Raw genomic sequence first — 115343 nt, forward strand, 5'->3', positions numbered from 1 at the left:
GATGAACGGTCGGCGGCCGAACTTGTCACTGAGCAGCCCGATCATCGGTTGCACGAACAGCATGCCGACCATGATCGCGATGATGATCAGCACGCCATGGTCTTCGCTGTAGTGCAGGTTGTGCGACAGGTAGCTGGGCATGTACGTGAGCAGCATGTAGTAGGTGACGTTGGTGGCGATCACTACACCGATACAGGTCACCAGGCTGCGCCAGTGTTGGGTGGCGACCTCCTTGAAGGACACCTTGGGCCCGGATGCCAGGCCTTCGCGGTCGCCCTGCTCCAGTTTGTCGACATGCTGCTGGAAAGCCGGCGTTTCCTCCAGGGCATGGCGCAGGTACAGGCCGATGATGCCCAGCGGCAAGGCGAGGAAGAACGGCAGGCGCCAACCCCATTCGAGGAACTTTTCCTCACCCAGCACCGTAGAGATCAACACCACCACACCGGCACCCAGCACGAACCCGGCAATCGAGCCGAAGTCTAGCCAACTGCCGAGAAACCCCCGTTTTCGGTCCGGGGCATATTCGGCGACGAAGATCGACGCGCCGGTGTACTCGCCCCCCACCGAGAAGCCCTGGGCCATCTTGGCCAGCAGCAACAGGATCGGCGCCCAGATACCGATGCTGGCATAGGACGGTATCAGGCCGATGGCAAAGGTGCTGAGCGACATGATCACGATGGTCGCAGCGAGGATTTTCTGCCGCCCGAACCGGTCGCCCAAGGCACCGAAGAACAGCCCGCCCAGAGGCCTGATCAGAAACGGCACCGAGAACGTGGCCAACGCCGCGATCATCTGCACGCTTGGGTCGGCATTGGGGAAGAAAACCTTGCCCAGGGCGTAGGCGACGAAGCCGTAGACGCCGAAGTCGAACCACTCCATGGCATTGCCCAGTGCCGCCGCGGTGATTGCCTTGCGCATCTTGCCGTCGTCGACGATGGTGATGTCCTTCAGGCCGATTGGCTGGATGCTTTTCTTGCGAGGTTTCATGTCCGTATCCCTGTCGATGAATGCTCTAAGGGATGAGATACGACGGGACACTAAATAATTCAGCGCTTACGGGTTTTTTGTATTTTTCCTCACCGGTTGCGGCGCAGGCAAAGAAAAGCCGCTGCGATGGCAGCGGCTTGCATGGGCAACGGCTCGCGGTCAGATGCCTTCGCGGGCCAGGTCCATGGCGAAGTAGGTGAGGATCAGGTCGGCACCGGCACGCTTGATCGCGCCAATGCTTTCACGCACCACCCGGCCTTCATCGATGGCGCCAGCCAGGCCACCGAACTTGATCATCGCGTACTCGCCGCTCACCTGGTACGCCGCCAGCGGCAGGCGCGAGGCTGCACGGATATCGGCGATCACGTCGAGGTAGGCACCGGCCGGCTTGACCATCAGTACATCGGCGCCTTCCTGCTCGTCGAGCAGCGACTCGCGCACGGCTTCGCGGCGGTTCATCGGGTTCATCTGGTAGCTCTTGCGGTCGCCCTTCAGCGCGGTACCACCGGCTTCACGGAACGGGCCATACAGCGACGAGGCGAACTTGGTGGAATAGGCCATGATCGCGGTGTCGTGGAAGCCGGCACCATCCAGCGCGCTGCGGATGGCCTGGACCTGGCCGTCCATCGCCGCCGACGGGGCAATGAAATCGGCACCTGCAGCAGCGGCGATGACCGCCTGCTTGCCCAGGTTGGCCAGGGTGGCGTCGTTGTCCACACCGTGGTCGTGCAGTACGCCGCAGTGGCCGTGGCTGGTGTATTCGCAGAAGCAGGTGTCGGACATCACCACCATTTCCGGCACGGTGTCCTTGCAGATGCGTGACATGCGCGCGACCAGGCCGTTTTCGTTCCAGGTGTCGCTGCCGACGGCGTCCAGGTTGTGCGAAACGCCAAAGGTCATCACCGACTTGATACCAGCGCGGGCATAGCGCTCGATTTCCTGGGCCAGCAGCTTCTCGGGAATGCGGTTGACGCCCGGCATGCTGGTGATCGGCACGAAGTCATCGATACCCTCTTCGACGAAGATCGGCAGGATCAGGTCTTCAAGGCGGAACTCGGTTTCCTGGAAGATCGTGCGCAGGGACTCGTTCTGGCGCAGGCGGCGTGGACGAACGGACGGGAATTGGTTGGACATGACAGCTCCAGGGAATTTGAACGGCGTATACCTTATGCCTGTCGCGCGCCAGTGAAAAGGCCGGATGACGAGATATTGTCTTGCGTCAACAGCAACAAGCCTGCAATGGCCCTATCGCTGGCAAGCCCTGGCCTTGCCTCAAGGCATGCGCAGGTCCTGTAGGAGCAGCCTTGTGCTGCGAAGGGGCCATTACAGCCGAAGGTGATGTGTTGCCTTGCAGGCCTCTTCGCAGCACAAGGCTGCTCCTACAGAGAACTGTACAGCCCTCAAGGCAACATTTTACTGCAGCCAGGGCGGCGCAGGCTCCTCTGCCCTGGCCGCCCCATGCTCAGCCTCGGCCCGCGCGGCGCGCCGGCGCGCATCATCCAGCCGGGCGGCATCGATTTCGCGCATCACACCGGCCACGTCAGCCGCCTGCTCGTCATCCTCGAACAACCCCGTCAGCGGGCTGTCCGGGCGCAGTTCGCCCGCCTCGTACAAGGCCCACATTTCCTGCGCATACCGGGTACTTTTCAGCTCCGGCGCAAAGCGCCCGAAATAATGGGCCATGTTGGCCACATCGCGCTGCAGCATGCTGAAGGCATGGTTGTTGGCCGCTGCATCCACCGCTTGCGGCAAGTCGATGATCACCGGCCCGTCCGGGCCAAGCAGCACGTTGAACTCCGACAGGTCGCCGTGCACCAGCCCGGCACACAGCATCAGCACGATCTGGCGAATGACAAAGGCATGGTACGCCCGGGCTTCCTCGGCTTCGAGGTGAACGTCGTTCAGGCGCGGGGCCGCGTCACCGTCGGCATCAGTCACCAGCTCCATCAACAGCACGCCGTCCTGGAAATCGTAGGGCCTGGGAACCCTCACGCCAGCGCCGGCCAGGCGGAACAGCGCCGCCACTTCGGCGTTCTGCCAGGCGTCTTCGGCTTCCTTGCGGCCGTACTTGCTGCCCTTGGCCATGGCCCGGGCCTGACGGCTGTTGCGAACCTTGCGGCCCTCCTGGTACTCGGCAGCCTGGCGGAAACTGCGCTTGTTGGCTTCTTTATAAACCTTGGCGCAGCGCACCTGGCTGCCACAGCGCACCACATACACGGCGGCTTCCTTGCCACTCATCAACGGCCGCAGTACTTCGTCGACCAGGCCGTCTTCGATCAGGGGTTCGATTCTTTTGGGTGTCTTCATCAGGCTGCGTTCGGGGTCCTGGCTGTGATGGCGGACATCCTCTCACAGCCTGATGCGACTTGCTCGTCTGTCTTCAGGCCGGGCGACTCAAGCGCCCTGCCCTACGCTGCCAACCACCGCCTCGCGCGCCCGGCGCCGTGTGACCAGAAGGCCCGAACACACCACCAGTACCGCCAGCACCATGGTCGATACTACTTCCAGACGGTGATCCGGGCGGAACAGCATCAGTACCAGCACGCCGCTGATGAACAGGATCACGCCCCAGGTCAGCCATGGGAACAGCCACATGCGGTAGCCCAACGTCTTGCCCTGTGCAGTCAGGCGCTGACGCAGGCGCAGCTGGGAAACGGCGATCACCAGGTACACCAGCAGGGCAATGGCGCCGGAGCTTGCCATGAGGAAGCCGAACACCTTGGCCGGGACCAGGTAATTGGCAATCACCGCCAGGAAAGCTGCGCCTGTGGACAGCAGCACAGCCACCACGGGGGTGCCGCTGCGACTGGTCACCTGGGCACAGGCCGGCGCATCACCGCGGCGGCTCAGCGAGTAGACCATGCGCGAAGCGGTATACAGCGACGAGTTGAGGCAACTGGTCACCGACGTCAGCACCACGAAGTCGATGATGGCCTTGGCATTCGGCACGCCCAGGGTGTCCAGCACCGTGACATAGGACCCTTCGGTGGCCAGGCGCGGGTCAGTCCACGGCACCAGCGCGATGACGATGAAGATCGACAGGATATAGAACAGCGTGATCCGCCAGATCACCGAGTTGGTGGCCTTGGAAATATGCTTGCCCGCTTCATCCGATTCGGCTGCGGCAATGGTCACCACTTCGGCGCCGAGGAACGAGAACATGGTAATCAGCATGGCGCTCAGCACCGCACCAAAACCGTTGGGCATGAAGCCGCCACTGTCCCACAGGCGGGACACGCCGCTGACACCGGAGCCTGGTAGCAAGCCGAAGATGGCGCATACCCCCAGCGCGATGAAGCCGACAATGGCCACCACCTTGACCAACGCCAGCCAGAACTCGAACTCACCGTAGTTCTTCACGCTGAACAGGTTGGTGGCGGTCAGCAACAGGGTAATCACCAACGACAAGACCCAGATCTCCAGCTGCGGGACCCAGGAATTGATGATGGTGGCGGCGATATTGGCCTCGATGGGGATGATCAGTACCCAGAACCACCAATACAGCCAGCCGATGGTGTAGCCGGCCCACTTGCCGATGGCGAGGTCGGCATAGGTAGAGAACGAACCGGTGTCCGGTGAAGCAACGGCCATTTCGGCCAGCATGCGCATCACCAGCACCACCAGCGCGCCGGCCAGGATATAAGCCAGGATGGTGGCGGGCCCTGCCTCGGCAATCGCACGGCCGGAGCCGACGAACAGGCCGGCACCGATCACGCCGGCAATGGACAGCATGGTGACATGCCGGGATTTCAATCCGTGACTCAAATTGTTCTTGTGGGTTTGCATGGCGCTACCTTGTTGTTTTTGTCATGCCCACGCTGGGGCCGCCGGCTTGCACGTCACCGACGCAGGCGCGAAAAAGCCCGCCCTGCCCCAGATGGTGAGTAGGGCAGTACGGGTTGAGGAAAACGAAACCGCAGGGCGTATTACCGGTAGGTCAGCCGGCAGCCCGCTGACGAGGCGCCAGGTCGGCCTTGGGGAAACTGCCGCCCTGGCGACCGACCTGCTCGCATACCTTGTCGACGATGTATGCGCCGATCGGGATGGCGGAGGTGGCGGCCGGCGACGGTGCGTTGCACACGTTGACGCTGCGAGCGGTGTTGACGAACAGGAAGTCGTCGATCAGCTTGCCGTCACGCGATACGGCCTGGGCACGCACACCGGCCGGATAAGGCGTGAGGTCGGCCTTGGTGATGCTCGGGCAGTATTTTTGGACCTGCTTGAGGTAGCCACCCTTGAACAGCGAGTTCTTCATCTCGATAAGGCCTGGGCGGAAGTTCTTCGCCAGCACCTTGAGGATGCCGGGGGTGGTCAGGGTCTGGAACAGGTCGGCTGGGCTGACATCGCGCTTGCGGTAGCCCTCGCGCTTCATTGCCAGCACGGCATTGGGGCCAACGGTCACGGTGCCGTCGATCATGCGAGTCAGGTGCACACCCAGGAACGGCATGGACGGGTCGGGAATCGGGTAGATCAGGTGGTTGACGATCTGGTTGTGCTGCTTGGGCAGCAGGTAGTACTCGCCACGGAACGGGCAGATGACGAACTCGGTCCGCAGGCCCAGCATGCTCACCACGCGGTCGGCCATCAGGCCCGAGCAGGTCACCAGGAAACGGCTGCGCAACTCATCGTCATGATGGTCGCCACGCGTGCGCACGACCACTTCGCTGGCCAGCTCCTGCAGGCCGACCACCTCGGCGCCATAGCGGATCTCACCGCCGGCGCGCTGGAACTCGGCGCCCATGGCCGCAGTCACTTCGGCGTAATTGACGATACCGCTGGAGGGCACGAAGATGCCGCCCATGCCAACGATATTGGGCTCGCGCTCGCGCAGTTCGGCCGCCGAAAGCCAGTAGCGCTCCAGGCCATTGGCCGCGGTGCGCTCCCACAGCGCCTTCATGCGCTGCATTTCCAGGTCGTTGGTAGCCACCAGCAGCTTGCCGCATTCATCGAAGCGGATACCGTGCTGGGTGCAGAAAGCCTTGGTGGCCTTGTTGCCTTCCAGGCAGAAGCGCGCCTTGAGGCTGCCGGGGGTGTAATACACGCCGGCGTGGATCACGCCGCTGTTGTGGCCGGTCTGGTGGCGGGCCGGGCCGGACTCTTTCTCCAGCAGGAGAATCTTCGCATCCGGGTAGACCTTGATCAGGTGCATGGCCGTGGACATGCCCACAATGCCACCGCCAATGATGATGAAATCGTACACAGCCTTACCTCACACGCAGGCATTGCCTGACTGGCTCACCAAGGCCCGCGCGGGCCCTGGTGGCATCGTTTTGTGCAAAGACGCGTGGGCGGGCGCCCGCCCCGCGCCCTGTCATTATTGCCCGCGCTGGTACAGCGGTTTGGGGAAGGCCACGTAACCGCGCTGGCGCATCAGCTCGCGGCGCAGGCCTTCGTGCGGCGTGAAGCGGTCGCGGCCATGCAGCCAGAACAGGTTGTTGATCAGCAGGAAGCTACCCACACCGACCGGTACCGAAAGCTTCTTCTCGCTGCCTTCCAGCGATTCGGACAAGGCGTTCAGCCAGATGCCCTCCTCGTAGTTTTCCGGCTGCACGAACTGGTCGATGTAGCGCATGGTCGGGCGGCCTTCGGCATCGGTGTCGAATACCGAGTGGAACACATCTTCGGACACCTTCTTGCTCGGCGGTGCGGTCCAGCGCATTTCGCGACGGGCCAGCGGGTGGCGGAAGAATTCGTCGCACTGCTCCCAGTCGTCCAGGTGCAGCAGCAGCGAGTTGCCGCCTTCCATGTTCTTTTCGTCAATCTTCAGCATCAGCACATAGTCGGTGATCTGGTTGACGAAGGTGCCGTCGTTGTGCAGCTCCATGACCCGGTGCGGCTGGCGCAGGTAGCTGTCGGAGTTGTCGGTGTTGACCACCACGAAGCGGGCATAGAACTGGCCGCTCATGGCGTCGTAGTTGGAGCGGCCGATCAGGTGTGCGCAGGCGGTGGTGAACTTGACCATGTCCTCGGCCTGGCTCACGTCATCCAGGCCGACCGGGGTGATCAGCATGCCGCCGCTGGCGCGGTTGAGGATGGTATTGAGCAGCACCGGCCGCAGGGTGCCCTGGCACAGCTCGTCGAGGATCTCGCCAACCCGGAAGCGCAGGAACGACTTGTACTCCAGCGCCTGCACCGGCCACTGGGCAACAGCCTGGACGAACGCTTCGACCGTTTCGCGGGCAAAGGTCAGCTCAAGCAGGCGCGGCGACTGTTTCGAAGGGGCGATGGTGTAACCACGCGGCTCGAGCGGCAGTGGCATCACAAGTTCGTCGATCTGCGTAAAAGCGTTCATGGCAGTGTCCTGGCAGAAAAAATGAGTAGCGCCGTCCGGTCATGACCTGGATCAGTGCGGGCGAGCTAAAATTATCGCCATAAACGCAAAATGTCTACATTTTTATTTTTCAAAGACAGAATGCATTTTTGTCCATTGTTTTTCGCCGGCGAACGCTTTCGGTATGATCGTCAAAACCGTTTGAGGAACAGGACCTTGGAAGCGCTCGCCCCCCGACAAAACTCAGCATTCAGCGGGTATGAGAGGCTCAAGAAGGACATCATCCGCGGCGTGTTCAAACCCGGCGAAAAGCTGCTGATGAGCACCCTGAAGGAGCGCTACGACCTGGGCGTGGGCCCGCTGCGCGAAGCACTGTCGCAGTTGGTGGCCGAGCACCTGGTCAACGCGATCAGCCAGAAGGGCTACCGTGTGGCGCCCATGTCGCTGGACGAGATGAACGACATCTACGATGCCCGCGCCAACCTGGAGGCGATGATCATCACCCTGGCCATCGAGCGTGGCGACGACGCCTGGGAGGCGTCGGTACTGGCCCACTCGCATACCCTGGCCAAGGTGGTGGAAGTGAAGACCCGCGAACAGCGCCTGGATGTGTGGGACGAACGGCACAAGGCATTCCACACGGCCATTGCCTCGGGCTGCGGCTCCAAGCACCTGCTGCAGGCGCGCACTTACCTGTTCGACCAGGCCGAGCGCTACCGGCACCTGTGGCTGACCCAGACGGTGTTTTCCGAACAGGCCCTCGAGCTCAAGCGCCAGGAGCATGCGGCTCTGGTGGAAGTGATTCTGGCCCGGGACGCCAAACGCGCCAGCGCCATGATGCGCTCGCACCTGATGACTCCGGTGCCGATCATTGCGCAGATCATGCATGCCGAGGGTATTGGCGCACGTTGAAAGACCGCGGCGCCTGCTTCGCGGGTAAACCCGCTCCCACAGGGATGTCACCGCCCTTGGGGGTGACGCTGCACCTGTGGGAGCGGGTTTACCCGCGAAGAGGCCAGTGCAGGCAAAACACGCCAGATGAATTTTTCTTAAATCGCCGTTTGGCTATTCTTTGGCACAATCAAGTCTCCATTAGATGCCCGGGAACCAGCATGCCTCGCGTACTGACCATCGAAGACGACGCCGTCACCGGCCAGGAAATCGTCGCCGAACTTACCAGCCACGGCCTTGAGGTGGATTGGGCCGACAATGGCCGTGAAGGCCTGGCCAAGGCCATTGCCGGCGGCTACGACCTGATCACTCTGGACCGCATGCTGCCCGAGGTCGATGGCCTGACCATCGTCACCACGCTGCGCAACCTCAAGATTGCCACGCCCATCCTGATGATCAGCGCCCTCTCCGACGTCGACGAGCGGGTGCGCGGCCTGCGTGCCGGGGGTGACGACTACCTGACCAAACCGTTCGCCTCCGACGAGATGGCCGCGCGGGTCGAAGTGCTGCTGCGCCGCAACAGCGTACCCATGACCCAGACCCGCCTGCAGGTCGCCGACCTGCAACTGGACCTGATCAGCCACGAAGCCCGCCGTGGCGAACAGACCCTCAACCTGCTGCCCACCGAGTACAAGCTGCTGGAGTACCTGATGCGCCATAGCGGCCAGGTGATCACACGGATGATGATTTTCGAGGAAGTCTGGGGCTACCACTTCGACCCAGGCACCAACCTGATCGACGTACACATCGGTCGCCTGCGCAAGAAAATCGACTCGCCCGGCCAGTCGCCGCTGATCCGTACGGTACGGGGCTCCGGCTATGCCATTGCTGAACCCGTCTAAGGGCTGGAGCTCCTCGACCAGCCGCCTGCTGGCGCTGTACAGCTTTCTGTTCGTGGCCTGGAGCAGCATCCTCATGGGGGTGCTGTACTTCGAGGTGTCCAGCTACCTGAACAAACTCACCCGCCATTCGATGCTGCAGCGCCAGCACCTGTTCGCGCACATGAGCGGCAAACAGCTGGACGACGCCCTGGTCGCCAGCCAGGCCTTCGAGGAACGCAGCTTCGACGCCTACGGCCTGTTCGACAACCAGCTCAACCCGATCGGCGGGCGCATTCGCGCCATCCCGCCAGAGCTGGGGCTGGACGGCAAGGTTCACGAACTCAAGCGCTGCCTGGACGCCGACGACCCGCACATGCCGCGTGACAGCTGCGACGCGGTGGCGATCAAGGTGCAGGATGGCCGCTGGCTGGTGCTGGTGCGCGACAACGGCTCGCTGTTCGTGGTCACCCGGATCATCCTGCATGCCCTGCTTTGGGGGATATCGCTGACCCTGATCCCGGGCTTTGCCGGTTGGTACCTGCTGAGGCGTCGCCCACTCAAGCGCATCCGCGCGATCCAGGCCCAGGCCGAACTGATCGTCGCCGGTGACCTTACCCACCGCCTGCCGCTGTCGGCCCGGCGCGACGAGCTGGACATGCTGGCAGCCATCGTCAACGCCATGCTCGACCGCATCGAGCGGCTGATGCACGAGGTCAAGGGCGTGTGTGACAACATCGCCCACGACCTGCGCACCCCGCTCACGCGCCTGCGCGCCCAGCTGTACCGCATTCGCCAGCAAAGTGACGCTGACTCCACCCAGGCCGAGGCACTGGACCAGGCCATCAGCGAAACCGACACCCTGATGGCGCGTTTTCGCGGATTGTTGCGCATCAGCGAACTGGAAGACCGCCAGCGGCGGGCCGGTTTCGTCCAGCTTGACCCGCACGAGTTGCTGGTCGAGCTGCACGACTTCTACCTGCCGTTGGCAGAAGATGGCGGCATCCGCCTGGAACTTCAGCAGCCGGCCGAACTGCCGGCATTGCATGGTGACCGCGAACTGCTGTTCGAGGCACTGGCCAACCTGGTGGGCAACGGCATCAAGTTCACGCCCGAGGGTGGGCTGGTGCGGATAACGGCGACGCAGGACGACAACGGCCTGCACCTGGCCATCGAGGACAGCGGGCCGGGTATTCCGGAAGAGGAACGGGCGGCAGTGCTGAAGCGCTTCTACCGTAGCGATGAAGGCCACCGCCATGCGGGATTCGGGCTGGGGTTGTCGATCGTTGCGGCGATCGTCGACCTGCATGGGTTCGGGCTGGAGGTGGGGGAAAGCGAGCTGGGTGGGGCCAGGTTGGTGTTGCACTGCCCTCTTGCGGGCCTGGTCAAGTAAAGGCCGGGGGCCGCCATGCGGCCCATTCGCAGCACAAGGCTGCTCCTACAAGGATACGCGTTCCCTTTGTAGGAGCAGCCTTGGGCTGCGAATGGGCTGCAAAGCAGCCCCAACTGCACCGATCAGTCGGCCAGACGCCAGGTAGTCCCACCCTTGCTGTCTTCCAGCACCACACCCATGGCGGTCAGCTGGTCGCGAATGCGGTCGGACTCGGCCCAATTCTTGTCCGCACGCGCCTGCAGGCGCGCCTGGATCAAGCCCTCGACCTCAGCGGCATCCACCTTGCCTTCGGCACCGGCACGCAGGAAGTCATCGGCTTCCAGCTGCAGCACACCCAGCACATCACCCAGCTCGCGCAGGCGACCGGCCAAGCCGGCAGCAGCCTCCACGTCGCTTTCGCGCAGGCGGTTGATCTCGCGTACCAGGTCGAACAGCACGGCGCAGGCTTCGGGGGTGCCGAAGTCGTCGTTCATGGCCACGCTGAAGCGCTCGACAAACTCTTCGCCACCCTTGGCCGCTACCCGTGGCAAGCCACGCAGGGCGTGGTAGAAGCGCTCCAGCGCGCCCTTGGCATCGCGCAGGCTGTCTTCCGAGTAGTTGATCGCACTGCGGTAGTGGCTGGCCACCAGCAGGTAGCGCACCACTTCCGGGTGATACTTCTCGAGCACGTCGCGAATGGTGAAGAAGTTGTTCAACGACTTGGACATCTTCTCGCCATTGATACGAATCATGCCGCAGTGCATCCAGGCGTTTGCGTACTGCTTGCCGGTGGCCGCCTCGCTCTGGGCGATCTCGTTCTCGTGGTGCGGGAACTCCAGGTCGCTGCCGCCGCCGTGGATGTCGAAGCTTTCACCCAGGCAGCAGGTGGACATCACCGAGCACTCGATGTGCCAGCCCGGACGCCCCGGGCCCCATGGCGAGTCCCAGCTCGGCTCGCCCGGCTTGACGCCCTTCCACAGCACGAAGTCCAGCGGGTCCTGCTTGGCTTCGTCGACCTCGATACGGGCACCGATGCGCAGGTCTTCGATCTTCTTGCGCGACAGCTTGCCGTAGCCGACGAACTTGCCGACGCGGTAGTACACGTCACCATTGCCCGGGGCATAGGCATAACCCTTGTCGATCAGGGTCTGGATCATCGCGTGCATGCCGGCGATATGGTCGGTGGCACGCGGCTCCTGGTCCGGCGGCAGGATGTTCAGGCGGCGCTCGTCTTCGTGCATCGCGTCGATCATGCGGGCGGTCAGGGCATCGAAGCTTTCGCCGTTCTCGTTGGCCCGGTTGATGATCTTGTCATCGATGTCGGTGATGTTGCGCACATAGGTCAGCTCGTAGCCGCTCTTGCGCAGCCAGCGGGTGACCAGGTCGAAGGCCACCATGCTGCGGCCATGGCCCAGGTGGCAGTAGTCGTACACGGTCATGCCGCACACGTACATGCGCACCTTGTTGCCATCCAGCGGCTTGAAGGTTTCCTTCGTTTTGCTCAGCGTGTTGTAGATGGTAAGCACGGCGGTTCCTCAGCTGCCCCAGGAGTCACGCAGGGTGACAGTGCGGTTGAACACCGGGCGGCCCGGCTGGCTGTCCTTAAGGTCGGCGCAGAAGTAGCCTTCGCGTTCGAACTGGAAACGGTCCTCGGGCTGCGCCTGGGCCAGCGACGGCTCGGCGCGGCAGCCGCTGAGCACCTGCAGCGAGCCTGGGTTGATGTTGTCCAGGAAGCTGCCGCCCTCCTCGGTCTTTTCCGGGTTCGGCGAGCGGAACAGGCGGTCGTACAGGCGCACTTCGCACTCGACGCTGCCCTCGGCCGGCACCCAGTGGATCACGCCCTTGACCTTGCGGCCTTCCGGGTTCTTGCCCAGGGTGTCCGGGTCGTACGAGCAGCGCAGCTCGACGATGTTGCCGTCGGCATCCTTGATCGCCTCGTCGGCGCGGATCACGTAGCTGCCGCGCAGGCGCACTTCACCGGCCGGTTCCAGGCGCTTGTAGCCCTTCGGCGGCTCTTCCATGAAGTCGTCACGGTCGATGTACAGCTCGCGGGCGAACGGCAGCACGCGCACGCCCATGTCTTCCTTGGGGTGGCGCGGCAGTTCGAGCTGCTCGACCTGGCCTTCCGGATAGTTAGTGATGACCACTTTCAGCGGGCGCAGCACGCACATGGCGCGCGGTGCGGTGCGGTCCAGGTCGTCACGGATGCTGAACTCGAGCATCGACATGTCGACCACGCCGTCGGAACGGTTGGTGCCGATCATTTCGCAGAAGTTGCGGATCGAAGCCGGGGTGTAGCCACGGCGACGGAAGCCGGACAGGGTCGACATGCGTGGGTCGTCCCAGCCTTCGACGTGCTTTTCGTCGACCAGCTGCTTGAGCTTGCGCTTGGACGTGATGGTGTAGTTCAGGTTCAGGCGGCTGAACTCGTACTGGCGCGGGTGCGCTGGCACCGGCAGGTTGTCGAGGAACCAGTCGTACAGCGGACGATGGCCTTCGAACTCCAGGGTGCAGATCGAATGGGTGATGCCCTCGATGGCGTCCGACTGGCCGTGGGTGAAGTCGTAGTTCGGGTAGATGCACCACTTGTCACCGGTCTGGTGGTGGTGGGCATGGCGGATACGGTACAGGATCGGGTCGCGCAGGTTCATGTTCGGCGAGGCCATGTCGATCTTGGCCCGCAGCACGCGCTCGCCATCCTTGAACTCGCCGGCCTTCATGCGCGCGAACAGGTCGAGGTTCTCGTCAACGCTGCGCTCGCGGAACGGGCTGTTCTTGCCCGGCTCCTTGAGGTTGCCACGGTATTCCTTGGCCTGCTCGGGGGTAAGGTCGCAGACGTAGGCCTTGCCACGCTTGATCAGCTCGACCGCCCAGTCGTGCAACTGGTCGAAGTAGTCGGAGGCGTAGCGCACATCGCCGGCCCAGTCGAAGCCCAGCCACTTGACATCGCTCTGGATGGCGTCGATGTACTCCTGGTCTTCCTTGGCCGGGTTGGTATCGTCGAAACGCAGGTGGCAGACGCCCCCGAATTCCTTGGCCAGGCCGAAGTTGACGCAGATCGACTTGGCGTGACCGATGTGCAGGTAGCCATTGGGCTCCGGCGGGAAACGGGTGACGATGCTGCTGTGCTTGCCCGAGTCCAGGTCGGCCTGGATGATCGGCCGCAGGAAATTCGCAGGGACAGCGGGGGCGCCTTTGGCAGCGGCGTTGGGCGCGTTGTCGGCAGTGGGCTTGCTCATAGGATCCTTGAATGCACGTGTCCGGCCTGGGTAGGCCGATTGAATCAAAGGGCCTATCATAGCCGAAGCAGTCAAGCTGCTGACAGTCGGGCCCGGACAAACTGGCGTGATTTATCACGGCTTTTTGCCGCAGCCTGGCAAAATGGCCAGTGCGCGCCATGTGTCGCGATCGCCTGATCCTGCGTCAGGTGATGACCCGCGCCCTGCGCACCCTAATTCCGATTGCCTTGAAAGAGCGAGTTTCAGCATGTCCAAAGTCAAACTGAGCACCAACCACGGCGACATCGTCCTGCAACTGGACGCCGAGAAAGCGCCGCTGACTACCGAAAACTTCGTTCAGTACGTCAAGGACGGCCACTACAATGGCACCGTGTTCCACCGCGTGATCAAGGGCTTCATGATCCAGGGCGGCGGCTTCGAGCCTGGCATGAGCCAGAAGAAGACCCGCGCCAGCATCCAGAACGAAGCCGACAACGGCCTGAAGAACAAGAAGTACAGCATCGCCATGGCCCGTACCATGGAGCCGCACTCCGCCTCGGCGCAGTTCTTCATCAACTCGTCCGACAACGACTTCCTCAACCACAGCGGCAAGAACGTTCAGGGCTGGGGCTACGCGGTATTCGGCGAAGTGATCGAAGGCCGTGAAATCGTCGACGCCATCGAAAAGGTCGCCACCGGTTCCAAGGCTGGCCACCAGGACGTGCCGAAGGACGACGTGATCATCGAGAAAGCCGAGATCGTTGAGTGATCCTGCTGATCTCCGATCTGCACTTGCAAGAAGAACGCCCGGACATTACCCGGGCGTTTCTTGATCTGCTCGATGGCCGTGCCCGCCACGCCAAGGCGTTGTACATCCTTGGCGACTTTTTCGAAGCCTGGATCGGCGACGATGCCATGACGCCCTTCCAGCAGTCGGTCTGCCAGGCCATGCGTCGGCTGAGCGACAGCGGCACGGCCATCTATCTGATGCATGGCAACCGTGATTTCCTGATCGGCCAAGCCTTCTGCGACGCTGCGGGTTGCACGTTGCTGCACGACCCCAGCGTGATCGAGCTGGGTGGCGAGCAGGTGCTGCTGATGCATGGCGATACCTTGTGCACCCGCGACCTGGCCTACATGAAAATGCGCCGCTTGCTGCGCAACCCGCTGAGCCTGTGGGTGTTGCGGCACCTGCCGCTGTCGGCCCGCTACAAGCTGGCACGCAAGCTACGCAGCGAAAGCCGCTCGCAAACGCGGATGAAGTCCACCGAGATCGTCGATGTCACGCCAGAGGAAGTGCCGAAGGTAATGGCAGCGCATGCTGTACGTACCTTGGTGCATGGGCATACCCATCGGCCGGCGATACACAAGCTGGTGGTCGACGGGCAACCGGCACGGCGTATCGTGCTGGGCGACTGGGACCGCCGTGGCTGGGCCTTGCAGGTTGACGAGCAAGGCTTTCAGCTAGCGCCGTTCGAGTTTTCCTGACCGACCAAGGCGCCTTCTTCGCGGGTAAACCCGCTCCCACAGGTATCGTGCCGCTTGCAGCCCTGGTGCAGTACCTGTGGGAGCGGGTTTACCCGCGAAGAGGCAGGCACAGGCTAACGCCTCAAGGCCTGCTGACCACCGCCCCCTTGTCCCCCTCACTGATCACCACTTCCCGGTACTCCGGGTCAGCCTTGATCTGCGCCTCGGTAAACGGAATCACCGCCAGTTGACCAGCTGCAAACGCCTTGGTCTGGTCACTGGCATGCACCGAAGCCGCTTCACTGGACTGGGAAAACGCCAGCAGCCCGCGGGCCTCTGGCCCCTGGTCGGTAAAACTGACCAGTTGCAGGTAGCTGGTACCACTGACCACCAACCGCTTACCCTGCCCATGCGGCACACTGTAGATCGCGTTGTACACGCCCAACGCCTGCGGGCCACCCGGCACCGGCGTACCATCGCCCGCCTGTTGCACCTGCCCCCAGCGCACCTCCCCTGCCATACCGCTGTCACGCACCTGCTCGAGCGACGCCAATGCGGCCTGATGCAACAGCTTGCGCACGGCCGCCTGCTCGACTGCCAACCCGCGCGGGGTGTGCTGCGGATCGGCAGGGTCAAAGGCCACCCGCCAGCTTTGCGGGTGCTCGGCCAGGGCATCGTACAGGTTCTGGAAATGTATCAGCCCAATGCCACTGTCCAGGTCAGCCTTGCCATTCCAGGCCGCCAGGCTGCTGCATACGGCCCGCACATCCGCGTCGGCGCCCTTGCACCACTGCAGCAGGTCAGGCAGTAGCAGGCTGGCCAGGTAGACCTCGTCATCGGTCACCATGCGCTGCAGGTCGTCAGCGCCCAGGCGGGCCGTACCCTGCAGGCGTTGCAGGGCAAAGCGGCCACGCATGCCCAGCGGCTGGTCACTGCGGCTGACCAGCGGCGAATAACCGGTCAGCGGCTGCGCCGGGTTGGCCATCCAGGCCGGGTCGTTGGAGTTCTGCACGAAATCTTCGCGTTCCAGGCTCGGCAGAAGCCGCGCAGGGAAAATCCCCGGCTGTGCGGCCTGCGCATCGACCTTCCACTGGCACGCGCTGCGGGAGCCATCCAGTACTACCAGGCGCCCTTGTGCCTGCGGGTTGCTGCACGTGCTCAGCAGTTGCTGATCCACATAAGGCACCACTGACTGGTTCAGGTACAGGGCCTTGCCAGCCTGGTCCACCGACAGTGTGTTGACCCAGGGGATGCCCTGCAGCTGTTCGATCGAGCCTTTCAACGCCACCAGGCTGTCGGCATGGTTGATCTGGTACCACTGCTGCAACACCCGGGTGTTCTCAAGGTTGGCGTCGCGCAGGCTGTAGGCAGCATGTGCATCCCAGTCCAGGCGCCCCGGCCATTGCACCACCGGGCCGAATTGCGAGCTGTAGACCTGGCGCTGCACCTGGCTCAGGCTGCCATCCTCGGCCTTTACCGCAACACTGACGGTTTGCCGGGCCAGCGGCAGCGACTTGCCATCGAGCAGGTAGCGGGTCGGGTCCTTGGGGTCGAGTTGCAGGCGGTACAGGGTGAAGTGATTCGACGTATCGACGGTGTGCGTCCAGGCCAGATGCTGGTTGAAGCCGATGTTGACCACCGGCAGGCCCGGCAATGCCGCCCCCATCACATCGAGCTGGCCGGGAATGGTCAGTTGCATCTGATAGAAACGCATGCCGCCCATCCACGGGAAGTGCGGGTTGGCCAGCAACAGACCACGGCCATTGGCCGAACGCCGGGCCCCGACAGCCACCGCATTGCTACCGCGCTCCGTGGCAAAACGCTGTTGCCTGGCCAGCGCCGCGGCAAACCCTGCCGGCGCCGGCTGGCTGGCCTGCGTTGGCGGTTGCGCCCCGGCCAGCGCTTCGACGAACTGCCCGACACCGCCTTCGGCGAGCAGCCGACGGGTCAGCCTGACCAGGTCCTCGCTGCTTATCGGCCGCAGCCACTCGCCGGTGCCACATTCGGCGGGCAACCCCTGGCTGCGGCGCTCGGCCAGCGCCCGGTTGAACCCGCTGGCATAGCCTGCCAGCAGCGCCCGTACAGGCGCCGGCTGCGCCTGCAAGAACGCATCGACTGCCGCCGGAGTGTTGAGCCACGTGAAGAACACGTCGCTGGCCAGATTGTCACGCTGCTCAAGGGTCTTGCCCTTGGCACCGAAGTAGCGTGAGCGCTCGCCACTCACGGTCAGCACTTCATTGGCCAGCAGGCACAAGTTGTCCTGGGCGTAGGCGTAGCCGATGCCATAACCCAGGCCGCGCTCGTCCTTGGCCACGATGTGCGGCACACCGTAAGTGGTTCGGCGAATCTGCGCACTGGCATCGGCTGCGGCGGACTGCACCGGCACTGCGCCAACGCTGAAGGCTACCAGTGCGGCGGCCAGGCCAGCGCAAGTCATGGGACGGGAAAGTGGAAACACAGGCACTCCTCGGCTTCGGGGATCATCCCGATCAGACGAATGGCCAAATGAAAATTTTACGTATTACAAGGCAATGGAACGTCTTGAACAGAACCAGATTTTTTTTTGCGAGTGGGCTGCAGTTTTTCCGTTCTCATTCGTCCTAGTAAGTGAGGCACCCAAATTTCGGGTTCGTCCACGAAAAGGAGCATTCACATGTACAACCCGCAACCCTCGATCCAGGCTGGGCGCGTCCCAGGCAAAGCGCCCAGGGAACAGGACGTTTTTGCTGACGAACGCATCGGCAACGAACAGATCCGCGAGCTGTTGCGCAGTTTCGGCCTGCGTACCAGCCTGATCCGCCTCAAGGTCATCGATGCCTTGCACGCCGCCGACCGCAATGGCCGCAGCATTGGCGTGCGCGGCGTGCACGCGCAGCTGGAACAGCTGGATATCCCGCTGTCGTTCCTCAGCGTGCGCGAAGTGCTCAAGCGGCTGTGCAGCGAGGGCGTCATCCAGCTGGGCAGCGACAAATGCTACAGCCTCGACCCCCAGGCGCGCGCCGTGCTGGAACGAACGCCTTTGCGCTGAGCGCATGGCCGGCCATACCTGGCCGGCCCGCCAAAGTCAGGGTTTGACCTTGCGCCGCAGGATGCCGTTGATCACCACGACCACCACGGCGATGGCGATGGCCAGCATCTGGAAGGTCTGCTCACTGATCGTGCCCTGCTTCTGCAGGTGGGACAGGCCCAGCATCAGGCCCAGTACCACCAGGATGATCAGAAGGGAATATTTGAGGCGCTGCACGTGTGTCATCGAAGGTTCCTTGCAACATCAGGGGCAAATGGCTCGCAACGAGCCGCAGCAATGATACAACGGCCACCGGCCCCGGCGCTGCATTTCCTGCTGGGTGGGGCGGCGCCTGCCTGAAAGCATGGGGCTCCCAAGCACCCATGCCGGAGGCACCATGTACAAACCCCTTCTGTTCGCGTCGCTATTGCTGACCCCCTTTTCCCTTCATGCGCTGGACACCCGCCAGACCTCGGCCGAGCAACTGCTCGAACTGGGCCGCGAACTGGCTGCCCACGCCGGCGCCAGCCAATGGCAACAACTGTGGCAGCGCGTGCGCCAGGCCGGTTACCTGCAGGCAAAAGGTGCGTCGGTGCATTTCACTGCCCCCCAGGCGCAACTGCCAGAGTTGGCCCGGCAAACCCTGGCCCAGGCCGACCGGGTACAAGCGCAACAGCAGACCCAGGCACTGTATCGCCGCAGCTTTGCCGACCAGGTCATCGGCCAGCGTGACGGGCAGCCGCTGCATGCCCTGTGCCTGCTGGTCGATTGGCGCACGCTGCCACAAGGCATGCGCGACTCCCCTCAGGCCTACCTGCGCAGCGCCAGCTTGTTGAGCAGCTATCCGTGTGATTGATGGTTATCACACCCATCGCGCAACACAAGAAGTGAGGTGATGGGAAATCACCCGCTACAGCCAGATGTTGAAGCCATGTCCTACAACGCCGGATATCGCTGCCTGCAAAACCTGTTCACGGAAGCTACAACCCCCAACCCATATGCCGCCTAGCGACATGCCTCGGCTGTCACAGAAAATCCAGTCACACCTTCGACATAACGCCGCTGGTGATCGGGTAGCACAGCCCATCCGTCCCGAAGGAGCGCCATATGCAAACGCCAGACTTGAGCCACATCGATATCAGCCAACTGCCCCACTCGCTGCAGGCCCTGATCGACTGCATCGGCATCGACAACGCCTACCAGCTGACCTGCGCCTACGGCGGCAGGCCCAAGTACATCCCCAAGCACCGCGAGCGCACCAAGCTTGCCGACGTGCTGCCGGCCGAAGCGCTCGACGCGCTGATCAAGCGCTTTGCCGGTGTCGCCCTGGAAATCCCCAAGGCTGACCATTTCATGCGCCAGTTGCGCAACCTGCAGATCCAGAAGGAAAGCGCCAGCGGCCTGTCGCGCAGCCTGCTCGCCGACAAGTACGGCCTGAGCCTACGCCAGATTGGCAACATCCGCCGGCAGGAACATTGCGCGCGCTGACGCCTCGGCATCGTCACCACCACTGACGGCCACGTTTTGAACCCAACCAGAAGAGAACCCAGCAATGTCGATAGATAACAGCCTCATCGGTTCCGTAATCAATGCCTTGCCGATGGACCGCATGATCGCAGGCCCACTGCAGGCCATGGTCCAGGCCCAGGTCACCGCCAGCAAATCCTACGCCGACTTCCTGATGCAGGTGTGCGTCCAGGACGGCAAGGCCGTGGCCATCCAGTTCGACTACGACGAAACCATCGTCGACGAACAAGGCGAGTACAAGGGCGTGGTCAGCAAGACCATGAAAGTGCCGCTGGTGGCAGCCATCACCCACCCGAACATTTCCATCGAAGAAGGTAATGTCGAGTTCGAGCTGGTCATCAACCAGATGTCGGAAGACGTTTCCAGCAAGGACATGAGCGCCGAGGCAAGCGGTTCGCTGGGCTGGGGGCCGTTCAGGCTCAACGTGAAAGGCAGCGTCAGCCACAAGTCCACGCAAACCCGCAAGACTGACACCCGCGCCCGCTACGCCTTCAACACGACCTTGAAGCGCCAGGACCCGCCTGAAGCGATGATGCGGGTGATCGACTTCCTGACCGACGCCGCGACAAAGCCGACCGTGGTCAAAACCGCCACACTGGAAAGCCAGGACTTGATTTCCCAGGCCGATACCTTGAACCCTGCCGCCGACGGCGCTCCGGCCCTCGCCGCCGCCACCTCTTGAGACGCATCTCCCTGCCCCGAACAGCCCCCCCTGACCAGCAACAGGGGGGCACCACCTGGCCTGAGGAGTCGAAGCATTGGATAAATCCCCCGCCCCCATGACTTCCATCGACCTGCGCGAAATCACCCGTGGCCTGCAGGAAGCCGCCAGTGCTACCAACAGCCTGATCGCGCAGCAGTACATCGACCTGTTCGACCAGTTCTTCGAATGCGACACCGAAGCGTTGGGCGCGCCCATGAAAGCCAAAATGGTCGAAGTGGCCATGGACGGCCAGCACATCATGCGCGTACCGCTGTTCGCGCTGGTGTCGCCAAAAGGCCTGGCCCTCGAGCGCATGCAGGTCGACCTTTCGGTAAGGGTCAAAGGCACCGAAGCACAGCAGGCACTGCTGACTGCAGGCGAAAACAAGGCGGCCAGCTTCAAGGTCACCATCGGCGGCCAAAGCCGTCAGGGCGACAGCCGTGACCCCGATGAAGTGCAGATCCGCATGCAGTTCCAGGCCAGCGAACCGCCGGAAGCCCTCAACCGGTTGATCGAGGAATACACCAGCCTGATCATCCCGGTTCGCGCCCCCAGCCCGCCGCCATCGCCCGATACCAATGAGTTCATCGAAGCGGCCACTGTCCGTTGACGGCCGCCCCGCGCCAGCTCAGAAGTCACGCTTGTAGAAGATGTCCAGTGAACTGGCCAGCCCGCTGGCAGCTTCGAGGTACACCTTCTTGCTCAGCTTGTAGCGCAATGCAATGGTGTTGGCGGGCTCGAACACCCCCACCCCGTAGCGCAGGCTCAGTTTCTCGGTGAGGTTGCCGCTGGCGACCACGCTGGTGGTATTACCCGAACCTTCGGTATCCAGCTGGAAGTCGTCGATGCCCAGGCTCGAGGCCAGGCTGCCGGTGATGCCGGCGCTACCCGCCAGGCCCAGGCCCAAGGCCGCCTCGGCGAGCATGTTGTTGTCTTCACCGGACGTGCCCAGCGGCCGCCCCAGTACCAGGTACGACAGCGCCTGCTCCTGGCTCATGGCCGGTTCCGAGAACACCTTGCTTGTGGGCTGCTCGGCACTGCCGCTCAGGCGGATACCGGCAATCACATCGTCGACCTTGCGGATCGCTTCAATGTCCAGGTATGGCTGGTCGATCGGGCCTGCGAACAACAACCGCGCACGGCGGATGGTCAGGCGCTGGCCGTAGGCGCGGTAGCGGCCATCGGCCAGGTTCAGCTCGCCACGGGTGTCGAGGTTGTCGCCGATGTGCACATGGCCGAGCAGGTTGGCCGTGAGACCAAAGCCGCTGAACGAAAGCTTGTCGCGGCCCACTTCGACATCAATGTCCATGGCCATCGCCATGGGCGGTTTGCCCTCTTCGGTCTGGTGGCCGACGATCACCGTGTCATCCGAGACCTTGACGGTGGACGGTGGCAGCTCGCGCACAGTGATCGCACCCTTGGGCACCTGTACCTTGCCGGTCACCGCCAGCTTGTCGTCGATCAGGCGCAAGGTCAGGTCCGGGGCAACCTCCAGCGTCGCATAGGGCTCGACCGTGACGGGCAGTTGCTGGCCCTGCAGACGCAGGTCCATGCCCAGTGCCTGGCCCCAGGTCAGGTTGCCATTGAGCTGGCCACGCCCCGCCTCGCCACTGCGCCAGCCGCCGTTGAGCTGTACCTGCTCGCCGGCAATCAACGCCTGCAATGACAGGTCCTCGAGACTGACCGGCAGCTCGGCACCACTGACTTCGCCGCCACTGAGCATCAGGTTGCCGTTGACCTGCGGCGCCAGCAAGGTGCCCGACAACCTGCCACTGCCATTGAGCTGCCCGGCCAGACGCTCGACCATCGGCACGAACGGGCGTGCCACCGAAAGGTCGAGGCCTGCCAGCTGGAAATCACCCGACAGCGGTTTGTTGTTGCCCAGTGGATCCAGGCGGGTGTTGACGTTCAGCTCGCCCAGGCGCTCGCCGCGGAACGCCAGGCGGGTATCGATGCGCCTTGGCGCCAGCGTGCTGTCCAGGCGCAGGGCCTGGTACGGGAAGTCGACCCAGCGGTCCTTGTCGCGCACGCGCAGGGTACCGCCACTGGCGTCGACGACGATGTTGCCCTTGGGGCCGCTGGCCGGGATGTCCAGATTGATGTCGGCATTGAGCAGGCCCTGCCAGGCGAAGTCCTTCGGCAGCCACTGGGCCAGGCTGTCCAGCGGGAACTGCTTGAGGTGGTAGCGCAAGCGTGGCTCGGGGGCCAGACGCTGGTCGTCGCCGCACAAGCTGGCCTGGCCGGAGCGCCAGCAGTGCGCAGCAAAGTCCAGCTGGCCGCTGGCCAGCCGCTGCAGGCGCGCCGGTGCCTGCAGCCGCCAGTCCTGGCCACCGGCCTGGATCCGCCCACTGGCCAGGCGCCCGCGCCAGTCACCCTTGTTCAACTGGCCATCCAGGCCGAGGTCGAGTTTGAGCTGCGGGCCGTCCAGCGCCAGGGTCAAGGCTTGCTGGCGAATGTCGCCTTTGCCGTTGGCCTGCAAGGTGCCCAATGCCGTGTCACCCAGGTGAATGCCGCTGGCCTTCAGTTCGATCACGCCACGCTGGGCGTTGTCCAGGCGGGCATCCAGGCCCAGCTGCTGCACGCGGTTTTCCGCCTGGGCAAGCCGCTGGCCCTGCAGGGCCAGCGTACCTTGCGGGGCCTGCAAGGTGCCGGCGACGTCAAGCCGGCCCTTGACCTGGCCCTGCAACCTTGGCCACAACTGGCCCAGGCGCGGCAGGTCGAGGTCGAGCCGCCCGGCCAGGCGTTGCTGCAGGCTGCCACTGCCATTGATGCGGTTATCCCCCAGCTGGACTGCCAAGGTACCCAAGGTCCAGCTCTGCCCTGCCCCCTGGGCCTCGACCTTAAGCACTGCCGGTTGGCCGCGCAGGCGGCCTTTCAGGTCTAGCCGGGCATCGAGGCTCAAGGCGTCGCCTTTCATCTCGCCTTTGCTGCGCAGCGGACCCGCCAGGTTACCCGGCAGCTCGGCCAGCCAATAAGCTGGGTCGAGCGCCGACAACTGCAGGTCGACATCCCATGCCAAGGTGTCGGCAAAGCGCACAGCGACACTGCCGGCAGCCTTGCCTTGCCCGGCGGTCAGCGCCAACTGCGGCAGCTTCACCTGACTCAGGTCACCTTCGAAGGGGCTGGCCAGGCTGAACGCGCCAGCCGGGCCATCCAGGTCGCCATTGAAGGTGCCCTGGTAGATGCCATCGCGATAATGCACCTGGGCCACGAGCCGCTTGAGGGTGACCTCAGGGGGCGTCTCCAGCGGGTACAGGCGCAGCCACGGAAAGTCCTGCCAGTCCAACTGGGCGTCGGCGACCAGGCCTTGCTGCCAGTCAGCCGTGGCTTGCATCTTGACCCGCTGGGTATCGCTGGCGCTCAGGTCCAGGGCATCAAGCCTGGCGCCTTTGCTGTCGACCAGCCCGGACAACAGCAAGGCGATCGGCGACTGCTCGGCCGGCAGGCTGGCCGACCCTGACAGTTGATAGCCCTTGAGCAGGTCGCCCCGGGCGTCGAGCTTGAGCTGGTTGAACTGCACGGTGTCGGGCAACGAGGCGGCCGGCTTGAATGCCTCGGAGCGGATCTGCAAGGTCGCCGGCAGGTGCTCGGCCAACGCCTGCAATTGCCCGTTCAGCGTGGCGTCGAGGTAACCGCTGCTGGTGCCGGCGAGTTTCAGGGTTTTCTGCAACTCGCCGGTGGCGGTCAATGCCAGCTGCCAGGGTTTGCCGTCTACCGTTGGCAGTTGCAACTGCGCCTGGAGTTGTACCGGCCAGTCAGCTTCGGGCTGCAGGTCGCCCTGCAGGCTCAATTGCAGGTCGTCACGCTTCAGCTGCAGGCTGTCGATGCGCAGCCCGGCATTGGTCCAGCGCGCCGCCAGTTGCAAGTCGCCAAGCAGGTCACTGCCATCCAGGCGCAACTGGCCAACCTTGACATCACCCAGTTCAATGGCCAGCGGCAAGCGCAAGGCCGGCAACTGCAGCGGGCCACTGTCGGCCGATTCGGCGCTGGGCGCAAAGGCCATGTCGATACGTTGCGCCTGCAACTGGTCAATGCACAAGGTAGAGCGCAGCAGGCATGCCGGCGACCAGGCCAGCAGCGGTGCCTGCACATCTACCGTGCTGCCGGCATCGGCCCAGATAAGCCGGCTGGCTTGCCAGCTACCGGCCAGGCGGCCCTGGAAATCAGCCACCTCAAGCCCGGGCACCTTGCCCAGCACCCAGCGGCTGCCGGCTTCGGTCCCCAGCAACAGGCCGAGTACCAGGCCCAGGCTTGCGGTTACCCCCAGCAGGCCCGCCAGAATGTACTTGATCACGCGTTTCACAGCTCAGGCCCCATGGAAAAGTGCAGGCGAATTCCCCCTTCATCATCCAGCGCCTTGGCCAGGTCCAGGCGCAGCGGCCCGACCGGCGACACCCAGCGCACGCCAAAACCGACACCGGTCTTGAGGCTTGGCAGCTCCAGGTCGTTGAACGAGTTGCCCTGGTCGACGAAGGTTGCCAGCCGCCACTTCTCGGTCAGTGAATACTGGTACTCGACACTGCCGGCGACCAGATAGCGCCCGCCAATGCGGTCGCCGTCGCTGTTCTTCGGCGACAAGGTCTGGTAGTCATAGCCACGCACGCTCTGGTCGCCACCGGCGAAGAAGCGCAGCGACGGCGGGATGTTGTTCTTGAAGCCATTGGTCGCGCTGCCACCGAACTGCACCCGGCCGAGCAAGCGATGGTCATGGCCAAGCGTGGTCAGGCCCTTGAGCAGCACGTTGCCATGCAGCAGGTTGGTGTCCGAGACCAGCCCTTCCTTGGCTACCTGTACATCGAACTGCAGGCGGTAGCCGTTATGCGGGTCGATGCGGTTGTCACTGCGCAGGAAGGAGTAACTCACCCCCGGCATCAACAGGTTGCTCAGCCCGGAGTCATCACCCAGACGGTACTCCTCGCGCTGGTACTTGAGGGAAATCACCCGCTGCCAGCCGCTTGGCAGCTTGCTGTGCCACTCGGGGCCCACCGTCAGCAGTTTGCTGAGGGTGTCGGTGCCGGCAATCTCTTCGTTCTGGTAGCCACCGGCAAAGCGCAACTTGTCGGTCAGCGGCGGGTCGAGGGGGATGTCGTACCAAAGGCCGACGTTCTGCCGGGGTGCCGACAGTTCGGTTTCCCAGCCGTAGCTATGGCCTTGCGGGTTGACCCAGTGGCGGGTCCAGTTGGCCTTGCCGCGGGGCCCGACGTCGGTCGAGAAGCCCAGGCCCAGGCCCATGGTGCGCGGTTTGCGGGTTTGCAGGCGGACATCCACGGGGATTTCTTCGCCCACGGCGGCGGTGGGCGCCGCATCCACGCGCACGCCTTCGAAGTAGCCGCTCGATTGCAGGTCATTGTTCAGCTCGGCGATCAGTTCCGAGTCGTAAGGTGTACCCGGCTTGAACGAGACCATACGCTGCAGCAGGTCGTCGTCCAGCGGTGTGTCGCCACCGAAGGTGACCGCGCCCAGGTGATAGCGCGGGCCGCTCTGGTAGACCAGTTCGATATCGGCCACACCGGCCTGGGGGTCTACCGCCAGGCGCTGGCGGCTGAAGCGCCCACTGAAGAAGCCGTAGCGCGACGCCTGGTTCTGGATCAGCCGCTTGGCATCTTCGTAATGGCCGTGGTTGAGTTGTTCACCCGCGCGCAGGGCCTTGCTGTCGGGCACGCGGAAAGCCTTCATCTCACTGGCGGGGCCTTCGATGCGTATGGTCACGTTGCGCAGGCGAATCGGCTCGCCAGGGTCGATGGTGATGATCAGTTGCGGGGAACGGTCAGCCTCGCTGGCGGGCTTGACCTCTGTGTCGATCTGCGCCTGGTAGTAGCCAAGTGCCTGCGCGGCTTTGCGCGCCTGCTCCTGGGCGCCGCGACTGAAGCGCAGCAGCGCTTCTTCATCGCGGTCGCCAAGGGTACCGATATAGCCTTCGACATTGGCCTTGAGCGCCTTGTTGGCCGGTTTGACCTTCACCAGCAACTCACTCTGGCCCCATGCTGCGAAACTGGCGACCCAGATAACCAGGCCCCAGGTCAATCTTCCTGAATACGTCATGCGGCGCATGCTACCAGAGCCGGGCGCTCAAGGGAGCCGTCGCGCGGTCCGCTCAGGCAAAAGCAGAATTGGAAGAGACCGGGTTGGGATGGAAGAACACCCTCTCACGGATTGGTCCTACAGCCACCTCGCCAATTTCCTCATAGCCCTGGCGCTGGTAAAAGGCCAGGTAATGCTCGTTGCCGGTGTCCAGCACCACTCCCTGCGTACCAGGGTCGTCTGCACACCAGTCATGCACAGCTTGTAACAATTGCTCGCCGTAGTGCTTGCCCTGGAACTGCGGGTGCACGCCCAGCAGCGGCAGCACATGCACCTCGTCGGTGGGCAGGCAGGTGGCCAGGGCGGCCTGGTAGTCCATGTAGCGGCGCGTACAGCGCAGGCCGGTGCCCATTATCATGCGCAGGCGCCAGGCCCAGCTGTCGGCCACGCCCAGCCGGCGCATCGGCGGCACGATCAGGGCCATGGCGATCAGGCGGTCTTCCACCAGCAGGCCGATGGCGGGCAGTTGCAGGTAGAAGTGCTGGCGTACCCACTCGCGCACCATCACCCGCAGACGCCGCTCGTAGCCTGGGCGCTGAGCCTCGAAGATATAGGCGAAGGTAGGTTCGTGACGGTAGGCGTTGTACAGAAGCGAACGCGCCTCACGGCTGTAGCCGTCATCGAGCAGGCAGACACGGGCCGGAGCGGCAGTGGTTTCGGGCATTGCGGGCAGTCCTCCTGGAATGGGCTCATGGGTGCCTTGGAAAGGACGTTAGCAGCAGGCTGCCGAAGCCGCCATGCTGGTGATGGCAAGCGATGTCGGCTAGCATCGCGCCTTTTACCGGGATCATCTTTCCATGAAGATCGTCTGTTTCAACATCAACGGCCTGCGGGCCCGCCCGCACCAGCTGGCGGCGCTGATCGAAAAGCACCAGCCGGACGTGATCGGCCTGCAGGAAACCAAGGTCAGCGACGATCAGTTCCCGCTGGCCGACGTGCAGGCGCTGGGCTACCACGTGCATTACCACGGCCAGAAAGGCCACTATGGCGTGGCCCTGCTGTCCCGCCAGGCACCGCTGAGCCTGCACAAGGGTTTTGCCAGCGATGAGGAAGACGCTCAGCGCCGCTTCATCTGGGGCACCTTCGCCGATGCCGATGGCAACCCGATCACCATCATGAACGGCTATTTCCCTCAGGGTGAAAGCCGCGACCACCCCACCAAGTTCCCGGCCAAGCAGCGCTTCTACAGCGACCTGCAGGCGCTGCTGGAGGGCCAGTTCCGCAACGACCAGCCACTGCTGGTGATGGGCGACATGAATATCTCGCCGCAGGACTGCGACATCGGCATCGGCCCGGACAATGCCAAGCGCTGGCTCAAGACTGGCAAGTGCAGTTTCCTGCCGGAAGAGCGCGAGTGGATGGAACGCTTGAAGGGCTGGGGCCTGGTGGACAGTTTCCGCCACCTTTACCCGGAAGTGGCCGACCGCTTCAGCTGGTTCGACTACCGCAGCCGCGGTTTCGAGGACGAGCCCAAGCGCGGCCTGCGCATCGACCTGATCATGGCCTCCCAGCACCTGGTGCCGCGGATCAAGGATGCAGGTGTGGACTACGAACTGCGCGGGATGGAAAAGCCGTCGGACCATGCGCCGATCTGGCTGGAATTGAGCTGATCGCCGGGGGCTGCTACGCGGCCCATCGCCGGCAAGCCAGTTCTTGCACCCGTGGGCTGGCTTGCCGGCAAAGGAGCCGGCCCAGCCGCTGGAGAATTTTCAGGGGCGGTGCTCGGTCTGGATATACCGCAACACAGCATCACAGATCATGGCCTTGTGACGCAGCTTGACCTGCTCATCGGACAGGTCGATCTGGAAGATCTCGCCAAAGGTGTGCCGGTTCGAAACCCGGTAGAAGCAGAACGAGCTCATCAGCATGTGCAGGTCGATGACCTCGATGCCGGTGCGGAACACACCTTCCTGCACCCCACGGCGCAAGGTATTGCCCAGAGCCTCGAGCACCAGGCTACTCATTTCGCGAATCGCCGGCGACTGCTTGACGTACTCGCCATAGTGGATGTTTTCGGTGCAGATGATCCGCACGAAATCGACGTTGCGGTCGTGGTGATCGAAGGTGAACTCCACCAGCCGGCGGATCGCCTGCTCGGCCGGCAGCGACTCAAGGTCCAGGCTTTGCTCGGTCTTGCGGATGTCGCCGTACAGCTTGATCAGGCACTCGCAGTACAGCTGCTCCTTGCTGCCGAAGTAGTAGTAGATCATGCGCTTGGAGGTGGCGGTGCGCTCGGCGATGGCGTCGACGCGGGCACCGGCCAGCCCTTGCTGGACGAACTCGTTGATGGCGGCCTGGAGGATGTCCTCGCGCGTTTTCTCGGGGTTGTTCTTGCGCGTCTTGCGCCCCCCTTCGGTTTCAGGCTGGCCGAGGCTGACTACGGAATCACTCATACCCACTCACAGGCTGTTTATTGGAATGAGGGGGATTATCCGCGAGCGCGGCCATGCAGGGAAGCGCGCTGTTGGTCGCAGAACAGGAACGTCGGAGTGCGAAGGCCCTCCACGCTCTCGTCATCGAATGGCCTGCCGGGAGCCTGGCAAGTGAATGTGAAATGGACCAGACGTGAAAAAACAAAAGGATATAAAAATAACAAAACAATCTAACAAAAAGAGATATAAAAATTGAATGCCAAACGCCACCTCCCTAGTCTGGGCGCATCGCTTCCCTCCCCGTTCAAGGAGCAATGCCCATGCCCGCCCGTGTCTTTTCCCCCCTGCGCCGCCTGTTGATCGGCGGCTTGCTGGCCAGTGTCGCCAGTACCCTGTTGCCCTGGTCCCAAGCCCTTGCCGACGAGGCCAGGACCCTGCGCATCGGTTACCAGAAGTTCAACAGCATCAACATCCTCAAGGGCAGCGGTGCCCTGGAGAAGGCCCTGGCGCCGCAAGGCGTGAAAGTCAGCTGGCACGAGTTCGCCGCCGGCCCGCAGTTGCTCGAAGCCTTGAGCACCGGCGCCATCGACCTCGGCCATGCCGCCGACGCACCCTCGGTGTTCGCCCAGGCCGCAGGCAAGCCGGTGGTGTACCTGGCCGCCGAGCAGCCCTACCCACGTGGCATCGGCCTGGTGGTACGTGAGCAGGACAACCTGGCCAGCGTGCAAGACCTCAAGGGCAAGCGCGTGGCCACCGGCCGCGGCTGGAACGCCCAGTACCTGCTGGCCGTTGCCCTGGAACAGGCCGGCCTCAGCTACCAGGACATCACCCCGGCCTACGTCAACAACGCCGCCGATGCCGTGGCTGCCCTGCAATCGGGCAGTGTCCAGGCCGTGACCCTGTGGGACCCGTTCCTCGCCGCGGCAGAAAGCCAGCCGGGCCTGAAGAACCTGCGCGACGGCAGCGGCCTGTCCAACAACCGCACCTTCTACCTGTCCACCGCCAGCTTCGCCGACCAGCATCGCGCCTTGCTGAAGACCTTCTTCGCAGAGCTGGCCAAGGTCAGCCAATGGGCCAACGCCAAGCCTGCGGAAGTCGCCGCACTGCTGGCCCCGCAACTCGGGATCAACGCCAACGTGCTGCAAGCGGCCAGCGAGCGGCGCAACTACAATGCCGTGGCCATCACCCCAGAGATCGTTGCCGAGCAACAAAAGCTGGCCGACACCTTCCAGGGCCTGGGCCTGATTCCACGCAAGCTGCAGGTGGCCGACGCGGTCTACCCGGCTTCCGTATTGCCTTGAGCGGAGCGCGCCCACCATGCCCCGCCCGATTCGCTTCAACGCCTTCAGCATGAATGCCGCCAGCCACCAGTCCCCCGGCCTGTGGCGCCACCCGCGCAACACCAGCGTGGCCTTCAACCGCCTGGGCTACTGGACCGACCTGGCCCGCCTGCTCGAACGCGGCTTGTTCGATGCCCTGTTCATCGCCGATGTGCTGGGCATCTACGACGTCTACCAGGGCGGCCCCGAAGCCGCCCTGCGCGGTGGCGTGCAGGTGCCGGTCAACGACCCGCTGCTGCTGGTGCCGGCCATGGCCGGGGTTACCGAGCACCTGGGCTTCGGCGTCACCTTCTCGCTCACCTACGAACACCCCTACCCGTTCGCCCGGCGCATGTCGACGCTCGACCACCTGAGCAATGGCCGGGTCGGCTGGAACATCGTCACCGGCTACCTCGACAGCGCCGCGCGCAACCTGGGCCTGGCGCGCCAGTTGGGCCACGACCAGCGCTATGACCTGGCCGAGGAATACCTGCAGGTGCTGTACAAGCTATGGGAGAAAAGCTGGGACGACGATGCGGTGCTGCTGGAGCGTGACAGCGGGCGCTATATCGAACCCGCCCGGGTGCACTCCATCAACCATGTGGGCGAGCACTTCCAGGTGCCGGGGATGCACCTGTGCCAACCTTCGCCGCAACGCACGCCTGTGCTGTTCCAGGCCGGTGCTTCGGCACGCGGCCAGCAGTTCGCGGCGCGGCACGCCGAATGCGTGTTCATCAGCGGGCCGACGCCCACAGTACTGCGCCGCTACGCCGACGGCATCCGCCAGGCCAGCGAGGTGGCCGGGCGTGGCCGGGACGAGGTGCTGATCTACGCCCAGGCGCTGTTGATCGTCGCCCCCACCCGGGAGGAGGCCGAAGCGCGCTTCGCCGAATACCGCCGTTATGTCGACCTGGACGCCGCCCTGGCACTGCTGTCGGGCTGGACCGGCATCGACTTTGCCGGCCTCGACCCCGATGCGCCCATCGAATACGTCGAGAACGATGCCGGCCGCGCAGCCCTGGCCGCCTTTACCGCCGCCGACCCGAACCGCCGCTGGACCGTGCGCGAGGCTGCCGAGTTCGTCGGCCTGGGCGGCCGTGGCCCGGTGCTGGTGGGTGCTGCCAGCGAGGTGGCCGACCAGCTGGAAAGCTGGCTGGACCAGACCGGCATCGATGGCTTCAACCTGACCTACGCAGTGCAACCAGACGACCTGGCAAATGTGGTCGAGCTGCTGGTGCCGGAGTTGCAACGCCGTGGCCGCTACCCGCTGAGTTATGCCGAAGGCACCTTGCGCCACAAGCTGTTCGGCCAGGGCGACCGCTTGCCGGAAGGGCACGCTGGCCGGCAGATTCGCATTCAGCCTGCAAATACCGGGTATTCCAACATTTAATTTGTGGATGGCACGCACTCGACCCTATTCTGTCGCCACATCCCCTGCGCCGCACCGGCCGGTGCGGTTCACGGCATGGGGAGAGAACAACAAGTCGAGATCGTCCATGTCGAACCATTCGTACTTCGCCCCCCACGGTGGGCACCCGGCTCAGACCGAGCTGCTGACTGACCGTGCCATGTTCACCGAAGCCTATGCCGTCATCCCCAAGGGCGTGATGCGTGACATCGTCACCAGCCACCTGCCGTTCTGGGACAAGATGCGCATGTGGGTCATCGCCCGCCCGCTGACCGGTTTTGCCGAAACCTTCTCCCAGTACATCGTCGAAGTGGCCCCGGAAGGCGGCAGCGAACGCCCTGAGCTGGACCCGAACGCTGAAGCCGTGGTGTTCATCGTCGAAGGCGAACTGGACATCACCGTCGAAGGCAAGCACCACACCCTGGTACCGGGCGGCTACGCCTTCCTGGCCCCGGGCGCCGAGTGGAGCCTGCGCAACAACAGCAAGTCCAACGTCACCTTCCACTGGCTGCGCAAGCACTACCAGAAGGTCGAAGGCCTGGACGTTCCCGAGTCGTTCGTCACCCACCGTGACAACGCCACCGTCATCGAGATGCCGGGCACCGAAGGCCGCTGGGTCACCACCCGCTTCGTCGACATGGCCGACATGCGCCACGACATGCACGTGAACATCGTCACCTTCCAGCCGGGCGGCGTGATCCCGTTCGCCGAGACCCACGTGATGGAACACGGCCTGTACGTGCTGGAAGGCAAGGCGGTGTACCGCCTGAACCAGGACTGGGTCGAAGTGGAAGCCGGCGACTTCATGTGGCTGCGCGCCTTCTGCCCGCAAGCCTGCTACGCCGGCGGCCCAGGCAAGTTCAGCTACCTGCTGTACAAGGACGTGAACCGTCATGTGCACCTGACGCTCAACCCTAAGCGTTGATGCATTGGGGGCGCTCTGCGCCCCTTTCGCGACACAAGGCCGCTCCCACAAAAGTACGGTGTACCCCGAACCCTGTGGCAGCGGCCTTGTGTCGCGAAAGGGCTGCAAGGCAGCCCCAGTAGCCGCATACTGAAAATCCTGCCCCCGTGCGGTACCAGCCATGAACCGCTGCCTGCTGCTCACCGCCCTGCTGTTCTGCACCCCCGCCCCAGCCGCCGATGACTGGAACCTGGCCTACGACCGCGAAGGCATCCGCGTTTACCTGAGCGCCGCCCCCGACTCGCCCTACCAGCAATTCCGTGGTGTCAGCACCATGAAAGCCAGCGTTCGCACGCTCACCGACCTGCAGGAGAACCTGCGGGTGGCCTGCAAGTGGCTGTACGCCTGTGCCGAGATGCGCTTGCTGGATGTGCAGGGCGAAAACACCTGGGTGTACCTGACCACCAACCTGCCGTGGCCGACGATGCCGCGGGACATCGTGCTGAAGGTCACCACCGAACGCCTGGACGACGGCACGATGCTGCGCCACCTGAGCGCCGAGCCAGACAGGATCCCCAAGGTAGATGGGCTGATCCGTGTGCAGCAGCTCAACGGCGAGTGGCGGATGAAACCGCTGGGTGAGCGCAGGACCGAGGTGACTTACCAGCTGCAAGCCGACCCTGCCGGGGATGTGCCGGGGTGGCTGGCCAACCGGTTTGTGGTGGATGCGCCAGTGGTGACGTTGCGGACCCTGCGAGCGGTGGCCGAGCGCCAGCCCTAGAGGGCATTGAAAACCTGCACCGGCCTCAACCCTGTCAGATCCCGCCACCCGCAAGCAATTGCGTCATCACCTCGGCCAGCGCCTTGACCATCACATCCGCCGTCGGCCGGTGGACGATGACGATTTCATAGCTGTCGACCTCAGGTAGCCCCTGCTCCGCACCGAGCACCCGATGCTCGCCGGTCGCCGCCCGTGGCGGCAGCAGGCTGATGCCCATACCATCGGCGACCGCTGCCTGGATGCCGCTGAGGCTGGAACTGGTGAAGCTGATGCGCCAACGCCGGCCCATGCCTTCGATGGCGGTAATCATGTCGTCGCGGTACAGGCCGCGGGGCGGGAAGGTCACCAGCGGGATCGGGTCCAGTTCGAAGGCGGGCGTGCGCGCGCTGTCGATCCACTGCAGGCGCTCGGGCCAGCAGGCCACGCCTTCGCGGCTGTTGCGCCGCTGCTTGAGCAACACCAGGTCGAGCTCACCGTTGTCGTAGGCCTGGCTGAGGTCGCGGCACAGGCCGCTGGTCACTTCCAGCTTCACCTGCGGGTGCAGCCGGCTGAACGCCGACAACGCATTGGTGGTACGCCCACCCACGAAGTCCTCGGGCACGCCAAGGCGCACGGTCATACCAACCATCGCCCCGGCCAAGGCTTCGAGCATCTGGTCGTTGAGGGCCAGCATGTGCCGGGCATAGCCGAGCAGGGTCTGCCCGGCGTCGGTCGGCAGCACGTCGCGATTGCCACGCACCAGCAGCCGGTGGCCAACCATATCCTCCAGGCGGCGCACCTTCTGGCTGATGGTCGATTGGGTGGAGTGCAGGCGCGCAGCAGCCGTGGTGAAGCTGCCGCAATCGGCCACCACGACAATGGCACGCAGCAGGTCGAGGTCGAACAGGGCCCTATTCGATTTCACGCTGATTGACATCTTGGTATTCAACTTTTGAATGGCTAGACTGACTTCTATCACGCCACCTGCTGCACCGCAACGCACACCGCTAGTCGCCGACTGCCACGCCTTCGCGCCGAGGGTCGGCACCACCCGACCAACCCTCGCCACTGCGCTGGATGATCTGCATGCCACTGGTCATGATCATCGGCGTCACCTCATGCCCCCAGGCTGCCAACTGCCGGATCAGTGCAGGGCTGGCCAAACCCGCCTCTACTTCGGTGCCGGCATTGCGGCTGCCGAAGTTGGGCAGGCCGGCGGCCTGCTGCGGGTCGAGCTGCCAATCCAGCAGGCCGATCAGCGCCTTGTTCACGTAGCCGATGATCTGCGAGCCGCCGGGCGAGCCCAGGCTGGCCACCAGCTCTCCGGAAGCTTGCGAGAACACCAGGGTCGGCGCCATGGCCGACAGCGGCCGCTTGCCCGGTTGCACCCGGTTGGCCACGGGCTTGCCTTGTTCCCGGGGGATGAACGAGAAGTCGGTCAGGTGGTTGTTGAGCAAGAAGCCCTTGACCATCAGGTGCGAGCCGAACGCTGCTTCCACCGAAGTGGTCATGGCCAGGGCCTGGCCGCGGTCATCCACCGCGCTGAGGTGCGAGGTGGAAATGCGCAGCGGCGAGCGGTCAGGCGCCAGGGCCAGGTCGGCCCCCTGCGGCTGGCCCGGGCGGGCGCGTTTCATGCTGTACTCGCCGACCTGCGCCGCGCGGCTGGCCAGGTATGTGGAGTCGGTCAGGGCCTTGAGCGGCACCGGCACGTAATCGCTGTCGGCCAGGTACTGGGCGCGGTCGGCATAGGCCAGGCGCTCGGCCTCGGCAACTAGATGCACGGCCAGCGGCGGGGCTTCCAGCCCGGCAACGGTCGAAGTGCGCAGCGGCCGCATGGCGGCAAGGTCGCGCTGTGGCGAAGCCCGCTGCAGTGCCTCCAGGATGCCCAGGGTCTGCAGCACCGTCACCCCGCCCGACGATGGCGGTGGCATGCCACAGATGCGCCAGGCCTTGTAGGGGCCACACAGCGGCTCGCGCACTTTGGCTCGGTACTGCTGCATATCCTGCAGCGACAGGTAGCCGGCATTGGCATGGCTGCGCACCTTGGCGACGATGGCTTCGGCGATCTCGCCGCTGTAGAACACCTCGGGGCCTTGCTCGGCAATCTGCTCGAAGGTTTGCGCAAGCTCGGGGTTGCGCAAGGTAGTCCCCACCGCCAGTGGCTTGCCCTGTTCATCCAGGAAGTAACGGGCCATGGCGGGTGAGCGGGCAATGAACGGGTCGCCCGCCACCAGGGTGTGAAGGCGTTCGGAAACCGCGAAACCGTTGCGCGCCAGCGCAATGGCCGGGGCGAACAGGTCGCGCCAGGGCAGCTTGCCGTGCTGCTCATGGGCCAGCTTCAGGACACGCAGAACCCCTGGTACGCCCACCGAGCGCCCGCCGATCTGCGCCGTCCTGAACGGCATCGGTGAACCATCGGCTTGCAGGAACAGGTTTTCCGTTACCGCCGCCGGGGCTGCCTCGCGGCCATCGAAGGCCTGCACGCGCTGGCCGTCCCAGTAGAGGATGAACGCCCCGCCGCCAATACCGCTGGATTGCGGTTCGACCAGGGTCAGCACCATCTGCATGGCGATGGCCGCGTCGATGGCGCTGCCACCGGCACGCAGCATCGCCCGCCCCGCTTCGCTGGCCAGCGGGTTGGCAGCTGCGGCCATGTGCCGGCTGGCATGCACCGGCTGCAGGCCAGTGCGGTAGCCGGAGGCCAGTTCCGGTGGCGCGGGCAGCACCTGGTCGGCACAGGCCCAGCCACTGGCAGCTACCAGGCACAAGGCGCCCATCAGGGGGGTGGAGAATTTCATCGTCGTGCTTCCTGCCACTACCTGTTCAGCAAGGCACTGTCAGTCATGCGCAGACTTAACTCAAGCCCTGGCGCGTTTGGCAAGGGTGCATGGCACGGGCTACGCCCGTGATCGCCGGCAAGCCAGCTCCCACCTCGACCGCATCGACCTCAAGCGTTGCGCGGTCCCTGGAACTCAGGCCACTTCTTCGAACGGCAGCCCTACATAGTTCTCGGCAATGTTCACCAGCCCCGCCGGCGAGGTCAGGAAGTACTCGCGGTCGGCCTCCTGCATCTTCTGGTCCCAGGCGTCCTTGTGGCTGCCGAAGTCATGCAGCAGCTGGGTCATGAACCAGCTGAAGCGCTCGCCTTTCCACACTCGGCGCAGGGCCAGCGGCGAATACTGCTGCAACAGGTCGGTGCGCCCTTCGCGATACACCTTGACCAGGATCCGGTACAGGTAGTTGACATCCGATGCCGCCAGGTTCAGGCCCTTGGCGCCGGTCGGCGGGACGATATGTGCGGCGTCACCGACCAGGAACAGGTGGCCATACTGCATCGGCTCGACCACCAGGCTGCGCAGCGGCGCGATGCTCTTTTCCAGGGCCGGGCCGGTGACCAGGCGCGCAGCCACGTCTTCGGGCAAGCGTGCCTTCAGCTCCGCCCAGAAGCGCTCGTCGGGCCACGCCTCCACCTGCTCGTCCAGCGGCACCTGCAGGTAGTAGCGGCTACGGGTGTGCGAACGCTGGCTGCACAGCACGAAACCGCGTTCGTGGTGGGCGTAAATAAGTTCGTGGTTGACCGGTGGCGTGTCTGACAGCATGCCCAGCCAGCCAAACGGGTAGACCCGCTCGTACTGCTTGAGGATGCCCTCGGGGATGCTTTGCCGCGAGACACCGTGGAAGCCGTCACAACCGGCAATGTAGTCGCAGTCCACGCGGTGCATCTGGCCGTCTTTTTCGTAGGTCAGGTAGGGCTGTTCGCCCTTGAGTTCGTGCGGCTGGACATTGCTTGCCGAATAGATGATCGGCGCGCCGCTGGCTTCACGTGCTTGCATCAGGTCACGGGTGACTTCGGTCTGGCCGTATACCATCACCGTCTTGCCACCGGTCAGGGCCTTGAGGTCCAGGCGTTGGCGGCGCCCGCCGACCAGCAGTTCGACACCCTCGTGTACCAGGCCTTCACGGTCCATGCGCTCGGCCACACCGGCTTCACGCAGCAGGTCGACCGTGCCTTGCTCCAGTACCCCGGCACGGATGCGGCCAAGCACGTATTCGGGCGTCTGGCGTTCGACGATGACGGTATCGATACCGGCCTTGTGCAGCAGTTGGCCCAGCAGCAGGCCAGACGGACCTGCACCAATAATTGCGACCTGAGTTTTCATTGTTGTTGTCTCTGTGCGGACGATGCCGGCCCTGGACTGGCAGTGGGGCGGCATCTGCTGTTATGGTTTGCCTTTGCATTTTTACTGGCAAAAACAGCCATTGAAGTGTGCTATTCCATGCATAACCTGCACTTTTACAAAAAACGTTCGATTAACGGACAGGCCTGCACGCATGAAATCCACCCTCCCCGGCGTCCCCTTGTTCAAGCTGTATGGCGAAAACCAGGCCTGGCCCGGCACCGACCTGCTGCATTGCGAGTCGATCCCGGCGCGTAGCCGTTTGCATCACTGGGAAATCAAGCCGCACCAGCACGCCGAGCTGTTCCAGTTGCTGTATGTGCAACGCGGCCGGGCCGAGGTGGAGATCGAGGGGGTGCGCAGCGCCATCAGCGAAGCGGCAATCCAGGTGGTACCGCCGATGACCGTGCACGGCTTTCGCTTCAGCGCCGATATCCAGGGGCATGTGCTGACCTTTGGCACGGCACTGGTGGCAAACCTGGAGCAGCGCCTGGGCGCGCCGCTGGCGGTACTGGCGAAGGCGGCGTGTTACCCGCTGGGCCGGGACCGGGTGCATCTGCGCAGCCTGATCGACACCCTGCAGCAGGAGTACCAGGGCAACGCCCCGGCGCGGGCGGCCTTGCTCGAAGCACTGGTGACGGCGCTGATGGTGTGGATCAGCCGCCGCCAGCAGCTGGTGCAGGTACCGCGCAACCGCGATGAACGTGACCGCCAGTTGCTGGGGCAGTACCTGCGCCTGGTCGAGGCGCATTACCGTGAGCACCTGTCGGTGGAGGATTTTGCCGCGCGGTTGAATATTCCGAGTTTGCAGTTGAACCAGCTGTGCCGGGCACTGAGTGGGCAGACCGCGCTGCAGGTGGTGCACCAGCGGTTGCTGCTGGAGGCTCGGCGCAACCTGATCTATACGCGGATGAGCATCGGGCAGTTGTCGGATAGCCTGGGGTTTACCGACCCGACGTATTTTGCCCGGTGGTTCAAGCGGTTGACTGGGCAGACGCCGAATGGGTATCGCAGGTCGGGGTTGTCTGAGTAATTTTTTCGCCTGTGCAGGCCTCTTCGCGGGTAAACCCGCTCCTACAGGGGAGCGGGTTTACCCGCGAAGAGGCCTGCACAGGCAACACACATTCCGCGCCTCTTGCTTGACGTATACGTCAACCTGCCCTCAGGATACCCGCATACACCACGCCGAGCCCCAGCATGAGCACCCAGACCTACAGCATCTCCGACCTGTCCCGCGAACTGGACATCACCACCCGCGCCATCCGCTTCTATGAGGAACAGGGCCTGCTGAGCCCCGAGCGCCGTGGCCTGGAGCGTATCTATTCAGCGCGTGACAAGGTCAGCCTGAAGCTCATCCTGCGCGGCAAGCGCATCGGCTTTTCGCTGGCCGAATGCCGCGAGCTGATCGAGCTGTACGATCCCTCCAGCGGCAACCTCAAGCAGCTCAACAGCATGCTGGCGAAAATCGCCGAGCGCCGCGCCCAGCTGGAACAGCAGATGCTCGACATCCACCAGATGCAGCTGGAGCTGGACACCGCCCAGGAGCGCTGCGAACAAGCCCTGGCCGCCACCCTGAACAACAAAGACAACCGCTGAACGCCACAGGAAACCCGCCATGTCCTTGCCCAAACACGTCCGCCTGGTCGAAGTAGGCCCCCGCGACGGCCTGCAGAACGAAGCCCAGCCCATCAGCGTCGCCGACAAGGTGCGCCTGGTGGACGACCTCACCGAAGCGGGCCTGGCCTATATCGAAGTGGGCAGTTTCGTCTCGCCCAAGTGGGTACCACAGATGGCCGGCTCCGCCGAAGTGTTCGCCGGCATCCAGCAGCGCCCGGGTGTCACCTATGCGGCGCTGGCCCCCAACCTGCGCGGTTTCGAGGACGCCCTGGCCGCCGGCGTGAAGGAAGTGGCGGTGTTCGCGGCCGCCTCCGAAGCCTTCTCGCAACGCAACATCAACTGCTCGATCAGCGACAGCCTCAAGCGCTTCGAGCCGATCATGGAAGCCGCGCGCAACCACGGTGTGCGCGTGCGCGGCTATGTGTCGTGCGTGCTCGGCTGCCCCTATGAAGGCAAGGTCAGCGCCGAGCAGGTCGCCCCGGTGGCCCGTGCCCTGCACGACATGGGCTGCTACGAGGTATCGCTGGGCGACACCATCGGCACCGGCACCGCCGGCGAAACCCGGCGCCTGTTCGAGGTGGTCGCGGCGCAGGTACCGCGCGAGCAACTGGCCGGGCACTTCCACGATACCTATGGCCAGGCCCTGGCCAACGTGTATGCCAGCCTGCTCGAAGGCATCAGCGTGTTCGACAGCTCGGTGGCCGGGCTGGGCGGCTGCCCCTATGCCAAAGGCGCTACCGGCAATATCGCCAGTGAAGACGTGGTGTACCTGCTGCAGGGGCTGGGCATTGAAACCGGCATCGACCTGGACCTGCTGATCGCCGCCGGCCGCCGCATCAGCAGCGTGCTGGGCCGCGACAACGGGTCGCGGGTAGCGCGGGCGCGCAGCGCGCAATAAGTCATACGGGTGTCACATTGGTGTGGGTGAAGTGTTACCGCCCCCACGTTTTGCAGCAAAAAATCGGGTAACAGGGAAACAAATCGGCAGAATTTCAGGCCGTTCGATTTCGACTGAAATCGCCAAGTGCTTGATTTTAAAGGTTTTTCAAAAGTTGGCACGCACCCTGCTATATCTCTGGCACAACAACAAAAAGAATGTGACACCCAATAAAAACAACAGGTAACGGCTCTGACATAACAAGAACAACACGGCAGAGGCGTAGCAAGCAGATTTTTTTGGAGTCGACACGCTTTTCAGGGGTACGCCCCGCGGTCTGGCACAGAACAATAAAACTACCTCCAGGTAGCGGCAGCCAGGTTCGGATCAGCAATGATGAAGGCAGGTCAGCGCTCAAAAAAATACGTTTGCTCTTGACCCCGCATGGGGGTCGCCCGCAACACCAGGACAGGCTGACAAAAACAACAACAGGCCGGTCCCAATAATAAAAAAAGAGCAGGCAACAACGCTTTGAGGGGAGCTTCGGCTCCCCTCAGTGCTTCCTGCCCTCTTCCTCCTCCTGCTTTCCCTCATCCTGCCCTTCGAGCTTGTCCACCAGCAACGGCATCGTGCCCAGCACCAGCAGGGCCAGTATCGTGCTGATCAACGCCGTGGCTTCGCGGCCCATGCCGGCTGCCGTACCGATGGCGGCGGTCATCCACAACCCGGCGGCAGTGGTCAGGCCCTTCACATGGCTGGCGTCCTGGCCGTTACCCTTGAGAATGGTGCCGGCACCCAGAAAACCGATACCGGCAACAATACCTTGGATAACGCGACTCAGCGCTTGCTCGTCGGCCCCGGCCATGCTCGGTGCCAGCACGAACAGCGCGGCGCCCAGCGAAACCAGCATATGCGTACGCACCCCGGCGGCCTTGCCCTTGTGCTCGCGCTCGAAGCCCAGCACAGCGCCAAGCAGGGCTGCCATCAGCAGGCGTACGAGGATTTGCGTGACCTCGCGCTCGTCAGTGATATCGGCGAATTCGGCCTGAATTGCTTGCCAGATGAGGTCCATTGCTTTCTTCCCATGCTGAGCATTGTGTTGTCAGGCCCGGCCTCTTCGCGGGTAAAACCGCTCCCACAGGGTTTGCACAGGTTTCAATGCAGTGCAGTACCTGTAGGAGCGGGTTTACCCGCGAAGAGGCCGGGCCTGCCATCTGCAAGGGTTGACCTCCGGGTAAATGACAAAGTGCCGCTCAGCTTCCGGATGCAGCAACCCGCCCCGCCCTGTGGTCCACCCCTGTAACCCCCAGGAGGACCACTCCATGCCCATTGAAATCGACGAAACCACCCGCCGCTGCACCCTGATCGCCGAAGACCTGCGCCTCGAGGGTGATGGCCCGTCCATCGAAATCGTCACCGACGAACAGCTGCGCATGTCCGTGGCCCTGCTCGCCGGCCAGCGTGTGCCCATCACCGAAGCCGAGGCCGATGCACTGACCGTGGCGGGTGCGGTGGATAGCCGCAGGCATCTGAAGGCCAGCACGCCAGGCTCGGTAATCTGAGGCCTGGCGGGGCCTGCCGGGAAATCTGATACGGTTTTTATCGCAAAATCTGAGCCTGTGCTGATAACAGCCTCAGGGCCATAGTGCTCATGCCTGATCGAGGCCTGATGAGCACCGAGCCATGAACGATAGAATCCCTTTTACAGAGATCGCCACCGCCCCAGCCAGCCCCCAGCCACGCCGCGCCGACAATGGCATCCATACCCGCAGCTTCACCGGGCTGTACCGCAACCTGCGCATCGGCTTCGCCGGCACCCTGTTCGTGCTGTTCTTCGGCACCGCCTGGCTGAACTGGAACGGCCGCCAGGCCGTGCTGTGGGACCTGGGCAACAGCAAATTCCACATCTTCGGCGCCACCTTCTGGCCGCAGGACTTCATCCTGCTGTCGGCGCTGCTGATCATCTGCGCCTTCGGCCTGTTCGCCATCACCGTGTATGCCGGCCGCGTGTGGTGCGGCTACAGCTGCCCGCAAAGCACCTGGACCTGGCTGTTCATGTGGTGTGAAAAGGTCACCGAGGGCGACCGCAACCAGCGCATCAAGCTGGCCGCCGCGCCCTGGAGCCTGAACAAACTGGCCCGGCGCACGCTGAAGCACAGCCTGTGGCTGGCCATTGGCGTGCTCACCGGGTTGACCTTCGTCGGCTACTTCACCCCGATCCGCCCACTGGCCGCGGAACTGTTCACCTTGCAACTGGGCGGCGTCGCGCTGTTCTGGGTGCTGTTCTTCACCGCCGCCACCTACATCAATGCCGGCTTGCTGCGCGAAGCGGTGTGCCTGCACATGTGCCCCTATGCACGCTTCCAGAGCGTGATGTTCGACAAGGACACCCTGGCGGTCGCCTATGACCCGCGTCGCGGCGAAGCCCGTGGCCCACGCAAGAAAGGCAGTGACCTCCGCGCCCAGGGCCTGGGCGACTGCATCGACTGCACCTTGTGCGTGCAGGTGTGCCCCACCGGCATCGATATCCGCGACGGCCTGCAAATGGCGTGCATCGGTTGTGCGGCGTGCATCGATGCCTGTGACGGGGTAATGGACAAGATGGGCTACGCCCGTGGCCTGATCGGCTACAAGTCCGAACGCAGCCTGCAAGGTGGCACCACCCATTGGCTGCGCCCACGCCTGCTGGGCTACGCCGCCGCGCTTGGGGTGATGATCGCGGCACTGGTGGTGGCCTTGCAGCTGCGCCCGATGGTGTCGCTGGACGTGATCAAGGACCGCGGCCTGTTCCGCGAGAATGCCCAGGGCCAGATCGAGAACATCTACCTGCTCAAGGTCATCAACAAGACCGAAAGCACCCGGCACTATGAGCTGCGCCTGCTGGACGCCGACGGCTTCAGCCTGCAGGGCAAGACCTCCTTCGTGATCCCGGCCGGTGAAATGAGTGAACTGCCGGTGTCGGTGGCGATGCTCGCCGAGCGCCCGGCCAGCAGCTCGCAGACGCTGAGCTTCGAAATCAGCGAGCGCGACGACCCCGCCATCCGCAGCGTGGCCCACAGCCGCTTCGTCGCGCCGATGAACCGTTGATCCCTTACACTGATTCCACCTTGCCTGCCAGGCTTCGACAGAAGGCCAGAATGAAACGCTACGAACGCTTTGCCGACGACATCGCCGAACTGATCCGCTCTGGGGTGCTGGGCCCCGGCCAGCGCGTGCCCTCGGTGCGCTATGCCAGCCAGACCCACGGGGTCAGCCCGTCCACCGTGTTCCAGGCCTACTACCTGCTGGAGCGGCGCGGGCTGATCCGCGCCCGACCGCGCTCGGGCTATTTCGTCAACGCCCACGCCCCGCGCCAGTTCAGCGAGCCGCAGGCATTGCAGCCGGTCAGCGAGTCCACCGATGTCGACGTCAGCGCGCTGGTGTTCTCGATTCTCGACTCGATCAAGGACCCCAACACCGTGCCGTTCGGCTCGGCCTTCCCCAGCCCCGAGCTGTTTCCGCTGCAACGCCTGTCGCGCTCGCTGGCCAGCGCCAGCCGCAGCATGGACCCGCGCATGGTGGTGACCGACCTGTCACCCGGCAACCCGCAGCTGCGCCGGCAGATTGCCCTGCGCTACATGGTTGGCGGGCTGATGCTGCCAATGGAGGAGTTGCTGATCACCAACGGCGCGCTGGAAGCCCTGAACCTGTGCCTGCAGGCCGTCACCCAGCCCGGTGACCTGGTGGCCATCGAAGCCCCCGCCTTCTATGCCTGCCTGCAGGTACTGGAGCGTCTCAAGCTCAAGGCCGTGGAAATTCCTGTGCACCCGCGCGAAGGCATGGACCTGGGCGTGCTGGCACAGACGCTGGAAAAGCACCCGGTCAAGGCCGTGTGGTGCATGACCAACTTCCAGAACCCCGTGGGCGCCAGCATGCCGGAGGCGAAAAAGCAGGCACTGGTGGAGCTGCTGGCGCGTCATCAGGTGCCATTGATCGAAGACGACGTTTACGCCGAACTGTACTACGCGCAACAGGCACCCAAACCGGCCAAGGCCTTCGACACCCAGGGGCTGGTGATGCACTGCGGCTCGTTCGCCAAGAGCCTGGCACCTGGCTACCGTATCGGCTGGGTAGCAGCCGGGCGCTTTGCACAGAAGATCGAGCGGCTCAAGCTGATGACCTCGCTGTGCGCCTCGATGCCGGCCCAGGCGGCCATCGCCGACTACCTGCAGCACGGCGGCTACGACCGCCACCTGCGCAAGCTGCGCTATGCCCTGGAAGGCCAGCAGGCCAACATGCTGGCGGCCATCGCCCGGCACTTTCCGGCGCAGACGCGGGTCAGCCAACCGTCCGGCGGCTACTTCCTGTGGCTGGAGCTGCCCGAACAGATGGACGCCCTCAAGCTGTTCCACATGGCCTTGGCCCAAGGCATCAGCATCGCCCCCGGGCCGATCTTCTCGCCCACCCGGCGCTTCGGCAACTGCATCCGCCTGAACTACGGCAGCCCCTGGCATGAGGATGCCGAACGGGCCATGGAAACCCTGGGGTGGATCATCCGCTCGTTCTGATGACTGGCGCCCCGGCAGGCGGCTATAGTTGCTTGATCCGCTCACCGGGCCCTCGCCATGCAAGCAGACTCGCTCCCGTTATTGGCACAACTGCAAGCGCGTGTCGCAGAACTGGAAGCTCGCCTGGCAGAGCGCGACGATACTGCACAGGCCCATATCCAGCTACTGGGCGAACTGCTCGACAACAGCCTGGCCAACGTGTTTGCCGCCGACAGCGAGATGCGCCTGGTCGCGATCAACCGCACGGCCCGGGAAACCTTCGAGCATTACCGGGGCTTCGTGCCGCAGATCGGCGATTACGTGCCACAAATTCTGCTCAACCAGCCTGACATCATGGGCCGCCTGGCACCGGTGTGGCCACGCGTGCTGGCCGGCGAAGCCTTCATCGACACTATCTCACTCGGCCCCTCCGACGCCCCCCGCCATTACGAAATCCGCTATCACCCATTGCTCGATGCGCAACAGCAAGTCCAGGGCGGGTACCTGTTCGCCTATGACATCACCGAGCGCATGGCCGAGCAGGAACGCCTGCGCCAGGCCGAAGAGGCCCTGCGCAAGTCGCAGAAAATGGAGGCGGTCGGCCAGTTGACCGGCGGCATCGCCCACGACTTCAACAACTTGCTGGGTAGCCTGCTTGGCGCGCTGGAGCTTGCAGAGCAGCGCCTGGGCGAGCAACGCCTTGCCGACACCGCCCGCATGCTCGGGCTCGGCCGCAGCAACGCAATGCGCGCCACAGCCCTGGTGCAGCGGTTGCTGGCTTTTTCGCGCCAACAGACGCTGATGCCACAAGCGGTGGATGTGCAACGCCTGGTCGCCGACATGCATGACCTGATCCGCAGCTCGACCGGCCCGCACATTGACTACCAGGACCGGACGCGGGCCGCGCAATGGTCGATCCGCATCGACCCGCAACAGCTGGAGAACACCCTGCTCAACCTGTGCATCAATGCCCGTGACGCCATGCCGCTGGGCGGCACCTTGCGCATCGGTTGTGAAAACGCCGATCTCGCAGCGGCCGAGGCCAAGCGCCTGGACCTGCCGACGGGGCACTATCTGCACATTCGTGTCGAGGACACCGGCGTGGGCATGCCCAGTGAGGTGCTGCAACACGCTCTCGAGCCCTTCTTCACCACCAAGCCGCTGGGCCAGGGCACTGGCTTGGGATTGTCCATGGCCTATGGCTTTGTTCGCCAGTCCGGGGGGCAATTGCTGATCGACAGCGTCACCGGGCAAGGCACTTGCGTTCACCTGTACCTGCCCCGTGACCAGAGCGCTTGCGCAACCGGCCACGGCGAGCCAGCCACATCCGCCACCGCGACGGTGCAGCCGCGGATGCACCGGATCATGCTGGTGGCGGACCAACCGGCCCTGCGCCTGGTACTGGTCGAAGTGCTGACGGAACTGGGCTATCAGGTGCAGGCTTTCGAGAGTGGCCACCGGGCTCTGGAATCGTTGCAGAAAGGGCCGCCACCGGACCTGCTGATCACCGATGTCGGCCTGCCTGGGCGACTCGACGGTTACCAGCTTGCAGAGGCCTGCCAGGACCTTGTGGCGGATGCCCCGGTATTGCTGATTACCGGCTACGAGACTGCCGAAACGGTGCACTGTGCCCGGCCCGGCAGGCGCACCGAACTGCTGCACAAACCCCTCGACCTGAACACCCTCGGCGAACGGATCGAGCGGCTGCTGGGCATTGCGTCACACCCGCGTTGACTGGCTATTCGCCTGTTGCCGAACGCGCTAAAGTCTGGGCTTCATCCACTGTCGGACGTCGGCATGCCCTCCCGCGACCTGCTTTCACTGCGCCAACAAGTCGAAGCCCTGCAGCAACAGAACGCGCTGCTGGAAGCCCGCCTGGCAAGCCATCAGCAACACGATCAGGACTTCTACCGCTCGCTCTTCGACACCATGGACGAAGGCTTCTGCATCATCGAGTTCTTCGACGGCCCGCACGGCCCACTGAGCGACTATGTGCATGTGCTGGCCAATGCGGCCTATGCCAAGCACGCCGGCATCCCCAACGTGGTCGGGCAGAAACTGCGCGAGATGGTGCCCGATGAGGCCGACGATTGGGTCGCCCGTTATGGCGCGGTGCTGCGCACGGGCGAGCCGCTGCATTTCGAGCAGGAACTGGTCGCCACCGGCCATGTGTTGTCGGTGACCACCTTCCGCGTAGAGCCTGCCGAAAAGCGCCAGGTGGCGGTACTGTTCAAGGACGTCACTGCACGCCGACGGGCAGAGCAGGCCCTGCAGCGCCTGAACGAGGAACTGGAACAACGGGTGAATGCGGCACTGGCAGAACAGGCCAAGGCCGAGGAAGCCCTGCGCCAGGCACAGAAGATGGAAGCGGTCGGCCAGCTCAGTGGCGGCATCGCCCACGACTTCAACAACCTGCTGGGCGGCATCCTCAGTGCCCAGGAGCTGATGCGCCAGCGCCTGGAGCAATCCCGTTTCGACGCCCTGGAGCCATTGCTGAAGCTGTCCAACGGCTCGGCGCAGCGGGCCTCTTCGCTGGTACACCGGCTGCTGGCATTTTCCCGTCAGCAGACCCTGCAGCCCTGCTCCACGCAGGTGGCCACGCTGGTGGGCGGCATGGAAGAGCTGCTGCGCCGCACCATCGGCCCCTCCATCACCCTGACCAGCCAATTCCCCTGCCAGCTGTGGCCGACCTTCATCGACCCGCCGCAACTGGAAAGCGCCCTGCTCAACGTGTGCCTCAATGCCCGCGATGCCATGCCTGCCGGCGGCGTGATCGATATCCTCGGTGACAACCTGCTGCTCGACGACCAGCAAGCCCGTGCACTGGAACTGCCAGCTGGCGAATACGTACGGCTGAGCATCAGCGACAACGGCAAGGGCATGTCGGCGGAGGTGGCCGAGCGCGCCGTCGACCCGTTCTTCACCACCAAGCCCATGGGCCAGGGTACTGGGCTGGGCTTGTCGATGACCTATGGTTTCGTGCGCCAGTCGGGCGGGCAGCTACGGGTGTTGTCGACACTGGGCGAAGGCACCCGCATCGAGCTGCTGCTTCCCCGCCACCACCAGCACCCCGAAGCCCCGGCACCCAGGCCACTGCGCACACTGCTGGAAAAAAGCAGCGGCGCCACGCAGCGTATCCTGCTGGTCGAAGACCAGGCCGCCTTGCGCGTGGTCGTCTGCGAGGTGCTGGAAGAACTGGGTTATCGGGTCGATGCATTCGAGAACGGCCCGGCCGCCCTCGCCCATCTGCAAGCTGGCGAGCGGCCAGACCTGCTGTTGAGCGATATCGGCCTGCCCGGCGGCCTGAATGGCCGCCAGTTGGCTGAACGTTGCCGCGAGCGCCACCCCGACCTCAGGGTGCTGTTCATCACTGGCTACGACGAAAGCGCGGCGCTCAGTGACGGCCAGTTGCTGCAAGGCACTGAGGTGCTGACCAAGCCGTTCGAGCTGGCAGTGCTGGCCGAACGGGTACGCACGCTGTTGGAGGATTGACCGGCGCGTTCAGCGCCCGCCGCCCAGGTCGATGAAGCTGCCGGTGGAGTACGAGGCTTTGTCCGAGAGCAGCCAGAGGATGGCCTCGGCCACCTCCTCCGGGCGCCCGCCGCGGCCCATGGGCAAGCCGAGCTCGAGCTTGCTGACCCGGTCGGGGTCGCCCGACAGCGCGTGGAACCCGGTATGGATGTAGCCTGGCCGCACACCATTTACCCGCACGCCCTCGCCTGCCACTTCCTTTGCCAGGCCAATGGTGAAGGTGTCGAGGGCGCCCTTGGAAGCGGCATAGTCCACGTATTCGTTGGGCGAGCCCAGGCGGGCGGCCACCGACGACACGTTGACGATGGCCCCGCCCGGCCCGCCGTGCCGGCGTGCCATGCGCTTCAGTGCGTGCTTGGCGCAGAGCATGGGGCCGACAACGTTGGTCTTCATGACCTTGAGCAGGCGGAACTCGGACATGTCCTCGACCCGGCTTTGCTGGCCAATGGTGCCTGCGTTGTTGACCAGCGCGGTGACCGGGCCGAGTTCTTCGTCAACGCGCTGGAACAGCTGGATGACCTCATCCTCGACACTGGCGTCGGCGCGCACGGTGATGGCCTTGGCGCCCAGGGCTCGGACCTGGCCGAGGATGTCTTCGGCGGCCTGGTCGTCGGCGTGGTAGTTGATGCAGATGCGGTAGCCCTGACGGGCGGCCAGCAGCGCCGTGGCGGCGCCGATGCCGCGGCTGGCACCGGTGATGACTATGACTTGCTCCATGGGTCTGCCAATCGTTTGGAAAGGGAGCATCGACAATAGGGGAAAAGGCAGCGCGTGGGAATGACCTTTCCTTCTGCTACTGCGTGGGTTTGCCTTGCCCGGGAAACAACGTCTCGAACCGCGGCGTCGCCCGCGCAACGAAACCCAGCCCCTGGTGCATGATGAAGTAGGCAGCGATTTCATTCCGCTCGGCGAAGGCATAGCCTTCCTCCGGGCCCAGCACCATCAACAGTGTGTCCAGGGCATCGGCACGCAACACCGAAGGGTCGACCACCGACACTGCCGCCAGCGCGTGCTTGACCGGCCTGCCGACCCGGGGATCGAAGGTGTGCGAATAACGCTGGCCACCTTCCTCGAAATAGTTGCGGTAATCGCCGGCGGTGGCAACGCCGTAGCCATCCAGGGCGATGGCGCGCTCCACTTGCTGTTCGCCCCCACCACTCGGTACCTCGAGGGCGATGCGCCAGGGCGAGCCATCCGGCTTGCGGCCGACGCCCTTGAGTTCACCGGTGATCTCGACCAGATAGGCCTGGATACCCAGGGCCGCAAGCCTGTCGCCCACCCGATCCACTGCATAACCGGCGAGCATGCTGTCGAAATCCAGCTGCGCCGCCACATCCTTGCACAGCTTTTCTCCATCCAGGTGCAAGTGCTGCAGCCCTACCCGTGCCTGCTCCCGTGCCAGCGTGCTGGCGTCCGGCACCTGCCTACCGCGTGACTGCGGGCCGAAGCCCCAGAGGTTCATCAATGGCAAGACCGTCAGGTCGAAAGCCCCGCCACTCTCGCGGAACAGAGAAACACCGTACGCCAGCAATTGCTGCATCTCTTGCGGCACTGCCTGACAGGCGCCGGCCGGCAGGTTGTTGAAGCGGGAAACCACGGAATCGCCGCGCCAGTTGGAGAACTGCTTGTCGAGGGCCTGGAGAACAAGCTCGACTTCGGCCTTTACTTGTCGCGAATCGGGCGTCTGTGCAGTGGGTATGTACTGGATCGAATACGTACTCCCCATGGTCGGCCCGCCAAAGCGTTCAATCCTGTCGCCGCAGCCATACAGCAACGTCACCAGCATCACCAGCAGGCTTGCGCGCATCATTGGACACCTCGCAGACTCTGGCCGCCCGTTCGCGGCGCAGGCTATTTCACCAGAGTTGCGAGATGGCAATCGGCCTACCGTTCATCAGCAAACCTGGTCAAAAACCGAACAAACTCCTCGTCGAACACTCTGATCTGCGCGGGTGATCATTCATCCCCCTCCCTTTCCGCTTAACGTCCCGGAAGCAATAAAACAACCATGTGCATAAGCGCACAGGGGCGTTCTTTGCCCAAAAATTGGAGGACATTACATGTCTAGCCATTCGTTGCAGAGCGTCGAACGCCTGCAGAGCCGCATCCGCGCCCAGCGTCAGCCGCAACAGAAACCTTTCTGGCGCCGTCTGCTGGCCATCGCCTCATCCTCTCAGCGTAGTTGGCACGGAGGGATCGAGCTCAGGGGATACAAGGAACTATCCAACGCTACGCCGGTTGCCCCGGTCGTGGTCGGTAAAATCCAGCTGGCGATTCCCCTCGGGCGGGGTCGTCGGTTTGTCCAGCCTTGCGTGCAGCCGGGGCAGCATGTGCGCAAGGGCGAAGTGATCGGTATTGGCGACAACACCACCGCTTGGGTGCATGCCAGTACCTCCGGCATCGTGGACCGGATCGATCACGTCTTCGCGGCCGACTCGGCCGAGCCAGTCATGGCCGTCATCCTGAACGCAGATGGCCTGGACGAGTGGCTCGAACGCCCGGCACCGGGCCTGCCGCAAACGCCAGAGGCGCTGGTCGAGCGCGCATTGCAGATGGGCATAGTCGGCCTTGGTGGTGCGGGTTTCCCCACGGCCCTCAAGCTGGCCGACGCACAGCAGCCCGACCTGCTGCTGATCAACGGTGCCGAATGCGAGCCCTTCCTTACCTGCGATGACCGCCTCATGCGTGAAAATGCCGAAGCGTTGATCGAGGCCACCGACTATGTCGCCGCGCTGCTGGGAATAACGGCAACCCGTTTCGGCATCGAAACCAACAAACCGGAGGCGATGGCCACGTTACGTGCCGCCGCACGCCAGGCGCGCACCCGGGTCGAGATTTGTCCACTTCCGGAGCGTTACCCGGCAGGTGGGCAGCCGTTGATGATCAAGAGCCTCAGTGGCCGCAACCTGGCCCCGGGGAGCCGCCCCGCCGATATCGGCGTCCTCGCCCTGAATGTCGCAACGCTCTACGCGCTGGGCCGGGCCGTCTTCCAGGACGAACCACTGACCAGCCGCGTGCTGACGCTGACCGGTGACTGCGAGCGCCCCGGCAATGTGCGGGTGCCGGTGGGTTACCCGGTCAGCGAACTGCGCGCGATTGCTGGCGCGTCCCCCACAGGGCAGTTGACCCAGGTCGGTGGCCCGATGATGGGGCAGCCGCTACCGGACGCCAACGCCTTCGTCAGCAAGACCAGCAGTTGCCTGATTTTCGGCGCCGAGCGCTACCTGCCGGCTGCTCGCCCCGCCAGCAGTTGCATTCGCTGCACGCGCTGTGTGGATGTCTGCCCGATGTCGCTGCGGCCGCTGGACCTCTACGCTGCCGCCGAGCGCCTGGACAAGGCCAGCCTGCAGGAACTGCGCCTGGACGCCTGCATCGAATGCGGCAGCTGCAGCAGCATCTGCCCAAGCAATATCCCGCTGCGCGAACGCTTCCGCCAAAGCAAGACGGAGGTCCGCGCATGAGCCTGATACGCCACCCCATCCCGCAACGGCTGCGCACGGTGATGCTGCTGGTCGTCCTGTGCCTGCTGCCGGGCACCGCCCTGTATGCCTGGCAATTCGGCGTCGTGGTCTGGTTGCAGGTGTTCTGGTGCGTGCTGTTTGCCCTGGGCTTCGAAGCCGCCCTGCTGCGCCTGCGCGGGCATGACGTACGCAAGGGTTTGAGCGACCTCAGCTGGCTGGTGCTGGGCCTGATACTGGCTCGGGCATTGCCGCTGATGGTGCCGTTGTGGATGATCGCCCTGGCCAGTTTTGCTGCTCTGGCACTATGCAAGCACGCCAGTGGAGGCCTTGGTCGCAACCGTCTCAACCCTGCCATGGTTGGCCTGGGGGTCGTTGCCATCTGCTTCTATCAGCAGCTGTACCCCGCGCCATCGAACCATGCCCCCTGGACCGCAACCCTGGACGCCAAGGCGGTTCTGCTCCAACAGCTACAGTTGGTGCCGCGCCTGGAGCTCGATGCGTTCGCCGGCGCCACGCAACTGGCGCAGAACCAGTTCACCCATGTCACCCACAATCTGTCGGGGTTCGGCTACATTGCCGGCGGTTTGCTGCTGGCTTCGCTGCGGGTGATCCGCATCGAGATTCCGCTGGCGATGATCGCGAGCACAGTATTGCTGTGCATGGCTGCCGGCCACAGCCTGCAGGAAGCCGTTTACAACCTCAGCCTCGGCGGCTATCTCTTCACCGCCTTCTTCATCGCCACCGATCCGGTCACCAGCCCCGATACCCGCGCCGGTCGCATCCTCTTCGGCGTGACCGTCGGCACGCTGACCGAGCTGATTCGCGAGTTCGGGCTTTACGCCGATGGCCTCTGCTTCGCTGTGCTGGCCGGCAACCTGCTGGTGCCGCAGATCGACCGGTTGGTGCTGCGCATGCAGCGGCCCTGGTACGCAGCAGCGAGTGCCTGACATGGCATTTGGCAAAGAGCCTGGGCCTTGTTCTGGCCCGGCTCAGTGCCCTGCCGACGCCGGCCCCGCCTTGGCGGTAAAGGGCGGTTTGGCGAACCACACCAGCAGGATCAACCCGGCAAACACCCAGGTCATCAGGGTGAAGTAGTCCACCGTCGACATCATGTACGCCTGCCCGTTGAGTATCTGCTCCAGCTGCGCATAGTTCTGCGGGCTGGCCCCGCCCAGCTGCTCCAGGGTATGCCGCGTGGCCGGGTCGAACTGGCTGATGTGCTCGCTCAGGTAGGCATGGTGCTGGTCCGCCCGGCGAATCCAGATCCAGGTGGTCAGCGACGCCGCGAAACTGCCGCCCAAGGTACGCAGGAAGGTCGCCAGGCCCGAGCCATCGGCGATCTGCTGCGGTGGCAGGTCGGACAGCAGGATGCTCAAGGTCGGCATGAAGAACAGCGCAACGCCAATACCCATGAACAACTGCACCAGCGCCACATGCTGGAAGTCCACCTCGCTGGTGAACCCGGCACGCATGTAGCAGCTGCTGCCGATCGCCAGGAACGCCAGCCCGGCCAGCACACGCAGGTCGAAGCGGTGGGCGTACTTACCCACGAACGGCGACATCAGCACCGGCAACAGGCCGATCGGCGCCACCGCCAGGCCGGCCCAGGTAGCGGTATAGCTCATCTGCGTCTGCAGCCACTGAGGCAGGATCAGGTTGATGCCGAAGAACCCGGCATAGCCCCCTACCAGCACGATGGTGCCCACGCGGAAGTTGCGGTGCGCGAACAGGCGCAGGTTGACCACCGGGTGACGGTCGGTCAGTTCCCAGATCACGAACACCGCCAGGAACACCAGCGAGACCAGGCTTCCGGCAATGATGAACGACGATTCGAACCAGTCCAGGTCGTTGCCTTTGTCCAGCACCACCTGCAAGGCGCCAACGCCGATGACCAGCGTCAGCAGGCCGATGTAGTCCATCGGCTGGCGGCTGGTGACCACCGGCCGGGAACGCATTTGCTGGCGGACCACGGCGGCGGCGAACAGGCCAATGGGCACGTTGATGAAGAAGATCCACGGCCAGCTGTAGCTGTCGGTTATCCAGCCGCCGAGAATCGGCCCGGCAATCGGCGCCACCACCGTGACCATCGCCAGCAGCGCCAGGGCCATGCCGCGCTTGGCCGGCGGGTAAACGGCGATCAGCAAAGTCTGGGTCATCGGGTACAACGGCCCGGCCACCACACCCTGCAACACGCGAAAACCGACCAGCTCCGGCATCGACTGGGCAATACCGCACAGGAACGAGGCCAGCACGAACAGCAGCGTGGCCCAGATGAACAGCTTCACCTCGCCAAACCGTCGGCTGAGCCAACCGGTGAGCGGCAAGGCGATGGCGTTGCTCACCGCGAACGAGGTGATGACCCAGGTGCCCTGTTCGTAGCTCACCCCCAGGTTGCCGGAAATGGTCGGCAAGGCCACGTTGGCGATGGTGGTGTCGAGCACCTGCATGAACGTCGCCAGCGACAGGCCGATGGTGGTCAGCAGCAGGCTCGGCGGCGTGAACTGGGCAGCAGCGTTGTTGCTCATCGCTGGGCCGTCTTGCCGGTTGCGCTGTTTTCGTGGATCAGCCGGGCGATCAGGTTGTCAGCTTCGACCAGCTGGCGGTCATACACCTGGGTGGTATAGCTGGCCTGCTGCGGTGGCTGCTGGGCCAAGGTCGGGCCGCTCTGGTCGTGCAGGTCGACCTCGACCACGGTGGACAGCCCGATACGCAGCGGGTGGTCCTTGAGCTGGTCGGGGCTGAGATGGATGCGTACCGGCACGCGCTGGACGATCTTGATCCAGTTACCGGTGGCATTCTGCGCCGGCAACAGGGCGAAGGCGCTGCCGGTACCAGCGCCAAGGCTGTCGACCGTGCCGCTGTACCTGACCTCGCTGCCGTACAGGTCGGCGCTGATCTGCACCGGCTGGCCGATACGCATGTCGCGCAGCTGGGTTTCCTTGAAGTTGGCATCGATCCACACCTGGTCCAGCGGGATCACCGCCATGGTCGCGGTACCCGGTTGCAGGCGCTGGCCCAGCTGCACGGTACGCTTGGCAACGTAGCCGGTTACCGGTGCCACCAAGGTGGTGCGGGCATGGTCGAGGTAGGCCTGGCGCAGGTCGGCGGCGGCGGCCATCACCTCGGGGTGCGAGGACACCACGGTGTCGTCGACCAGCGCGCTGCTGGTGCTGAGCTGCTGGCGTGCACTGTTGACGGCGGCCTCGGCCACGCTCAGGTCGTCGCGGGCATGGGACAATTCTTCCGCAGCTATCGCGCCGCTGTCGGCCAGTACCTTGCGCCGGTTGAAGTCCTGGCGGGCCTTGCGCAGCTCGGCCTGGCGAGTTTCCAGCTGGGCCTTGAGCGCGTCGACGTTGCTGTACAACCCGCGCACCTGGCGCACGCTGCGCGCCAGCCTGGCTTCGGCGGCCTGCAAGGCCACCTGGCTGTCGGCCGGGTCGAATTGCAGCAATACCTGGCCGGCGTGGACCAGGTCGCCGTCATCGGCACCGATGCTGGTGACGGTGCCGGTGACCAGCGGGGTGATCTCTACCACGTTGCCGTTGACGTAGGCATCGTCGGTGCTTTCGTGCCAGCGCCCGACCAGGCTGTACCAGGCCCAGGCTCCGACGCCGGCAAGAATCAGCAGCAACACCAGGCCAAGCAGCCAGGCCTTGCGCTTGCGCGACGGTTCGGGCGCGGCGGAGGGAGTCGGGGTGTCTGCGGGAGTGGCCATGGCAATACCTTGGATAATTCGTGACAGGGATCAACGATCGCCGAAGCGGCGGATCGTCAACGGGTCGCCGGCAGCGAGCAGGACCTTGGCCAGCAGGCCTTCCAGGGTCGCGAGCTCTTCGGGTGCCAGCGCGCCGCACAGCTCGTTCATGGCCGCCGCGCCGATTTCCGGCAGGCGGTCAGCCAGGCGCTGGCCATCGGCGGTAAGCGCCAGGCGCACCTGGCGACGGTCGTCGGCGCAACGATTGCGCACGATCAGTTCCTTCTGCTCGAGGCGGTCGAGCATGCGGGTCATCGATCCGCTGTCCAGGCCCAGGTACCGGCACAGCTCGGCCGGGGTGTCCACCTGGTACTGGGTGACGATGATCAGCACCTTGAACTGCGCGGCGGTGACGCCTTCGGATTCGAGGTGCCAGTCGAGAATGCGGTCCTTCAGGATCGCCGCCCGGCCAAGCAGCATGCCGATGGCGCAGGTCTGGAAGTTTTCGGGAGAGAAATGGGCCATCGGAGGCTGCTCGGGTAATTGTGTAGAAATATTACTGCCTAGGCAGTGAATGTCAAAGCTTTGATTAGGTTGCTATGGAAAATTTCATGATTTCTGCCCCTTGCGCAGCCCCCTGTAGGAGCGGCCTTACGTCGCGATGGGCCGCAAAGCGGCCCCGGCAATTTCTGCTGGGGCACAAAACCTGGGGCCGCTTCGCGGCCCATCGCGACGCAAGGCCGCTCCTACAGGGCCATGCGTCAGGCCTGCTACGGTGTTCGCAGGCCCAGTGCCTCCACCGCCCCGCAGGCAATGGCCATACCCACCAACTCCGCCAGGCTATCGGCCTGCAACCGCTTCATCACCCGCCCCCGGTACAGGTCCACCGTCTTCACGCTGACGCCCAGCCGTTCGGCAATCTCGCGGTTGCTCAACCCTTGGGCCAACGGCACGAACACGTCGCGCTCGCGCGGGGTCAGGCCATCGATGCGCGCCTGCACCCGGGCCAGCGCCTGGTCGTCCTGGCGTGCCCGCCCGGCGCTTTCCAACGCGGCCTGCACACTGTCGAGCAGCAACTGGTCGTTGTAGGGTTTCTCGATGAAGTCGCAGGCGCCGGCCTTGAATGCCCGCACCACGATCGGCACATCGGCATGCCCGCTGACGAAGATCACCGGCAAACCCAGGCCACGCTCGCGCATCGCCTGCTGCACCGCCAACCCGCCCAGCCCCGGCATGCGCACATCCAGCAGCACACAGGCCGGCCCATCGTCGACGCAGGCGTCGAGAAACGCCTGCCCGCCGGCGAACGGCAATGCCTGCAAACCCACCGACTGCAACAGCCACACCGTCGAGTCCCGCATACCCTGGTCGTCATCGACCACATACACTTTCGCTTGCACCGCCATCTCCCCTTATCCCCTGCTGACCGCCAGGCGGCAGCACAGTACCAGACCGCCATTGTCACCGGCTCGCGCCCACAGGCTGCCACCAAAGCCCTCGATCAGGCTGCGGCTCATGCTCAGGCCAAGGCCCAGGCCGTCGGCCTTGCTGGTGGTGAACGGCGTGAAGATTTCATCCAGGCGCTCGGGCGCCACGCCCGGGCCCTGGTCGGCCACCTCGACCAGCACGCCATCACCATCGCGCGCAGCGCCCAGCAGGATACGTGACGGCCGCTCGCCATGCTGCTCGCGGTTGGCATCGATGGCGTTGCGCAACAGGTTCAACAGCACCTGCTCCAGCAGTACCCGGTCGGCATATACCAAGGGCAGCTGCGCGCTCATGCGCAACTCGACCACCACCTGGTCACGCGCGGCTTCCCAGGCGCACAGGCGCATGGCTTCGCCGGCCACCTCGGCCACGTCCAGAGCCTGCAGGCGGCGCGGCCCCTTGCGCAGGAAGGCGCGCAGGCGGCGGATCACTTCGGCGGCATGGGTGGCCTGTTCGCTGATGCGCTGCAGGCCCTGCCCTACCCGCTCTCGGGCCTGCGGGTCGCGCTCCAGGCCCTGCAGGTAACGCTGGCTGGCGTTGGCATAGTTGACCACCGCGGCCAACGGCTGGTTGATCTCGTGGGCAATGCCCGAAGCCAGCTCGCCCAAGGTGGCCAGCCGGGCACTGTGCGCCAGGCTTTCCTGGGCCTCGATGCGCAGGGTGATGTCGCGAGACACGCTGACCACCTCCACCACCGCGCCGGTGTAGGTTTCGCGGATGGCCCGGCTGGCGATCTCGAACCAGCGGTAGCCACCTGCGGCCTGGCGCACCCGGCAGGTCATGGTGTGGTAGCCGTCCTGGTCCAGGGCGGCGGCGGCCTGGCGCAGCACCTGGCGGCGCTCGCGCGGGTGCAGCAGGGTATGCACGGCCATGCCGCGCAGCTGCTCGGGCCACAGGCCAAGCAGGCGGAATGCTGCCGGCGAAGCATCGAGGAAACGGCCATCGGGGCTATGCCGGGAGATCAGGTCGGTGGTGTTCTCGATGATCAGCCGGTACAGGCGCCGGGCGCGGCTGGCCTCGCGTGCGCCATGGCGCTCGTCGCTGGCGTCGCGGCCACGCGCCAGCACCTGCTGGCCCTGGTCGTCAGGGATGAAGCTCCACAGCACGATGCGTTCACCGACCTGCACCTCGACATCGGCGATCGCCCGGCGCTGGCGCAGGCAGGCGCGCACCAGGGCGGCGCAGTTGCCCGGCAGCCAGCTGGCCAATGCCGGGCCTTCATCGACCCAGGCCTGCAGCGCCGGGTTGAGTGCCAGCGGCCTGGCGTCGCCGGCCAGCATCAGGCTGGGTTGTGGGTCCTTGGCGAGCAAGGGATAGGCAGTGTTGTCCACGGTAGGCGGCTCGTTGTTATAGTAGTTTTACTATATTGCTATAGTCGATATTCCTAATACCATAGCGACTCGCGTAAAACTGCGACAAGGGGAGCGGCCCACCGTCCGCCTCCCTGCACCCTGAACAGAGCTAACAATCAGCCACCGGGGGTCAAGCGCACAGGTTGTGCCTGCCTCCTCTACAGGATTACCGCATGTCGATCTATGCCCAGGGCCTGATGCCCGCTGCCGTCAACCATGTCGCCCTCACCCCGCTGAGTTTCATCGAACGCACCGCTGCCGTATATGGCGATTATCCGGCGGTGATCCACGGTGCCATCCGCCGTAACTGGCAGCAGACCTACCAACGCTGTCGGCGCCTGGCCAGCGCCCTGGTGGGCCGGGGTATCGGCCGTGGCGACACCGTGGCGGTGATGTTGCCCAACATTCCGGCCATGCTCGAAGCCCATTTTGGCGTGCCCATGACCGGTGCCGTGCTCAATACCCTGAACGTACGCCTGGACGCCGAGGCCATCGCCTTCATGCTGCAGCATGGCGAGGCCAAGGTGCTGATCACCGACCGCGAGTTCCACACGGTCATCGAGGCTGCCCTGGCCTTGCTCGAGCACCCGCCATTGGTGGTGGATGTGGATGACCCGGAGTACGGCGAAGGCCGTGCGGTCAGCGAACTGGATTATGAAGCGTTCCTCGCCGAAGGCGACCCGGACTTTGCCTGGGAATGGCCCGATGACGAGTGGCAGGCGATCTCGCTCAACTACACCTCCGGCACCACCGGCAACCCCAAGGGCGTGGTCTACCACCACCGTGGCGCTTACCTGAACGCCCTGGGCAACCAGATGGTCTGGGGCATGGGCCATCGCCCGGTGTACCTGTGGACCCTGCCGATGTTCCACTGCAATGGCTGGTGCTACCCATGGACCATCACCGCGCTGGCCGGCACCCATGTGTTCCTGCGCCGGGTCGACCCGCAGAAGATCCTGACCCTGATCCGCGAGCACCGGGTCAGCCACCTGTGCGGCGCGCCGATCGTGCTCAACGCCCTGGTCAACATGCCCGAGGCGGCCAAGGCGGCCATCGAGCACCCGGTGCAGGCCATGGTCGCCGGCGCCGCGCCACCCGCCAAGGTCATCGGCGCAGTGGAAGAGATGGGCATACAGGTCACCCACACCTACGGCCTGACCGAAGTCTACGGCCCGGTGACCGTGTGTGCCTGGCATGACGAATGGGATGACCTGTCGCTGGAAGAGCGGGCACGGATCAAGTCCCGCCAGGGCGTGCGCTACCCGACCCTCGACGGCCTGATGGTCGCCGACCCGCAAACCCTCGAGCCGGTACCGCGCGACGGCAACACCCTGGGCGAGATCTTCATGCGTGGCAACACGGTGATGAAGGGCTACCTGAAGAACCCCGAGGCTACCGCCGAAGCCTTCCGTGGCGGCTGGTTCCATACCGGTGACCTGGCCGTGTGGCATACCGACGGCTATGTCGAGATCAAGGACCGGCTCAAGGACATCATCATTTCCGGTGGCGAGAACATTTCCACCATCGAGGTCGAAGACGCCCTGTACAAGCACCCGGCGGTGCTGGAGGCCGCGGTGGTGGCACGCCCGGATGAAAAATGGGGGGAAACCCCGTGCGCCTTCGTTGCCCTCAAACCGGGCCGCGAAGACACCCGCGAAGCCGACATCACCAGCTGGTGCCGCGAGCACCTGGCCGGATTCAAGGTGCCGAAGACCGTGGTGTTCGGCGAACTGCCCAAGACCTCCACCGGCAAGATCCAGAAGTACGTGCTGCGCGACCGGGCCAAAGCCCTCTGAACCCGTAGCGGCCTCTTCGCGGATAAACCCGCTCCCACAGGTACAGCAATGTGCTCAGGTTTGGCGCGATCCCTGTGGGAGCGGGTTTACCCGCGAAGAGGCCAGCCCAGATTTCCCACTTCTCAAGAGCTACCGATGACCACCTACACAGCCCCCCTGCGCGACATGCGCTTCGTCCTGCATGACGTGTTCAACGCCCCGGCCCTGTGGGCCCGCCTGCCCGCCCTGGCCGAGCGCATCGACGCCGATACCGCCGATGCCATCCTCGAGGAAGCAGCCAAAGTCACCGGCCAGCTGATTGCCCCGCTCAGCCGCAACGGTGACGAGCAAGGCGTGCGCTTCGCCGCTGGTGAAGTCACTACCCCTGACGGCTTCCGCGAAGCCTGGCACACCTACCGTGAAGGCGGTTGGGTCGGCCTGGGCGGCAATCCTGAACATGGCGGCATGGGCATGCCGAAAATGCTCGGTGTGCTGTTCGAAGAAATGCTCTACGCCGCCGACTGCAGCTTCAGCCTGTATTCGGCATTGAGCGCCGGCAGCTGCCTGGCGATCGATGCCCACGCCAGCGAAACACTCAAGGCCACCTACCTGCCGCCCCTGTACGAAGGCCGCTGGGCTGGCACCATGTGCCTCACCGAACCCCATGCCGGCACCGACCTTGGGCTGATCCGCAGCCGCGCCGAGCCCCAGGCCGACGGCAGCTATCGCATCAGCGGCAGCAAGATCTTCATTACCGGCGGCGAACAGGACCTGACCGAGAACATCGTCCACCTGGTGCTGGCCAAGCTGCCGGATGCGCCCACCGGCGCCAAGGGCATCTCGCTGTTCCTGGTGCCCAAGTACCTGGTCGAGGCCGATGGCCGCCTGGGGGCGCGCAACGCCGCCCATTGCGGCTCGATCGAACACAAGATGGGCATCAAGGCCTCGGCCACCTGTGTGATGAACTTCGATGATGCCGTCGGCTACCTGGTCGGCGAGCCGAACAAGGGCCTGGCGGCGATGTTCACCATGATGAACTACGAGCGCCTGTCCATCGGCATCCAGGGCATCGGTTGTGCCGAGGCGTCCTACCAGAGCGCCGCCCGCTACGCCAACGAGCGCCTGCAAAGCCGCGCCGCCAGCGGCCCGCAGGCACAGGACAAGGTTGCCGACCCGATCATCCACCATGGCGATGTGCGGCGCATGTTGCTGACCATGCGCACCCTCACCGAAGGTGGCCGGGCGTTTGCCGCCTACGTCGGCCAGCAGCTGGACCTGGCGCGCTACGCCGAAGACACCGGCGAGCGCGAGCATGCGCAGCGCCTGGTGGCGCTGCTGACGCCGGTGGCCAAGGCGTTCTTCACCGACAACGGCCTGGAAAGCTGCGTGCTCGGCCAGCAGGTGTATGGCGGCCATGGCTACATCCGCGAATGGGGCCAGGAGCAGCGGGTGCGCGACGTGCGCATTGCGCAGATCTATGAAGGCACCAACGGCATCCAGGCCCTCGACCTGCTCGGGCGCAAGGTGCTGGCCGACGATGGCCAGGCGCTGGCCGGCTTTGCCGCCGAGGTGCGGGCCTTCAGCGTTGATGCGCCGCTGCACCGTGAAGCCCTGCAAGCGAGCCTGGCGCGGCTGGAGGCCACCAGCGCCTGGCTGCGGGCGCGGGCCGGCGAGGATGCCAACCTGGTCAGCGCGGTGGCGGTGGAATACCTGCAGCTGTTCGGGCTGACTGCGTACGCCTACATGTGGGCGCGGATGGCGGCGGTGGCGTTGGTCAGGCGTGACGAGGATGCCGCGTTTCATGGGGCCAAGCTTGCGTGTGCGGAGTTCTTCTTCCAGCGGGTCTTGCCGCGCGGGTTGGGGCTGGAGGCCAGTATCCGGGCGGGTAGTGGCAGCCTTTATGGTTTGGAGGCGGCGCAGTTCTGAGAGACCATGGGGGCGCTTTGCGCCCCATCGCGACACAAGGCCGCTCCTACAGGGGAACGCGATTCCATGTAGGAGCGGCCTTGTGTCGCGATGGGCTGCAAGGCAGCCCCAACGATTTCAGCCTGAATTTACCTGCGCGAAGGGTTCTCAAACGCTGAAAAACCATCACCAATCCGACGAAAACCGGCACAACTGATAGTCATTCGCCATTACCTCGGTTCTCGGGAGCCCTCCCGCAAGGGTAGAATGCGCAAAACCCGGAGCCGCAATGAACCACGACCGCCTCAATTCCAGCCCAGACGATGCCATCACCGACGCCGCCGCGCACTGGTGCATGCGCCTGCACGCCGAAGATTGCTCGGTGGCCGAGCGCGAGGCGTTCGCCCGCTGGCTGGCGGCCGACCCGCGGCATGCCGAGGAATACCAGGCGATGCTGGAAATCTGGCAAACCGCCGACCTGCTGCCGCGCAATGCCGCCGTCATCGACTTCAACCCGCCGCTGCAAAAGGCCGCGCGCCAGCGCAACTGGCGGCCGCTGGCATCCGCCGCCGCGATCGCCCTGGCAGTGCTGCCGCTGGCCGGCTGGGTGGGCTGGGAACAAGGCTGGCTGCCCAATCGCTACCAGCACTTCGAAGCCGGCGCGCACATGCAGACCGTGCAGCTGAGCGACGGCAGCACGGTGCAGCTCAACCTCAACACCGAGCTCACCTACCTCAACTACAAGGACCAGCGCCAGGTCACACTCAAGCGTGGCGAGGCGTTCTTCAAGGTGCAGCACGACAGCAGCCACCCGTTCATCGTGCATGCCGGTCGTGGCCAGACCCGCGTCACCGGCACCCAGTTCAACGTGTGGAAGTACCAGGACCAGGTCAAGGTCACCCTGGTGGAAGGTTCGGTACTGGTATCCAGCGACGGCAGCACCGGTGGCTACCGCCTGGGCCCGGGTATGCAGGCCAGCTATCACAAGGGCGACTTCGAGCCGCAACTGGAGCAGAGCGAGGACTACGGCAACAGCCTGGCCTGGCGCGACGGCAAGCTGGTGCTCGACAACCTGAGCCTGGAACAGGCCCTGCCGATAATCAACCGCTACCTCGACGCACCGCTGCTGCTGGCCGACGCCAGCACCGGCCGCATCCGCATCAGCGGTATCTACAACACCCGTGAGGTGGGGCGCCTGGTCAACAACCTGCCCAAGGTGCTGCCGGTCTACCTGACCCGGAGCAAGGACGGCAGCACCGTGCTCAACCGCATCTCGCCGCCGCCCGACAAGGGCTGACGCCCTCCCCGTCTTACAGCGTCATCGCCGCCAACCAGCCGAACGCCAGCAGTGGCAGGTTGTAGTGGATGAAGGTAGGCACCACGGTGTCCCAGATATGGTGGTGCTGGCCATCCACGTTCAACCCCGAGGTCGGGCCCAGGGTCGAGTCCGAGGCAGGCGAGCCCGCGTCGCCCAGGGCACCGGCGGTACCAACGATGCACACGGTGGCCAGCGGGTCGAAGCCCAGCTGCACGCACAGCGGCACGAAGATCGCGGCCAGGATCGGCACGGTGGAGAACGACGAGCCGATGCCCATGGTCACCAGCAGGCCCACCAGCAGCATCAGCAAGGCACCGACGCCCTTGCTGTGGTCGATCCACTGCGCCGAGGTTTCCACCAGGCTCTTCACCTCACCGGTGGCCTTCATCACGTCGGCAAAGCCTGAGGCGGCAATCATGATGAAGCCGATCATGGCCATCATCTTCATGCCTTCGGTGAACAGGTCGTCAGTGTCCTTCCAGCGCACGATGCCCGACAGCGAGAAGATCAGGAAGCCGACCATGGCGCCGATGATCATCGAGTCCAGCCACAACTGGACGATGAACGCCGAGGCAATCGCCAGCCCGGCCACCAGCAGGGTCAGCGGGTTGTACTGCACGCTCACCTGCTCCACCTGCTCGATGCGCGCCAGGTCGTAGTCACGCTTCTTGCGGTAACTGATGAATACCGCCAGCAACAGGCCAGCCAGCATGCCGGCTGCCGGGATGGCCATGGCGTGGGTGACATTCACGCCACTCACGTCGACACCCGCGCGGGCAACGTTGGCCAGCAGGATTTCGTTGAGGAAGATGTTGCCAAAGCCCACCGGCAGGAACATGTACGGGGTGATCAGGCCGAAGGTGATCACGCAGGCGATCAGCCGGCGGTCGATGCGCAGGCGGGTCAGCACGTACAGCAGCGGCGGCACCAGCAAGGGGATGAAGGCGATGTGGATAGGCAGGATGTTCTGCGACGACACCGCCACCACCAGCATCAGGCCGACCAGCAACCATTTGACCTTGCCGCCACTGGCATGGCCCTGGCGGTCGATCATGGCCAGGGCGCGGTCGGCCAGGGCATGGGCCAGGCCGGACTTGGCGATGGCCACGGCAAAGGCGCCCAGCAGTGCATAGGACAGGGCTACCGTGGCCCCGCCGCCGAGACCGCCGTTGAAGGCCTTGAGCGTACCTTCGATGCCCAGCCCCCCCACCAGTCCACCGGCCAGGGCCCCGACGATCAGGGCGATGACCACGTGCACGCGGGACAGGCTGAGTATCAGCATGATGCCGACCGCGGCGATCACTGCATTCATGGTTGGCTTACCTCATTGCGACAGAAAAAAAGCGCGCACTCTGAAGCAGTGGGCAGCAGATGTCAAAAGCGCCATGTTGCGGCGGATTACACGGAGGACTGAAATTTAAATTGAATGTTTGAATAAAGAAAAAATGGGATGGGCCGATATGGTGGGAAGGCTGGGAGATGCCTGGCTGGAGATTTCTGTCGCCTGTGAGATCGAGCGCCGCCCGCGCGGCGCTTCGCAGCACAAGGCTGCTCCTACATTTGTTTCGGGCCAGTTATTCCTGAGGTGGAGGCGCGCGGCCCCTTGGCGTCCATCTCGATATCGTGTCGGACAAACAAGGCGGTCGCACGCGCTGGCGCAGGCGTTACTGGCCCGAAACTGATGTAGGAGCAGCCTTGTGCTGCGAAGCGCCGCGCGGGCGGCGCTCGATCTCACAGACGACACATATCTCCAGCCAGGCACCTCTCAACCCCGCCCAGCCCCAAAGCCATAACCCTTACTGTCCAAAAAAAGGGATACGCCCCATGCCTTTGCGACAACTTTCCATCCAGTGGAAGATCACCCTGCTCGCCGGTCTCTGCCTGGCCGGCATCGTCACCCTGCTCGTCGGCCTGTCGCTGTATCGCATGGACCACAGCTCGGACCTGGTCAAGGCCAGCAGCATGCAGATGCTGACCGAATCGGCCCAGTCGCGCATCGAGTCGCAGGGCGAGGTGCAGGCGCTGAACATCCGCCGCCAGTTCATGGACGCCTACCAATACGGCGCCGGTTTCGCCCGCCAGGTGCTGTTCCTGCGCGAGCAGGCGGAAAAGCGCTTTCTCGATGCCTTCGACCTGCGCGAGGACATGACCCGCCAGGTGCGCGCCGCCCTGCAGGCCAACCCTGAGCTGCTCGGCCTGTCGCTGGTATTCGAGCCCAACGCCCTGGACAACAAGGACAGCCTGTTCGCCGGCAAGGCAGAACTGGGCAGCAACGAAACCGGGCGCTTCGCCCTGTACTGGTCGCAGCCGCGTGTCGGCCAGCTGACGGCCATGGCCCTGCCCGAACATGACATGGCCAACACCGAGATCGGCCCCAGCGGCCAGCCAGCCAATACCTGGTGGGTGTGCCCGCGCACATCCGGCAAGGTGTGCGTGGTGGAGCCCTACTTCTACGACATCGATGGCCAGCAGGTGCTGATGACCAGCATCGTCTTCCCGCTGGCAGTCGACGGCAAGGTGATCGCCACCCTGTCCATCGACATCAACCTCAACAGCCTGCAGGCCCTGAGCCAGGAGGCCAGCCGCAGCCTGTACGAAGGCCGCACCACGGTCGGCATCCTCAGCCCGGTCGGCCTGCTGGCCGGCTACAGCGCCGACGCCAGCAAGCTGGCCCAGCGCTTCGACCAGGTCGACACCGCCAAGGGTGCTGAACTGGTGCGCAAGCTGGCCGACGGCAAGATGACCATCGTGCACGACCAGCAGCGCCTGAAGGTGCTGGCCGCCTTCCAGCCGATTCCGGATGCCCAGCCTTGGGGCGTGCTGCTGGATGTGCCGGAAAACGCCCTGACCGGGCCGGCCGAAGCGCTGAAACAGGAACTGGACGCGCTGAACACCAGCGGCACCCTGCTGGAACTTGGCCTGGGCCTGGCGGCGGCGATTGCCGGCCTGCTGATGGTGTGGCTGATGGCCCGGGGCGTTACCCGGCCGATCCTCGGCGTGGCAAGCATGCTCAAGGACATTGCCAGCGGCGAAGGTGACCTGACCCGCCGCCTGACCTACCAGAAGCAGGACGAACTGGGCGAACTGGCCGGCTGGTTCAACCGCTTCCTCGACAAGCTGCAGCCGACCATCGCCGAGGTCAAACGCTCGGTGCAGGCCGCCCGTGGCACCGCCGACCAGTCTTCGGCAATTGCCACCCAGACCAGCGCCGGCATGGAGCAGCAGTACCGCCAGGTCGACCAGGTGGCCACTGCCTCGCACGAGATGAGTGCCACCGCCCAGGACGTCGCCCGCAGCGCCGCCCAGGCCGCGCAGGCCGCCCGCGATGCCGACCAGGCCACCCGCGAAGGCCTGGCGGTGATCGACCGCACCACCCACAGCATCGATGCCCTGGCTGCCGACATGAGCAACGCCATGAGCGAAGTGGAGGGCCTGGCGCAGAACAGCGAGAAGATCGGTTCGGTGCTGGAGGTGATCCGCTCGATCGCCGAACAGACCAACTTGCTGGCGCTCAACGCCGCCATCGAGGCGGCCCGCGCCGGGGAAGCCGGCCGTGGCTTTGCCGTGGTCGCGGACGAGGTACGCAACCTGGCCCAGCGTACCCAGGAATCGGTGGAAGAAACGCGCCAGGTGATCGAGGCCTTGCAGAACGGCACTCGCGAGGTGGTCGGGGCCATGGACAACAGCCACCGCCAGGCCCAGAGCGGCGTGCAGCAGGTTGGCCAGGCAGTCACCGCGCTGCAGCGCATCGGCCAGGCAGTGACGGTGATCACCGACATGAACCTGCAGATCGCCTCGGCCGCCGAGGAGCAAAGCGCAGTGGCCGAGGAAATCAACAGCAACGTGGCAACCATCCGTGATGTCACCGAATCGCTGTCGGGGCAGGCCAACGAGTCGGCGCGGGTAAGCCAGTCGCTGAACAGCCTGGCCAACCAGCAACAGGCGCTGATGGACCAGTTCCGCGTCTGAGTCACTTGCAGGCCGCTGCCAATCGCGTGCAGCGGCCTTCCTGCCGGGCCTGGAGCCGGTCGTCTACACTTGCGGCAACTCAGTAGCGCCACTCCAAGAGGCCCCATGAAAAAGATTCCGACGTTGCTGGCCGGCCTGCTGCTCGCCGTCGGCCTGGCCAGCACCGACAGCGCCGCCTCCGCAGAACGCACCACGCCCATCCGCTTTGGCGCCATCGGCTGGGAAAGCGGTGCCCTCACCACCGAGATCCTGCGGCTGATCGTGGAGCGTGGCTACGGCTACACCACCGACACCCTGCCCGGCAGCACCGTCAGCATGGAAGTGGCCCTGGCGCGCAACGACCTGCAGGTAATCGCCGAGGAATGGGCCGGGCGCAGCCCTGCCTGGGTCAAGGCAGAACAGGCCGGCCAGGTGTTTGCCTTGGGCGACACGGTCAAGAACGCCGAAGAAGGCTGGTGGGTGCCGGCCTACGTGATCGAAGGCGATGCCGCGCGCAAGCTGAAACCCGTGGCGCCGCAATTGCGCAGCGTCGAGGACCTGAAACGTTACCCGCAGGTGTTCCGCGACCCCGAGTCACCCGGTAAAGGGCGCTTTCTGAATAGCCCCAGCGGTTGGACATCCGAAACCGTCAACAGCCAGAAACTCAAGGCCTACGGGCTGAATGATCTCTATACCAACTTCCGCAGTGGCTCCGGGGCTGCAATGGATGCCGAAATCGGCTCGGCCATCCGCCGTGGCCAGCCGGTGCTGTTCTACTACTGGAACCCGACCCCTTTGATGGGGCGTTACAAGCTCATACGCCTGCAAGAGCCGCCGTTCGATGCCCAGGCCTGGGCCACCCTCACCGATGCCGGCAACCCCGAGCCCAAGGGCAGCAGCTCGCTGCCGGCCAAATTGTCGATTGGCGTGTCCAAGGCCTTTCGCGAGGGCTACCCGGAACTGGTGAGCATGTTCGAGCGGGTCGACCTGCCCATCGACCGACTGAACAAGGCACTGGCCGACATGAGCGAAAAGCGAACGCCGCCCCGCGACGCTGCCCTCACCTTCCTGCGCGATAACCGCGAGGTGTGGAAAGCCTGGTTGCCTGCGGACATTGCCACCAAGGTCGAGGCCAGCCTGTGAGCGGCGGCTTCCCCGAGGCCCTGCAATTCTCCTTTGCCGACAGCGTCAACCGCCTGGTCGACTGGCTGGTACTGCATTACGGCGATCACCTGCGCAGCGTCTCGGACCAGTTGCTGCAACTGCTGGTCGGCCTGGAAACCCTGCTGCGCCTGCTGCCGTGGTGGCTGTTGCTGTTGCTGATCGGCCTGCTGGCCTGGCATGCCTGCCGCAGCGTGCTGCGCAGCGCGGTACTGGTGGCGCTGCTGGCCCTGATCGGCATGCTCGGGTTGTGGGACAAACTGCTGCAGACCATGGCGTTGGTGCTGGTCAGTACCGGCCTCTGCGTGCTGGTGGGCGTGCCGCTGGGCATCCTGCTGGCTGCCCGGCCACTGGCGAAGCGCTTGCTGTTGCCGGTACTGGATGTGATGCAGACCTTGCCGGCCTTCGTTTACCTGATCCCGGTGCTGATGCTGTTCGGCCTGGGCAAGGTGCCCGCCGTGTTCGCCACACTGATCTATGCCCTGCCACCGCTGGTGCGGCTGACCGAACTGGGCCTGAGCCAGATCGACCCTTCGCTGCTGCAAGCCGCCCATGGCCTGGGGGCCAGCCGCTGGCAGCGGTTGCGGCGCATCGCCCTGCCGCTGGCGCTGCCGAGCATCATGGCCGGGCTCAACCAGTCGGTGATGATGGCCCTGTCGATGGTGGTGGTGGCTTCGATGATTGGCGCCCGCGGGCTGGGCGAGGACGTGCTGTCGGGGATCCAGACGCTGAATGTCGGCCAAGGCGTCGAGGCCGGGCTGGCGATCGTCGCCCTGGCCATGGTGATCGATCGGATCAGCCAGGCCTATGGGCGTAGTGGGCGCTGAGAAATACTGCCTCTACCAGTCTTGACTCGCTGTAGGAGCAGCCTTGTGCTGCGAAAGGGCCGGGCCTGACAATGCATCTCTGTCAGCTTGAAACCGGACCACACCCGCATGTCCCTCAAAGCCCTGCGCACCCTGGTGACCATCGCCCGCCACGGCACCTTCGCCCGTGCCGCCGACCTGCTCAGCCTCACCCCTTCGGCGGTAAGCCTGCACATCAAGACCCTCGAAGACGAACTGCAGGTGACCTTGTTCGACCGCAGCCGCAGGCAGGTGTCGCTGACCGAAGCCGGCCAGTTGGCGGTGGCCCGCGCCGAGACCATCCTGGCTAGCTATGACGAACTGGCCGACGCCCTGGCCAGCGGCCCGAGCCTGCGCGGCCGCCTGCGCCTGGGGGCGATCCACACCGTGCTGGCGCGGCGCCTGCCCAAAGCGCTGGTGTGGATCAAGGCGCACCATCCGCAGCTGCATGTCAGCGTGGCCTCCGGCATGTCGGCGGAACTGGCGCGACGGGTTGAAGACGGCGAGCTCGATGCGGCAATCACCACCGAGCCGGTCAGCCCCTACCCGCAAAGCCTGGACTTCACGCCGTTGTTCGAAGACCGCTTCTGGGCGATCGCCAGCCCCGACCTGGCCGGGCTAAGCGTGCCGCAGTTGCTGGCCAGCCAGCCGTTCCTGCGCTTCGACAAGCGTGCCTGGGCCGGGCGGCAGATCGAGCAGGAGCTGCGCCGCCAGCATCTGCAGGTGAGCGAGCAGATGGAGCTGGACAGCCAGGAAGCGCTGGCGCGCATGGCGGTGATGGGCCTGGGCGTGGCACTCATCCCCATGGCCGATGACGACCTGCAACGCTTGCCACCGGCTACCTGCCTGCCATTTGGCGAACCGCAGCTGACCCGGCGCGTGGTGTTGCTGGAGCATGAGAAGAGCCAGCGGCGGCATTTGAGCGCGGTGCTGAAGACTGCGCTGGAGGCGTGAAGGTTCGCAGGGCCTTGTAGGAGCGGCCTTGTGTCGCGAAAGGGCCGCGAAGCGGCCCCGGCAATTTTGTAGCGATGCCGATATCCTGGGGGCGCTTCGCTCCCCTTTCGCGACACAAGGCCGCTCCTACAAGAGCCAGTGTCGACTTCAACCATGCATTTTTCCTCAATGGTCAGTGCAGAAAACAACGTTTTTGCAGATCGATCCGCACCAGTAGTCTGTGCCCCGTACCCGACCACGGAACGTCGATCATGCTCCACTTGCTGCTGACTACCCTGCTGCCGATCATCCTGCTGATTGCCCTGGGTACTTTCCTGCGCCTGCGTGGCTTTCTCGCCGATAACTTCTGGCCCGGCGCCGAGCGCCTGAGCTATTACGTACTGCTGCCGTCGCTGTTCCTCCATGGCCTGGCCACCGCCAACCTCGATGGCGTACCGGTGCTGGGCATGGTCGGCGTGCTGATGCTCTCGACCCTGGCCGGGGCCGTGCTGCTGGTGCTGTACCAGGGCGCCATGAACCACGACGGTGCCGACTTCACCTCGGTGTTCCAGGGCGGTATCCGCTTCAACAACTACATCGGCGCCACCCTTGCAGCGGGTATCTACGGCAGCGCCGGCATTGCCCTGGCAGCGGTGGCCAACGCCGCCATCGTGCCACTGGTCAACCTGCTTTGCGTGTTGGTGTTCGCCCGCTTCAGCGCCCGCCATAGCTCACCGGCCACGGTGCTGCGGGCCATCTTCGCCAACCCCTTGATCGTCGGTTGCGCCGGCGGGTTGCTGCTGCGCGCCAGCGGGCTGGGTTTGCCAGCGGGTATCGAACCCACGGTCAAGGCCCTGGGCCAGGCCGCCCTGCCGCTGGGCCTGCTGTGCGTCGGCGCAGCCCTGGGTGGTGCCCGCCTGGGCCAGCAGGTGCGCCCGCTGATGGCGGCGTCGGCATTCAAGTTCCTGGTCATGCCGCTGACCACCTGGGGCTTGTGCCGCCTGCTTGGCCTGGGTGGCCAGGCAGCGGTGGTGGCGGTGCTGTTCCAGGCACTGCCGACCGCGTCATCTTCCTATGTGATGGCCCGGCAAATGGGCGGTAACGCACCGCTGATGGCCACCATCATCGCCCTGCAGACCGTGTTGGCCGCCGCCACCCTGCCTTTGGTGCTGATGCTTGCGCTTGGCTAGACTGTGAACCAGCCCACAGTTCGGGAGCTTGCATCATGCGCCTTTCGTGGATGGTGATCGGCCTGGTTTCGGCCCTGCTCGCAGGCCCCTTGCACGCGGCCGACCCGGCCAAGGCTGCCGTCGCCGAGGACAAGGCCGAGGTGCTCGAGGAAAAAGTGGTGAATGACACACCACCCCCGAAAAAGGCCGAGACCCTCACACCGGGCGAAGCACAGGCAGTGGACCCGGCCGGCCAGGCGCCGCTGGATGACAGCATCACCTGCCTGGCCCGCACCATTTACTGGGAGGCCAAGGGTGCCGACGCCGAAGACATGGCCGCCGTGGCCAACGTCGTGCTCAACCGCCTGGGCCACGATGGCTTTCCGGATACCATCTGCGGCGTGGTCAAGCAGGGTGTGGAAAGCAAAGCCTGCCAGTTCTCCTGGTGGTGCGACGGGCGCCCGGACCAGGTCGAAGAAGCGCAACGCTACGACATTGCCAAGGAAATCGCGCGCAAGGCGCTCAACCAGCAGTTGAAAGACCGCACCGGGGGTGCCTTGTACTTCCATGACCGCAATGTGCACCCGGACTGGGCCAAAGCCTACCGCCGGACGGCGCAGACCAGGCATTTTCTGTTCTATAAACCGAACCAGGCGGTGGCGCGCTGATAGACGCCGGGCGCCAGCAAATCGGCAGACAGGCGTGGTTCGATAGGAATGATTACCAACTATTCGCACTTTTCAGATGATCAGTGGTCTACTTCCTCTTTTACCGCCAGCAACGAATGCCGGCGTTTTCATTGCTTTGCACGATCCCGGGCCAAAAGCCCCGGGCTTGTGTAGGATGAGCAGCGCAAACCACGACGCTGCCAGTCATAGGGAGATCCACATGCGCGTCCTGTCATCCGTTGCCGCCTTGTCGCTGGGCCTGCTCGTCTCGGCCGGGGCCATGGCTGCCACCGGCGAAGAAGCGCAACTGATCGATTCGATCAATGTCTACCGCAGCAAGGCCCAGCCCTGCGGTGGCGAAGCGTCGTTGGAGCTGCCACCGCTCAACAGCGATACCCGCCTGGCGCTGTCGCCAGAGGGTACCCGCGACCTGCAGCAGGCCATGACCCGCGCCGCCTACCCGATGGTCAATGTGCAGGCCATCAGCCTGTCGGGGCCGCGTGATGCGCGCGCTGCCATGCATGCCATCGAAGAGAGCTTCTGCCAGGTGGTGCTCGACCCGCAGTTCGTCGATATCGGCGTCAGCCAGGAAGGCCGCGACTGGCGCATCGTGCTGGCCCGGCCGCTGCTCAGTGGCCGCCTGGGTGACTGGCAGGCCGAGGGACAGAAGGTGCTGCAGGAGATCAACGCCGCGCGCAAGGTGCCGCGCCAATGCGGTGGCCAGCCCTTTGCCGCCGCCCCCGCACTGAGCTGGAGCACGGTGCTGGCCGGGGTTGCCGCCAACCACACCCGGGCCATGGCCAACCAGAACTTCTTCGACCACATCGACAAGGATGGCCGCACCCCCGGTGACCGGGCAGAGCTGGCCGGCTACCTGTACCAGCAGATCGGCGAAAACATCGCCGCCGGGCGTGACACCGCGCGCAAGGTGGTCGATGGCTGGCTGGATAGCCCGGGGCATTGCGCGACGCTGATGAACCCGGACTTCCGTGAGCTGGGCGCTGCGTATGCAGTGGACCCGAAGAGTGATGCGGGGATTTACTGGACAGGGTTGTTCGGGACGCCGCAGTAGGCCGGCTCCCACAGGACTCATTCAAATAGCAGGGACCCTGTGGGAGCGGCTTTAGCCGCGAACACCGGCGCAGCCGGTGCCATGCACCGCGGTGGCTTCTTCGCGGGTAAACCCGCTCCCACAGGGTACGTGGACCGCTTGTGAATTCAGTTCTCTACGTGACAGCGCAGCTCAAGGGCCGTGCAACCAAACCGTCGCCGCACGCACTTGCCCAGGTAACTGGCATCGCCCAGGCCCACTTCATCGGCAATCTGCGCCAGGCTGTGGCTGGAATTGAGCAGGCGCCAACGCGCCTGTTGCAGGCGCATCTCCAGCCACCAGGCCTTGGCGCTCATGCCATGGCTGGCGTGAAACTGCCGGTCCAGCTGGCGCCGGCTGATGCCCAGCTCAGCCGCCAGCTGCTCCGCGGTCAACGGCGTACCCAGGTGATGACGCATCAATGCCTGCGCGCGCTGCACCTGCCGCCCCTGCCCGACCCCCAGCTCCAACGAGCGCAAGGCATGGCGGCTGTCACGGGTTTCATCCACCAGCATGTCGGCCAGGCCCTTCAGCGCCCTGGCCCTCCCGCAGGCGCGTGACAACAGCGCGACGGCCAGGTCGATGGCCGCGGTGCCGCCGGCGCAGGTGATGCGGCTACCGTCGATGCAATACAGCTGCTCACTCAGCACCTGCAAATGCGGGAAGGCCGCACGAAATTCGGCTTCGTGGCGCCAGTGCACCACTACCTTGTGCCCCTGCAGCAACCCGCAGGCAGCCAACAGGAAAGCACCGTTGTCGACCGCCACCAGCTTGACGCCAGCCTTGCCAGCCTGCCTCAGCAAGGCCCGGTAGCGAGGCGCCAGCGCGGCAGTGGCCAGCGCGTTGCGCCCGCCGAACACCACCAGGTAGTCGAAACTGGCCAGCTCGAGCTGGCCAGCGACGGCCTCGACCTGCACCACCGCGCCACTGCTCGAAGGCACCGGGTCGAGTGTCAGCCCTGCAACAGTCCAGCTGCAGTAGCGCTGCTGGCTGTAGTCCTCGTCGTCGGCGCTGAAACGCAACTTGTCGAGAAAGGCACCGAACGGCAGCAGGGCAAAATCCGGTAACGGCAAGATCAGCAAGCGGATGTCGGGCTGCATTGGCTTCGCGTCCAGAAACGACCATTCAATGTCCGGATCATACCCTTGCCGGCCAAGGTCGGCGCCATAGACTGACGCCCTCTCCATCAACAAGGCATTTCCCACCATGGCACTCGACACCTGGCTCATCTATCTGCTGGCCAGCATCGGCCTGTCGCTGACCCCAGGCCCCAACAGCCTGCTGGCCCTGACCCACGGTGCCCTGTATGGCGCACGCCGGACGTTGTTCACCATCATCGGCGGGGTGTTTGGCTTCAGCGCCCTGATTGCCTTGGCCATGTTCGGCCTCAGCGCATTGCTGCAGGCCTCGGCCTCGGTGCTGAGCGTGCTCAAGTGGGTGGGTGGCGCCTATCTGGTCTGGCTGGGTATCCAGCTGTGGCGCAGCCCGGGCCTGCACCTGGAACTGACCACTCAAAGTGCGCGGCTGGGCAATGTTGGCCTGTTCCGCCAGGGCCTGCTGTCGGCCATGGCCAACCCCAAGGTGCTGCTGTTCTACGGCGCTTTCCTGCCGCAGTTCATCGACCCGCAGCGTGGGTTGCTGCTGCAGTTCGTGGTGATGGCGGCGACCTTTGCCAGTGTCGAGTTCCTGGTCGAATACCTGTTGGCACGCCTGGCGTTTCGCATCCGGCCATGGCTGGCCAAGGGCGGCAAGGGCTTCAACCGCTGCTGCGGCAGCCTGTTTGCCTTGATTGGTGTGGCGTTGCCGCTTGGGCGGTAGCACTATGCAAAGGCTGTCGCGATCGTACAGGGATCGCGACAACCTGCGGGCTCGCATTCAACCCCGGCGTGCTTTGGTCAGGAAGATGATCAAGGCCACGCCCGGCAACCCCGCCCCCACCAGCGCCACACCGTGCCAGCCGAACTGGCTGAACACCGCGCTGGCCACCGCCGAACCCAGCGCCCCACCCAGGAAGATGCTGGTCATGTACACCGCGTTCAGCCGCCCGCGGCTGGCCGGGTCCAGCGCATACACTTCACGCTGGCCGATGACCATGTTCATCTGCACCGCAAAATCCAGCAGCACGCCAGTCAGCCCCAGGCCGATCACGCTGTAGCCCGGCACGGTCAGCCCCAGCAACAGTGCCGCCGGTGCCAGTAACAACGCCAACAGCGAACCGGCCCGGGCATGCCCGGCATCGGCCAGGCGGCCGGCCATGGGTGCGGCGACGGCGCCTACCGCGCCCACCAGGGCGAATACTGCGATCTGGCTCTGCGACAGGCCATGCTCGGTTGCCAGGGCCATCGGCACCGCCGTCCAGTACAGGCTGAACGCCGCGAACATCAACGCCTGGTACAGCGAGCGCTGGCGCAGCAAGGGATAACGGCGCAGCAGGGTGAGCAGCGACAGCATCAGCCCGGCATAGCTGGCCTTGTGCTCGGGCACCCGCCGCGGCAAGGTCAGGGCCAGCAGCAGGATGATCGCCAGCATCACCCCGGCAGCGCCAATGAACACCGCCCGCCAGCCGAAGTAGTCGGCCACCAGGCTGGACAACGGCCGCGCCAGCAGGATACCCAGCAGCAGGCCGCCCATGATGTTGCCGACCACCCGCCCACGCTGCTGCTCCGGCGCCAGGTGCGCCGCCAGCGGAATGAGCATCTGCACCGCCACGGAACTGAAACCGATCAGCAGTGCATAGCCGAGGAACAGCTGGCCCTGGCCGCTGCTGCTGGTGCCCGCCAGCAGCAGGCTGACGCAGGCCAGCACGGCGGTAGACACCATCAAGCGGCGGTTTTCCAACAGGTCGGCCAGCGGTACCAGCAACAGCAGGCCCAAGGCATAGCCAAGCTGCGTGAGCGAAACGATGAGGCTGGCATGCTCGGTGGACAGCCCCAGGTCCGGGGCGATCAGGCCGACGATGGGCTGGGCATAGTAGATATTGGCGACGATCGCGCCGCAGCAGAACGCCAGCAGGGCGACCAGGGCCCGGCTGAGGCCGGTGGCGGCAGGCTGCGCGGCGGCAAGGGAGGGATTCATGCGAGTGTCCTCGGCGATGGCTGGAATATGCCGGCCACCTTACCCAGACGCACTCCTGGCGAGAATCCAGCGCTGGCGCAACAGGGCTTTGCGCACTGCGCAACACTAGGTGCTGCGCTGCAACAGGTTTTCGCAAAAGTCGATGAACGCATTCACCCGCCGTGAACCACGATGATTGGGCAGATACAAGGCGTTGATGCTGTCATTGGCAGCGCCGGGGCTGGCCTGCCAATCGGGGAACAGCCGCTGCAGGCGCCCGGCCGCCACATCCTCACGCACCAGCCAGTCGGCCAGCAGCGCGATGCCGCTGCCCGCCAGCGCGGTTTCGCGCAGCATGTCGGCATTGGCACTGCGCAACGGCCCGCTCACGTCCAGTTCCAGACTGTCCTGCCCACGGGCCAGGCGCCAGGGGCGGCCTTTCTGCCCGTAGCGAAAGCGCAGGCAGGCGTGCTCGAGCAGCTGCCGCGGATGCTCCAGCGCGTCACGCCCGGCCAGGTAGCCCGGGCTGGCCACCAGCCAGCGCTGGAAGCGACCCAGCTGGCGGCATACCAGCTCGTCATTGGGCGAGGGGTCGCCCAGGCGGATCGACAGGTCATAGCGCCCGTCAAGCAGGTCATCCAGGCGGTCGCTAAGGTCGATGTCCAGCTCCAGAGCCGGATGTTGCGCCAGGAACGGCCCCAGGTGCGGGGCGATGACCCACCTGCCGAACTCCACCGGCAAGCACAGGCGCAATACACCGACAGGCTCCTCGCCCCGGTCGGCGACACTGGCATCGGCCTCGTCCAGGGCCTCGAAAATACCCCGCGCGCGCTCGTAATAACGGGCGCCGGCCTCGGTCAGGCTGACCTGGCGCGTGGAGCGGTTGAGCAAGGTGGCGCCCAACGCCGCTTCCAGGGCATCGACCAGGCGCGTCACCGACGATGTCGCCAGCCCAAGCTGGCGTGCGGCGGCAGAAAAGCCCTGGGCATCGACGGTGGCCACGAACATTTTCATCGCCAGGAGTTTGTCCATTTGTTGCCCGTCTTCCAAATCCCGGAAAGTTCTTACAAACAGCCGGGCCGGTCAAGAAGCGCGGCGCACGGCAATTGCGTCCATAGTGGAACTACCCCCTTCCAAGCGAGGTTTTCCATGATCCCGACCAACCTGCTGACTGCCCTGCCCCCTTGCGACCCCACCAGCTCCGAACGGGTCGACCAACTGCTCAGCCGCCCGGGTGTGCGTGTGGAGCGTATCGTTTCCAGCGGCCAGGCCAGCCCGCCCGGTTTCTGGTACGACCAGGCCGAAGGCGAATGGATCGTGCTGCTCAGTGGCGCCGCCGGCCTGCGCTTCGAGCACGAGAGCCATACCCGCCTGCTGGCGCCGGGCGATTGCCTGGACATCCCGCCGCATTACCGCCACCGCGTGGAATGGACCGCCCCCGGCACCGCTACCATCTGGCTCGCGGTGTTCTACAGCAGCGGCGCACCGTGGCCAACATGAAACGGTGGCCGCCTGTAGGAGCAGCCTTGTGCTGCGAAGGGGCCAGTCCTGCCGACACACCCGCTGCACTCGTAGCGGCCTCTTCGCAGCACAAGGCTGCTCCTACACAGAGCACACCGCCGACCTTCACACTCAAACAAAGCCTGAGTGCCCGTTACATGAATCAGCACGAACACCTCATAAGATGCAATTTTAAGCGCATGATCTAGACTTTTAGCCACACCTTGCAGAGTTCAACCCTGCGACAATCCGCCCCACAAAATTATGTACCAACTTGTTAATTAGCAAGCTAAGAGATTACACTGCGCGCATTCCACCTGCTGAGATCCCTGGCATGAAAGAAACACCGCGCGCCTCTGGCGCCACAAACATCATCCTGGTCGGCCTGGGCGTGATCATCGCCCTGCTCGGCCTCCTCCTGGCTGCGGGCGGCGTCAAGCTGGCCGGCCTGGGAGGTTCCTGGTACTTCCTGATCGGCGGCCTGGCCATGGCCATCGCCGGCGTTCTCATCGCTCGCCGCAAGCCGGCTGGCGCCTGGCTGTACGCGGCGTTCCTGGTCGGCACTGCCATCTGGGCGCTGATCGACGCAGGCCTGGTGTTCTGGCCGCTGTTCTCGCGCCTGTTCATGTTCGGCGCAATCGGCATGGTGGTGGCACTGGTCTACCCGCTGCTGGCCCGTGCCAATGGCACCAGCGCCGGCCGCGGTGCCTATGGCGTTGCCGGGGTGATGGCCGTGCTGCTGGTGGTCGCCGCCGGCAACATGTTCGTCGCCCACCCAAGCGTCGCCCCCACCGGCAAAGGCCCGGGCATGACCCCGGTCGAGGCCGGCAAGGCGCAGAAGGACTGGGCTCACTACGGCAACACCGAAGGTGGCAGCCGCTTCGCCGCGCTGGACCAGATCAACCGCGACAACGTCAACAAGCTGAAAGTGGCCTGGACCTACCGCACCGGTGACGTGGCGCTCAGCGACGGCAACGGCGCCGAAGACCAGCTGACCCCGCTGCAGGTCGGCAACAAGGTGTTCATCTGCACCCCGCACAACAACCTGATCGCCCTTGATGCCGACACCGGCAAAGAGCTGTGGAAGAACGCGATCAACGCCCAGTCCAAGGTCTGGCAGCGTTGCCGTGGCATGGCCTACTTCGACGCCACTGCCGCCATCGCCCAGCCGACCCAGCCGAACAGCTCGCCAATCACCGCGGCCAGCGTACCGGCCGGTGCCAACTGCCAGCGTCGCCTGCTGACCAACACCATCGATGGCCGCCTGATTGCCGTCGACGCCGACACCGGCGAGTTCTGCCAGGGCTTCGGCAACAACGGCCAGGTCGACCTCAAGGCCGGCCTGGGCGATGTGCCGGACTCCTACTACCAGCTGTCCTCGGCCCCACTGATGGCCGGCACCACCGTGGTGGTCGGCGGCCGCGTCGCCGACAACGTCCAGACCGACATGCCAGGCGGCGTGATCCGTGGTTTCGACGTGATCACGGGTGAAATGCGCTGGGCCTTCGACCCCGGCAACCCGGAAGATCGCCAGGCGCCGCAGGGCGACAGCACCTATGTGCGCAGCACCCCCAACAGCTGGGCCCCGATGTCCTACGACCCGGCGATGAATACCGTGTTCCTGCCGATGGGCTCGTCGTCCACCGACATCTACGGTGTCGAACGCAGCAAGCTGGACCACACTTATGGCGCTTCGGTACTGGCGCTGGACGCCACCACCGGCAACCAGAAGTGGGTGTTCCAGACCGTGCACAACGACCTGTGGGACTTCGATCTGCCGATGCAGCCGAGCCTGATCGATTTCACCAAGGACGACGGCCAGTCGGTACCTGCAGTGGTAATCGGCACCAAGGCCGGGCAGATCTACGTGCTCGACCGCGCCACCGGCAAGCCGCTGACCCAGGTCGACGAAGTACCGGTCAAGCCAAGCAACATCCCCAACGAGCCGTACTCGCCAACCCAGCCGAAGTCGGTGGGCATGCCGCAGATCGGCGCGCAGACCCTGACCGAATCGGACATGTGGGGCGCAACCCCGTACGACCAGCTGCTGTGCCGCATCGACTTCAAGAAAATGCGCTACGACGGCCTGTACACCGCACCGGGCACCGACCTGTCGCTGAGCTTCCCGGGTTCGCTGGGCGGCATGAACTGGGGCAGCATTTCCACCGACCCGGTACATGGTTTCATCTTCGTCAACGACATGCGCCTGGGCCTGTGGATCCAGATGATCCCGTCGCAGAACAAGGGCGGTGCCGCTTCCGGTGGCGAAGCGCTGAACACCGGCATGGGTGCAGTACCGCTCAAGGGCACCCCGTATGCAGTAAACAAGAACCGCTTCCTGTCGGTGGCCGGCATTCCGTGCCAGGCGCCGCCATTCGGCACCCTGACCGCTATCGACATGAAGACCCGCCAGGTGGCGTGGCAGGTACCTGTGGGTACCGTCGAGGACACCGGCCCGCTCGGCATCCGCATGCACCTGCCGATCAAGATCGGCCTGCCGACCCTCGGCGGCACCCTGTCCACCCAGGGCGGCCTGGTGTTCATCGCCGGCACCCAGGACTTCTACCTGCGCGCCTACGACAGCAGCAACGGCAACGAAATCTGGAAGGCTCGCCTGCCAGTGGGCAGCCAGGGCGGCCCGATGACCTACGTTTCGCCGAAAACCGGCAAGCAGTACGTGGTGGTCACGGCTGGCGGCGCGCGCCAGTCGACTGACCGTGGCGACTACGTGATTTCTTACGCCTTGCCGTAACACCGCGTCGCCCCCTTCGCGGGTAAACCCGCTCCCACAGGAACTGCACAGTTTGCAAGGGCAGTGAAAATCCTGTGGGAGCGGGTTCACCCGCGAAGAGGCCTTAGAAGACAACCCGAGATTCAGCAATGCCATCCGCAATTCGCATCACCCCCACCCTGTTGCTGGCCCTCGCCAGCAGCACCGCCCTGGCCGACGGCGACCTGATGACCCGCAGCACCCTGACCGGTGACTGGGGCGGCCTGCGTCACCAGCTGGAAGAAGACGGCGTCAGGTTCACCGGCGACTACAGCGGCGAAACCGCCTACAACGCCCACGGTGGCCTGCACCGCTCGGCGCGCTACTCGCAAAACCTGAAACTGGGCGTGCAGTTCGACCTGTCGAAACTGTATGGCCTGGACAACGGCGGCAAGGTCCAGCTGACCATCAACGACCGCCGCGGCAACAGCGCCTCGGAAGACCTGGTGGGCAACCGCCTGCCGATCCAGGAAAACTTCGGTGGCCTGTACACCCGCCTGACCGAGCTGAGCTACGAGCGTACCCTGTTCACCCCGGCGCTCAACGTCAAGCTCGGCTACATGGCCATGGGCAACGACCTCGGCGGCCTGGACAGTGGCATCCTGTGCAACTTCATGAACGCCGGCTTCTGCGGCCACCCGCTGAACATGTCTGGCGGCAGTGGCTGGACCAATTACCCCAATGCCCACCTGGGCGTGCGGGTGAAGTACGACCTGTCGCCATCCTGGCAACTGCGTGTGGCGGCGTTCAACGTCGACCCGGAAAGCAACGGCAACTCCAGCCGCGCCTGGCACCTGGGCCCCAAGCACACCACCGGCACCGTGGTACCGGTAGAGCTGGTCTACAAGCTGCAGGGCGAGCTGCCTGGCGAGTACAAACTGGGCTACTACTACGACAGCTCCGATGTGAAGCGCATCGGCAGCGACGAGGAAGTGTCCGGCCGCGGCGGCCACTATCTGCTGGTCGACCAGGCCGTGTGGAACGACCAGGGCTTGCCGGGCCGCAGCCTGCATGCCTTCGGCCAGTACTCGGCGTCGAGCAAGGCCGCATCGCCATTCACCAAGTGGTATGGCGCCGGCGTGGTGCTGTACAAGCCGTTCGCAGGCCGCGCGAAGGATACTGTGGCCCTGGGCTATGGCCGTGCCGTACCCAACCCGCGTAGCCGCGAGGTGCTGGAAGATGCCGCGTTCGATGCCGGGCAGCAGTTCCCCGATATCGACAGCGCCGAGCAGCTGGTCGAGCTGAGCTATGGCTACCAGGCCACGCCGTGGCTGAATCTGCGCCCGGATGTGCAGTACATCATCGAGCCGGGCGCGTTCTCCGGGAAGGACATCGACAACGCGCTGGTGGTTGGCCTGCAGGTCAAGGCTACCTTCTGAAACCTTGACTGGGGCTGCTCTGCAGCCCTTCGCGGGCACGCCCGCGCTCATAGAACAACACATGACTCATTGGTTCGGCGAGGTTCTGTAGGAGCAGCCTTGTGCTGCGAAGAGGCCGGGGCTGACAAAGCCTGTCTATTGGCTGTACCGGCCTCTTCGCAGCACAAGGCTGCTCCTACAAAGGACGCGTCAGACGAGCGATATTGGTTCTCTGCGCGACAGCGCAGCCCAAAGGGCTGGGCAATCTCCCACAGGTATATCGCCGGCTGGCCTGGCGGTGCTGTACCTGTGGGAGCGGGCGTGCCCGCGAAGAGGCCAGCGCAATCAACCCTGCCTGAGGTAATCCACCAGCCTCAGCAACATGGCATCACACCCCCGCAACTGCTCGACACTGACGAACTCATCCGGCTTGTGCCCCTGGTCCATGCTCCCAGGCCCACACACCACAGTCGGGATGCCCGCCTGGTCGAACAGCCCTCCTTCGGTACCAAACGCCACCGTACCGAACTCATCCGAACCACTGAGCAACGCCACCAGGCCTGCCGCCTCGCTATCCGCTGGCGTGGCCAGCCCCGGATATGCACTCAACGGCTGCAGGCGAATGGCGCTGGCGGCATTGACCTTGCGCATGCGCGGCAGCAGTTCGGCCTCGGCATAGGTTTGCAGCTGGTTGGCCACTGCCTGCGCCTCGAACCCCGGCAAAGCCCGTACTTCGAAATCGAATTCGCATTCCGCCGGCACGATGTTCAGCGCCCTGCCCCCTTTGATCACACCGGTCTGCACAGTGGAGAACGGTGGGTCGAAGCGCTCGTCGTGATGCTCCGGCAACGCCAGGGCATCACCGATATCACCCAGCTTGCCGATCAGCTTCGCCGCATACTCGATGGCATTCACCCCATACGGCGCGTACGCCGAGTGGCAGGCCGCGCCATGCACCTGGCAACGCATCGCCAGCTTGCCCTTGTGCCCCAGCACCGGCTTGAGTTCGGTGGGTTCGCCAATCAGGCACAACCGTGGCTTGTGCGGGCGCTGCTCCAGCGCGGCCAGCATCGAGCGCACCCCCAGGCAGCCGACTTCCTCGTCGTAGGAGAACGCCAGGTGCACCGGCATGCGCAACGGCTGGGCGAGAAACACCGGTACAGCCGCCAGCACCGAAGCGATGAAGCCCTTCATGTCGGCCGTGCCGCGGCCATACAGCCGCCCGTCGCGCTCACTCAGGGCAAACGGCTCGACTGTCCAGGCCTGGCCGTCCACCGGCACCACATCGGTATGCCCGGACAGCACCACGCCGCCAACGTCCCGGGGGCCGATGGTGGCGAACAGGTTGGCCTTGGTGCCTTCCGGGTTATGGAACAGTTCGCTTTCCACCCCCAGCTCGGCCAGGTAGTCGCGGATGAAGCTGATCAGTTCGAGGTTGGAATCCCGGCTGACCGTGGCAAAGCCGATCAGCCTGGCCAGCATCGCGCGACTGGCAAATTCACTCATCGCCCGGCACCCCGTAGCTTGGCGCGGCAGTCGGGTTGAGGGCGCGGGTGACGTAGTCCTGCATCTGCGGCCGATATGCCTGCCACAGGCCATCGAGCACACCAATCGGGTCTGCTTCGGCCCAGTCCACACGCAGGTCCACCAGTGGCCAGGTCAGTTCGCCGGCAATCTTCAACGCCGCCGAGTGCACAGGCCCCGCCTCGCCACCTGCGGCCATCGCCGCGTGCATGGCCGCCAGCAGGCGGTCGGCCAGATGCCCGCCGGCTTGTTCAAAGGCCTGCACCATCGCCTCGATCACCTGGGTCGAGGCCAACAGGTTGCCTGCCGCCGCACATTGCTCACCGGCCACGGCGTGGTGGGTGCCCAGGGCTTCCTTGCCAGTGAACAGCGCGACCTGGCCATGGCTGTCGATCACCGTGAGCTGGCGATACTCGCTCCAGCCGTTGGCGCTCAGCACCCGGTCCAGCGCAGCGGCAGGCGGCAACTGGCCCTGTTCCAGGGCATCGAGAATCTGCGGGCCCAGCGCCGGCAAGGTGATGTTCTGGGTGGCGACCGCACCCACACCGGCACGCACCCACGGGCAGCGGGCGCCCACGGCGATGCTCGAAGAGCTGATGGCGATACCGACCTGGCCGGTTTCCTGGCAACGACCGATGATGGAAAAAGTCATGTCATGCTTCCTGTTGTGCTGTGCGATACACGGCATTCTGGGTTGAACCTTTCGGCCGGCGAAACGACCTTTTTCCGAGGGGTTAGGCAGGAAAAAACTTTGCTCTGGCTGAGATCGAGCGCCGCCCGCGCGGCGCTTCGCAGCACAAGGCTGCTCCTACATCTGTTTCGGGCCAATTATTCCTGTCGGCACAGCGCGCGGCCCCTTGGCGTCCAACTGGCAAGCCGCAGAATCCAGGGCCTTCGCCGTTTTATCGGCAAGCCCCAGCTAAATACTATTTTCGCCATTTCCACGGCATCCCTAGTCTGGCCCCAGGCAACGGCGGTCCTCCAAACCGACCTGACAAAAACCGCCTGAACAAGGGCTCGGACATGACACTGAACAACCTCGAAATCGACACCCTCGTCGTCGGCGCCGGCCAGGCCGGCGTGGCCATGAGCGAACACCTGAGCAAGCTTGGCGTGCCGCACCTGGTGCTGGAGCGCAAGCGTATCGCCGAGGCCTGGCGCACCGGCCGCTGGGACTCGCTGGTGGCCAACGGCCCGGTATGGCACGACCGCTTCCCGGGGCTGGAATTCAACCTCGACGCCGACGCCTTCGCCGGCAAGGACCAGGTGGCCGACTACTTCGAGCAGTACGTACGCAAGTACAACCTGCCCGTACGCACCGGCATCGAAGTGAAGAAAGTGCTGCGCAACAGCGACCGCCCCGGTTTTACCATCGAAACCAATGAAGGCGTGATTCGCGCCAACCGCGTGGTCGCCGCCACCGGCCCGTTCCAGAAACCGGTAATCCCGGCCATCGCGCCGAAAGACAGCAACCTGCACCAGATCCACTCCGCTGCCTATTACAACCCCGAGCAGTTGCCAGAAGGCGCTGTGCTGGTGGTCGGCGCCGGCTCCTCCGGCGTACAGATCGCCGAAGAACTGATGCGTGCCGGGCGCCAGGTGTACCTCTCGGTCGGCGCCCACGATCGCCCGCCACGCGCTTACCGCAACCGCGACTTCTGCTGGTGGCTGGGCGTGCTGGGTGAGTGGGATGCGGAGATCGCCAAGCCTGGCCGCGAGCACGTGACCATTGCCGTCAGTGGCGCCCGTGGCGGCCACACCGTGGACTTCCGCGCCCTCGCCCACCAGGGCATGACCCTGGTCGGCCTGACCCAGTCGTTCGAGAACGGCGTGGCACGCTTCCAGGACAACCTGGTCGAGAACATCAACCGCGGCGACGAAAACTACCTGGCCCTGCTCGATGCCGCCGATGCCTACATCGAACGCAACGGCCTGGACCTGCCGGAAGAGCCCGAAGCCCGCAAACGCCTGGCCGACCCGGAGTGCATGCGCAACCCGCTGCAGCAGCTGGACCTGGCCAAGGCCGGCGTCACCAGCATCATCTGGGCTACCGGTTACGGTGTCGACTTCAGCTGGCTGCAGGTAGACACCTTCGACGCCAACGGCAAGCCCCAGCACCAACGCGGCGTGGCCCGCGAGCCGGGTGTGTACTTCCTTGGCCTGCCGTGGCTGTCGCGTCGTGGCTCGTCGTTCATCTGGGGCGTGTGGCACGACGCCAAGCACGTCGCCGGCCACATCGCCACGCAACGCACCTATGCCGCCTACCGCGACCGCGAGCAACGCGCAGCGGATGAGCAGCAGCAACCCAAGATCAGCAACGTCAGCACCCTCGGAGCCCACTGATGCCTACTCATACCCGCATCCGCATGTTCAACACCAAGGCCACCTACCCCAACCAGACCCTGGACAACGACCTATGCCAGGCGGTGCGCGCCGGCAACACCATCTACGTGCGCGGCCAGGTCGGCACCGACTTCGAAGGCAACCTGGTGGGCCTGGGTGACCCACGGGCGCAGACCGAGCAGGCAATGAAGAACGTCAAGCAACTGCTCGAAGAAGCCGGCTCGGACCTGTCGCACATCGTCAAAACCACCACCTACATCACCGACCCGCGCTTCCGCGAGCCGGTGTACAAGGAGGTAGGCAAGTGGCTCAAAGGCGTGTTCCCGATTTCCACCGGGCTGGTGGTGGCCGGGTTGGCCCAGGCCGAGTGGCTAATGGAAATCGATGTGATCGCCGTGGTGCCAGATTCGGTCTGACCGATCGGTTCAACCTGTAGGAGCGGCCTTGTGTCGCGAAAGGGCCGCAACGCGGCCCCAGGATTGATGCGCAACACTTGAAATTGCTGGGGCTGCTTTGCAGCCCTTTCGCGACACAAGGCCGCTCCTACAGGGAACGCGCCCACTTTTGAAATGGGCTAGAAACCCACTGTCGCCGACAGCAGGTAGGTACGCGGCGTAGACAGCGTCAGCCCCGGCTCGCTGTCATCCGAAGCTCCGGCCGAACTCCAGTAGCGGTCGCCCAGCACATTCTCGACACTGGCACGCAAGGTCACCTGAGTGGCATCCACCTTGAACGCATAACGCGCACCCACGTCGTAACGCTCCCAACCGTCGATCTGCTTGCTGTTGTTCTGGTCCAGGTACTGCGAGCTCGAGTGGATGCCCCGCGCCGTCAGGGTCAGGCCGTTCACCCCAGGCACATCCCATTCTGCGCCCAGGTTGACGTTGTACTCGGGCGTGGCCGGCGCGCGGTTGCCATCGTAGGCGCCACGGATGGTGTCGGTCAGTTCGCTGTCGATATACATCACCCCGCCCAGCACACGCACGCCTTGCACGGGCTCGCCGAACACGCTCAGTTCGATACCGCGGTTGTCGCGCTTGCCATTGGGGCCGAACACCCGCGATGTGGGGTTGGTTTCATAGGCGGGCTGGCGGATGCGGAAGGCACTGGCGGTAAAGGCGACCTGGCCCAGGTCGTACTTGGCCCCCACCTCGACCTGGCGGCTGGTGAACGGCGGGAAGATCTGGTCTTCGTTGACCGATGTCGACGGCGCAATCTTTCCTTGGCTCAGGCCCTCCATGTAGTTGGCATACAACGACAGCTGGTCGGTAACCTTAAGCAGCACGCCGCCCGAGGGCGACACCTTCTCTTCATCGTAGGCGGTATCCCCCTTGATGCCGTCGCTCCAGTCATCCACCTGCACCCGCTGCCAACGCGCGCCCAGGGTCAGCAGCAGGCGGTCATCGAAGAAGCCCAGGGTGTCGGCCAGGGCCACGCCGGAAAAGCGGTTTTCCGTGTACACCTCAGGGTCGATGCGGGTTGGCGTGCCCGGTGTCGGCGTGGCCACCGGGTGGTAGAGGTTACTGGGCGCCGAGGCATAGCGGGCGCCGCCGTTGGTGAAGTCCATGTAGAAGTAGGTGGCGGCCAGGTTCAGTTCGTGGCTGACCGGCCCGGTATGGAACCAGTTGCGCACGCCGGCCATGGCGGTACGCACGCTTTCATCCCGGGTGAAGTCGCGCGGCTGCACGGTGAAGTCGCCGGCATCGTTGCTGATGGACACGTTGTGGCGCAGGAAGTCATGGTTGCTCTTGCGCGCGCCGACCGCGCCATAGGCCAGCAGCGACTCGCTGATATCGTACTCGGCATGCAGCGCACCGAAGGTGTCGTTGGTGCGCGCCTTGCTCCAGGCCTGGGCGTAGTTGTGGCGTACGTCGTTGGCGTCCGGCACCTTGGCATTGGCACCGACCAGCACCCGCTCCTGCGGTGCATCGGTATCGCGCTCGGTATGGCCAAGGTCCGCCGAAAGCCGCAGGCGCTCGCCACGAAAGTCCAGGCCCAACACCGCCATTTCACGTTCGACTCGCTGGTGGTCCCATTCGGTATCGCCCGCCTGTTTCACGCCATTGAAGCGCACGCCGAACTGCTGGCCTTCGCCAAAGCGCCGACCAACGTCCACCGCACCGCCTGCCTGACCGGCCGAGGCATAGCTGCCGGTAAACTCGGTGAGCGGCTGGTCGCCGGCTCGCTTGGGCTGCACATTGATGCCGCCGCCGACACTGCCTCGCGGCGAAATGCCGTTGATCAGCTGGCTGGGGCCTTTGATGATGTCGACCCGGTCGGCCATTTCCATGTCGATCGAGTAGGTCGGCAGGATGCCGTACAGGCCGTTGTAGGCCACATCACTGTTGAACAGGCTGAAGCCGCGAATGGTGAACTGCTCGAAGCGCCCACCCGCCGGGTTGGTGGCGCGTACCGATGGGTCGCTGGCGATCAGCTCGCCCAAGGTCCGCGCCTGCTGGTTCTTCACCAGTTCGCTGGTGTAGCTGGTGATGCTGAACGGGGTTTCCATGAAATCGCGCGTGCCGAGCAGGCCCTGTGAACCCTGACGGGCCACCTGGCCACCGGCATAGGGTTGCGTTTCGTTGCCTGCGGCCAGGCCACCGACGATGCTGGTCGGGGCGATTTCAAGCGCACCACCCGCCTGGGGGGCCGGCATCAACGTGAAAGCACCCTCGCCCACCGGCAGCAACTGCAGGCCGCTGCCGCGCAACAGCTGGGTGAAGCCTTCGTCGACGCTGTAGCTGCCGGACAGGCCATTGCTCTGCCGGCCGTTGACCAGCGCCGGGTCCAGCGACAGGCTGACCCCGGCCTGGTCGGCAAACTGGGTAAGTGCCGCACCAAGGTTTGCAGGCGACACCTGATAGCTGCGCCGGGCGGGTTCTTCGGCCCAGGCCGGTGCACACAACAACAGGCTCATGGCGAACAACGGATGTGCCGCACGCGCCAGTGGGCGCAGGCGGCTGGACATGACAACAGGCATTGAACAAGGCTCCCCTTTATTTGCTCCTACCGGTAATGACCGGTGAGCGAAAAAAAGGGGACAGCCTCATGCGCGATTTTCCCGCGCGGCCAGGCTCACCCAGTAACGCGTGCGCGTGTGCACCTGCAACGGCAGGCTGGCGGCGAGCAAGGCCAGCACCCGGTCGGTGTCGTCGAGGCGGAACGTACCGGTCACGCGCAGGGCCTCCAGTTCGGGCGCCCAGCGCAGCACGCCGGGGCGGTACCTGCGCAGCTCGTGCAGCAGCTCGCCCAACGGGCGATCCTCCAGCCGCAGTACCCCTTCGCGCCAGCCCAGCAGCCATGCGTCCAGGCCGGTGACAGGGCCAACCCCGGCCACTTGCAGGCTGGCCTGCTGCCCGGCCTGCAGCAACAGTGCCGGGCCTTGCCGCGGCTGCAGGTTGGCCGTGCCCTTGAGCACCGATACCCGGCAGGCCTGATCGACCAGGCGCAGGCACACCTCGCCGGCATCCAGCGCGACCTGGCCATAGGGCACCTGCAACGTCAGGCTCAGGTTGCCGGGCAACCTGATTGCCACTTCGCCACGCAGCAATGTCAGGCGACGCGCGCCCAGGTCGATATCCACCGCACTGTCGGTGTTCAACTGCACGAATGTGCCATCGCTCAGCAGCACCTGCCGGCGCTCCCCGACCGCGGTGCGCATGTCGGCGACCCAGGCCTCCAGCGGCAGTTCGCGGCTTGCCAGCCAGGCCGCCGGCAACAATGCAGCCACGCCCAGGGCCTGCTTGAGCAGCGCCCGGCGGCCGCTATCCGGGCGGTCCAGGGTGGCCATGGCCAATGCGCCGGGTAGCGCGGAAAAGCGCTGGCGCAACAGCAGTGCCTTTTGCCAGGCGTGTTCGTGCAAGGTGCTGCTGGTGCGCCATTGTTCCAGGCGCTGCAGGTCACCCTCGCTGGCAGCGCCAGAGTCCACCAGCGCCAGCCAGCGCGCGGCGGCCTGCAGTGCCTCGCGGGTTTCGGGGGAATGGCTGGTCATTACAGTTCGGCCAGCAGGCAATGCTCGTAGGCCTGCGCCATGTAGCGTTTGACCGAGCGCTCGCAAACACCCAGGCGCCTGCCGATCTCGGCATAGCCCAGGCCCTCCAGCTGGCTCCAGAGAAAAGCCTTGCGTACCGGCACCTTTAGGCCGTCGAGCAACTCGTCGAGGGCTTGCAGGGTTTCCAGCAGTACCCAACGCTGCTCTGGCGAGGGCACATGCTGCTCGGGCAACTGCGCCAGTGCATCGAGGTAGGCTTGTTCCAGGCTGCGCCGCTGCTGGAAGTTGCTCAGCAGGCGCTTGCCCACGGTCAGCAGGTAGGCACGCGGTTCGCGAATGTCTGCCAGCGGCTGGGCGCTGGCCAGGATACGCAGGAAGGTATCCTGGCTGAGGTCGGCGGCATCCCAGGCATTGCCCATGCGCCGCCGCAGCCAGGTTTCCAGCCAGCCGCGGTGTTCCCGGTACAGGGCAGGCAGGCTATGCTCCGGTGGCGGCGCGGCGTCGATCATGGGGAAGGCCCTGCGGTAGTGTAAATAAGATTAATTCTAATTTACAGCGCACCACAGAACCAAGCGGTTTGTTACCAGTCAGGCAATCGCCGCATCCACCAGCACTTGCGCTTCCTGCACCAGGCGCTGCAGGTGCGCCTCGTCGATGAAGCTTTCGGCGTAGATCTTGTAGATATCCTCGGTGCCCGACGGGCGTGCGGCGAACCAGCCATTGGCGGTCATCACCTTCAGCCCGCCGATCGCCTGGCCGTTGCCCGGCGCATGGCTGAGGATCTGCACGATCGGCTCACCCGCCAGCTCGGTCGACTTCACCTGCTCCGGCGCCAGCTTGCTCAGCAAAGCCTTCTGCCGGGCATCGGCCTTGGCTTCGACACGGGTGGCGAACGGCTTGCCCAGCGCCTCGGTCAGGTCGGCGTAGGCCTGGCTCGGGTTGCGCCCGGTGCGGGCGGTCATCTCGGCAGCCAGCAAGGCCGGGATCAGCCCGTCCTTGTCGGTGGCCCAGACCGAGCCATCGCGGCGCAGGAACGAAGCCCCCGCGCTTTCCTCGCCACCAAAGCCCAGCGTGCCGTCGAACAGGCCCTGGGCGAAGAACTTGAAGCCCACCGGTACTTCGTACAGTTCACGGCCCAGGCGCTGGGTGACGCGATCGATCAGGCCACTGGACACCACGGTCTTGCCGACGGCGGCATCGCTGCGCCATTGCGGGCGGTGGCGGTACAGGTAGTCGATGGCCACGGCCAGGTAGTTGTTCGGCTGCAGCAGGCCATCGGGGGTGACGATGCCATGGCGATCGTGGTCCGGGTCGCAGGCGAAGGCCACGTCGAAGCGTTCGCGCAGGCCGATCAGGCCCTGCATGGCATAGGGCGAAGACGGGTCCATGCGGATCTGGCCGTCCCAGTCGACGGTCATGAAGCGGAAGGTCGGGTCGACCTCGGTGTTCACCACTTCCAGGTCCAGCTGGTAATGCTCGGCAATCGCCGACCAGTAGCGCACCCCTGCCCCGCCCAGCGGGTCGACGCCCAGGCGCAGCTTGGCGCCGCGGATGACGTCGAAGTCGATGACGTTTTCCAGGTCGGCCACGTAGTTGCTCACGTAGTCGTGACGCAGGGTGGTGGATGCCTGCAGCGCCTGGGCATGGTCCATGCGCTTGACGCCCGACAGGTCAGCAGCCAGCAGTTCGTTGGCCTTGGCCTCGATCCACTTGGTCACGTCGCTGTCGGCCGGGCCGCCATTGGGCGGGTTGTACTTGAAGCCACCGCTTTGCGGCGGGTTGTGCGACGGGGTGATGACGATGCCGTCGGCCAGGCCCTGCTCGCGGCCACGGTTATGGCAGAGGATGGCATGAGAAACCGCTGGTGTTGGCGTGTATTCGTCGTCCTTGGACAACATTACCTGCACGCCATTGGCAGCCAGCACTTCCAGGGCGCTGGCGGTAGCCGGTGCCGACAGTGCGTGGGTGTCGGCGCCTATGAACAACGGGCCATCGATGCCCTTCTCCTGGCGATACAGGCAGATGGCCTGGGTAATGGCCAGGACGTGGTACTCGTTGAAGCTCAATTCAAGCGAAGTGCCCCGGTGCCCAGAGGTGCCGAAGGCCACCCGCTGGGCCGCCACGGCAGCGTCGGGGCGGCCGGTGTAGTAGGCGGTGAGCAGTCGGGGAATATCGACCAGCACGCTGGCCGGAGCCGGCTTGCCTGCCAAAGGACTGAGCGTCATGCAGAAACCTCGAGTTCAACGGATGTTGGTGTTGGAGCGTGCAGTGTACTGAGAGTTGCAATGCCGTGCGATGGGCGGCAGCAAAGAAACATCAGGCCATGCAGCCCGCTTTTTTGTAGGAGCGGCCTCGTGTCGCGATAGGGGTGCGAAGCGCCCCCAGGATCTTCGCACCTTCAGGAATTGTCGGGGCCGCTTTGCGGCCCTTTCGCGGCACAAGGCCGCTCCTACATGGGCCAGCGCATGCCGCTCATTTGCCTCATGACGGTCTAGAGTAGAAACCATGCACCCCGCAAAAGAGACCCCATGGCTTTCCACCGCCTGACCCACACCCACCCGCGCCTGAGCATCGCCACTGTGGTCGGCCTGCTCGGCGCCTGGCTGATCCCCGCCAGCGACAGCGTGCAGCACATCCTCGCCGGCTGGAACCTTGGCGTATGGCTGTACCTGCTGCTGGTGCTCTACCTGACCTTGAGCGCCAATGCGGAAAAGGTACGCAAGGTCGCCCGCGTCGAAGACGAAAACGCCGGCCTGGTCCTGCTCACCGTGTGCATCGCCGCCATCGCCAGCCTCGCCGCCGTCACCCTGCAACTGGTGTCCAGCCGTGGCCTGCAAGGCACGGCGCTGGTCGTGCACTACCTCTACACCGGCCTGACCGTGGCCGGTTCCTGGCTGTTGATCGGCTGCATTTTCAGCCTGCACTACGCGCGGCTGTTCTATACCGGACAAAACCACGAACCGCCGCTGCGCTTCGCCGATGGCGAACGCAACCCCGATTACTGGGACTTCCACTATTTCTCGTTCACCATCAGCGTGGCGGTACAAACCTCCGACGTGGGCATCGCCGGGCGGGAGTTGCGGCGGGTAGTGCTGGCACATTCACTAGTGGGATTCGTATTCAACACGGCGATCCTGGGATTCACCATCAATATCGCTGCCGGGTTGCTCGGCTGATCACACCGCTCGTCCGAAAACATCGCGCGGCAAATTCGATCAAATTGGCAGCACCTGGCGGGTTATCTGCCGTCAACATGCCAGGAAAACGTTTGCCTTGCGGGCCTGCGCAAAATGCCGTCCATGACAAAGATGTGACCTCTGTCATGCATCAGTGAATTTGTCTTATTGGCCGCCGAGAATAGTGCGTGACAGGTGCTATGGTTACTTTCCCGGCGGCCGCATCGATGTGGCCACCCGCTCACCACGTCCAGGTACGAACAAGGAGGCTGGCATGAACAAGATGACGTTCCCCAACGCCTGCCAGGTGATGCGCTGGCATTTCCACCCGCTGGGCTTCGAAGCCAGCATGGATGCACCGCGCAGCATGGTCGCGCGGCTGTTCGACCGCGCCACCGGCGAAACCCTGCTGGCGATTGCCGGCATCCCCTGCTCGGCAATCATGGCCGCCGCCGACGTAGAGCGCATCATCGAGGCCGTCGAGGCGGAGATGGATACCTTCATGCCCGCCTTCACCCTGCGCGACGCAGTCTAGCCCGCTGCCGTGCTTTCCTGGCGCATGGCCTGCAACTTGCCCATGAACTGCTCGGCCGGCACCGGCTGGCCCAGCAGGTAGCCTTGCAGCGAATCGCAGCCCAGGCGGGTCAGGAAGTCCTGCTGCCTGTCGGTCTCCACTCCTTCGGCAACGATGCGCAGCCCCAGCGCCTGGCCCAGCGCCACGATTGCCGAAACGATCGCCGCATCGTCGCTGTCCTGCTCCAGGTCGCGCACGAAACCGCGGTCGATCTTCAGCTCGTTGGCCGGCAGGCGCTTTAGGTACATCAGGCTGGAATAGCCGGTGCCGAAGTCATCGATGGACAGGTCCACGCCCATGTCGGACAACCGTTGCAGCACCGTCAGGCTGGCATCGGCGTCGTGCATGGCGGTGGTTTCGGTAATTTCCAGGGTCAGGCAGTTGGCCGGCAGGCTGTTCTGCTGCAGGGCTCGGGCCACGCTCTCGACCAGCCCGGCATGGCAGAACTGGATAGCCGACAGGTTCACCGCCATGCGCCAGCCGTGGTGCCCCTGGTCCAGCCACTGGCGCATCTGCCGGCAGGCCTCGATGAGCACCCATTCGCCAATGGGGATGATCAGGCCGGTCTTTTCCGCCAGGCCGATGAAACGGTCGGGCAGCAACAGGCCCTGCTGCGGGTGCTCCCAGCGCAGCAAGGCCTCGGCACCGATCGGCTGGCAATTCTGGGCGTCGAACTTGGGCTGGTAGTGCAGGCGGAACTGGCGCTGCTCCAGGGCCTGGCGCAGGTCCTGCAGTAGCTGCAATTGCTGGCGGGCGTTGCTGTTCATCGACGCGTCGAAGAAGCTGTAGCCATTCTTGCCGGCGCTCTTGGCGTGATACATGGCAGCGTCGGCATTGCGCAGCAGCTCATGCTGGTCCAGGCCATTGCCCGGGTACAGGACGATGCCCAGGCTCGCCGTCAGCTGCAGGTCATGCTCGGCCACGCGGAATGGCCGTGACACCAGATTGACCTGCTTGACCGCCACATCCATGGCATCGTTCGGCTCGCGCAGCTCCACCAGCAGCACGAATTCGTCGCCGCCGATGCGCGCCAGCGTGTCCTGGCTGTGCAGGTGCCCGCGCAGGCGCGCCGCCACGGCCTTGAGCAGCAAGTCGCCGATGTGGTGGCCGAAGGCATCGTTGACTGGCTTGAAGCCGTCCAGGTCGATGAACATCAGGGCAAAGCAACCGCCCTGCTCCGCTACCTTGGCAATGGCCTGCTCGATGCGGTCGGCCAGCAACGTACGGTTGGGCAGGTCGGTGAGCGTGTCGTGCAGGGCCAGCTGGGTCAGTTCCTGGTTGGCCAGGGTCAGCGAGCGGGCCAGCTCGGCGGTGCGCGCCTCCAGGCGGGCATCCAGTACCGAGGTGAGCAAGGCCACCGCCAGTACCGCCAGCGTGGTGATCAGTACCAGGTAGACCAGGCCGTCGCCTTGCAGGCCTCCCGCTGCCAGCGCACCGCAGAAGCTGCCTTCGGGGAAATTCGCCGCGGCCATGCCGGTGTAGTGCATGCCAACGATGGCAAAGCCCATCACCACCGCCGCCAGGCCGCGAATCTGCCTCACATAAGGAGTATGCGCGCGCAGACGGAAGGCGATCCACAACGCCGCTGCCGAGGCGGCCACGGCAATCAGCAGCGAGGCCCCGAACAGCGTCGGGTCATAGTCGATGCCCGGCAGCATGCGCAGCGCGGCCATACCGGTGTAGTGCATGCAGGCAATGCCGGTGCCCATGATCAGAGCGCCAAATGCCAATTGCTGCCACGGCAGGCTCGGCTGGCTGACCAGCCACAAGGCAAAGCCCGAGGACAACACGGCAATCAGCAGCGAGAACGCGGTCAGGGCAAGGTCGTAGCCCAGGTCGATGGGCAGGCTGAAGGCGAGCATGCCGATGAAGTGCATCGACCACACGCCGATGCCCATGGCCAACGCGCCACCCCCCATCCACAGGCAGGCAGCCCGGCCTTTGGCCGTGGCGATGCGGCCGGTCAGGTCAAGGGCGGTATAGGACGCCAGAATCGCCACGCACAGCGAAATCAACACCAGCGAAGAGGAATAGCTACCGATCAGCATCGAGAGTTCCAGCGGGGCGGGAGGCCCGGAAAAAGCTGACGATTGTACTCAAGGTCAGGCGAAACGCACGGGGTTTTTGCGAATGGGGATGGATCCAAAGACTGCGAGGGCCTGGACGCATGCGCGGTAGCTGTAGGAGCGGCCTTGTGTCGCGATCGGGCTGCGAAGCGGCCCCAGCGATCTGTGCTTGTACACAAAGTTCTGGGGCCGCTCTGCGGCCCGATCGCGACACAAGGCCGCTCCTACAGAGGTACGCGTCTGCGGGTCGCTTCAATCCTGCTCGGCGAAGGCTTGCCCGGCATCCCAACCACCACCCAGGGCAGCAACCAGCTGCACGCTGGCCACCAGGCGCCCTTGCAGCAGGTTCAACACACTGCGCTCGTTGCTCAGCGCCGTGGTCTGCACGTTGACCACATCCAGGTAGCCGATCAGCCCGGCGCGGTACTGGTTCTCCGTCAGGCGCAGCGACTCGCGAGCGGCATCCAGTGCCTCCTGGCGCACCACCGCCTCATCGCCATACACCTTCAACTGCACCAGCAGGTTTTCCACTTCCTTGAAGCCGTCGAGCACGGTCTGGCGGTACTGCGCCACGGTCTGGTCATACACCGCCACCGTGCGGTCCACCTCGGCACTGCGCTTGCCGGCGTCGAACAAGGTCAGCGCCAGTTGCGGGCCCACCGACCAGTAGCGGTTGGGCAGTTCGATCCAGTTGCTGAAGCTGCTGCTGGAGTAACCGCCACTCATGCTCAGGCTCAGGTCCGGGAAATACGCCGCCCGCGACACGCCGATGTTGGCGTTGGCAGCCATCACGTTGCGCTCGGCCGCAGCGATGTCCGGGCGTCGCTCCAGCAACTGCGAAGGCAAGGCCACCGGAATTTGCGGCAGCGCCGGAATGGATTTGCTGTCGGCCAGGGCGAAGTCCGCCGGGGCCTTGCCCAGCAACACGGCAATGGCGTTCTCGAACTGCGCGCGCTGCCAGACCAGGTCGATCAGGTCGGCCTGGGTGCTCTTGAGCTGGGTACGCGCCTGGGCCACTGCATCCGGGCCGGCGACGCCAGCGCGATACTGGTTTTCGTTCATTCGCAAGGAACGTTCATACGCTGCCACGGTGGCTTCCAACAGGCGTTTCTGCTCGTCGATCACCCGCAACTGCAGGTAGTTCTGAACCAGTTCAGACTGCTGGCTGAGGCGGATCGAGGCCAAGTCGGCCAGGCTGGCTTCGGCACTGGCTTCGTTGGCGTTCAGGGTCTCGCGCAGCTTGCCCCACAGGTCGATTTCCCAGCTGACGCCGAGCTGGGCATTGTAGGTGTTGCGAATGCCACTGCTGTTGTTGGACAGGCTCGAGCTGGAGCTGCCGGTACCCTGGGCCGAGCGGGTCTTGCCGACGCTCAGGTCCAGGCTGGGGAACAGCGCCGCCCGGCTGCTGCGCACCAGCGCCTGGGCCTGGCGATACTGGGCCTCCGATTGGGCCACGGTCTGGTTGCTGCGGTTGAGCTCTTCGACCAGTGCATTGAGCCCGGCATCGCCGTAGATTTCCCACCAGGCGCCGCGGGCGATGGCATCGGACGGCGTGGCCTGGGTCCAGCCTTCGGCGTGCTTGAACTGCGCCGTGCTGCTCAGTTCCGGGCGGTGGTAGTCCGGGCTCAGGGTGCAGGCGCTGAGCAAGGCGACGCACAACCCGGCGCCGAGCAGGCGCGAGCCACGCCCACGGGTCAACGTCTGCAGGGCACGGTGAAGTGGGGTCTGGGCAAAAGTCATAGCGGGGTTTCCAGGGCGGCGTCGGTGCGCACGCCACGCCAACGGTTGAAACGGTGACGCAGGCGGTCCAGGTACAGGTAGACCACCGGTGTCGTGTAAAGAGTGAGGACCTGGCTGAACACCAGGCCGCCAATGATGGTCAGGCCCAGTGGCTGGCGCATTTCCGCGCCTTCGGCGCGGCTCAGCAGCAGCGGCAAGGCACCGAGGATGGCCGCCAGGGTCGTCATCAGGATCGGCCGCAGGCGCAGCAGGCAGGCCCGGCGGATCGACTCTTCCGGTGTAAGGCCCTGGTGGCGCTCCAGCTGCAAGGCCAGGTCGATCATCAGGATGGCGTTCTTCTTCACCACGCCGATCAGCAGGAACAGCCCCAGCAGCGAGATCAGGCTGAACTCGCCGCCGGTGACGTACAGCGCCAGCAGGGCACCGACGCCGGCCGAGGGCAGTGTCGAGAGGATGGTCAGCGGGTGAATGTAGCTTTCGTAGAGAATGCCCAGCACCAGGTAGACCAGCACCAGCGCGCCAAGGATCATCAGCGGCTGGCCTTCCTGGGTCTTGGCAAAGGCATCGGCGGTACCGCCGAGCTTGGCGATCACTTCCTCGGGCAAGCCCAGCTTGGCCACCGCACGCTCCAGCGCCGCCATGGCCTGGTCGGGGCTGTAGCCTTCGGCGACGTCGAAGGCGATGCTTTCGGCGGCGAACTGGCCTTCGTGGCTGACCCGGTCGTTGGCCAGGCTGTTCTCGTAGTGGGCGATGGTCGACAGCGGTACCCGGGCACCGTCGGCGGTAATCACCTGCACCTGCTCGAGGGTGCTTGGGTCCCAGGCGTACTTCGGGTTGATCTCGAGCACTACCTGGTACTGGTTGAGGCTGTCGTAGATGGTGGATATCTGCCGCTGGCTATAGGCGTTGTTCAGCACCGAGGTGACCATGTCCATGTCGATGCCCAGGCGCTTGGCCTGGTCACGGTCGACCACCAGGGTCACCTGCTGGGTGCCGGCACCGTCGCGGGCGTCGATGGCAGTCAGTTGCGGCAGTGCACGCAGCGCCGCCACCACTTTCGGGAACCATTCGCGCAGGGCCGCCAGGTCTCCGCTCTGCAGGGAGTACAGGTACTGCGAAGAGGTCTGGTCACGGCCACCACCGCCCAGTTGCAGGTCCTGGTCGGCCATCAGGAACAGGCGTCCGCCGGGTACCTTGGGCATTTCCTTGCGCAGGCGTTCGATCACCTTCTGGGCGTCGAGCTTGCGCTCGCTGATCGGCTTCAGGCGCACCAGCACAAAGGCATTGTTGGTCCCGCTGTTGCCACCGATGAAGCCGGCAACGCTCTGCACTGCCGGGTCGGCCAGCAAGGCGCGGCGGTAGATTTCCATTTTCGGTTGCATGACGCTGAACGACAGGCCATCGTCGCCACGGATGAAGCCTATCAGCTGGCCGGTATCCTGCTGCGGCATCAGCGTTTTCGGCACCACCACGTACAGGGCGATGTTGATGCCGATGGTGGCCAGCAGGCTGATCAGCGTCAGGCGTTTGTGGCGCAAGGCCCAGCCCAGGCTGCGGTCATAGGCATCGACCATGCGCTGGTGCAACTGTTCGCTCCAGCGCTGCAGACGTGTCGGCTCGGCCTGGTGCGGTTTGAGCCAGCGGGCGCACAGCATCGGCGTGAGGGTCAGCGACACCGCCAGCGACACGATGATCGCCGCCGCCAGGGTGATGGAGAACTCCTGGAACAGGTTGCGCACGATGCCACCCATGAACAGGATGGAGACGAATACCGCCACCAGCGACACGTTCATCGACAGCAAGGTGAAACCCACTTCCTTGGCGCCCAGGAAGGCCGCTTTCATAGGTGGTTGGCCGTCCTCGATGTGCCGGGATATGTTCTCCAGCACCACGATGGCATCGTCCACCACCAGGCCAGTGGCGAGGATCAGCGCCATCAGCGACAGGTTGTTGAGCGAGAAGCCGCACAGGTACATGACCGCGAAGGTGCCCACCAGTGAGACCGGCACCGCCAGGCTGGGGATCAGCGAAGCACGCAGGCTGCCGAGGAACAGGTAGACCACCAGGATCACCAGCACCACGGCGATCAGCAGGGTGTGCTCGGCTTCCTTGAGGGTTGCCTTGATCACTGGCGAACGGTCCATGGCCACGTTCAGTTGCACGCTGGCCGGCAGCAGCGACTGCAGGGCCGGCAACTGCGCCTTGATCTGGTCGACCGTTTCAATGATGTTGGCGCCTGTCTGGCGGTTGACCACCAGCAGCACCGCGCTCTGGTCATTGAAGAAGCCGCTGTTGTAGCGGTTCTCGACGCCGTCGGTGATGGTCGCCACGTCGGAAAGGCGCAGGATGGTGCCGTTCTGCTGGCGGATCACCAGCGGCTCGTAGTCCTTGGCGCTTTCCAGCTGGTCATTGGCGCGCACCTGCCAGTTGCGCTCGGCGTCCTCGACAAAGCCCATCGGCCGGCGCTGGTTGGCGTTGGACACGGCAGTACGTACTTCATCCAGCGACAGGCCGTACTGGTTGAGCAATTGCGGCTCGACGGCAATGCGCACCGCCGGCAGCGAACTGCCGCCGATCTGCACTTCCCCTACCCCGGGCACCTGGGCCAGGCTCTGCGACAGGATGGTGTCGGCCAGGTCGTACAGCTGGCCCTTCTGCAGCACGTCCGAAGTCAGCGACAGCACCATGATCGGTGCCTGCGACGGGTTGATCTTCTTGTAGGTGGGCATGCTGCGCATACCGCTGGGCAGCAGGTTGCGGGTGGCGTTGATCGCCGCCTGCACCTCGCGCGCCGCACCGTCGATGTCGCGGCCCATCTCGAAGCCGATGATCACCCGTGTGGAGCCCTGGTTGGAGCTGCTGGTCAGGGTGGTCACGCCGGCAATGCTGCCCAGCTTGCGCTCCAGCGGTGTGGCCACGGTGGACGCCATGACTTCCGGGCTGGCGCCGGACAGGTTGGCCGACACCACGATTACCGGGAAGTCCATCTGTGGCAGCGGTGCCACCGGCAGCAGGCCGAAGCTGACCCCGCCCAGCAGCATGATCGCCAGGCTCAACAGCATCGTCGCAACCGGGCGACGGATGAAAGGACCGGACAGGTTCATGCCTCGGCCTGCTTCACGTCAGTGGCCGGGCGCCAGCGGCGGGCCAGGCGGTCGAAGTACAGGTAGATGACCGGGGTGGTGAACAGCGTCAGCACCTGGCTGACCAGCAACCCGCCGACCATCACCAGGCCCAGCGGCTGGCGCAGCTCGGCACCCGAACCGGTGGCGAGCATCAGCGGCACGGCGCCGAACAGCGCGGCCAGGGTAGTCATCAGGATCGGCCGGAAGCGCAGCAGCGCCGCCTGGTAGATGGCATCGCGCGGGCTCATTCCCTGCTGGCGCTCGGCCTCGAGGGCGAAGTCGATCATCATGATCGCGTTCTTCTTGACGATGCCGATCAGCAGGATGATGCCGATGATGGCGATCATGCCCAGGTCGTTGCCGCTGATGAGCAAGGCCAGCAAGGCGCCGACCGCTGCCGACGGCAGTGTCGAAAGAATGGTCACCGGGTGGATGTAGCTCTCGTACAGCACGCCCAGCACGATGTACATGGTCACCACCGCCGCCAGGATCAACAGCAAGGTGCTCGACAGCGATGCCTGGAAGGCCTCCGCCGCGCCCTGGAAGCGGGTCTGCACGCCCAGCGGCATGCCGATGTCCTTCTGCACCTGCTCGATCACCTGCACCGCCTTGCCCAGCGAAGCGCCGTGGGCCAGGTTGAACGACAAGGTCACTGCCGGGAACTGGCCAATGTGGGAAATGGCCAGCTGGGCCTGGCGCTGCTCGATGCGCGCCAGCGCCGACAGGCGCACCTGGCCGCCATCGGTGGCCTTGACGTGGATCGACTCCAGCGCCTGCGGGCCGATCACCGCCGCATCCTGCGACTGCAGCACCACGCGGTACTGGCTGGCCTGGGTGTAGATGGTCGAGATCTGACGCTGGCCGAAGGCGTCATACAGGGCGTTGGTGATTTGCGACACGCTGATGCCCAGGCGGCCGGCCATGTCGCGGTCGATCACCAGGTACACCTGCAGGCCCTTGTCCTGCAGGTCGCTGGCCACGTCGGCCAGTTCGGGGCGCTGCTGCAGCGCCTGCACCAGCTTGCCGCTCCACTGCGCCAGCAGGTCGGCGTCGGGCGACGAGAGGCTGAACTGGTACTGGGTCCGGCTGACCCGGTCCTCGATGCTCAGGTCCTGCACCGGCTGCATGAACAGGCGGATGCCCACCAGCCGATCGACTTGCGGCTGCAGGCGGTTGATCACCTCGCTGGCAGTGACATCACGCTCGCCATGGGGTTTGAGGTTGATCAGCAGGCGGCCGCTGTTGAGCGTGGCGTTGTCGCCATCGACACCAATGTAGGACGACAGGCTCTGCACCGCCGGGTCCTGCAGGATCACCTTGCTCAGCGCCTGCTGGCGTTCGCTCATGGCGGCGAACGAGGTGGACTGCGGCGCTTCGGAAATGCCCTGGATCACCCCGGTGTCCTGCACCGGGAAGAAGCCCTTGGGCACCACCATGTACAGGAATACGGTGAGCGCCAGGCTGGCCACGGCCACCAGCAGCGTCAACGGCTGGCGCTTGAGCACCCACTGCAGGGCGCTGCCGTAGTGCCTGATCAGCCAGTCGATCCAGGCGCCACTGGCGCGGTAGAAACGGCCCTGTTCCTCTTCCTTGGGCTCGCGCTTGAGCAGGCGCGCGCACATCATCGGCGTGAGGGTCAGCGATACCACCAGGGAAATCAGGATGGCCACCGCCAGGGTGATGGCGAACTCGCGGAACAGGCGGCCGACCACATCGGCCATGAACAGCAGCGGGATCAGTACTGCAATCAGCGAGAAGGTCAGCGAGATCAGGGTGAAGCCGATTTGCCGGGCGCCCTTGAGCGCCGCCTGCATGGGCGTCTCGCCCTCCTCGATGTGCCGGGAGATGTTCTCCAGCATGACGATGGCGTCGTCGACCACGAAACCGGTGGCGATGGTCAGGGCCATCAGGGTCAGGTTGTTGACCGAGAAACCGGCCAGGTACATCACGCCGAAGGTGCCGATCAGCGACAACGGCACGGCGATCGACGGGATGAGCGTGGCGCTGAAACGGCGCAGGAAGACGAACGTGACCATCACCACCAGGGCGATGGCGATCAGCAGTTCGTGCTGCACGTCCTTGACCGCGGCGCGTATGGTCTGGGTGCGGTCGGTGAGCACCGACACATCGAGGCCGGCCGGCAGGTTGTCGGTGATCGACGGCAGCAGGGCCTTGATGCGGTCGACCACTTCGATGACGTTGGCGCCCGGCTGGCGCTGGATGTTCAACAGCACGGCGTGGTTTTCGTTGGCCCAGGCAGCCAGGCGCTCGTTTTCGGCGCCGTCGACGATTTCTGCAACATCCTTCAGACGCAGAGGCGCGCCATTGTTGTAGGCCAGGATCAGGTTGGCGTATTCCTCAGGGGAACGCAGCTGGTCGTTGGCGTCGAGCATCGACACCCGGGTCGGGCCGTCGAAGTTGCCCTTGGGCTGGTTGACGTTGGAAGCGCCGATCAGGGTGCGTACGTCCTCCAGGTTCAGGCCGTTGGCGGCCAGGGCATCGACGTTGACCTTGATCCGCACCGCCTGGCGCTGGCCACCGGCGATGCTGACCATGCCCACACCGCTGATCTGTGCGAGCTTCTGTGCCACACGGGTATCGACCAGGTCGTTGAGCTTGGGCAGCGGCATGGTCTTGCTGGAGATGGCCAGGGTCAGCACCGGGGTGTCGGCCGGGTTGACCTTGTTGTACACCGGCGGCGCCGGAAGGTCGCTGGGCAGCAGGTTGCTGGCGGCGTTGATCGCGGCCTGCACCTGTTGCTCTGCAACGTCCATGTTCATGTCGAGGTTGAAGCGCAAGGTCAGCACCGAGGCGCCGCCGGAGCTGGTCGAGGCCATCTGCTCCAGGCCTGGCATCTGGCCGAACTGACGTTCGAGCGGCGCGGTAACCGCGCTGGTCATGACCTGCGGGCTGGCGCCTGGGTACAGGGTCATGACCCGGATGGTCGGGTAATCCACCTGCGGCAATGCGGAAACCGGCAGCAGCTTGTAGGCGATCAGGCCGGCCAGGACGATGGCCAGCATGCTCAGCGTGGTGGCAACCGGTCGCAGGATGAACAGACGCGAGAGGTTCATGCGCCCGCCTTGCCTGCTGCGCTACCAGGCTGTGCTTCACCGGGCTGCACATCGCCAGTGCTTGCCGAACCCTTGGCTTCCTGGCCTTGCAGGTGCGGGCCCGGGGTGGTCGGCACTTGCGAGCTGTCTTCGACAACTTCCACCTTGGTGCCTTCGCGCAGGCGGTCGGTGCCTTCCAGCACCAGGCGGTCGCCGGCCTTGAGGCCCTCGAGAATGACGCTGTTCTCGCCGTCGCTGGCGCCAACCTTGAGCTTGCGGATGTTGACCGTGTTCTGGTCATTGACCACGTAGGCGAACGAGCCGTCATTGCCGAACTGGATGGCCGCCGCCGGGGCCATGGTCACCTGCTTGAGGGTGTCGGCCAGCAGGCGCACGTTGACGAACTGGTTGGGGAACAGGGCCAGGTCCTTGTTCTCGAAGCGGCCCTTGAACTTGAGGGTGCCGGTGGTGGTGTCGATCTGGTTGTCGATGCTGCCCAGCACGCCGGTGGACTGCAGCTTGCTGTCACTGCGGTCCCAGGCCTCGACCGGCAGACTGGCGCCGCTGCGGTAGCGTTCCAGCACGGTGCTCAACTCGGTTTCCGGCAGGGTGAAGGCAACGCTGATCGGCTCGGTCTGCGTGATCACCACCAGCGCGGTGGTGTCGTTGGCCGCCACCAGGTTGCCCAGGTCGAGCTGGCGCAGGCCTACGCGGCCGTTGATCGGCGCGCGGATCTGGGTGAAGTCGAGGTTCAGGCGGGCGTCATTGACCTGCGCCTGGTTGGTCTTCACCAGCCCCTGGAACTGTGCCACCTGCGCTTCGGCGGTGTCGAGGGTTTGCTTGGCGATGCTGTCTTCGGCGTACAGGCCTTTATAGCGGGCCAGGTCGACCTGGGCGTTCTTCAGTTGCGCCTGGTTCTGCGCCAGGGTGCCCTCGGCCTGCTGCAGGGCAATGCGGTACGGGCGCGGGTCGATTTCGGCGAGCAGGCCGCCGGCCTTGACCTGCTGGCCTTCCTTGAAGTGGATCTTGACCAGCTCGCCAGCCACGCGGCTGCGCACGTTGACGGTGTTGGTCGCGGTGACTGTGCCCAGGGCCTTGTAGTACAGCGGGAAGTCGCCCACCCGCACCGGCTCGACGCGCACCGGCACCGGGTCGCTGGAGCCGCCGAAGCCCGGGCGACCGCCCATCATGCCCATGCCCTTGCCGCCGCGCCCGCCACCGGCTTCTTTATGCGCAGGCGTCGCTGCGGGCCACAGCCACCAGGCCAGTGCAGCCACCAGCAGCAGGATCAGCAGGCCGACGAGCCAGCGACGAGGGGAGCGGGAATTGGACACTTGCATGGGTTGAACGAACCTTGTTCGGAATGACGGCTTGGGGAGAATGAACGATAAGCACTGGCATCGTTTTAGCAAAGCGCCTTTACCAGAGGTTTACCTTTGCCTGACGTTGCCAAGGGGTTGAACTTTAAATGAAAACGGCCCGGAAAGCGTTCCGGGCCGTTTACAGGGTGTTGCCTGGAGCGGTGGCGGGCTGAAAGGTTTCGGTTGCCTGTGCCGGCCCCTTCGCGGGTAAACCCGCTCCCACAGGTGCAGTGCACTACCTGTAGGAGCAGCCTTGTGCTGCGAAGGGGCCGGCACGGCAAAAGAGACTCTGTGGCAGTAATGGCCTCTTCGCAGCACAAGGCTGCTCCTACATAGGTACCGCGCAGTCCTGAAGCATTGTGCAGTACCGGTGGGAGCGGGTTTACCCGCGAAGAGGCCGGTACAGGCGATCGACGCCCGCCCTGCCCCACACAACTCTTACTTCAGCACAGCCAGCGCTGCATCGTAGTTCGGCTCATCAGCGATTTCGCCAACCAGCTCGCTGTGCAGCACCTTGTCGTTTTCGTCCAGCACCACCACGGCACGGGCAGCCAGGCCGGCCAGCGGGCCATCGGCGATGGCCACGCCGTAGTTTTCGAGGAACTCGCGGCCACGCAGGGTCGACAGGTTCTTCACGTTGTCCAGGCCTTCGGCGCCGCAGAAGCGTGCCTGGGCGAACGGCAGGTCGGCGGAGATGCACAGCACCACGGTGTTGGCCACATCGTTGGCCTGGGCGTTGAACTTGCGCACAGAGGTAGCGCAGGTCGGGGTGTCGACGCTCGGGAAGATGTTCAGCACCTTGCGCTTGCCGGCGTAGTCAGTCAGCGACTTGTCAGCCAGGCCTTCACCTACCAGGGAGAAAGCCGGAGCCTGGGCGCCGGCTTTCGGCAGCTCGCCGTTGACCTGAACCGGGTTGCCTTTGAGAGTCACTTGAGCCATGACGAAATCCTTATGCGGGTTTGAAAAGGACACTGAGTTAAGCATGAAGGCGGCCGGGTGCCTATGGGGGCAGTGAAATTGTTCTATTACCGGACAATTCTTGTGGACAAAAAAATGCCCGGGTGGCTACAAGCGCCCCGGGCATAACTTTTGCGGATGGCGTATCAGCCCAGCAGGCCGTATACCACCGAGGTCAGCGCAACCAGGCCGACGACTACCACGAACACGTTGGAGGCAGCACCGCTGTACTTGCGCATGGATGGCACGCGGCGAATGGCGTACATCGGCATCAGGAACAGCAACACCGCGAGGATGGGGCCACCGAGCGACTCGATCATGCCGAGGATGCTCGGGTTGAGGGTGGCGACAATCCAGCACACCACCAGCATCAGCGCGGCAACCACCCGGTCCAGGGTCTTGCCCGCCGGGCGTGCACCGGCCTTGGTGATGATGCCCTTCAGGCCTTCGCTGGCGCCGATGTAGTGGCCGAGGAACGACTTGGCAATGGCCACGAAGGCGATCAGCGGTGCAGCGAACGCGATGGTCGGGTTGCTGAAGTGGTTGGCCAGGTACGACAGGATCGACAGGTTCTGCGCCTTGGCCTCGGCCAGCTGGGCGCTGCTCAGGGTGAGCACGCAGCTGAACACGAAGAACAGCACCATCACCACCATCAGCAGGTGGGCACGGCGCAGGATCTGGCCGCTACGCTCATCGGCATGCTCGCCGTAGCGGCGCTTCTGGTCGACGGCAAAGGCGGAGATGATCGGCGAGTGGTTGAACGAGAACACCATCACCGGAATCGCCAGCCACAGGGTGTGCAGGAAGGCCGAAGCTGGTGGTACCTGGGTGGCGCTGTCGAGAATGCCACCGGTCCAGTGCGGCACCAGGTACAGGCCCAGCAATGCCAGGGCGACGATGAACGGGTAGACCAGCAGGCTCATGACCTTGACCGTGGCCTGCTCCCCGCAGCGCACGATGGCCAGCAGGCCGAGGATCAGCACGAACGACAGGATGGCCCGTGGCGGCGGCTGCATGTGCAGCTGGTGCTCCATGAAGCTGGACACGGTGTTGGTCAGCGCCACGCTATAGATAAGCAGGATCGGGAAGATCGCGAAGAAGTACAGCACGGTGATCGAGGCGCCGGCGGTAATGCCGAAGTGCTCCTTGACCACTTCGGTGATATCGCCGTCATTGCGCCCGGAAAGGACGAAACGGGTCAGCCCGCGGTGAGCGAAATAGGTCATCGGGAAGGCCAGCATGGCCAGGATCAGCAACGGCCAGAAGCCGCCAAGGCCGGCGTTGATCGGCAGGAACAGGGTTCCGGCGCCGATCGCTGTGCCGAACAGGCCCAGCATCCAGGTGGTGTCGTGACGCGACCAGCTGCCGAGGGTGGCGGGGGTCGATTCTGCAAAGCGTTGTTCAACGCTTGGGGCCTGCTCATTCATTCCGGGTGAAGCTCCACTCGCAAGACTGCAACAGGCTGAGAATGGCGAAATAGACGTTTCGCCCAACTCAACCGAAAAAGGGAGCGCGATTGTGCACGGAAAGGTTGCACTTGCGAAGCCCTTTTCCGAGGAGCGGTTGCACTTGTCTTTACAAGCGGGTTGTGCCCGTGGACTGCAGGAGGGATTTGACAGGTGTAGGAGCGGCCTTGTGTCGCGAAAGGGCCGCAAAGCGGCCCCGGCAATATTCGCGGCGAAGTTGCAAACGTTGGGGGCGCTGCGCACCCCTTTCGCGACACAAGGCCGCTCCTACAAAGGCCGCGCCCCACAGAAGCGGCCTGGTACGGTGTTACTTCTGGACGGCGGCGAAGGCTTCGGCAACCCGTTGCAGGTTGGCCGGGCGCAGGCCGGACATGCATACGCGGCCGCTGTCGATCAGGTACACGCCGAACTCGTCACGCAGGCGGCGCACCTGCTCGACGCTGAAGCCGGTGTAGCTGAACATGCCGCGCTGGCGCAGGAAGAACTGGAAGTCCTGGCCTGGCAGCAGCACGGCCAGGGCATCGACCAGCGCCTGGCGCATGTCGAGGATACGTTTGCGCATCACTTCGACTTCCTCGGCCCACTGGGCATTGAGGGCCGCATCGCCGAGCACGCCAGCGACCAGCTGGGCGCCGAAGTTGGGCGGGCTGGAGTAGTTGCGGCGCACGGTAGCCTTCAGCTGGCCGAGCACGCTCTGGGCAGTGGCTTCATCGTCGCAGACCACCGACAGGCCGCCGACACGCTCGCCGTACAGCGAGAAGATCTTCGAGAACGAGTTGCTGACCAGGCACGGCACGCCGGCGCGGGCCATTTCGCGGATGGCGTAGGCGTCTTCCACCAGGCCTTCGGCGAAGCCCTGGTAGGCGATGTCGAGGAACGGGATCAGTTGGCGTGCCTTGACCACTTCAACCACCTGTTGCCACTGGTGCTGTTCCAGGTCGGCGCCGGTGGGGTTGTGGCAGCACGGGTGCAGCAGCACCACGCTGTTGGCCGGCAGGGTCTGCAGGGTGGCCAGCATGCCGTCGAAGTCCACGCCACGGGTGGCCTGGTCGAAGTACGGGTAGGTGTGCACCTTGAAGCCGGCGCCTTCGAAGATGGCGCGGTGGTTGTCCCAGGTCGGGTTGCTGACCCAGACTTCGGACTGCGGGAAGTAGCGCTTGAGGAAGTCGGCGCCAACTTTGAGGGCGCCGGAACCGCCTACGGTCTGCACGGTGGCCACACGCCCGCCGGTAACAGCCGGGTGATCGGCACCGAACAGCAGCGCCTGGATCGCCTGGCGGTAGCTGGCCAGGCCTTCCATCGGCAGGTACAGAGAGGCTTCGTGGTCCTGGCCGGCGATGCGTTTCTCCACCGCATCCACAGCCGCCAGTTGCGGCACCACGCCGGCCTCATCGTAGTACAGGCCGATACTCAGGTTGACCTTGTCGGCGCGCGGGTCGGCCTTGAAGGTTTCCATCAACGAGAGGATCGGGTCGCCGGCATAGGCATCGACATGTTTGAACACAGCGTGCAGCTCCTTGGATCAGGACAGTTCGAAAAGGCAGCCCTGAGCATACCCGGAGTGCGGGCTCAGGAACATCAACTATTGTGCAAGGTTGTCTATGCAACATTGCATGGCTGAGGATTGGCGCAGGCAGTGAGGGCCTCATCGCCGGCAAGCCAGCTCCCACAGGTACACCACAGGCCTTAAGGTTTGTGGTGTACCTGTGGGAGCTGGCTTGCCGGCGATAGGGCCGGGTCAGCCAAGCAGCTCGTTCAGGCCTTGCAATTCCTGCTCGGTCACCGCCACCCCCTCCTCCTCGGCCACCTCGCGCTCGCGGTAACGCCGCTCGCCCGGCATGCGCGTCAGCCCTACCGCCTGCATCTGCTCGACCAGCTCGCGGCTGCGCTGGGCAAAACGTTCGCCCTCGGCCTTGTTCGGGTCGATGACGATGATCAGTTGCCCGGTCCACGGCGTCTTCGCCCCCGGGTGCCCCGACCAGTCGAACTCCCAGGAGAAATGCCCGCCGGTCAGCGCCGCCGCCAGCAACTCGACCATCATCGACAAGGCCGAGCCCTTGTGCCCGCCAAATGGCAGCAAGGCGCCGCCTTCCAGAATCGCCTTGGGGTCGGTGGTCGGCTCGCCATTGGAATCCACACCCATGCCCTGCGGCAATTGCTGGCCAGCACGCGCGGCAATCTGCACGTCGCCATGGGCCATGGCGCTGGTGGCCATGTCGAAGACGATCGGGTCATGTTCGGCGCAGGGTGCGGCAAAGGCGATGGGGTTGGTGCCGAACAGCGGCTTGCGGGCGCCGTGCGGCACCACGCAGGTCATGCTGTTGACCACGCTCAGGGCTACCAGGCCTTCGTCGGCGAAAGGCTCCACATCCGGCCACAGCGCGGCGAAGTGGTGCGAGTTGTGGATCGCCAGCACGGCGATGCCAGCGTTGCGCGCCTTCGCCACCAGAAGTTCGCGGGCCGCCGCCAGCGCCGGCTGGGCGAAGCCGCCTGCGGCATCGACGCGAACATAACCGGGCGCCACGTCGCTGACCTTCGGCGTGGCCTGGCCATCGACCCAGCCACTGGCCAATGTCGAAACATAGCCGGGCATGCGGAACACCCCATGGCTATGGGCACCATCGCGCTGGGCGCTGGCGCAATTGTGGGCCAGCACCCGGGCCACGCTTTCGCTGCAGCCATGGCGCTGGAAAATGCTCTGCAACAGGCCCTGCAGCTCGGTAAAAGGCACACGCACGACGGTGCTGGTGGAAGGTGCGGACATCTGAAGCTCCTTGTTGGAATTGGAATGGCTACAGCGTTGCAACGACAAAAACTTTCCTGCATGTGACAGCTATCTGTCAAATGTTGACTTGATGACAGAAAACAGCCATTTTCTTTCGCAAGCCTTACCCCTGGAGCCGCAGCATGAGCCAACCGATCAAGCAACGCCTGGAAAACAGCCTCGAAGGGGCCGCTGCTTCGGGCCGCAAGATCGCCACCTACATGCTCGCCAACCTGCATGAACTGCCGTTCCAGACCTCGGCCAGCATTGCCGTCAAGCTGGGCGTCAGCGAATCCAGCGTCGGCCGTTTCTGCCGCTCATTGGGTTATGCCCATCTAAAGGCGTTGAAGCAAGACCTGCAGAACGACCTGGGCGATGGCCCGTGGCTGGTGGGCGACCGCCTGCAAGATTACCGCCAGAACCAGGACGCCAGCGACAACGCCGGCAGCCTGGAGCTGGAAATCGCCGCCCTGGTGCGCGTGCACGAGTATCGCCAGAGCAGCGCCTGGCACAGCGTCGCGCAGCGCCTGGCAAGCAAGCAGCGGGTGTTCATTGCCGGCTTCCAGACCGAGCGCGGCATCGCCATGTGCATGAGCCACCTGCTGCAGTACCTGCGCGATGGCGTGCAGCTGGTGGATATGAGTGCCGGGCACTTTGGCGAAGTATTGCTGGGCCGCGCCGAAGACAGCGCCCTGGTGGTGTTCGAAGCCCGCCGTTATTCCCGCCATGCCCTGCTGTTGTGCCAGAAGGCGCGCGAGGCTGGCATAGCGGTCACCCTGGTGACCGACACCTTCTGTGACTGGGCCGATGCCAACGCCGACGAGGTGTTCCGCATCCCCACCGAGTTCAACCTGTTCTGGGAGTCCACCTCGACCATGCTGTCGTGGGTGCACCTGATGGTCAACGAGGTCTGCAAGAAGCTCGGGCCGGATGTTGAAAAGCGCTTGGAAGCAACTGCCGCTCTACATAACGAATTCGTCGGCTACACCTCGTGGTCGACGGGAAAACAACAATAGCAAGAGTGCAATGAGGTGCGAGATGAAAAAGACCATGGCCTTGGTGGGTGCGTGCGCCCTGCTGCTGTCGGGTGCCGCCAGTGCCGAAACCCTGCGCTTCGCCACCGAGGGCGCCTACCCGCCCTTCAACTATGTCGACGCCAATAACCAGTTGCACGGCTTCGACGTCGACATCACCCACGCCCTGTGCGAGCAGATGAAAGTCGAGTGCACGCTGGTGGCCCAGGACTGGGAAGGCATCATCCCGGCGCTGATGGCACGCAAGTACGACGCAGTGGTCGCGTCGATGATCAATACCGAAGAACGGCGCAAGAAAATCGCCTTCACCGACCACTACTACCGCACCCCGCTGACTGTCGCCGTGGCCAAGGACAGCAAGATCACCGACGCCCAGACCAACTTCGACGGCTACACCGTTGGCGCCCAGTCGTCCTCCACCCAGGCCATCTATGCCGAAGACGTCTACGCCAAGGCCGGTGCGGATGTGAAGCTGTACCCGACCATGGACGAAGCCAACGCCGACCTGGCCGCGGGCCGCCTGGATGGCGTAATTGCCGACAAATTCCCACTGAACGAGTGGATGACCAAGAACGGCGGGGACTGCTGCAAGATCCTCGGCGACGTGGCCGACACCAAGGCCGATGCCGCCATTGCCGTGCGCAAGGACGACGAAGCCCTGCGCCAGCGCCTGAACACCGCGCTGCAACAGATCGTGGCCAACGGCACCTACCAGAAGATCGCCAGCAAGTACTTCGCTTTCGATATCTACAACTGATCTTCAAGCCCTCATTGCCTGACTGGGCCCTATCGCCGGCAAGCCAGCTCCCACAGGTTGCTCACTGACCTGAAGAACAGCGGTGTACCTGTGGGAGCTGGCTTGCCGGCGATGAGGCCGGTGAGGTCAACACAAGGTGTTCGTCATGCTCGATCAATTATCCTTGCTGTCCTTCGCCAGTGGAGGCTGGGGCCAGGCGCTGCTGGCCGGCGCCCTGGTCACCGTTTCCCTGGCCCTGGCCTGCCTGCCCATCGGCCTGCCGCTGGGCCTGGTCGTCGCCCTTGCAGCACGCTCGCGCAAGCGCTTGCCGCGCGCCTGGGCCACCACCTTCTCTACCGTGTTCCGTGGCCTGCCCGAACTGCTGACGCTGCTGATCATCTATTACGGCTGCCAGATCGCTGCACAGAAGATCCTCGCAGCCATGGGCTACCAGGGTGAGTTCCTGATCAATACCTTCCTCGCCGCGATGATCGCCTTCAGCCTGGTGTTCGCCGCGTTCTCCAGCGAGATCTGGCTGGCAGCCTTCAAGACCCTGCCCAAGGGCCAGCTGGAAGCCTGCTCGGCGCTGGGCCTGAGCAAGCGCACCGGCTTCTTCAAGGTGCTGCTGCCGCAACTGACCCGCATCGCCCTGCCCGGCCTGTCCAACAACTGGCTGTCGCTGCTCAAGGACACCTCGCTGGTCTCGACCATCTCGCTGGTCGACCTGATGCGCCAGACCAACCTGGCCGTCAGCGTGACCAAGGAGCCGATGTTCTTCTATGGCGTCGCCTGCCTGGGCTACCTGCTGTTCGCCGCCATTTCCGGGCGCGTGTTCGCCTTCATCGAACGGCGCAGCAACCGCCACCTGCAAGGAGCACGCGCATGAGCTTCGAACAACTGCTGGCGCTGGTACTCGACCCCGACCTGCTGGAACGCTACGGCCCACGCTTCCTCGATGGCCTGCTGGTAACGGCCAAGCTGGTGGCGATTTCCTTCAGCCTGGGTGCCGTGCTCGGCCTGTTGCTGGCCCTGGCGCGCATGTCACGCAGCCTGCTGCTGCAGCGCATGGCCGCCGGCTATGTGTACTTCTTCCGCGGCTCGCCGCTGCTGGCCCAGCTGTTCCTTCTGTATTACGGCCTGGGTTCGCTCAAAGGCTTCTGGCAGGACGTCGGCCTGTGGTGGTTCTTCCGCGAGGCGTGGTTCTGCACCCTGCTGGCGTTCACCCTGAACACCGCCGCCTACCAGGCCGAGATCTTCCGCGGCAGCCTGATGGCCGTCGCCCCCGGCCAGCATGAGGCGGCGCGGGCGCTGAACCTGAAGCGCTCGACCACCTTTTTCAAGGTGGTCCTGCCGCAGTCGCTGCTGGTGGCCATCGGCCCGCTTGGCAACGAACTGATCCTGATGATCAAGGCCAGCGCGATCGCCTCGCTGGTGACCATCTACGACCTCATGGGCGTGACCAAACTGGCCTTCTCGCGCAGTTTCGACTTCCAGATCTACCTGTGGGCCGCCGTGCTCTACCTGCTGATCGTCGAACTGGTGCGGCGCCTGCTGAAACACCTGGAAGCCCGCCTGGGCCGCCACCTGAACTGACCGAAGGATACGTTCCATGCATTGCCAGACCCTTGTCCTCGGCGCCGGCATCGTCGGCGTCAGCACCGCGCTGCACCTGCAGGCCCGCGGGCGCCAGGTGATCCTGATCGACCGCGACGAACCGGGCAGCGGCACCAGCCACGGCAACGCCGGGCTGATCGAGCGCTCCAGCGTGATCCCCTATGCCTTCCCGCGGCAACTGGGCGCGCTGCTGCGCTACGGCCTGAACCGCCAGCCCGATGTGCGCTACAGCCTGCTGCACCTGCCCAAGGCCGCACCCTGGCTGTGGCGCTACTGGCGCCAGTCTGCCCCCGGGCGCCTGGCCGGGGCCGCCGCCGATATGCTGCCACTGGTGCAACGCTGCGTCGAAGAGCACGACGCATTCATTGCTGCCGCAGGCCTGGAAGGGCTGGTGCAGGCCAAAGGCTGGATCGAAGTGTTCCGTGACCCGGCGCTGTTCGAGCAGGCCAAGGCCGACGCCAAGGGCCTGAGCCGTTATGGCCTGCAGTTCGAAATCCTCGAATGCGGGCAGTTGCAGGCCCGCGAGCACCAGCTGGACGCCAGCGTGGTCGGCGGCATTCACTGGCTCGACCCCAAGACCGTGAACAACCCCGGCGCCCTCACCCGCGGCTACGCCACCCTGTTCACGCAGCGCGGCGGGCAGTTCCTGCATGGCGATGCGCGCAGCCTGCGCCAGGTCGACGGCCAATGGCAGGTAGACAGCCGCCGCGGCCCGATCACCGCCAACGAGGTAGTGGCCTGCCTCGGCCCGCAGTCAGCCGACCTGTTCAGTGGCCTGGGCTACCAGATACCGCTGGCGATCAAGCGTGGCTACCACATGCACTACAGCACCCGTGACGGCGCGCAACTGGAGCATTCCATCTGCGACACCCAGGGCGGCTACGTGCTGGCGCCGATGGCCCGCGGCGTGCGCCTGACCACCGGCATCGAGTTCGACGCCAGCAGCGCGCCGGGCAACCAGATCCAGCTGGGCCGTTGCGAAGCCCTGGCGCGCAAGCTGTTCCCGGCCCTGGGTGAGCGCCTGGACGACACCCCGTGGCTGGGCCGCCGCCCCTGCCTGCCCGACATGCGCCCGGTGATCGGCCCGGCGCCGCGCCACCCGGGGCTGTGGTTCAACTTCGGCCACGCCCACCACGGCCTCACCCTGGGCCCGGTCAGCGGCCGGCTAGTGGCCGAACTGGTCACCGGCGAACGCCCCTTCACCGACCCCGCGCCCTACAGCGCGACCCGTTTCGACTGAACCCCTGCGGGAGAACAACAAGATGACCGCACCACTGAGCCTTGCCACCCTTGCCCCCGAACCCGACCCACGCCCGGTGCTGATCCGCATCGAAGGCCTGAACAAGCACTACGGCGCGTTCCACGTGCTGCGCGACATCGACCTGCAGGTGCGCGAAGGCGAACGCATCGTGCTGTGCGGGCCGTCCGGCTCGGGCAAGTCGACCCTGATCCGCTGCATCAACCGCCTGGAAGTGGCCCAGCAGGGCAGCATCAAGGTGGATGGCATCGACCTGGCGGCCACCACCCGCGAAGCGACGCAGGTGCGCAGCGACATCGGCATGGTGTTCCAGCACTTCAACCTGTTCCCGCACATGAGCGTGCTCGACAACTGCCTGCTGGCCCCCACCAGCGTGCGCGGCCTGTCGCGCAAGGACGCCGAGGAGCGGGCGCGCATGTACCTGAGCAAGGTCGGCATCGAAAGCCAGGCGCACAAGTACCCCAGCCAGCTGTCCGGCGGCCAGCAGCAGCGCGTGGCGATTGCCCGGGCGCTGTGCATGAAGCCGCGGATCATGCTGTTCGACGAGCCCACCTCGGCGCTTGACCCGGAGATGGTCGCCGAGGTGCTGGATGTGCTGGTGCAACTGGCCGGCACCGGTATGACCATGCTCTGCGTCACCCACGAAATGGGCTTTGCCCGCCAGGTAGCCGAGCGGGTGCTGTTCCTCGAGGGCGGGCAGATCATCGAAGACAGCCCGCCGCAGGTGTTCTTCAACCAGCCGCGTACCGAGCGGGCCAAGGGGTTCCTGGCGCAAATACTGCACTGACACCTGTTCCGGCCTCTTCGCGGGCTCGCCCGCTCTCATAGAACAACACATGACTCATTGGTTCGGCGAGGTTCTGTAGGAGCAGCCTTGTGCTGCGAAGAGGCCGGGGCTGACAAAGCCTGTCTATCGGCTGTACCGGCCTCTTCGCAGCACAAGGCTGCTCCTACAAAGGACGCGTCAGACGAGCGATATTGGTTCTCTGCGCGAAAGCGCAGCCCAAAGGGCTGGGCAATCTCCCACAGGATCACCTCGGCCTTCGAGACCGGTGATCAACCTGTGGGAGCGGGCATGCCCGCGTAGAGGCCGGAACAGGCGATACCTTCATTGCACCGCTGCAAAGACCCAACTGCATCGTTAAATATTATTGACCTTAACCCCCGCCAAACCCACG

General features: G+C 64.6%; 93 protein-coding genes and 1 pseudogene. 50 read left to right on the forward strand and 44 right to left on the reverse strand.

What is annotated here, in order from left to right; translation table 11 throughout:
* From proP to glaH, 6 genes are all read right to left on the reverse strand, one after another.
* Positions 1–987: glycine betaine/L-proline transporter ProP (gene proP / locus WM94_RS15330; RefSeq protein ID WP_061551583.1), on the reverse strand; the 987-nt coding region annotated here is incomplete at its 3' end.
* Between the two features lie 159 nt (positions 988–1146).
* Entirely contained in the window at positions 1147–2121 is a 975-nt protein-coding gene (hemB, locus tag WM94_RS15335; RefSeq protein WP_013972900.1) for a porphobilinogen synthase, read from the reverse strand.
* A 279-nt stretch (positions 2122–2400) separates the two neighbouring features.
* Positions 2401–3294 carry a PA4780 family RIO1-like protein kinase gene (locus WM94_RS15340; protein WP_015270627.1) on the reverse strand — a complete coding sequence of 298 codons (894 nt, stop codon included), beginning with the start codon at positions 3292–3294 and terminating at the stop codon, positions 2401–2403.
* An 87-nt stretch (positions 3295–3381) separates the two neighbouring features.
* On the reverse strand, positions 3382–4773 hold the full coding sequence (gabP, locus tag WM94_RS15345) for a GABA permease (protein ID WP_023661037.1): 1392 nt from the start codon (positions 4771–4773) through the stop codon (positions 3382–3384).
* A gap of 151 nt (positions 4774–4924) precedes the next feature.
* A complete protein-coding gene (lhgO, locus tag WM94_RS15350; RefSeq protein ID WP_003260140.1) occupies positions 4925–6187 on the reverse strand; it encodes an L-2-hydroxyglutarate oxidase in 1263 nt (420 codons plus the stop codon).
* A gap of 114 nt (positions 6188–6301) precedes the next feature.
* The gene (gene glaH / locus WM94_RS15355) at positions 6302–7279 is read right to left on the reverse strand and encodes a glutarate dioxygenase GlaH (RefSeq protein ID WP_013972903.1); all 978 of its coding nucleotides are present in this window, start codon (positions 7277–7279) and stop codon (positions 6302–6304) included.
* A 195-nt stretch (positions 7280–7474) separates the two neighbouring features.
* On the opposite strand from glaH, the gene csiR reads away from it, so the two are divergent.
* From csiR to WM94_RS15370, 3 genes are all read left to right on the forward strand, one after another.
* On the forward strand, positions 7475–8170 hold the full coding sequence (csiR, locus tag WM94_RS15360) for a DNA-binding transcriptional regulator CsiR (protein WP_015270630.1): 696 nt from the start codon (positions 7475–7477) through the stop codon (positions 8168–8170).
* A 200-nt stretch (positions 8171–8370) separates the two neighbouring features.
* A complete protein-coding gene (locus WM94_RS15365; protein ID WP_013972905.1) occupies positions 8371–9051 on the forward strand; it encodes a response regulator transcription factor in 681 nt (226 codons plus the stop codon).
* Complete coding sequence (locus WM94_RS15370; RefSeq protein WP_061551584.1) at positions 9029–10420, forward strand: HAMP domain-containing sensor histidine kinase; 1392 nt, start codon at positions 9029–9031, stop codon at positions 10418–10420. The genes WM94_RS15365 and WM94_RS15370 overlap by 23 nt, the downstream gene beginning before the upstream one ends.
* Before the next feature lie 122 nt (positions 10421–10542).
* Here the strand turns inward: WM94_RS15370 and cysS are convergent, their stop codons facing one another.
* A complete protein-coding gene (gene cysS / locus WM94_RS15375) occupies positions 10543–11925 on the reverse strand; it encodes a cysteine--tRNA ligase (RefSeq protein ID WP_061551585.1) in 1383 nt (460 codons plus the stop codon).
* A 9-nt stretch (positions 11926–11934) separates the two neighbouring features.
* Entirely contained in the window at positions 11935–13638 is a 1704-nt protein-coding gene (locus tag WM94_RS15380) for a glutamine--tRNA ligase/YqeY domain fusion protein (RefSeq protein WP_039614230.1), read from the reverse strand.
* A gap of 247 nt (positions 13639–13885) precedes the next feature.
* Between WM94_RS15380 and WM94_RS15385 the strand changes: the two genes are divergently transcribed.
* Positions 13886–14386, forward strand: a complete 501-nt coding sequence (locus WM94_RS15385; RefSeq protein ID WP_003259195.1) for a peptidylprolyl isomerase — start codon at positions 13886–13888, stop codon at positions 14384–14386.
* Positions 14383–15105: a UDP-2,3-diacylglucosamine diphosphatase gene (locus WM94_RS15390; protein ID WP_061551586.1), complete on the forward strand. Its 723-nt coding sequence runs from the start codon at positions 14383–14385 to the stop codon at positions 15103–15105. The genes WM94_RS15385 and WM94_RS15390 overlap by 4 nt, the downstream gene beginning before the upstream one ends.
* Positions 15106–15226: 121 nt before the next feature.
* Here WM94_RS15390 and WM94_RS15395 read toward each other — a convergent pair whose 3' ends face one another.
* Positions 15227–17521 (reverse strand): acylase, encoded by a 2295-nt coding sequence (locus WM94_RS15395; protein ID WP_177342401.1) that lies wholly within the window; start codon positions 17519–17521, stop codon positions 15227–15229.
* Between the two features lie 216 nt (positions 17522–17737).
* Here WM94_RS15395 and WM94_RS15400 point away from each other — a divergent pair, with 216 nt between their 5' ends.
* Positions 17738–18112 (forward strand): fe2+ zn2+ uptake regulation protein, encoded by a 375-nt coding sequence (locus WM94_RS15400; protein ID WP_023661040.1) that lies wholly within the window; start codon positions 17738–17740, stop codon positions 18110–18112.
* Between the two features lie 36 nt (positions 18113–18148).
* Here the strand turns inward: WM94_RS15400 and WM94_RS15405 are convergent, their stop codons facing one another.
* A complete protein-coding gene (locus WM94_RS15405; protein ID WP_003248064.1) occupies positions 18149–18337 on the reverse strand; it encodes a hypothetical protein in 189 nt (62 codons plus the stop codon).
* Positions 18338–18488: 151 nt separating this feature from the next.
* On the opposite strand from WM94_RS15405, the gene WM94_RS15410 reads away from it, so the two are divergent.
* The 4 genes from WM94_RS15410 (at position 18489) to WM94_RS15425 (ending at position 20931) form a co-directional block, all read left to right on the forward strand.
* Positions 18489–18947, forward strand: a complete 459-nt coding sequence (locus tag WM94_RS15410; RefSeq protein ID WP_044047073.1) for a hypothetical protein — start codon at positions 18489–18491, stop codon at positions 18945–18947.
* A gap of 251 nt (positions 18948–19198) precedes the next feature.
* A complete protein-coding gene (locus WM94_RS15415) occupies positions 19199–19579 on the forward strand; it encodes a Mor transcription activator family protein (RefSeq protein ID WP_013972914.1) in 381 nt (126 codons plus the stop codon).
* Between the two features lie 64 nt (positions 19580–19643).
* A complete protein-coding gene (locus WM94_RS15420; RefSeq protein ID WP_061551588.1) occupies positions 19644–20300 on the forward strand; it encodes a DUF2589 domain-containing protein in 657 nt (218 codons plus the stop codon).
* A gap of 76 nt (positions 20301–20376) precedes the next feature.
* Positions 20377–20931 carry a DUF2589 domain-containing protein gene (locus WM94_RS15425; RefSeq protein WP_061304603.1) on the forward strand — a complete coding sequence of 185 codons (555 nt, stop codon included), beginning with the start codon at positions 20377–20379 and terminating at the stop codon, positions 20929–20931.
* Between the two features lie 18 nt (positions 20932–20949).
* Here WM94_RS15425 and WM94_RS15430 read toward each other — a convergent pair whose 3' ends face one another.
* Genes WM94_RS15430 through WM94_RS15440 form a run of 3 tightly spaced genes read right to left on the reverse strand, consistent with a single transcriptional unit; the run spans position 20950 to position 27066 of the window.
* Entirely contained in the window at positions 20950–24624 is a 3675-nt protein-coding gene (locus tag WM94_RS15430; RefSeq protein WP_061551589.1) for a translocation/assembly module TamB domain-containing protein, read from the reverse strand.
* Entirely contained in the window at positions 24621–26363 is a 1743-nt protein-coding gene (locus WM94_RS15435) for an autotransporter assembly complex family protein (protein WP_061551773.1), read from the reverse strand. Before WM94_RS15435 ends, WM94_RS15430 begins: the two co-directional genes overlap by 4 nt.
* Positions 26364–26415: 52 nt before the next feature.
* Positions 26416–27066: an N-acetyltransferase gene (locus WM94_RS15440; protein ID WP_013972919.1), complete on the reverse strand. Its 651-nt coding sequence runs from the start codon at positions 27064–27066 to the stop codon at positions 26416–26418.
* 133 nt (positions 27067–27199) lie between these two features.
* Here WM94_RS15440 and xthA point away from each other — a divergent pair, with 133 nt between their 5' ends.
* Positions 27200–28012: an exodeoxyribonuclease III gene (xthA, locus tag WM94_RS15445; RefSeq protein WP_013972920.1), complete on the forward strand. Its 813-nt coding sequence runs from the start codon at positions 27200–27202 to the stop codon at positions 28010–28012.
* Between the two features lie 99 nt (positions 28013–28111).
* Here the strand turns inward: xthA and WM94_RS15450 are convergent, their stop codons facing one another.
* A complete protein-coding gene (locus WM94_RS15450) occupies positions 28112–28795 on the reverse strand; it encodes a TetR/AcrR family transcriptional regulator (protein ID WP_015270640.1) in 684 nt (227 codons plus the stop codon).
* 299 nt (positions 28796–29094) lie between these two features.
* Between WM94_RS15450 and WM94_RS15455 the strand changes: the two genes are divergently transcribed.
* The 4 genes from WM94_RS15455 to WM94_RS15470 all read left to right on the forward strand — a co-directional run bounded on the left by WM94_RS15455 (position 29095) and on the right by WM94_RS15470 (position 33186).
* Positions 29095–30075 (forward strand): aliphatic sulfonate ABC transporter substrate-binding protein, encoded by a 981-nt coding sequence (locus WM94_RS15455; RefSeq protein ID WP_061551590.1) that lies wholly within the window; start codon positions 29095–29097, stop codon positions 30073–30075.
* Between the two features lie 16 nt (positions 30076–30091).
* Positions 30092–31483, forward strand: a complete 1392-nt coding sequence (locus tag WM94_RS15460; RefSeq protein ID WP_061551591.1) for an LLM class flavin-dependent oxidoreductase — start codon at positions 30092–30094, stop codon at positions 31481–31483.
* A 106-nt stretch (positions 31484–31589) separates the two neighbouring features.
* A complete protein-coding gene (locus WM94_RS15465) occupies positions 31590–32426 on the forward strand; it encodes a bifunctional allantoicase/(S)-ureidoglycine aminohydrolase (RefSeq protein ID WP_013972924.1) in 837 nt (278 codons plus the stop codon).
* A gap of 160 nt (positions 32427–32586) precedes the next feature.
* Positions 32587–33186 (forward strand): START domain-containing protein, encoded by a 600-nt coding sequence (locus WM94_RS15470; RefSeq protein ID WP_061551592.1) that lies wholly within the window; start codon positions 32587–32589, stop codon positions 33184–33186.
* A gap of 34 nt (positions 33187–33220) precedes the next feature.
* Here WM94_RS15470 and WM94_RS15475 read toward each other — a convergent pair whose 3' ends face one another.
* The 3 genes from WM94_RS15475 to pobA all read right to left on the reverse strand — a co-directional run bounded on the left by WM94_RS15475 (position 33221) and on the right by pobA (position 37325).
* Positions 33221–34102: a LysR substrate-binding domain-containing protein gene (locus tag WM94_RS15475; protein WP_015270644.1), complete on the reverse strand. Its 882-nt coding sequence runs from the start codon at positions 34100–34102 to the stop codon at positions 33221–33223.
* 70 nt (positions 34103–34172) lie between these two features.
* Positions 34173–35963: a gamma-glutamyltransferase gene (gene ggt, locus WM94_RS15480; protein ID WP_061551593.1), complete on the reverse strand. Its 1791-nt coding sequence runs from the start codon at positions 35961–35963 to the stop codon at positions 34173–34175.
* Between the two features lie 174 nt (positions 35964–36137).
* On the reverse strand, positions 36138–37325 hold the full coding sequence (gene pobA, locus WM94_RS15485) for a 4-hydroxybenzoate 3-monooxygenase (RefSeq protein WP_024087256.1): 1188 nt from the start codon (positions 37323–37325) through the stop codon (positions 36138–36140).
* Between the two features lie 172 nt (positions 37326–37497).
* Between pobA and WM94_RS15490 the strand changes: the two genes are divergently transcribed.
* From WM94_RS15490 to WM94_RS15500, 3 genes are all read left to right on the forward strand, one after another.
* The gene (locus WM94_RS15490) at positions 37498–38376 is read left to right on the forward strand and encodes a helix-turn-helix domain-containing protein (protein ID WP_061551594.1); all 879 of its coding nucleotides are present in this window, start codon (positions 37498–37500) and stop codon (positions 38374–38376) included.
* A 164-nt stretch (positions 38377–38540) separates the two neighbouring features.
* A complete protein-coding gene (locus tag WM94_RS15495) occupies positions 38541–38939 on the forward strand; it encodes a MerR family DNA-binding transcriptional regulator (RefSeq protein WP_013972930.1) in 399 nt (132 codons plus the stop codon).
* Positions 38940–38958: 19 nt separating this feature from the next.
* Complete coding sequence (locus WM94_RS15500; protein ID WP_061551595.1) at positions 38959–39858, forward strand: hydroxymethylglutaryl-CoA lyase; 900 nt, start codon at positions 38959–38961, stop codon at positions 39856–39858.
* 532 nt (positions 39859–40390) lie between these two features.
* On the opposite strand, the gene WM94_RS15505 is transcribed toward WM94_RS15500, so the two are convergent.
* On the reverse strand, positions 40391–40909 hold the full coding sequence (locus WM94_RS15505; protein WP_013972932.1) for an MgtC/SapB family protein: 519 nt from the start codon (positions 40907–40909) through the stop codon (positions 40391–40393).
* 250 nt (positions 40910–41159) lie between these two features.
* Here WM94_RS15505 and WM94_RS15510 point away from each other — a divergent pair, with 250 nt between their 5' ends.
* The 5 genes from WM94_RS15510 to WM94_RS15530 all read left to right on the forward strand — a co-directional run bounded on the left by WM94_RS15510 (position 41160) and on the right by WM94_RS15530 (position 47855).
* The gene (locus WM94_RS15510) at positions 41160–41399 is read left to right on the forward strand and encodes a DUF3203 family protein (RefSeq protein WP_025338886.1); all 240 of its coding nucleotides are present in this window, start codon (positions 41160–41162) and stop codon (positions 41397–41399) included.
* Positions 41400–41520: 121 nt separating this feature from the next.
* On the forward strand, positions 41521–42924 hold the full coding sequence (gene ccoG / locus WM94_RS15515) for a cytochrome c oxidase accessory protein CcoG (protein ID WP_061551596.1): 1404 nt from the start codon (positions 41521–41523) through the stop codon (positions 42922–42924).
* Between the two features lie 50 nt (positions 42925–42974).
* Complete coding sequence (gene mapR / locus WM94_RS15520; RefSeq protein ID WP_061551597.1) at positions 42975–44384, forward strand: GntR family transcriptional regulator MpaR; 1410 nt, start codon at positions 42975–42977, stop codon at positions 44382–44384.
* Positions 44385–44441: 57 nt separating this feature from the next.
* Positions 44442–46097 (forward strand): PAS domain-containing sensor histidine kinase, encoded by a 1656-nt coding sequence (locus WM94_RS15525; RefSeq protein ID WP_061551598.1) that lies wholly within the window; start codon positions 44442–44444, stop codon positions 46095–46097.
* Positions 46098–46160: 63 nt separating this feature from the next.
* A complete protein-coding gene (locus WM94_RS15530) occupies positions 46161–47855 on the forward strand; it encodes a response regulator (RefSeq protein WP_061551599.1) in 1695 nt (564 codons plus the stop codon).
* A gap of 9 nt (positions 47856–47864) precedes the next feature.
* Here the strand turns inward: WM94_RS15530 and WM94_RS15535 are convergent, their stop codons facing one another.
* Together WM94_RS15535 and WM94_RS15540 are read right to left on the reverse strand one after the other, a co-directional pair.
* Positions 47865–48611 (reverse strand): SDR family oxidoreductase, encoded by a 747-nt coding sequence (locus tag WM94_RS15535; protein WP_061551600.1) that lies wholly within the window; start codon positions 48609–48611, stop codon positions 47865–47867.
* A 76-nt stretch (positions 48612–48687) separates the two neighbouring features.
* A complete protein-coding gene (locus tag WM94_RS15540) occupies positions 48688–49704 on the reverse strand; it encodes an FAD:protein FMN transferase (protein WP_003260284.1) in 1017 nt (338 codons plus the stop codon).
* 250 nt (positions 49705–49954) lie between these two features.
* Here WM94_RS15540 and rsxC point away from each other — a divergent pair, with 250 nt between their 5' ends.
* Together rsxC and WM94_RS15550 are read left to right on the forward strand one after the other, a co-directional pair.
* The gene (gene rsxC / locus WM94_RS15545; protein ID WP_061551601.1) at positions 49955–51355 is read left to right on the forward strand and encodes an electron transport complex subunit RsxC; all 1401 of its coding nucleotides are present in this window, start codon (positions 49955–49957) and stop codon (positions 51353–51355) included.
* Positions 51352–52302, forward strand: coding sequence for an RnfABCDGE type electron transport complex subunit D (locus WM94_RS15550; RefSeq protein WP_061551602.1), 951 nt, complete (start codon positions 51352–51354; stop codon positions 52300–52302). The genes rsxC and WM94_RS15550 overlap by 4 nt, the downstream gene beginning before the upstream one ends.
* 42 nt (positions 52303–52344) lie before the next feature.
* Here the strand turns inward: WM94_RS15550 and WM94_RS15555 are convergent, their stop codons facing one another.
* The 5 genes from WM94_RS15555 to WM94_RS15575 form a co-directional block, all read right to left on the reverse strand.
* Positions 52345–53880 (reverse strand): DHA2 family efflux MFS transporter permease subunit, encoded by a 1536-nt coding sequence (locus WM94_RS15555; RefSeq protein WP_061551603.1) that lies wholly within the window; start codon positions 53878–53880, stop codon positions 52345–52347.
* Complete coding sequence (locus WM94_RS15560) at positions 53877–55070, reverse strand: HlyD family efflux transporter periplasmic adaptor subunit (RefSeq protein WP_039614211.1); 1194 nt, start codon at positions 55068–55070, stop codon at positions 53877–53879. The genes WM94_RS15555 and WM94_RS15560 overlap by 4 nt, the downstream gene beginning before the upstream one ends.
* Positions 55071–55100: 30 nt before the next feature.
* A complete protein-coding gene (locus WM94_RS15565) occupies positions 55101–55574 on the reverse strand; it encodes a MarR family winged helix-turn-helix transcriptional regulator (protein WP_003260288.1) in 474 nt (157 codons plus the stop codon).
* A gap of 245 nt (positions 55575–55819) precedes the next feature.
* Positions 55820–56455: a response regulator transcription factor gene (locus WM94_RS15570; protein ID WP_061305020.1), complete on the reverse strand. Its 636-nt coding sequence runs from the start codon at positions 56453–56455 to the stop codon at positions 55820–55822.
* Positions 56456–56461: 6 nt separating this feature from the next.
* Positions 56462–57868: a sensor histidine kinase gene (locus WM94_RS15575; protein ID WP_013972946.1), complete on the reverse strand. Its 1407-nt coding sequence runs from the start codon at positions 57866–57868 to the stop codon at positions 56462–56464.
* Positions 57869–58062: 194 nt separating this feature from the next.
* On the opposite strand from WM94_RS15575, the gene WM94_RS15580 reads away from it, so the two are divergent.
* From WM94_RS15580 to WM94_RS15590, 3 genes are all read left to right on the forward strand, one after another.
* The gene (locus WM94_RS15580) at positions 58063–59685 is read left to right on the forward strand and encodes an acyl-CoA synthetase (RefSeq protein ID WP_013972947.1); all 1623 of its coding nucleotides are present in this window, start codon (positions 58063–58065) and stop codon (positions 59683–59685) included.
* A gap of 135 nt (positions 59686–59820) precedes the next feature.
* Positions 59821–61590, forward strand: coding sequence for an acyl-CoA dehydrogenase C-terminal domain-containing protein (locus WM94_RS15585; protein WP_061551604.1), 1770 nt, complete (start codon positions 59821–59823; stop codon positions 61588–61590).
* A 268-nt stretch (positions 61591–61858) separates the two neighbouring features.
* Positions 61859–62866: a FecR family protein gene (locus WM94_RS15590; RefSeq protein WP_061551605.1), complete on the forward strand. Its 1008-nt coding sequence runs from the start codon at positions 61859–61861 to the stop codon at positions 62864–62866.
* A gap of 13 nt (positions 62867–62879) precedes the next feature.
* Here WM94_RS15590 and WM94_RS15595 read toward each other — a convergent pair whose 3' ends face one another.
* Complete coding sequence (locus WM94_RS15595) at positions 62880–64199, reverse strand: Na+/H+ antiporter family protein (RefSeq protein ID WP_061551606.1); 1320 nt, start codon at positions 64197–64199, stop codon at positions 62880–62882.
* Between the two features lie 833 nt (positions 64200–65032).
* Between WM94_RS15595 and WM94_RS31140 the strand changes: the two are divergent.
* The 8 genes and pseudogenes from WM94_RS31140 to WM94_RS15630 all read left to right on the forward strand — a co-directional run.
* Positions 65033–65998 (forward strand): annotated as a pseudogene (locus WM94_RS31140) (HAMP domain-containing protein); the annotation flags it as partial.
* A gap of 102 nt (positions 65999–66100) precedes the next feature.
* A complete protein-coding gene (locus WM94_RS31145) occupies positions 66101–66856 on the forward strand; it encodes a methyl-accepting chemotaxis protein (protein ID WP_371034575.1) in 756 nt (251 codons plus the stop codon).
* Between the two features lie 105 nt (positions 66857–66961).
* Positions 66962–67978, forward strand: a complete 1017-nt coding sequence (locus tag WM94_RS15605) for an ABC transporter substrate-binding protein (protein ID WP_061551607.1) — start codon at positions 66962–66964, stop codon at positions 67976–67978.
* Positions 67975–68823: a proline/glycine betaine ABC transporter permease gene (locus WM94_RS15610; protein ID WP_061551608.1), complete on the forward strand. Its 849-nt coding sequence runs from the start codon at positions 67975–67977 to the stop codon at positions 68821–68823. Before WM94_RS15605 ends, WM94_RS15610 begins: the two co-directional genes overlap by 4 nt.
* Positions 68824–68931: 108 nt before the next feature.
* Positions 68932–69795 (forward strand): LysR family transcriptional regulator, encoded by an 864-nt coding sequence (locus tag WM94_RS15615; RefSeq protein WP_061551609.1) that lies wholly within the window; start codon positions 68932–68934, stop codon positions 69793–69795.
* Between the two features lie 251 nt (positions 69796–70046).
* Positions 70047–70964: an AEC family transporter gene (locus tag WM94_RS15620; protein ID WP_013972955.1), complete on the forward strand. Its 918-nt coding sequence runs from the start codon at positions 70047–70049 to the stop codon at positions 70962–70964.
* A 35-nt stretch (positions 70965–70999) separates the two neighbouring features.
* Positions 71000–71611 (forward strand): cell wall hydrolase, encoded by a 612-nt coding sequence (locus WM94_RS15625; RefSeq protein ID WP_039614203.1) that lies wholly within the window; start codon positions 71000–71002, stop codon positions 71609–71611.
* A gap of 220 nt (positions 71612–71831) precedes the next feature.
* Positions 71832–72683 carry a CAP domain-containing protein gene (locus WM94_RS15630; protein WP_061551610.1) on the forward strand — a complete coding sequence of 284 codons (852 nt, stop codon included), beginning with the start codon at positions 71832–71834 and terminating at the stop codon, positions 72681–72683.
* 146 nt (positions 72684–72829) lie between these two features.
* Here WM94_RS15630 and WM94_RS15635 read toward each other — a convergent pair whose 3' ends face one another.
* Positions 72830–73801, reverse strand: a complete 972-nt coding sequence (locus WM94_RS15635; RefSeq protein WP_061551611.1) for a GlxA family transcriptional regulator — start codon at positions 73799–73801, stop codon at positions 72830–72832.
* Positions 73802–73907: 106 nt separating this feature from the next.
* Here WM94_RS15635 and WM94_RS15640 point away from each other — a divergent pair, with 106 nt between their 5' ends.
* Complete coding sequence (locus tag WM94_RS15640; RefSeq protein ID WP_061551612.1) at positions 73908–74519, forward strand: LysE family translocator; 612 nt, start codon at positions 73908–73910, stop codon at positions 74517–74519.
* Positions 74520–74576: 57 nt separating this feature from the next.
* Here WM94_RS15640 and WM94_RS15645 read toward each other — a convergent pair whose 3' ends face one another.
* Positions 74577–75776, reverse strand: a complete 1200-nt coding sequence (locus WM94_RS15645; protein ID WP_061551613.1) for an MFS transporter — start codon at positions 75774–75776, stop codon at positions 74577–74579.
* A 105-nt stretch (positions 75777–75881) separates the two neighbouring features.
* Positions 75882–76787, reverse strand: a complete 906-nt coding sequence (locus WM94_RS15650) for a LysR family transcriptional regulator (protein WP_061551614.1) — start codon at positions 76785–76787, stop codon at positions 75882–75884.
* Between the two features lie 117 nt (positions 76788–76904).
* On the opposite strand from WM94_RS15650, the gene WM94_RS15655 reads away from it, so the two are divergent.
* From WM94_RS15655 to WM94_RS15665, 3 genes are all read left to right on the forward strand, one after another.
* Positions 76905–77255: a cupin gene (locus tag WM94_RS15655; protein ID WP_061551615.1), complete on the forward strand. Its 351-nt coding sequence runs from the start codon at positions 76905–76907 to the stop codon at positions 77253–77255.
* 334 nt (positions 77256–77589) lie between these two features.
* Positions 77590–80007 (forward strand): glucose/quinate/shikimate family membrane-bound PQQ-dependent dehydrogenase, encoded by a 2418-nt coding sequence (locus WM94_RS15660; protein ID WP_015270674.1) that lies wholly within the window; start codon positions 77590–77592, stop codon positions 80005–80007.
* A 128-nt stretch (positions 80008–80135) separates the two neighbouring features.
* Positions 80136–81404 (forward strand): carbohydrate porin, encoded by a 1269-nt coding sequence (locus WM94_RS15665; RefSeq protein ID WP_061551616.1) that lies wholly within the window; start codon positions 80136–80138, stop codon positions 81402–81404.
* Between the two features lie 324 nt (positions 81405–81728).
* Here the strand turns inward: WM94_RS15665 and argE are convergent, their stop codons facing one another.
* Together argE and WM94_RS15675 are read right to left on the reverse strand one after the other, a co-directional pair.
* Entirely contained in the window at positions 81729–82889 is a 1161-nt protein-coding gene (argE, locus tag WM94_RS15670; RefSeq protein ID WP_061551617.1) for an acetylornithine deacetylase, read from the reverse strand.
* On the reverse strand, positions 82882–83559 hold the full coding sequence (locus tag WM94_RS15675; RefSeq protein ID WP_013972966.1) for a DUF1028 domain-containing protein: 678 nt from the start codon (positions 83557–83559) through the stop codon (positions 82882–82884). Before WM94_RS15675 ends, argE begins: the two co-directional genes overlap by 8 nt.
* Positions 83560–83930: 371 nt before the next feature.
* Between WM94_RS15675 and WM94_RS15685 the strand changes: the two genes are divergently transcribed.
* Together WM94_RS15685 and WM94_RS15690 are read left to right on the forward strand one after the other, a co-directional pair.
* Positions 83931–85250 carry an NAD(P)/FAD-dependent oxidoreductase gene (locus tag WM94_RS15685; protein ID WP_015270678.1) on the forward strand — a complete coding sequence of 440 codons (1320 nt, stop codon included), beginning with the start codon at positions 83931–83933 and terminating at the stop codon, positions 85248–85250.
* A complete protein-coding gene (locus WM94_RS15690; protein WP_039614193.1) occupies positions 85250–85666 on the forward strand; it encodes a RidA family protein in 417 nt (138 codons plus the stop codon). The genes WM94_RS15685 and WM94_RS15690 overlap by 1 nt, the downstream gene beginning before the upstream one ends.
* Positions 85667–85824: 158 nt before the next feature.
* Here WM94_RS15690 and WM94_RS15695 read toward each other — a convergent pair whose 3' ends face one another.
* The 4 genes from WM94_RS15695 to pgm form a co-directional block, all read right to left on the reverse strand.
* The gene (locus tag WM94_RS15695) at positions 85825–88230 is read right to left on the reverse strand and encodes a TonB-dependent receptor (protein ID WP_061551619.1); all 2406 of its coding nucleotides are present in this window, start codon (positions 88228–88230) and stop codon (positions 85825–85827) included.
* Positions 88231–88296: 66 nt separating this feature from the next.
* On the reverse strand, positions 88297–89241 hold the full coding sequence (locus WM94_RS15700) for a FecR domain-containing protein (RefSeq protein ID WP_061551620.1): 945 nt from the start codon (positions 89239–89241) through the stop codon (positions 88297–88299).
* A complete protein-coding gene (locus WM94_RS15705) occupies positions 89241–89750 on the reverse strand; it encodes a sigma-70 family RNA polymerase sigma factor (protein WP_061551621.1) in 510 nt (169 codons plus the stop codon). Before WM94_RS15705 ends, WM94_RS15700 begins: the two co-directional genes overlap by 1 nt.
* Before the next feature lie 78 nt (positions 89751–89828).
* Complete coding sequence (gene pgm, locus WM94_RS15710; RefSeq protein ID WP_061551622.1) at positions 89829–91466, reverse strand: phosphoglucomutase (alpha-D-glucose-1,6-bisphosphate-dependent); 1638 nt, start codon at positions 91464–91466, stop codon at positions 89829–89831.
* Between the two features lie 303 nt (positions 91467–91769).
* On the opposite strand from pgm, the gene WM94_RS15715 reads away from it, so the two are divergent.
* Positions 91770–92417 (forward strand): DUF1345 domain-containing protein, encoded by a 648-nt coding sequence (locus WM94_RS15715; protein WP_061304991.1) that lies wholly within the window; start codon positions 91770–91772, stop codon positions 92415–92417.
* 274 nt (positions 92418–92691) lie between these two features.
* On the forward strand, positions 92692–92952 hold the full coding sequence (locus WM94_RS15720; protein ID WP_013972974.1) for a DUF1652 domain-containing protein: 261 nt from the start codon (positions 92692–92694) through the stop codon (positions 92950–92952).
* On the opposite strand, the gene WM94_RS15725 is transcribed toward WM94_RS15720, so the two are convergent.
* The 9 genes from WM94_RS15725 to WM94_RS15765 all read right to left on the reverse strand — a co-directional run bounded on the left by WM94_RS15725 (position 92949) and on the right by WM94_RS15765 (position 109523).
* Complete coding sequence (locus WM94_RS15725) at positions 92949–95039, reverse strand: bifunctional diguanylate cyclase/phosphodiesterase (RefSeq protein WP_061551623.1); 2091 nt, start codon at positions 95037–95039, stop codon at positions 92949–92951. The genes WM94_RS15720 and WM94_RS15725 overlap by 4 nt on opposite strands.
* A gap of 270 nt (positions 95040–95309) precedes the next feature.
* Positions 95310–96797 (reverse strand): efflux transporter outer membrane subunit, encoded by a 1488-nt coding sequence (locus WM94_RS15730; RefSeq protein WP_061551624.1) that lies wholly within the window; start codon positions 96795–96797, stop codon positions 95310–95312.
* Positions 96794–99901 carry an efflux RND transporter permease subunit gene (locus WM94_RS15735; protein ID WP_061551625.1) on the reverse strand — a complete coding sequence of 1036 codons (3108 nt, stop codon included), beginning with the start codon at positions 99899–99901 and terminating at the stop codon, positions 96794–96796. Before WM94_RS15735 ends, WM94_RS15730 begins: the two co-directional genes overlap by 4 nt.
* The gene (locus tag WM94_RS15740) at positions 99898–102996 is read right to left on the reverse strand and encodes an MdtB/MuxB family multidrug efflux RND transporter permease subunit (protein ID WP_039614185.1); all 3099 of its coding nucleotides are present in this window, start codon (positions 102994–102996) and stop codon (positions 99898–99900) included. Before WM94_RS15740 ends, WM94_RS15735 begins: the two co-directional genes overlap by 4 nt.
* Positions 102993–104315 carry an MdtA/MuxA family multidrug efflux RND transporter periplasmic adaptor subunit gene (locus WM94_RS15745; RefSeq protein ID WP_061551626.1) on the reverse strand — a complete coding sequence of 441 codons (1323 nt, stop codon included), beginning with the start codon at positions 104313–104315 and terminating at the stop codon, positions 102993–102995. The genes WM94_RS15740 and WM94_RS15745 overlap by 4 nt, the downstream gene beginning before the upstream one ends.
* A gap of 459 nt (positions 104316–104774) precedes the next feature.
* The gene (gene tpx / locus WM94_RS15750; RefSeq protein ID WP_039614183.1) at positions 104775–105275 is read right to left on the reverse strand and encodes a thiol peroxidase; all 501 of its coding nucleotides are present in this window, start codon (positions 105273–105275) and stop codon (positions 104775–104777) included.
* A gap of 164 nt (positions 105276–105439) precedes the next feature.
* Positions 105440–106720, reverse strand: coding sequence for a serine/threonine transporter (locus WM94_RS15755; RefSeq protein WP_061304985.1), 1281 nt, complete (start codon positions 106718–106720; stop codon positions 105440–105442).
* A gap of 346 nt (positions 106721–107066) precedes the next feature.
* A complete protein-coding gene (locus WM94_RS15760) occupies positions 107067–108263 on the reverse strand; it encodes an amino acid aminotransferase (protein ID WP_015270691.1) in 1197 nt (398 codons plus the stop codon).
* Positions 108264–108497: 234 nt separating this feature from the next.
* Complete coding sequence (locus tag WM94_RS15765; RefSeq protein ID WP_061551627.1) at positions 108498–109523, reverse strand: Ldh family oxidoreductase; 1026 nt, start codon at positions 109521–109523, stop codon at positions 108498–108500.
* 143 nt (positions 109524–109666) lie between these two features.
* Here WM94_RS15765 and WM94_RS15770 point away from each other — a divergent pair, with 143 nt between their 5' ends.
* The 6 genes from WM94_RS15770 (at position 109667) to WM94_RS15795 (ending at position 114952) form a co-directional block, all read left to right on the forward strand.
* Positions 109667–110539 carry a MurR/RpiR family transcriptional regulator gene (locus WM94_RS15770; RefSeq protein WP_024087285.1) on the forward strand — a complete coding sequence of 291 codons (873 nt, stop codon included), beginning with the start codon at positions 109667–109669 and terminating at the stop codon, positions 110537–110539.
* 22 nt (positions 110540–110561) lie between these two features.
* Positions 110562–111314, forward strand: a complete 753-nt coding sequence (locus WM94_RS15775; RefSeq protein WP_004376261.1) for a transporter substrate-binding domain-containing protein — start codon at positions 110562–110564, stop codon at positions 111312–111314.
* A gap of 145 nt (positions 111315–111459) precedes the next feature.
* Entirely contained in the window at positions 111460–112179 is a 720-nt protein-coding gene (locus WM94_RS15780; RefSeq protein WP_004376260.1) for an ABC transporter permease, read from the forward strand.
* Positions 112176–112886, forward strand: a complete 711-nt coding sequence (locus WM94_RS15785; protein WP_061551628.1) for an ABC transporter permease — start codon at positions 112176–112178, stop codon at positions 112884–112886. The genes WM94_RS15780 and WM94_RS15785 overlap by 4 nt, the downstream gene beginning before the upstream one ends.
* Before the next feature lie 16 nt (positions 112887–112902).
* The gene (locus WM94_RS15790) at positions 112903–114147 is read left to right on the forward strand and encodes an FAD-binding oxidoreductase (protein ID WP_013972987.1); all 1245 of its coding nucleotides are present in this window, start codon (positions 112903–112905) and stop codon (positions 114145–114147) included.
* A 22-nt stretch (positions 114148–114169) separates the two neighbouring features.
* Positions 114170–114952, forward strand: coding sequence for an amino acid ABC transporter ATP-binding protein (locus WM94_RS15795; protein ID WP_061551629.1), 783 nt, complete (start codon positions 114170–114172; stop codon positions 114950–114952).
* Positions 114953–115343 lie beyond the last annotated feature (391 nt).

Origin of the sequence: Pseudomonas sp. ABFPK, from assembly GCF_001586765.1 — a bacterium.
GTDB lineage: Bacteria > Pseudomonadota > Gammaproteobacteria > Pseudomonadales > Pseudomonadaceae > Aquipseudomonas > Aquipseudomonas asiatica.

Coding starts and splice junctions, on each gene's coding strand:
- hemB (WP_013972900.1), bottom strand. CDS start 2,121: ATGTCCAACCAATTCCCGTCCGTTCGTCCACGCCGCCTGCGCCAGAAC.
- WM94_RS15340 (WP_015270627.1), bottom strand. CDS start 3,294: ATGAAGACACCCAAAAGAATCGAACCCCTGATCGAAGACGGCCTGGTC.
- gabP (WP_023661037.1), bottom strand. CDS start 4,773: ATGCAAACCCACAAGAACAATTTGAGTCACGGATTGAAATCCCGGCAT.
- glaH (WP_013972903.1), bottom strand. CDS start 7,279: ATGAACGCTTTTACGCAGATCGACGAACTTGTGATGCCACTGCCGCTC.
- WM94_RS15365 (WP_013972905.1), top strand. CDS start 8,371: ATGCCTCGCGTACTGACCATCGAAGACGACGCCGTCACCGGCCAGGAA.
- WM94_RS15370 (WP_061551584.1), top strand. CDS start 9,029: ATGCCATTGCTGAACCCGTCTAAGGGCTGGAGCTCCTCGACCAGCCGC.
- WM94_RS15380 (WP_039614230.1), bottom strand. CDS start 13,638: ATGAGCAAGCCCACTGCCGACAACGCGCCCAACGCCGCTGCCAAAGGC.
- WM94_RS15385 (WP_003259195.1), top strand. CDS start 13,886: ATGTCCAAAGTCAAACTGAGCACCAACCACGGCGACATCGTCCTGCAA.
- WM94_RS15395 (WP_177342401.1), bottom strand. CDS start 17,521: ATGACTTGCGCTGGCCTGGCCGCCGCACTGGTAGCCTTCAGCGTTGGC.
- WM94_RS15400 (WP_023661040.1), top strand. CDS start 17,738: ATGTACAACCCGCAACCCTCGATCCAGGCTGGGCGCGTCCCAGGCAAA.
- WM94_RS15405 (WP_003248064.1), bottom strand. CDS start 18,337: ATGACACACGTGCAGCGCCTCAAATATTCCCTTCTGATCATCCTGGTG.
- WM94_RS15410 (WP_044047073.1), top strand. CDS start 18,489: ATGTACAAACCCCTTCTGTTCGCGTCGCTATTGCTGACCCCCTTTTCC.
- WM94_RS15415 (WP_013972914.1), top strand. CDS start 19,199: ATGCAAACGCCAGACTTGAGCCACATCGATATCAGCCAACTGCCCCAC.
- WM94_RS15420 (WP_061551588.1), top strand. CDS start 19,644: ATGTCGATAGATAACAGCCTCATCGGTTCCGTAATCAATGCCTTGCCG.
- WM94_RS15435 (WP_061551773.1), bottom strand. CDS start 26,363: ATGACGTATTCAGGAAGATTGACCTGGGGCCTGGTTATCTGGGTCGCC.
- WM94_RS15440 (WP_013972919.1), bottom strand. CDS start 27,066: ATGCCCGAAACCACTGCCGCTCCGGCCCGTGTCTGCCTGCTCGATGAC.
- xthA (WP_013972920.1), top strand. CDS start 27,200: ATGAAGATCGTCTGTTTCAACATCAACGGCCTGCGGGCCCGCCCGCAC.
- WM94_RS15450 (WP_015270640.1), bottom strand. CDS start 28,795: ATGAGTGATTCCGTAGTCAGCCTCGGCCAGCCTGAAACCGAAGGGGGG.
- WM94_RS15455 (WP_061551590.1), top strand. CDS start 29,095: ATGCCCGCCCGTGTCTTTTCCCCCCTGCGCCGCCTGTTGATCGGCGGC.
- WM94_RS15460 (WP_061551591.1), top strand. CDS start 30,092: ATGCCCCGCCCGATTCGCTTCAACGCCTTCAGCATGAATGCCGCCAGC.
- WM94_RS15465 (WP_013972924.1), top strand. CDS start 31,590: ATGTCGAACCATTCGTACTTCGCCCCCCACGGTGGGCACCCGGCTCAG.
- WM94_RS15470 (WP_061551592.1), top strand. CDS start 32,587: ATGAACCGCTGCCTGCTGCTCACCGCCCTGCTGTTCTGCACCCCCGCC.
- WM94_RS15475 (WP_015270644.1), bottom strand. CDS start 34,102: ATGTCAATCAGCGTGAAATCGAATAGGGCCCTGTTCGACCTCGACCTG.
- ggt (WP_061551593.1), bottom strand. CDS start 35,963: ATGAAATTCTCCACCCCCCTGATGGGCGCCTTGTGCCTGGTAGCTGCC.
- pobA (WP_024087256.1), bottom strand. CDS start 37,325: ATGAAAACTCAGGTCGCAATTATTGGTGCAGGTCCGTCTGGCCTGCTG.
- WM94_RS15490 (WP_061551594.1), top strand. CDS start 37,498: ATGAAATCCACCCTCCCCGGCGTCCCCTTGTTCAAGCTGTATGGCGAA.
- WM94_RS15495 (WP_013972930.1), top strand. CDS start 38,541: ATGAGCACCCAGACCTACAGCATCTCCGACCTGTCCCGCGAACTGGAC.
- WM94_RS15500 (WP_061551595.1), top strand. CDS start 38,959: ATGTCCTTGCCCAAACACGTCCGCCTGGTCGAAGTAGGCCCCCGCGAC.
- WM94_RS15505 (WP_013972932.1), bottom strand. CDS start 40,909: ATGGACCTCATCTGGCAAGCAATTCAGGCCGAATTCGCCGATATCACT.
- WM94_RS15510 (WP_025338886.1), top strand. CDS start 41,160: ATGCCCATTGAAATCGACGAAACCACCCGCCGCTGCACCCTGATCGCC.
- ccoG (WP_061551596.1), top strand. CDS start 41,521: ATGAACGATAGAATCCCTTTTACAGAGATCGCCACCGCCCCAGCCAGC.
- mapR (WP_061551597.1), top strand. CDS start 42,975: ATGAAACGCTACGAACGCTTTGCCGACGACATCGCCGAACTGATCCGC.
- WM94_RS15525 (WP_061551598.1), top strand. CDS start 44,442: ATGCAAGCAGACTCGCTCCCGTTATTGGCACAACTGCAAGCGCGTGTC.
- WM94_RS15530 (WP_061551599.1), top strand. CDS start 46,161: ATGCCCTCCCGCGACCTGCTTTCACTGCGCCAACAAGTCGAAGCCCTG.
- WM94_RS15535 (WP_061551600.1), bottom strand. CDS start 48,611: ATGGAGCAAGTCATAGTCATCACCGGTGCCAGCCGCGGCATCGGCGCC.
- WM94_RS15540 (WP_003260284.1), bottom strand. CDS start 49,704: ATGATGCGCGCAAGCCTGCTGGTGATGCTGGTGACGTTGCTGTATGGC.
- rsxC (WP_061551601.1), top strand. CDS start 49,955: ATGTCTAGCCATTCGTTGCAGAGCGTCGAACGCCTGCAGAGCCGCATC.
- WM94_RS15550 (WP_061551602.1), top strand. CDS start 51,352: ATGAGCCTGATACGCCACCCCATCCCGCAACGGCTGCGCACGGTGATG.
- WM94_RS15555 (WP_061551603.1), bottom strand. CDS start 53,880: ATGAGCAACAACGCTGCTGCCCAGTTCACGCCGCCGAGCCTGCTGCTG.
- WM94_RS15560 (WP_039614211.1), bottom strand. CDS start 55,070: ATGGCCACTCCCGCAGACACCCCGACTCCCTCCGCCGCGCCCGAACCG.
- WM94_RS15565 (WP_003260288.1), bottom strand. CDS start 55,574: ATGGCCCATTTCTCTCCCGAAAACTTCCAGACCTGCGCCATCGGCATG.
- WM94_RS15570 (WP_061305020.1), bottom strand. CDS start 56,455: ATGGCGGTGCAAGCGAAAGTGTATGTGGTCGATGACGACCAGGGTATG.
- WM94_RS15580 (WP_013972947.1), top strand. CDS start 58,063: ATGTCGATCTATGCCCAGGGCCTGATGCCCGCTGCCGTCAACCATGTC.
- WM94_RS15585 (WP_061551604.1), top strand. CDS start 59,821: ATGACCACCTACACAGCCCCCCTGCGCGACATGCGCTTCGTCCTGCAT.
- WM94_RS15590 (WP_061551605.1), top strand. CDS start 61,859: ATGAACCACGACCGCCTCAATTCCAGCCCAGACGATGCCATCACCGAC.
- WM94_RS15595 (WP_061551606.1), bottom strand. CDS start 64,199: ATGAATGCAGTGATCGCCGCGGTCGGCATCATGCTGATACTCAGCCTG.
- WM94_RS31145 (WP_371034575.1), top strand. CDS start 66,101: ATGGAGCAGCAGTACCGCCAGGTCGACCAGGTGGCCACTGCCTCGCAC.
- WM94_RS15605 (WP_061551607.1), top strand. CDS start 66,962: ATGAAAAAGATTCCGACGTTGCTGGCCGGCCTGCTGCTCGCCGTCGGC.
- WM94_RS15615 (WP_061551609.1), top strand. CDS start 68,932: ATGTCCCTCAAAGCCCTGCGCACCCTGGTGACCATCGCCCGCCACGGC.
- WM94_RS15620 (WP_013972955.1), top strand. CDS start 70,047: ATGCTCCACTTGCTGCTGACTACCCTGCTGCCGATCATCCTGCTGATT.
- WM94_RS15625 (WP_039614203.1), top strand. CDS start 71,000: ATGCGCCTTTCGTGGATGGTGATCGGCCTGGTTTCGGCCCTGCTCGCA.
- WM94_RS15630 (WP_061551610.1), top strand. CDS start 71,832: ATGCGCGTCCTGTCATCCGTTGCCGCCTTGTCGCTGGGCCTGCTCGTC.
- WM94_RS15635 (WP_061551611.1), bottom strand. CDS start 73,801: ATGCAGCCCGACATCCGCTTGCTGATCTTGCCGTTACCGGATTTTGCC.
- WM94_RS15640 (WP_061551612.1), top strand. CDS start 73,908: ATGGCACTCGACACCTGGCTCATCTATCTGCTGGCCAGCATCGGCCTG.
- WM94_RS15645 (WP_061551613.1), bottom strand. CDS start 75,776: ATGAATCCCTCCCTTGCCGCCGCGCAGCCTGCCGCCACCGGCCTCAGC.
- WM94_RS15650 (WP_061551614.1), bottom strand. CDS start 76,787: ATGGACAAACTCCTGGCGATGAAAATGTTCGTGGCCACCGTCGATGCC.
- WM94_RS15655 (WP_061551615.1), top strand. CDS start 76,905: ATGATCCCGACCAACCTGCTGACTGCCCTGCCCCCTTGCGACCCCACC.
- WM94_RS15660 (WP_015270674.1), top strand. CDS start 77,590: ATGAAAGAAACACCGCGCGCCTCTGGCGCCACAAACATCATCCTGGTC.
- WM94_RS15665 (WP_061551616.1), top strand. CDS start 80,136: ATGCCATCCGCAATTCGCATCACCCCCACCCTGTTGCTGGCCCTCGCC.
- argE (WP_061551617.1), bottom strand. CDS start 82,889: ATGAGTGAATTTGCCAGTCGCGCGATGCTGGCCAGGCTGATCGGCTTT.
- WM94_RS15675 (WP_013972966.1), bottom strand. CDS start 83,559: ATGACTTTTTCCATCATCGGTCGTTGCCAGGAAACCGGCCAGGTCGGT.
- WM94_RS15685 (WP_015270678.1), top strand. CDS start 83,931: ATGACACTGAACAACCTCGAAATCGACACCCTCGTCGTCGGCGCCGGC.
- WM94_RS15690 (WP_039614193.1), top strand. CDS start 85,250: ATGCCTACTCATACCCGCATCCGCATGTTCAACACCAAGGCCACCTAC.
- WM94_RS15695 (WP_061551619.1), bottom strand. CDS start 88,230: ATGCCTGTTGTCATGTCCAGCCGCCTGCGCCCACTGGCGCGTGCGGCA.
- WM94_RS15700 (WP_061551620.1), bottom strand. CDS start 89,241: ATGACCAGCCATTCCCCCGAAACCCGCGAGGCACTGCAGGCCGCCGCG.
- WM94_RS15705 (WP_061551621.1), bottom strand. CDS start 89,750: ATGATCGACGCCGCGCCGCCACCGGAGCATAGCCTGCCTGCCCTGTAC.
- pgm (WP_061551622.1), bottom strand. CDS start 91,466: ATGACGCTCAGTCCTTTGGCAGGCAAGCCGGCTCCGGCCAGCGTGCTG.
- WM94_RS15715 (WP_061304991.1), top strand. CDS start 91,770: ATGGCTTTCCACCGCCTGACCCACACCCACCCGCGCCTGAGCATCGCC.
- WM94_RS15720 (WP_013972974.1), top strand. CDS start 92,692: ATGAACAAGATGACGTTCCCCAACGCCTGCCAGGTGATGCGCTGGCAT.
- WM94_RS15725 (WP_061551623.1), bottom strand. CDS start 95,039: ATGCTGATCGGTAGCTATTCCTCTTCGCTGGTGTTGATTTCGCTGTGC.
- WM94_RS15730 (WP_061551624.1), bottom strand. CDS start 96,797: ATGACTTTTGCCCAGACCCCACTTCACCGTGCCCTGCAGACGTTGACC.
- WM94_RS15735 (WP_061551625.1), bottom strand. CDS start 99,901: ATGAACCTGTCCGGTCCTTTCATCCGTCGCCCGGTTGCGACGATGCTG.
- WM94_RS15740 (WP_039614185.1), bottom strand. CDS start 102,996: ATGAACCTCTCGCGTCTGTTCATCCTGCGACCGGTTGCCACCACGCTG.
- WM94_RS15745 (WP_061551626.1), bottom strand. CDS start 104,315: ATGCAAGTGTCCAATTCCCGCTCCCCTCGTCGCTGGCTCGTCGGCCTG.
- tpx (WP_039614183.1), bottom strand. CDS start 105,275: ATGGCTCAAGTGACTCTCAAAGGCAACCCGGTTCAGGTCAACGGCGAG.
- WM94_RS15755 (WP_061304985.1), bottom strand. CDS start 106,720: ATGAATGAGCAGGCCCCAAGCGTTGAACAACGCTTTGCAGAATCGACC.
- WM94_RS15765 (WP_061551627.1), bottom strand. CDS start 109,523: ATGTCCGCACCTTCCACCAGCACCGTCGTGCGTGTGCCTTTTACCGAG.
- WM94_RS15770 (WP_024087285.1), top strand. CDS start 109,667: ATGAGCCAACCGATCAAGCAACGCCTGGAAAACAGCCTCGAAGGGGCC.
- WM94_RS15775 (WP_004376261.1), top strand. CDS start 110,562: ATGAAAAAGACCATGGCCTTGGTGGGTGCGTGCGCCCTGCTGCTGTCG.
- WM94_RS15780 (WP_004376260.1), top strand. CDS start 111,460: ATGCTCGATCAATTATCCTTGCTGTCCTTCGCCAGTGGAGGCTGGGGC.
- WM94_RS15785 (WP_061551628.1), top strand. CDS start 112,176: ATGAGCTTCGAACAACTGCTGGCGCTGGTACTCGACCCCGACCTGCTG.
- WM94_RS15790 (WP_013972987.1), top strand. CDS start 112,903: ATGCATTGCCAGACCCTTGTCCTCGGCGCCGGCATCGTCGGCGTCAGC.
- WM94_RS15795 (WP_061551629.1), top strand. CDS start 114,170: ATGACCGCACCACTGAGCCTTGCCACCCTTGCCCCCGAACCCGACCCA.